Annotated in this window: 94 protein-coding genes, 4 pseudogenes and 1 riboswitch; of the genes and pseudogenes, 40 read left to right on the top strand and 58 right to left on the bottom strand. The window is 69.2% G+C overall.

From position 1 onward, the window contains the following. Positions 1–112: 112 nt before the first annotated feature. From FPZ47_RS00485 to FPZ47_RS00470, 4 genes are all read right to left on the bottom strand, one after another. Complete coding sequence (locus FPZ47_RS00485; protein ID WP_144946997.1) at positions 113–1537, bottom strand: NAD(P)(+) transhydrogenase (Re/Si-specific) subunit beta; 1425 nt, start codon at positions 1535–1537, stop codon at positions 113–115. Beyond that, positions 1534–1860: an NAD(P) transhydrogenase subunit alpha part 2 gene (locus FPZ47_RS00480; protein ID WP_144946994.1), complete on the bottom strand. Its 327-nt coding sequence runs from the start codon at positions 1858–1860 to the stop codon at positions 1534–1536. The genes FPZ47_RS00485 and FPZ47_RS00480 overlap by 4 nt, the downstream gene beginning before the upstream one ends. Next, a complete protein-coding gene (locus tag FPZ47_RS00475; RefSeq protein WP_144946991.1) occupies positions 1860–2963 on the bottom strand; it encodes a Re/Si-specific NAD(P)(+) transhydrogenase subunit alpha in 1104 nt (367 codons plus the stop codon). The genes FPZ47_RS00480 and FPZ47_RS00475 overlap by 1 nt, the downstream gene beginning before the upstream one ends. Positions 2964–3227: 264 nt before the next feature. Continuing rightward, positions 3228–3689 (bottom strand): nuclear transport factor 2 family protein, encoded by a 462-nt coding sequence (locus tag FPZ47_RS00470; protein ID WP_144946988.1) that lies wholly within the window; start codon positions 3687–3689, stop codon positions 3228–3230. A 59-nt stretch (positions 3690–3748) separates the two neighbouring features. Here FPZ47_RS00470 and FPZ47_RS00465 point away from each other — a divergent pair, with 59 nt between their 5' ends. From FPZ47_RS00465 to FPZ47_RS00450, 4 genes are all read left to right on the top strand, one after another. Continuing rightward, on the top strand, positions 3749–4969 hold the full coding sequence (locus tag FPZ47_RS00465) for an acyl-CoA dehydrogenase family protein (RefSeq protein ID WP_144947020.1): 1221 nt from the start codon (positions 3749–3751) through the stop codon (positions 4967–4969). Continuing rightward, on the top strand, positions 4962–5795 hold the full coding sequence (locus tag FPZ47_RS00460; RefSeq protein ID WP_144946985.1) for a tyrosine-protein phosphatase: 834 nt from the start codon (positions 4962–4964) through the stop codon (positions 5793–5795). Before FPZ47_RS00465 ends, FPZ47_RS00460 begins: the two co-directional genes overlap by 8 nt. 161 nt (positions 5796–5956) lie before the next feature. After that, positions 5957–7726 (top strand): PE family protein, encoded by a 1770-nt coding sequence (locus FPZ47_RS00455; RefSeq protein WP_144946982.1) that lies wholly within the window; start codon positions 5957–5959, stop codon positions 7724–7726. A 75-nt stretch (positions 7727–7801) separates the two neighbouring features. Then, a complete protein-coding gene (locus FPZ47_RS00450; RefSeq protein ID WP_144946979.1) occupies positions 7802–9499 on the top strand; it encodes a PE family protein in 1698 nt (565 codons plus the stop codon). Between the two features lie 58 nt (positions 9500–9557). Here the strand turns inward: FPZ47_RS00450 and FPZ47_RS29145 are convergent. Continuing rightward, positions 9558–9738, bottom strand: a pseudogene (locus FPZ47_RS29145) (hypothetical protein); the annotation flags it as partial. Positions 9739–10186: 448 nt separating this feature from the next. On the opposite strand from FPZ47_RS29145, the gene FPZ47_RS00440 reads away from it, so the two are divergent. After that, entirely contained in the window at positions 10187–10903 is a 717-nt protein-coding gene (locus FPZ47_RS00440) for an SDR family oxidoreductase (RefSeq protein WP_144946976.1), read from the top strand. 57 nt (positions 10904–10960) lie between these two features. Here the strand turns inward: FPZ47_RS00440 and FPZ47_RS00435 are convergent, their stop codons facing one another. After that, positions 10961–11563: a CGNR zinc finger domain-containing protein gene (locus FPZ47_RS00435; protein ID WP_144946973.1), complete on the bottom strand. Its 603-nt coding sequence runs from the start codon at positions 11561–11563 to the stop codon at positions 10961–10963. 136 nt (positions 11564–11699) lie between these two features. Between FPZ47_RS00435 and FPZ47_RS00430 the strand changes: the two genes are divergently transcribed. The 5 genes and pseudogenes from FPZ47_RS00430 to FPZ47_RS29140 form a co-directional block, all read left to right on the top strand. Then, positions 11700–12563, top strand: a complete 864-nt coding sequence (locus FPZ47_RS00430) for an alpha/beta fold hydrolase (RefSeq protein WP_144946970.1) — start codon at positions 11700–11702, stop codon at positions 12561–12563. Next, on the top strand, positions 12560–13246 hold the full coding sequence (locus FPZ47_RS00425) for an alpha/beta hydrolase (RefSeq protein WP_144946967.1): 687 nt from the start codon (positions 12560–12562) through the stop codon (positions 13244–13246). Before FPZ47_RS00430 ends, FPZ47_RS00425 begins: the two co-directional genes overlap by 4 nt. 109 nt (positions 13247–13355) lie before the next feature. Then, on the top strand, positions 13356–13739 hold the full coding sequence (locus tag FPZ47_RS00420) for a nuclear transport factor 2 family protein (RefSeq protein WP_144946964.1): 384 nt from the start codon (positions 13356–13358) through the stop codon (positions 13737–13739). A gap of 225 nt (positions 13740–13964) precedes the next feature. Then, positions 13965–14654 carry a DoxX family protein gene (locus FPZ47_RS00415; RefSeq protein ID WP_210419794.1) on the top strand — a complete coding sequence of 230 codons (690 nt, stop codon included), beginning with the start codon at positions 13965–13967 and terminating at the stop codon, positions 14652–14654. A 208-nt stretch (positions 14655–14862) separates the two neighbouring features. Beyond that, positions 14863–15177 (top strand): annotated as a pseudogene (locus tag FPZ47_RS29140) (MFS transporter); the annotation flags it as partial. A 47-nt stretch (positions 15178–15224) separates the two neighbouring features. Here the strand turns inward: FPZ47_RS29140 and FPZ47_RS00410 are convergent. The 7 genes from FPZ47_RS00410 to FPZ47_RS00380 form a co-directional block, all read right to left on the bottom strand. After that, complete coding sequence (locus FPZ47_RS00410) at positions 15225–15893, bottom strand: transglutaminase-like domain-containing protein (protein ID WP_144946961.1); 669 nt, start codon at positions 15891–15893, stop codon at positions 15225–15227. A 13-nt stretch (positions 15894–15906) separates the two neighbouring features. After that, on the bottom strand, positions 15907–17013 hold the full coding sequence (locus tag FPZ47_RS00405; protein WP_144946958.1) for a BtrH N-terminal domain-containing protein: 1107 nt from the start codon (positions 17011–17013) through the stop codon (positions 15907–15909). Further along, entirely contained in the window at positions 17013–18119 is a 1107-nt protein-coding gene (locus FPZ47_RS00400) for an NDMA-dependent alcohol dehydrogenase (RefSeq protein ID WP_144946955.1), read from the bottom strand. The genes FPZ47_RS00405 and FPZ47_RS00400 overlap by 1 nt, the downstream gene beginning before the upstream one ends. A gap of 51 nt (positions 18120–18170) precedes the next feature. Beyond that, positions 18171–19787 (bottom strand): long-chain fatty acid--CoA ligase, encoded by a 1617-nt coding sequence (locus tag FPZ47_RS00395; RefSeq protein WP_144947014.1) that lies wholly within the window; start codon positions 19785–19787, stop codon positions 18171–18173. Between the two features lie 54 nt (positions 19788–19841). Next, positions 19842–20252 (bottom strand): SCP2 sterol-binding domain-containing protein, encoded by a 411-nt coding sequence (locus FPZ47_RS00390; protein WP_144946952.1) that lies wholly within the window; start codon positions 20250–20252, stop codon positions 19842–19844. Positions 20253–20476: 224 nt separating this feature from the next. Continuing rightward, positions 20477–21457 (bottom strand): R2-like ligand-binding oxidase, encoded by a 981-nt coding sequence (locus tag FPZ47_RS00385; protein ID WP_281291723.1) that lies wholly within the window; start codon positions 21455–21457, stop codon positions 20477–20479. 190 nt (positions 21458–21647) lie between these two features. Next, entirely contained in the window at positions 21648–22934 is a 1287-nt protein-coding gene (locus tag FPZ47_RS00380; protein ID WP_246133228.1) for a sensor histidine kinase, read from the bottom strand. 35 nt (positions 22935–22969) lie between these two features. Here FPZ47_RS00380 and FPZ47_RS00375 point away from each other — a divergent pair, with 35 nt between their 5' ends. Next, a complete protein-coding gene (locus tag FPZ47_RS00375; protein ID WP_144946947.1) occupies positions 22970–23644 on the top strand; it encodes a response regulator transcription factor in 675 nt (224 codons plus the stop codon). Positions 23645–23676: 32 nt separating this feature from the next. Here the strand turns inward: FPZ47_RS00375 and FPZ47_RS00370 are convergent, their stop codons facing one another. From FPZ47_RS00370 to FPZ47_RS00310, 13 genes are all read right to left on the bottom strand, one after another. Further along, positions 23677–24084: an SCP2 sterol-binding domain-containing protein gene (locus tag FPZ47_RS00370; protein ID WP_144946944.1), complete on the bottom strand. Its 408-nt coding sequence runs from the start codon at positions 24082–24084 to the stop codon at positions 23677–23679. A gap of 37 nt (positions 24085–24121) precedes the next feature. Next, the gene (locus tag FPZ47_RS00365; RefSeq protein WP_144946942.1) at positions 24122–24409 is read right to left on the bottom strand and encodes an NADH-quinone oxidoreductase subunit I; all 288 of its coding nucleotides are present in this window, start codon (positions 24407–24409) and stop codon (positions 24122–24124) included. Between the two features lie 28 nt (positions 24410–24437). Continuing rightward, positions 24438–24881, bottom strand: a complete 444-nt coding sequence (locus FPZ47_RS00360; protein ID WP_144946940.1) for a hypothetical protein — start codon at positions 24879–24881, stop codon at positions 24438–24440. Further along, the gene (locus FPZ47_RS00355) at positions 24878–26062 is read right to left on the bottom strand and encodes a ferritin-like domain-containing protein (RefSeq protein ID WP_144946937.1); all 1185 of its coding nucleotides are present in this window, start codon (positions 26060–26062) and stop codon (positions 24878–24880) included. The genes FPZ47_RS00360 and FPZ47_RS00355 overlap by 4 nt, the downstream gene beginning before the upstream one ends. Before the next feature lie 278 nt (positions 26063–26340). Beyond that, entirely contained in the window at positions 26341–27309 is a 969-nt protein-coding gene (locus FPZ47_RS00350; RefSeq protein WP_144946935.1) for an NADPH:quinone oxidoreductase family protein, read from the bottom strand. Positions 27310–27319: 10 nt separating this feature from the next. Then, a complete protein-coding gene (locus tag FPZ47_RS00345; RefSeq protein ID WP_144946932.1) occupies positions 27320–28180 on the bottom strand; it encodes an SDR family oxidoreductase in 861 nt (286 codons plus the stop codon). A gap of 45 nt (positions 28181–28225) precedes the next feature. Beyond that, complete coding sequence (locus FPZ47_RS00340; protein WP_210419792.1) at positions 28226–29656, bottom strand: aldehyde dehydrogenase family protein; 1431 nt, start codon at positions 29654–29656, stop codon at positions 28226–28228. A gap of 134 nt (positions 29657–29790) precedes the next feature. Continuing rightward, positions 29791–30732 (bottom strand): class I SAM-dependent methyltransferase, encoded by a 942-nt coding sequence (locus FPZ47_RS00335; RefSeq protein ID WP_144946926.1) that lies wholly within the window; start codon positions 30730–30732, stop codon positions 29791–29793. A gap of 41 nt (positions 30733–30773) precedes the next feature. Next, the gene (locus FPZ47_RS00330) at positions 30774–31745 is read right to left on the bottom strand and encodes a class I SAM-dependent methyltransferase (RefSeq protein ID WP_144946923.1); all 972 of its coding nucleotides are present in this window, start codon (positions 31743–31745) and stop codon (positions 30774–30776) included. Positions 31746–31799: 54 nt separating this feature from the next. After that, a complete protein-coding gene (locus FPZ47_RS00325) occupies positions 31800–32429 on the bottom strand; it encodes a TetR/AcrR family transcriptional regulator (protein ID WP_144946920.1) in 630 nt (209 codons plus the stop codon). Continuing rightward, complete coding sequence (locus tag FPZ47_RS00320) at positions 32429–33406, bottom strand: pirin family protein (RefSeq protein ID WP_144946917.1); 978 nt, start codon at positions 33404–33406, stop codon at positions 32429–32431. The genes FPZ47_RS00325 and FPZ47_RS00320 overlap by 1 nt, the downstream gene beginning before the upstream one ends. Positions 33407–33611: 205 nt before the next feature. Further along, on the bottom strand, positions 33612–34154 hold the full coding sequence (locus FPZ47_RS00315) for a Dps family protein (protein ID WP_144946914.1): 543 nt from the start codon (positions 34152–34154) through the stop codon (positions 33612–33614). A gap of 79 nt (positions 34155–34233) precedes the next feature. Further along, complete coding sequence (locus tag FPZ47_RS00310; RefSeq protein ID WP_144946911.1) at positions 34234–35145, bottom strand: DNA-3-methyladenine glycosylase family protein; 912 nt, start codon at positions 35143–35145, stop codon at positions 34234–34236. A gap of 69 nt (positions 35146–35214) precedes the next feature. On the opposite strand from FPZ47_RS00310, the gene FPZ47_RS00305 reads away from it, so the two are divergent. Further along, on the top strand, positions 35215–35616 hold the full coding sequence (locus FPZ47_RS00305; protein WP_144946908.1) for a nuclear transport factor 2 family protein: 402 nt from the start codon (positions 35215–35217) through the stop codon (positions 35614–35616). Here the strand turns inward: FPZ47_RS00305 and FPZ47_RS00300 are convergent. Genes FPZ47_RS00300 through FPZ47_RS00290 form a run of 3 tightly spaced genes read right to left on the bottom strand, consistent with a single transcriptional unit; the run spans position 35610 to position 37574 of the window. Next, the gene (locus FPZ47_RS00300; RefSeq protein ID WP_144946905.1) at positions 35610–35990 is read right to left on the bottom strand and encodes a DUF427 domain-containing protein; all 381 of its coding nucleotides are present in this window, start codon (positions 35988–35990) and stop codon (positions 35610–35612) included. The two genes, FPZ47_RS00305 and FPZ47_RS00300, sit on opposite strands and share 7 nt — an antisense overlap. Positions 35991–36048: 58 nt before the next feature. Then, positions 36049–37071, bottom strand: coding sequence for an NAD-dependent epimerase/dehydratase family protein (locus FPZ47_RS00295; protein WP_144946903.1), 1023 nt, complete (start codon positions 37069–37071; stop codon positions 36049–36051). Then, complete coding sequence (locus tag FPZ47_RS00290; RefSeq protein WP_144946900.1) at positions 37068–37574, bottom strand: nuclear transport factor 2 family protein; 507 nt, start codon at positions 37572–37574, stop codon at positions 37068–37070. Before FPZ47_RS00290 ends, FPZ47_RS00295 begins: the two co-directional genes overlap by 4 nt. A gap of 93 nt (positions 37575–37667) precedes the next feature. Here FPZ47_RS00290 and msrA point away from each other — a divergent pair, with 93 nt between their 5' ends. Continuing rightward, positions 37668–38180 (top strand): peptide-methionine (S)-S-oxide reductase MsrA, encoded by a 513-nt coding sequence (gene msrA, locus FPZ47_RS00285; RefSeq protein WP_144946897.1) that lies wholly within the window; start codon positions 37668–37670, stop codon positions 38178–38180. A gap of 21 nt (positions 38181–38201) precedes the next feature. Here the strand turns inward: msrA and FPZ47_RS00280 are convergent, their stop codons facing one another. Continuing rightward, a complete protein-coding gene (locus FPZ47_RS00280) occupies positions 38202–39521 on the bottom strand; it encodes a cytochrome P450 (RefSeq protein WP_144946894.1) in 1320 nt (439 codons plus the stop codon). A gap of 159 nt (positions 39522–39680) precedes the next feature. Between FPZ47_RS00280 and FPZ47_RS00275 the strand changes: the two genes are divergently transcribed. Both FPZ47_RS00275 and FPZ47_RS00270 read left to right on the top strand, forming a co-directional pair. Next, positions 39681–40298, top strand: coding sequence for a TetR/AcrR family transcriptional regulator (locus tag FPZ47_RS00275; RefSeq protein ID WP_246133229.1), 618 nt, complete (start codon positions 39681–39683; stop codon positions 40296–40298). A gap of 37 nt (positions 40299–40335) precedes the next feature. Further along, positions 40336–40548 carry a TOBE domain-containing protein gene (locus tag FPZ47_RS00270; protein WP_144946888.1) on the top strand — a complete coding sequence of 71 codons (213 nt, stop codon included), beginning with the start codon at positions 40336–40338 and terminating at the stop codon, positions 40546–40548. A 63-nt stretch (positions 40549–40611) separates the two neighbouring features. Here FPZ47_RS00270 and FPZ47_RS28205 read toward each other — a convergent pair whose 3' ends face one another. Beyond that, positions 40612–40776, bottom strand: coding sequence for a hypothetical protein (locus tag FPZ47_RS28205; protein WP_168209315.1), 165 nt, complete (start codon positions 40774–40776; stop codon positions 40612–40614). An 18-nt stretch (positions 40777–40794) separates the two neighbouring features. Beyond that, positions 40795–41958 (bottom strand): sulfotransferase family protein, encoded by a 1164-nt coding sequence (locus FPZ47_RS00265; protein WP_144947008.1) that lies wholly within the window; start codon positions 41956–41958, stop codon positions 40795–40797. A 97-nt stretch (positions 41959–42055) separates the two neighbouring features. Between FPZ47_RS00265 and FPZ47_RS00260 the strand changes: the two genes are divergently transcribed. After that, entirely contained in the window at positions 42056–42643 is a 588-nt protein-coding gene (locus tag FPZ47_RS00260; RefSeq protein ID WP_144946885.1) for a TetR/AcrR family transcriptional regulator, read from the top strand. Continuing rightward, complete coding sequence (locus FPZ47_RS00255) at positions 42640–43761, top strand: DUF1214 domain-containing protein (RefSeq protein ID WP_144946882.1); 1122 nt, start codon at positions 42640–42642, stop codon at positions 43759–43761. The genes FPZ47_RS00260 and FPZ47_RS00255 overlap by 4 nt, the downstream gene beginning before the upstream one ends. Before the next feature lie 16 nt (positions 43762–43777). Here FPZ47_RS00255 and FPZ47_RS00250 read toward each other — a convergent pair whose 3' ends face one another. The 4 genes from FPZ47_RS00250 to FPZ47_RS00235 all read right to left on the bottom strand — a co-directional run bounded on the left by FPZ47_RS00250 (position 43778) and on the right by FPZ47_RS00235 (position 47727). After that, positions 43778–44836, bottom strand: coding sequence for an LLM class flavin-dependent oxidoreductase (locus FPZ47_RS00250; RefSeq protein WP_144946879.1), 1059 nt, complete (start codon positions 44834–44836; stop codon positions 43778–43780). Between the two features lie 4 nt (positions 44837–44840). Beyond that, a complete protein-coding gene (locus tag FPZ47_RS00245) occupies positions 44841–45365 on the bottom strand; it encodes an SRPBCC family protein (RefSeq protein WP_210419791.1) in 525 nt (174 codons plus the stop codon). Between the two features lie 106 nt (positions 45366–45471). After that, positions 45472–46578 (bottom strand): fatty acid desaturase family protein, encoded by a 1107-nt coding sequence (locus FPZ47_RS00240; RefSeq protein WP_144946873.1) that lies wholly within the window; start codon positions 46576–46578, stop codon positions 45472–45474. A gap of 39 nt (positions 46579–46617) precedes the next feature. After that, entirely contained in the window at positions 46618–47727 is a 1110-nt protein-coding gene (locus FPZ47_RS00235; protein WP_144946870.1) for a ferredoxin reductase, read from the bottom strand. 70 nt (positions 47728–47797) lie between these two features. On the opposite strand from FPZ47_RS00235, the gene FPZ47_RS00230 reads away from it, so the two are divergent. Continuing rightward, a complete protein-coding gene (locus FPZ47_RS00230) occupies positions 47798–48472 on the top strand; it encodes a TetR family transcriptional regulator (RefSeq protein ID WP_144946867.1) in 675 nt (224 codons plus the stop codon). Positions 48473–48683: 211 nt separating this feature from the next. Then, a complete protein-coding gene (locus FPZ47_RS00225) occupies positions 48684–49979 on the top strand; it encodes an acyl-CoA dehydrogenase family protein (RefSeq protein WP_210419796.1) in 1296 nt (431 codons plus the stop codon). An 84-nt stretch (positions 49980–50063) separates the two neighbouring features. Here the strand turns inward: FPZ47_RS00225 and FPZ47_RS00220 are convergent, their stop codons facing one another. Continuing rightward, positions 50064–50519: a MaoC family dehydratase gene (locus FPZ47_RS00220; RefSeq protein ID WP_144946861.1), complete on the bottom strand. Its 456-nt coding sequence runs from the start codon at positions 50517–50519 to the stop codon at positions 50064–50066. Between the two features lie 302 nt (positions 50520–50821). Here FPZ47_RS00220 and FPZ47_RS00215 point away from each other — a divergent pair, with 302 nt between their 5' ends. The 5 genes from FPZ47_RS00215 (at position 50822) to ag85C (ending at position 54897) form a co-directional block, all read left to right on the top strand. Continuing rightward, positions 50822–51319 (top strand): metallophosphoesterase family protein, encoded by a 498-nt coding sequence (locus FPZ47_RS00215; protein WP_144946858.1) that lies wholly within the window; start codon positions 50822–50824, stop codon positions 51317–51319. Positions 51320–51337: 18 nt separating this feature from the next. Continuing rightward, complete coding sequence (locus FPZ47_RS00210; protein ID WP_144946855.1) at positions 51338–51799, top strand: MarR family winged helix-turn-helix transcriptional regulator; 462 nt, start codon at positions 51338–51340, stop codon at positions 51797–51799. Further along, a complete protein-coding gene (locus FPZ47_RS00205) occupies positions 51796–52620 on the top strand; it encodes an ATP-binding cassette domain-containing protein (protein ID WP_144946852.1) in 825 nt (274 codons plus the stop codon). Before FPZ47_RS00210 ends, FPZ47_RS00205 begins: the two co-directional genes overlap by 4 nt. After that, positions 52610–53431 (top strand): ABC transporter permease, encoded by an 822-nt coding sequence (locus FPZ47_RS00200; RefSeq protein ID WP_144946848.1) that lies wholly within the window; start codon positions 52610–52612, stop codon positions 53429–53431. Before FPZ47_RS00205 ends, FPZ47_RS00200 begins: the two co-directional genes overlap by 11 nt. A gap of 455 nt (positions 53432–53886) precedes the next feature. Beyond that, positions 53887–54897: a diacylglycerol acyltransferase/mycolyltransferase Ag85C gene (gene ag85C / locus FPZ47_RS00195; protein WP_144946844.1), complete on the top strand. Its 1011-nt coding sequence runs from the start codon at positions 53887–53889 to the stop codon at positions 54895–54897. 44 nt (positions 54898–54941) lie between these two features. Here the strand turns inward: ag85C and FPZ47_RS00190 are convergent, their stop codons facing one another. The 4 genes from FPZ47_RS00190 to FPZ47_RS00175 all read right to left on the bottom strand — a co-directional run bounded on the left by FPZ47_RS00190 (position 54942) and on the right by FPZ47_RS00175 (position 60154). Further along, complete coding sequence (locus tag FPZ47_RS00190; RefSeq protein WP_144946841.1) at positions 54942–55655, bottom strand: YoaK family protein; 714 nt, start codon at positions 55653–55655, stop codon at positions 54942–54944. Between the two features lie 46 nt (positions 55656–55701). Continuing rightward, entirely contained in the window at positions 55702–57069 is a 1368-nt protein-coding gene (locus tag FPZ47_RS00185) for a maltokinase N-terminal cap-like domain-containing protein (RefSeq protein WP_144946838.1), read from the bottom strand. 48 nt (positions 57070–57117) lie between these two features. Next, on the bottom strand, positions 57118–58944 hold the full coding sequence (gene treS, locus FPZ47_RS00180) for a maltose alpha-D-glucosyltransferase (protein ID WP_246133227.1): 1827 nt from the start codon (positions 58942–58944) through the stop codon (positions 57118–57120). 118 nt (positions 58945–59062) lie between these two features. Then, on the bottom strand, positions 59063–60154 hold the full coding sequence (locus tag FPZ47_RS00175; protein ID WP_144946836.1) for a S1C family serine protease: 1092 nt from the start codon (positions 60152–60154) through the stop codon (positions 59063–59065). Between the two features lie 316 nt (positions 60155–60470). Here FPZ47_RS00175 and FPZ47_RS00170 point away from each other — a divergent pair, with 316 nt between their 5' ends. From FPZ47_RS00170 to FPZ47_RS00160, 3 genes are all read left to right on the top strand, one after another. Continuing rightward, positions 60471–60890 carry a TIGR03668 family PPOX class F420-dependent oxidoreductase gene (locus tag FPZ47_RS00170; RefSeq protein WP_144946833.1) on the top strand — a complete coding sequence of 140 codons (420 nt, stop codon included), beginning with the start codon at positions 60471–60473 and terminating at the stop codon, positions 60888–60890. A 132-nt stretch (positions 60891–61022) separates the two neighbouring features. Then, entirely contained in the window at positions 61023–63179 is a 2157-nt protein-coding gene (locus FPZ47_RS00165) for an elongation factor G-like protein EF-G2 (protein ID WP_144946830.1), read from the top strand. Positions 63180–63185: 6 nt separating this feature from the next. Further along, complete coding sequence (locus tag FPZ47_RS00160; RefSeq protein ID WP_144946827.1) at positions 63186–63668, top strand: DUF2231 domain-containing protein; 483 nt, start codon at positions 63186–63188, stop codon at positions 63666–63668. A 166-nt stretch (positions 63669–63834) separates the two neighbouring features. Here FPZ47_RS00160 and FPZ47_RS00155 read toward each other — a convergent pair whose 3' ends face one another. After that, positions 63835–65433 (bottom strand): FadD7 family fatty acid--CoA ligase, encoded by a 1599-nt coding sequence (locus FPZ47_RS00155; protein WP_144946825.1) that lies wholly within the window; start codon positions 65431–65433, stop codon positions 63835–63837. A gap of 309 nt (positions 65434–65742) precedes the next feature. Between FPZ47_RS00155 and oxc the strand changes: the two genes are divergently transcribed. Beyond that, positions 65743–67476 carry an oxalyl-CoA decarboxylase gene (oxc, locus tag FPZ47_RS00150; protein WP_144947002.1) on the top strand — a complete coding sequence of 578 codons (1734 nt, stop codon included), beginning with the start codon at positions 65743–65745 and terminating at the stop codon, positions 67474–67476. Here the strand turns inward: oxc and FPZ47_RS00145 are convergent. After that, the gene (locus tag FPZ47_RS00145) at positions 67460–68392 is read right to left on the bottom strand and encodes a LysR family transcriptional regulator (protein ID WP_144947005.1); all 933 of its coding nucleotides are present in this window, start codon (positions 68390–68392) and stop codon (positions 67460–67462) included. The two genes, oxc and FPZ47_RS00145, sit on opposite strands and share 17 nt — an antisense overlap. Positions 68393–68657: 265 nt before the next feature. Here FPZ47_RS00145 and FPZ47_RS00140 point away from each other — a divergent pair, with 265 nt between their 5' ends. Next, positions 68658–69413, top strand: a complete 756-nt coding sequence (locus tag FPZ47_RS00140) for a L,D-transpeptidase (RefSeq protein WP_144946822.1) — start codon at positions 68658–68660, stop codon at positions 69411–69413. 116 nt (positions 69414–69529) lie between these two features. On the opposite strand, the gene FPZ47_RS00135 is transcribed toward FPZ47_RS00140, so the two are convergent. After that, positions 69530–70153: a hypothetical protein gene (locus FPZ47_RS00135; protein WP_144946820.1), complete on the bottom strand. Its 624-nt coding sequence runs from the start codon at positions 70151–70153 to the stop codon at positions 69530–69532. 188 nt (positions 70154–70341) lie between these two features. On the opposite strand from FPZ47_RS00135, the gene FPZ47_RS00130 reads away from it, so the two are divergent. Continuing rightward, positions 70342–71274 (top strand): NADP-dependent oxidoreductase, encoded by a 933-nt coding sequence (locus FPZ47_RS00130; RefSeq protein ID WP_144946817.1) that lies wholly within the window; start codon positions 70342–70344, stop codon positions 71272–71274. Here the strand turns inward: FPZ47_RS00130 and FPZ47_RS00125 are convergent. From FPZ47_RS00125 to FPZ47_RS00110, 3 genes are all read right to left on the bottom strand, one after another. Further along, a complete protein-coding gene (locus FPZ47_RS00125) occupies positions 71266–73011 on the bottom strand; it encodes an NRAMP family divalent metal transporter (RefSeq protein WP_144946814.1) in 1746 nt (581 codons plus the stop codon). The two genes, FPZ47_RS00130 and FPZ47_RS00125, sit on opposite strands and share 9 nt — an antisense overlap. Before the next feature lie 93 nt (positions 73012–73104). After that, positions 73105–73257, bottom strand: a complete 153-nt coding sequence (locus FPZ47_RS00120) for a hypothetical protein (protein ID WP_168209314.1) — start codon at positions 73255–73257, stop codon at positions 73105–73107. A gap of 238 nt (positions 73258–73495) precedes the next feature. Continuing rightward, positions 73496–73724: riboswitch (M-box (ykoK) riboswitch) on the bottom strand. A 191-nt stretch (positions 73725–73915) separates the two neighbouring features. Continuing rightward, positions 73916–75922 (bottom strand): acyltransferase family protein, encoded by a 2007-nt coding sequence (locus tag FPZ47_RS00110; protein WP_144946804.1) that lies wholly within the window; start codon positions 75920–75922, stop codon positions 73916–73918. Positions 75923–76233: 311 nt separating this feature from the next. On the opposite strand from FPZ47_RS00110, the gene FPZ47_RS00105 reads away from it, so the two are divergent. Next, positions 76234–77253 carry a zinc-dependent alcohol dehydrogenase family protein gene (locus FPZ47_RS00105; RefSeq protein WP_144946801.1) on the top strand — a complete coding sequence of 340 codons (1020 nt, stop codon included), beginning with the start codon at positions 76234–76236 and terminating at the stop codon, positions 77251–77253. A gap of 15 nt (positions 77254–77268) precedes the next feature. On the opposite strand, the gene FPZ47_RS00100 is transcribed toward FPZ47_RS00105, so the two are convergent. The 5 genes and pseudogenes from FPZ47_RS00100 to FPZ47_RS00080 all read right to left on the bottom strand — a co-directional run bounded on the left by FPZ47_RS00100 (position 77269) and on the right by FPZ47_RS00080 (position 83606). Further along, positions 77269–78750 carry an AMP-binding protein gene (locus FPZ47_RS00100; protein ID WP_210419790.1) on the bottom strand — a complete coding sequence of 494 codons (1482 nt, stop codon included), beginning with the start codon at positions 78748–78750 and terminating at the stop codon, positions 77269–77271. Next, complete coding sequence (locus FPZ47_RS00095) at positions 78735–79517, bottom strand: SDR family NAD(P)-dependent oxidoreductase (protein ID WP_210419789.1); 783 nt, start codon at positions 79515–79517, stop codon at positions 78735–78737. The genes FPZ47_RS00100 and FPZ47_RS00095 overlap by 16 nt, the downstream gene beginning before the upstream one ends. 130 nt (positions 79518–79647) lie before the next feature. Then, positions 79648–81225, bottom strand: a pseudogene (locus FPZ47_RS00090) (AMP-binding protein); the annotation flags it as partial. 15 nt (positions 81226–81240) lie between these two features. After that, positions 81241–81990 carry a GntR family transcriptional regulator gene (locus tag FPZ47_RS00085; RefSeq protein ID WP_144946788.1) on the bottom strand — a complete coding sequence of 250 codons (750 nt, stop codon included), beginning with the start codon at positions 81988–81990 and terminating at the stop codon, positions 81241–81243. Then, on the bottom strand, positions 81990–83606 hold the full coding sequence (locus FPZ47_RS00080) for a Vgb family protein (RefSeq protein ID WP_144946785.1): 1617 nt from the start codon (positions 83604–83606) through the stop codon (positions 81990–81992). Before FPZ47_RS00080 ends, FPZ47_RS00085 begins: the two co-directional genes overlap by 1 nt. A 233-nt stretch (positions 83607–83839) precedes the next feature. On the opposite strand from FPZ47_RS00080, the gene FPZ47_RS00075 reads away from it, so the two are divergent. The 7 genes from FPZ47_RS00075 to FPZ47_RS00045 are packed head-to-tail and all read left to right on the top strand — an operon-like array spanning position 83840 to position 93233. Further along, on the top strand, positions 83840–84685 hold the full coding sequence (locus FPZ47_RS00075) for an SDR family NAD(P)-dependent oxidoreductase (RefSeq protein WP_144946782.1): 846 nt from the start codon (positions 83840–83842) through the stop codon (positions 84683–84685). After that, a complete protein-coding gene (locus FPZ47_RS00070) occupies positions 84685–86079 on the top strand; it encodes an aromatic ring-hydroxylating oxygenase subunit alpha (protein WP_144946779.1) in 1395 nt (464 codons plus the stop codon). Before FPZ47_RS00075 ends, FPZ47_RS00070 begins: the two co-directional genes overlap by 1 nt. Continuing rightward, a complete protein-coding gene (locus FPZ47_RS00065; protein WP_144946776.1) occupies positions 86076–87950 on the top strand; it encodes a flavin-containing monooxygenase in 1875 nt (624 codons plus the stop codon). Before FPZ47_RS00070 ends, FPZ47_RS00065 begins: the two co-directional genes overlap by 4 nt. Next, entirely contained in the window at positions 87943–88887 is a 945-nt protein-coding gene (locus FPZ47_RS00060) for an SDR family NAD(P)-dependent oxidoreductase (protein WP_144946773.1), read from the top strand. Before FPZ47_RS00065 ends, FPZ47_RS00060 begins: the two co-directional genes overlap by 8 nt. Positions 88888–88903: 16 nt before the next feature. After that, a complete protein-coding gene (locus FPZ47_RS00055; protein WP_144946999.1) occupies positions 88904–90061 on the top strand; it encodes a CaiB/BaiF CoA transferase family protein in 1158 nt (385 codons plus the stop codon). A 2-nt stretch (positions 90062–90063) separates the two neighbouring features. Beyond that, complete coding sequence (locus FPZ47_RS00050; RefSeq protein ID WP_144946770.1) at positions 90064–91770, top strand: thiamine pyrophosphate-binding protein; 1707 nt, start codon at positions 90064–90066, stop codon at positions 91768–91770. A gap of 26 nt (positions 91771–91796) precedes the next feature. Continuing rightward, positions 91797–93233: an aldehyde dehydrogenase family protein gene (locus tag FPZ47_RS00045; protein ID WP_144946767.1), complete on the top strand. Its 1437-nt coding sequence runs from the start codon at positions 91797–91799 to the stop codon at positions 93231–93233. 25 nt (positions 93234–93258) lie between these two features. On the opposite strand, the gene FPZ47_RS00040 is transcribed toward FPZ47_RS00045, so the two are convergent. Further along, a complete protein-coding gene (locus FPZ47_RS00040; protein ID WP_144946764.1) occupies positions 93259–93720 on the bottom strand; it encodes an SRPBCC family protein in 462 nt (153 codons plus the stop codon). Between the two features lie 119 nt (positions 93721–93839). Here FPZ47_RS00040 and FPZ47_RS00035 point away from each other — a divergent pair, with 119 nt between their 5' ends. Together FPZ47_RS00035 and FPZ47_RS00030 are read left to right on the top strand one after the other, a co-directional pair. Next, entirely contained in the window at positions 93840–94064 is a 225-nt protein-coding gene (locus FPZ47_RS00035; protein ID WP_144946761.1) for a hypothetical protein, read from the top strand. A gap of 360 nt (positions 94065–94424) precedes the next feature. Continuing rightward, on the top strand, positions 94425–99329 hold the full coding sequence (locus FPZ47_RS00030; protein WP_144946758.1) for a cation-translocating P-type ATPase: 4905 nt from the start codon (positions 94425–94427) through the stop codon (positions 99327–99329). A 23-nt stretch (positions 99330–99352) separates the two neighbouring features. Here the strand turns inward: FPZ47_RS00030 and FPZ47_RS00025 are convergent, their stop codons facing one another. From FPZ47_RS00025 to FPZ47_RS00005, 5 genes and pseudogenes are all read right to left on the bottom strand, one after another. Then, positions 99353–100939: an AMP-binding protein gene (locus FPZ47_RS00025; RefSeq protein WP_144946755.1), complete on the bottom strand. Its 1587-nt coding sequence runs from the start codon at positions 100937–100939 to the stop codon at positions 99353–99355. Next, positions 100936–101826, bottom strand: coding sequence for an SDR family NAD(P)-dependent oxidoreductase (locus FPZ47_RS00020; protein ID WP_144946752.1), 891 nt, complete (start codon positions 101824–101826; stop codon positions 100936–100938). The genes FPZ47_RS00025 and FPZ47_RS00020 overlap by 4 nt, the downstream gene beginning before the upstream one ends. A 120-nt stretch (positions 101827–101946) precedes the next feature. After that, positions 101947–103323 carry an aldehyde dehydrogenase family protein gene (locus tag FPZ47_RS00015; RefSeq protein WP_144946749.1) on the bottom strand — a complete coding sequence of 459 codons (1377 nt, stop codon included), beginning with the start codon at positions 103321–103323 and terminating at the stop codon, positions 101947–101949. Positions 103324–103331: 8 nt separating this feature from the next. After that, entirely contained in the window at positions 103332–104435 is a 1104-nt protein-coding gene (locus tag FPZ47_RS00010) for a class I adenylate-forming enzyme family protein (RefSeq protein WP_144946746.1), read from the bottom strand. A gap of 198 nt (positions 104436–104633) precedes the next feature. After that, a pseudogene (locus FPZ47_RS00005) lies at positions 104634–104870 on the bottom strand (oxygenase MpaB family protein); the annotation flags it as partial. Positions 104871–104953 lie beyond the last annotated feature (83 nt).

The following is a 104953-nucleotide window of genomic DNA, read 5'->3' as shown; positions in this document are numbered from 1 at the left end:
CGCCCGGCAGATTCCAGGGTGACTCGAGCCAAATTTTCCTGCACCACGGCGGGGCGCCGCCCCTGGGGAACTAGCCCGGGTCTAGCCCTACCCGGACCGTCCAGCAGCGCTTTTACAGCGCCTTGAGCTCCTCGGCGACCGCGGTCACCGACTTCTTCGCGTCGCCGAACAGCATGGTCGTTCCCTCGCCGTAGAACAGCGGGTTGTCGATGCCCGCGAAGCCGGAGTTCATCGACCGCTTCAGCACGATCACCGACCTGGCCTTGTCCACGTTGAGGATGGGCATGCCGTAGATCGGGCTGGACTTCTCGTTGCGGGCCGCCGGGTTGGTCACGTCGTTGGCGCCGATGACGATCGCGACGTCGGTCCGGGCGAACTCGTCGTTGATGTCGTCCATGTCCTTCATCGCGTCGTAGTCGACCTCGGCCTCGGCCAGCAGCACGTTCATGTGCCCGGGCATGCGGCCGGCCACCGGGTGGATGGCGTACTTGACCGTCACCCCCTTGGCTTCCAGCAGCGACGCCATGTCCTTGACCGCGTGCTGGGCCTGCGCCACGGCCAGGCCGTAACCCGGGACCACGATCACCTGGTTGGCGTAGGCCATCTGGATCGCCGCGTCGGCGGCCGAGGTGGCCCTGACTTGCTTGTCGCCACCGCCGTCGCCGCTGGGGGCCACGCCGCCGCCGCCGAACCCGCCCGCCACGATCGCGGGAATGGAGCGGTTCATCGCCTTGGCCATCAGGTTGGTCAGGATCGAACCGGACGCGCCGACGATCATGCCGGCCACGATCATCGCGGTGTTGTTCAGCGCCAGCCCCGCCGCGGCGGCCGACAGGCCGGTCATCGCGTTCAGCAGGGAGATGACCACCGGCATGTCGGCGCCGCCGATGGGCAGCACCACCATCAGGCCCAGCACACCCGCGGCGGCCAGCAGCCCGATCATCCACCACAGCGGCACGCCGCCGCTGCCGGGATGGGCGTGCAGGCCGATGACCACCGCGGCGGCCACGGCCGCCGCCAGCAGCAGCAGGTTCATCGGCTGCTGGGCCCTGCCCAGGCCGATCGGCTTGCCGGAGATGATCTCCTGCAGCTTGCCGAACGCGATGACCGAGCCCCAGAACGAGATCGAGCCGATGATCGCCGCGAACAGCGAGGCGACCACGATGTGCGCGGTCGGGGACTCGCCGTGCTGGAAGGCCGAGAAACCGCTCGTCTCCATGAACTCCGACAGCGCGATCAGCGCGACCGTGCCGCCACCGACGCCGTTGAAGAACGCCACCAGCTGCGGCATGGCGGTCATCTTGGTCAGCCGCGCCGGCGGCACACCGAGCACCACACCGACGACCAGGCCGGCGATGATCAGCGGCCACTGGGTGGTGTTGCGGATCATGACCAGCGTCGCCGCCACCGCGAGGGTCATGCCGACCGCCGCGATCAGGTTGCCGCGCACCGCGGTCTTGGGGCCGGTCAGGCCCATCAAGCCGTAGATGAACAGCGAGAACGAGACGAGGTAAAGGACGGAGATCAGGTAGTTCATCTGCCCGCAGGCTCCTCAATTTTCGCGGGCTTGGCTTTCTTGCCCTTGAACATGCCCAGCATCCGGTCGGTGACGATGAAGCCGCCGATGACGTTCAGCGTCCCGAACACCACCGCCACGAAGAGGATGATCTGCAGGGCGATCGACGGGTGCTCGACGTTGCCGAACACCACCAGCGCGCCCAGCACCACGATCCCGTGGATGGCGTTGGTCCCCGACATCAGCGGGGTGTGCAGGGTGTTGGGGACCTTGGAGATCACCGCGAACCCGACGAACCCGGACAACACCAGGATCGCCAGGTTCTGCAACAGCTCGTCGTACATCAGGAGTCCTCTCCGGTGCAGGTCACGCAGGCCGCCGCGACGATCTCGTCGCCGAAGTCGGGGGCCAGCTTGCCGTCTTTGACGAGCAGGTCCAGCAGCGCGGTGATGTTCTTGCTGTACAGCTCGCTGGCGTGCTCGGGCATGGTGGCCGGCAGGTTCAGCGGCGCGGCGATGGTGACGTCGTGGCGGACGACGGTCTGCCCCGGCTCGGTCAGCTCGCAGTTGCCGCCGGTCTCCCCGGCCAGGTCCACCACGACGCTGCCGGGTTTCATGCCCTGCACGGCCGCGGCGGTCACCAGCCGCGGCGCGGGCCGGCCCGGGACCAGGGCGGTCGTGATGACCACGTCGAAGCCGGTGATGGCCTTTTCGAGGGCCTTCTGCTGCTGGGCGCGTTCCTCCTCGGTGAGCTCGCGGGCGTACCCGCCCTCCCCGGCGGCGTCGATGCCGAGGTCGAGCCACTGGGCGCCCACCGAGCGCACCTGGTCGGCGACCTCGGGCCGCACGTCGTAGCCGGTGGTGCGCGCACCCAGCCGCTTGGCGGTGGCCAGGGCCTGCAGCCCGGCCACCCCGACGCCGAGCACCAGCACGGTGGCCGGCTTCACGGTGCCCGCCGCCGTGGTCAGCATCGGGAAGAACCGCGTCGACTCCCAGGCCGCCACCAGCACCGCCTTGTAGCCGGACACGTTGGCCTGCGAGGACAGCGCGTCCATCGCCTGGGCACGCGAGATGCGCGGGATGGCCTCCAGCGCGTAGGCGGCCACCCCGGCGCTCTTCAGCGCGCCGATCGCGTTGTCGGCGTTGCGGGGCGCCAGGAAGCCGATCAGCGTCTGGCCGCTGCGCAGCCTGCCCACCTCGGCGGCGGTCGGCGGGGCCACCTTGACCACGACGTCGGCGCCCCACGCGTCGCCGATGCTCGCCCCGGCCTCGGTGTAGAGGGCATCGGGAAGCAGTGCCTTCTCGCCGGCGCCGGATTCGACGACGACGTTGACACCGCTTTTCACCAGCGGCGCGACCGCCTTGGGGACCAGTGCGACCCTGCGCTCGCCGGCCCCGGACTCGGCGACCACACCGACCGTGACCGGCGCTGCCTGCGAATCTGTCATGACGCGTACATCTACTTTCCCGTGCTTTCTGCCGATGGACGGTTCCACCGATGGCTATGACGCCGGCTCGGCCGCGCGTTTGGCTACCATAACGCGCGCCGCATGCACCACCGACCCGTGATCACCCGGGGAGGCATCCCCGGCAACCGATCGGCTGTCCGGGTCGATACTTCCCCGCCCGGCGGCGATTCAGTAGCTGTCGCGGGGTTGTGGGGCCACAAGACGGCGTTGTGTTGCGACAACGGGTGTCGGCCGGCGGCACCGTCACCACATCGGGATGTCCCGGCCGTGTTCGGCGGCCGGGCGCGGCCCGAAGTAGCGCCGCTCGGATTCGGCGATCGGCACGTCGTTGATGCTGGTCTCGCGGCGCGCCATCAGCCCGGACGGCGCGAACTCCCACAGTTCGTTGCCGTAGCTGCGGTACCACTGGCCGTCGCGGTCGCGGCATTCGTACTGGTAACGGACCGCGATGCGGTTGTCGTGGAAGTCCCACAGGCTCTTGCGCAGCGAGTAGTCGAGCTCGCGCTGCCACTTGCGCGTCAGGAATGCCACGATCTCGTCGCGGCCGACGACGTAGTCGCCGCGGTTGCGCCACCGCGAGTCCGGTGTGTAGGCGCGGCTGACGCGCTCGGGGTCGCAGGTGTTCCAGGCGTCCTCGGCGGCCTGCACCTTCTGCATCGCCGTCTCGGGGGTGAACGGGGGAAACGGGGGGAGAGCGTCGGTCACAGCTGTCATTTTCCACCGCGAGATTGAGGTGCCCTATCGTGACAGGCATGGACTTCGCGATGTCGGCCAAAGCAAGCGACTACCACCAGCGGCTGTCCGACTTCATGACCGAGCACGTCTTCGAAGCCGAGGCCGCCTACGACGCATACCGTCTCCAGGCCGGTCCCGACGACCACACCGTCCCGCCGGTGGTCGAGGAGCTGAAGACCAGGGCCAGGGAGCGCGGCCTGTGGAACCTGTTCCTGCCGGCCGAGTCCGGCCTGACCAACCTGGAGTACGCCCCGCTGGCCGAGATCACCGGCTGGAGCCTGGAACTCGCACCCGAGGCGCTCAACTGCGCGGCACCCGACACCGGCAACATGGAGACCCTGCACCTGTTCGCCACCGAGGAGCAGCGCAAGCAGTGGCTGGAGCCGTTGCTGGCCGGCAAGATCCGCAGCGCCTTCTCGATGACCGAGCCGGCGGTGGCCAGCAGCGACGCCCGCAACATCCAGACCTCGATCGTGCGCGACGGCGGCGACTACGTCATCAACGGCCGCAAGTGGTGGACCTCGGGGGCGTCGGACCCGCGCTGCAAGGTCCTGATCGTCATGGGCCGCACCAACCCCGACGCGGCCAGCCACCAGCAGCAGTCGATGGTGCTGGTGCCGATCGACACGCCGGGGGTGACGGTGGTCCGCTCGACGACGGTGTTCGGCTACCAGGACCAGCCCGGGCACTGCGAGGTCGTCTACGACAACGTCCGCGTGCCGGTCACCAACCTGCTCGGCGAGGAGGGCGGCGGCTTCGCGATCGCCCAGGCCCGGCTGGGTCCGGGCCGCATCCACCACTGCATGCGGGCGCTCGGCGGCGCCGAGCGGGCGCTGGCCCTCATGGTCGACCGGGTACAGAACCGGGTGGCGTTCGGCCGCCCGCTGGCCGAGCAGGGCGTGGTGCGCGAGGCAATCGCCAAGTCCCGCAACGAGATCGACCAGGCCCGGCTGTTGTGCCACAAGGCGGCGTGGACCATCGACCAGCACGGCAACAAGGCCGCGCACACGCTGGTCTCCCAGATCAAGGCGGTGGCGCCGCAGGTGGCCTGCAACGTCATCGACCGCGCGATCCAGGTGCACGGGGCCGCCGGGGTCAGCGAGGACACGGTGCTGGCCCGGTCGTACGGCTGGCACCGCGCCATGCGCCTCTTCGACGGGCCCGACGAGGTGCACATGCGGACCATCGCGCGCGCCGAACTCGGCGCAGCCAAGTCCCCGCTGGCCGCGGCGGTCACGTCGCGTGGCTGAAGCGCCCCGGGAACTGTCGGGGGCGTGGAACTTTCGCGACGTCTCCGACGCCGTGCCGGCGCTAAGTCCCGGGCGGGTGTTCCGGTCCGGCGAGCTGAGCCGCCTCGACGAGCAGGGCCGCGCCACGCTGAGCCGGCTGGGGATCACCGACGTCGCCGACCTGCGTTCGGCGCGCGAGGTCGCCCGCCGCGGCCCGGGCCGGGTGCCCGACGGCGTCGACATCCACCTGCTGCCGGTCCCGGACGTTGGAGATAAGGGGGCCGACGACCCCGCCAACGGCGACGCCGGGCAGGCGCCGCACGAGCACGCCTTCCAGCAACTGCTGCAGCGCGAGGAGGGCCTGTCGGTCGACGAGGCCGCGGCCCGCTACATGATCGACGAGTACCGGCAGTTCCCCACGCGCAACGGGGCGCAGCGCGCGGTGCGCCGCGTCGTGACGCTGCTGGCCGCCGGCCGTACGGTGCTCACGCACTGCTTCGCGGGCAAGGACCGCACCGGCTTCGTGGTGGCGACGGTGCTGGAGGCGGCCGGCGTCGACCGCGACGTCGTCGTCGCGGACTTCCTGCGCAGCAACGACGCCGTGCCGCAGCTTCGGGCCGAGATCTCCGAGATGATCCGGCAGCGCGCCGAGGCGGAGGTGACCCCGGAGGTGGAGACCTTCGCCGAGGCCCGGCTGTCCGACGGGGTGCTGGGCGTGCGGGAGGAGTACCTGGCCGCCGCGTGGCAGACCATCGACGGCGAGTTCGGGTCGCTGCAGGCGTACCTGCGCGACGCGGGCCTCACCGCGGCCGACGTCGACCGGCTGCGCGCCGCGCTGTTCACCTGACCCACCAGAACATCGGGGCCGCAACGGTTCTCGCCGCCGGCCGCGCGGCCGGAAAAATCTCTGTGCAAAAGTCGCACGAAGAGACGCTCGCGGCTCTAGGATGACCCTGCCTGCTGATGCGCTGGCCAACTCAAGAATCCTGGTCGTGAAGGGAACGCCCGATGACGAGCATGCTTGTGCAGCCCCAGTTGATGGCGACGGCCGCGTCCGACGCGGCGGGAATCGGTTCGGCGATCGAGCAGGCCCGCTCCGCGGCCGCGGCCCCGACGACCGGGCTGGTCGCGGCGGCCGAGGACGAGGTGTCCGCGGCCACCGCAGCGCTTTTCGGCTCCTTCGGCCAGGAGTACCAGGCGATGCTGGCGCAGGCGACCGCGTACCACGACCAGTTCGTGGCGGCGCTGAGCGGCGCGAGCACCACCTACGCGCAGGCCGAGGCCAGCGTCGCCGGCATGCTGGGCCTCGGCTCCGCGGCGTCCACCACCTCGTCGTTCGGCACGCCGTACACTCCGACGCCCACCAACGTCATCGCCCAGTTGATCATGACCGGCAGCGGCACGGCGACCCCGTCGCTGACCTACATGAACAACGTGACTAGCCGTTACCTGACCGAATTCACCAGCGGCGTCAACCAGGCCGTGTCCACGCCTGAGGGGTTGTATCCGTTCACCGGGGTCAAGGACCTAACGCTGAACATCTCACTGGCCCGCGGCATCACCCAGTTGGATAACGCCATCAAAGCGGCACTCCCCGTTTCTCACACCAACAGCGCCTTGTCGATTCTGGGGTACTCGCAGAGTTCGACCCTCGCGTCGATGGCGATGCCGATCCTGCACGACATGGGCTACACGTCCAGCCAGCTCAACTTCACCCTGCTGGGGGACCCGAGCGCCCCCAACGGCGGACTGCTCGCCCGCTTCCCCGACCTGAGCCTGCCGAGCCTGGGGATCACGTTCGGCAACTCGACGCCCAGCGACCTGTTCAACACCACCATCTACTCGCTGGAATACGACGGGTTCGCCGACTTCCCGCAGTACCCGATCGACTTCCTCGCCGACCTCAACGCGCTGGCCGGCATCGTCTTCATCCACGGCACCTACCCGACCCTGTCGACCTCGCAGATCGCCTCGGGCTTCCTGCTGCCGGGCTCCGCGCAGCTGAACACCCCCGGCGGCAGCAGCCTGACCAACTACGTCATGATCCCCACCCAGAACCTGCCGCTGCTGGACCCGCTGCGCGCGATCCCCGTGATCGGCAACCCGCTGGCCGACCTGGTCCAGCCCGACCTGCGCTACCTGATCAACTGGGGCTACGGCAACCCCGAGTACGGCTACTCGACGGGCCTGGCCAACGTGCAGACCCCGTTCGGGTTCCTGCCGCCGCTGAGCGCGACCACCTCCCTGGGGCCGCTGCTGGTCAGCGGCGCCCAGCAGGGCATGGCCGCGTTCGGGGCCGACATCTCGGCCATGCTGCCCACGTCGCTGCCCGCGATGGCGCTGCCCAACCTGTCGGTGCCGGACATCGCGGGCACGCTGGCCGGGGGCGGGTCGTCGGGGACGACCGCGCTGGCGCTGCCCAGCGTGTCCTCCATCCCGGCCACGCTCACCAACCTCATCGGCGGCATCGAGAACGCCAACAACGCCATCGTCGGGGGCTTCACCACCGACTTCTCCACCGCCTACGCCACCCTGCTCCCGACGGCCGACATCGCCACGGCCGTGGTGGTGTCGCTGCCGTCCTACGACCTCAACCTGTTCCTCAACGGGATCACGCAAGCCATCAACGGCAACCCGATGGGCCTGGTCAACGCGATCGGCGACCCGATCGCCGCCGACACCGGACTGGTCACGCTGGCCGGCGGCTTCGAGCTCATCAACTTCGAGAATGCCCTGCAGACGATTCTGCTGGGCGTACCGAACCCGGGCCCCTACTGACCGGCCCGCACCGAAAAGCTTTGAGCGGCAAACAAAACCGCCTCGACACCGTCCGACCGCAGATAGGGTGACCCGATGCCGTTTGTCTTCGCCCAGCCGCAGGCGATCGCGACGGCGGTCGCCGACGTCTCCGGAATCGGGTCGGCGATCGGGGCAGCCAACGCCGGCGCGGCGGGCGCGACGACCGGCCTGCAGGCCGCGGCCGCCGACGAGGTGTCGGCGGCCACCGCGAACCTGTTCAACGCGTACGCCCAGGAATACCAGGCGCTGCTGCGGCAGGCGCAGAGTTTCCACGACGCGTTCGCCCGGGCGCTGACCGGCGCCGCAACCGCCTACGCGGCAACCGAATCCGCGGCGGCCACTGCCCTCGGCGCGTCCGGCACGGCGGGCACCACGGCGCTGGCCACCAGCACCACACCGGTGCAGACCGCGCTGATCCTGGGCGCCAGCGGCGTGCCGATCCCCGACGCCAAGTACATCGCCACCGCGTACGGCAACTACGTCTCCCGCAACTTCACCACGAGCAACATCCAGGGCCTGTTCACCCCCGAGGGCCTGTACCCGATCACCGGGATCAAGGACCTGACCCTGAACATCTCGGTGGACCGGGGCCTGACGATCCTCAACAACGCGCTCACCGGGCCCAATGCGCCGACCCAGCCCGTCACCGTCTTCGGCTACTCGCAGGGCGCCATCCTGGCCGCGCTGGAGCTGCCGAATCTCGTTGCCGCCCACGTGCCGACGTCGGACGTGAGCTTCGTGCTCGTCGGCAACGAGATGACCCCCAACGGCGGCATGCTCGCCCGCTTCCCCGGCCTCGACCTGCCCAGTCTCGGCATCCCCTTCTATGGCGGGATGGCCTCGAACACCGGGTACTCGATCTACAACTACACGCTGGAATACGACGGCTTCGCCGACTTCCCGCAGTACCCGATCGACATCCTGGCCGACCTCAACGCCTTCGCGGGCATCGCGTTCGTGCACGGCACGTACCTGACGATCCCGGCGACCCAGATCTCGCAGGCCATCACTCTCCCGGTGTCGCCGGGCTACGACGGCGGCTCCACCTACTACATGATCCCCACCCACAACCTGCCGCTGCTGGACCCGCTGCGCTTGATCCCGGGCATCGGCAACCCGCTGGCCGACCTGCTGCAGCCGGATTTGAGGTATCTGGTCAACTGGGGCTACGGCGACCCCAACTACGGCTACTCGACCGGCTACGCCAACGTCACCACGCCGTTCGGGGTGTTACCGCCGCTCAACGCCACCCTGGCCCTGGGCCCCGACCTGCTCAGCGGCGCCTACCAGGGAATCCTGGCCGCCGGAAGCGATTTGAGCGCGCAGGGGCTGCCGTCGCTGAGCCTGTCGGCGCCGGCGCTGGCGAGCCTGGGCGGCGCACCGCCGGCCGTGCCGACGGGCATCTCGCTGACGTCGGCGCTCGACGGCGCGATCTCGGGCCTCGAAAACGCCAACACCGGATTCGCCAACGCCCTCGCCTCCGACGTCTCGACCGCCTACGCGACGCTGCTGCCGACCGCCGACATCGCGACGGCCCTGGTCGTCACGCTGCCGTCCTACGACGCCAACCTGTTCCTCAACGGGATCACGCAGGCGATCAACGGCCAGCCGCTCCAGGGCCTCGCCAACGCGATCGGCCAGCCCATCGCCGCCGATGTGGGCCTGGGCACGCTCGCCGGCGGTGTCGAATTCCTCACCGTCGCCAGCGCGCTCGACACCATCCTGACCGGGACGCCGCACCCCTCGCCGTAGCCGGCTACGGTTCCCTTGTCCGGCAAATCTTTTCGGTTGCGATGCGCCGTCGACAGGTCTAGTTGTCCGGTGGTGGTGGCTGGGGCTGGAAGGGGTCGCACCACCATCGTTGGGCGTGGACGGGGGGGATGGGCCAGTGAGCCCGGGCGCAGTGGCCGCCCGGTGCTGTCGGTGCGGGCGTCGGCGGGTCCGGTGATGGTGATCAGGCCTTGGTGGTGTAGCCGGTGATGGTAGGGGCAGCCGGGGCCGGAGACAACCAGCTGTGGCGCTGACCGAGGAGCCAAGGTGAGCCGCCCGGGCACGGTGTCGAGCATCCGCCCAAGTTTGAGTTGGCGCGCCTCACCTGCCCCGCTGATCGACCGAATTATTTTCCCAGCCCTCGGTCAGGTGTTGACAGTCGACAGGCCAGTGCATAACTATTAAAGCGTGTTTTCACCGGTTACAGTGGTGTACAGGGAGTGCGGGTGCGCTGGGTGCCATCAACCACAGCAGGATCGATGTCGACGGGGACGCCGGGCCCGCCCACACGCCGACGATCCTGCTCCTTCACGGGTTCCCATGATCGTCGAGCACGGGCCACTTGGCGTTGGCCACGGCTACCGGCGAGATCGCCAGCTCGTCGATGACTTCCTCAACAACACAACACACCGCAAGCGACACGGCGCAGCAGAACCGAGGATCTAGGCAATGGGCGAAGCGTTGCAAGGTAAGACCGTTGTTGTGGTCGGACAAGGGAATGGAATTGCGCGTGCTGTCACGATTTTAGCCCGATCCCAGGGCGCTCGAGTCGTTGTCGCCGGCCGCGATAAGGCCCGATTGGCAGCCGCCTACCACGACACGGGCATTGATGCCGAGGTGGTTGACGTTACCGCCGATTCGTCGATTGCGGCACTTGCGCAACGATTGGGTCCTGTTGACCATGTCGTGTCGGCGGTCTCGGCCCGCGCACGGGGAAGACTCGATGAATTGGAGCGCGCGAGTCTGCTGAAATCCTTTGACACGAAGGTGATTGGTCCGCTGATGCTGACGAAATATTTCGCAGCACAGATCAATCGGGGCGGGTCGTTCGTCCTTTTTTGGGGGTTTCCCGCGTTCAAAATCAACGTCGGTTTTCTCGGGGTGTCCATCACCGACGGTGCGGTCGACTTTTTGACGCGCTCGCTGGCGGTCGAGGTTGCACCGATCCGGGTCAACGCGATCTCTCCGGGTGTCATTGACTCCGGCGCGTGGGATTCGCTGGACGAGCAGGGCAAGCGCGACCACTTCGAGAACGTCAGCCGCACCAACTTGGCGCACCGAATAGGGACAGCCGAGGATGTGGCCGACGCCGCGCTTTTCGCGATGACCAACACATTTGTGACCGGTGTGACGCTCAAAGTCGATGGCGGCCAGCATCTCACCTAATCCACAGGTGACGATCGGCCCGCCGACGTCGATGATTCAGGTTTCCTGGTTCGTCTCTCAGCCGGCGGATGTTCGGTGGCGTCGCACTTTGGCGCGGTTGCCGCAGAGTGCCATAGAACACCAGCGTCGGCGGTGGGCTTTGGTGCGGTCGTAGAAAATCACGGTGCAGCCAGGGCATTGCCGAATCAGGGTCGGGTCGCCTTCGGCGAGCAGGTGCGCCCAGGCTTGTGCGGACACGGTCAAAAGCTGTGTGGGCCGTTCCCAGTACCGCCGCTCATGCAGCGCGAGCGTGTCATTGTCGGGGTTGAGCTGGGTGTAGCGCCGATCCTGCGCCAGCAGCGCATTCAGCTCGTCAATCACATCAACTGGGAACGGCACCGGCTTTTCGCCGGTCCAAGCCAACAGAAGCGGCCGTAACGTCTCGCGAAGAGTGCGCGCATCCGCGGCGGCAGCGTCGAGTTGATCGGCACTGAACAGATCTTGGAGCACTGCGAGGTCTTCTTGGTCGATCAGTCCTGTGCGCAAGAGCCATAGTAAATAACTGGCCCCGTCTGCGATCAATTCGATCGGCTCTGCACCCGGGTAAGGCGTGGCCCGGCTGTTCAGCAGTTCCAGGGCCGGGTCTCCTGCGAGGCCGACGATGACATCGAGCGGCTCCATCAGCCTCACCTCCCCCGCGGATCACCGCAGCACTGGTAACCGCTCAGCTACATGTTGACAGGTTAACAAGCGCATGCGTAACCTTTAACAGGTCTTTTCACCGGTTACACAGAGTTGACAGAGAGCGAGAGTTGCGATGGGTGTCATCAGGCATAAGAGGATCGATGTCGACGGTCTGGGGGTCTTTGTTCGCGAGTCCGGTGATCGATCACGACCGACCCTGGTGCTGTTACCCGGATATCCGTCGAGCACCCGAGCGTATGTGCGGCTCATCGAGCAGATGTCCACCCACTGGCATGTTGTGGCGATCGACTACCCCGGCTTCGGTTCTTCCGACCCGTTGCCCGGTGAGCCCACCTTCGACAACCTCGCAGCGGTCACCGGCGCCACCATCGACGCGCTCGGCATCAGCGAGTACGCCGTCTACATGTTCGACTTCGGTGCACCGGTCGGATTCCGTATCGCCCTCGACCACGACGAGCGGGTCCGCGCCATCATCACCCAAAGCGGCAACGCCTACACCGACGGTTTCGGACCAGGCGTCGCCGCGTTAGCACAGTGGTGGGCCGACAAAGATGCCGGCGAGGCCACCGTCGACTGGTTCGTCAGCCTGGCCGGCACTCAACATCAGTGGCAGGCCGGTGCCCGCGACCCCGAACACATCGACCCCGAACAGGCACTGGCCGACCAGCTCGTGCTGGATCGTCCCGGCCGCGCCGTCTACATGAAGGCCCTGCTGTGGGACTACCAACACAACCCGCCCCGCTACCCACAATGGCAGGCGTGGCTGCGCCGCCGCCAGCCAGCACTGCTGGCGATCTGGGGCGCCAATGACCCGTTCTTCATCCCAGCCGGCGCCCACGCCTACCGCAACGACGTGCCCGACGCCGAAGTAGTCCTGCTAGAAACCGGCCACTTCGCGCTGGAAGAAGAACTCGACGAAATCGCCACCCACATCAACAAACTCATGACCACCACCTTCGGAGCGAAATCCCGATGACAACCGACACAACCTTCGTCTTGGTCCACGCGGCGTGGGCAGACAGCTCCAGCTGGGCGCCAGTCATCCATCAGCTACAGCAGCGCGGCCACAACGTCATCGCAGCACCACTACCACTGACATCGTTCAGCGAGGACACCGCAGCGCTCAACCGAGTTCTCGAGCGCATCCAAGGGCCAACCGTTCTGGGCGGTCACGCTTACGCCGGCGCGGTTATCGGAGCGGCCAATACCGATTCGGTGACGGCTTTAGTCTACGTCGCCGCGATCGCACCCGACGAAGGTGAAACAGTAGCCAGCCTGTTTCACCGCGCCCCTGCCCATCGTCTCGCCCCCGCCCTGGAGCCAGATAGTCACGGCCTAATTTGGTTGCCGCACGGCGCTTTCGCAGCAGCATTCGCGCAAGACGCCACCTCAGAACAACACGCCATGCTCGCCGCAGTCCAGCGACCCCTCTCGCCACTGTGCATCACCGCACCCGCTCCACGGCCCGCCTGGAAAGACCGCCCGAGCTGGTTCCTCATCGCCGAAAACGACCGCATGATCGCCGCAGAAACCCAACACTTCGTCGCTACCCGGATGAACGCAACCATCCACGCGGTCGATGCCGACCACCTGCCCATGCTGACCCACCCCGACCGCGTCACCGAGATACTGCTCGCCGCCGCGAACCACTCCAAATGAACCGCGAAAAAAGACGACTCACGATCATGGGATGGTCATAAGCACCTTCTGAACAGAACCGACCACCCGAAACCAAGTGCGCACCAACCCAACTCGCAGGAGACTCCACATGCCCACCCCAACCGAGACCGTCCAGGACTTCTACGCCGCGCTCAGTGCCGGCGACATCGACCGAGCGATGAACCTGATGACCGACGACATCGAATGGATCACCATGCTCGACTTCGCCATCAAGGATCGCGGACCCCAACACGTCGCCGAGGGAATGCTCATCCCGCTAGTCGCCGAATGGGCCAGCTTCACCCTGTCCCCCACCGAATTCATCGCCGACGGAGCCACCGTGGTCTCCCTGGGCCGCTTCACCTGCACCCACAAAACAACCGCAAAACACGCCGACGCCGGCTACGCCCACATCTGGAACGTCAACGACGGCAGGATCGCCCGATTCCGCCAATACATCGACACCCTCGCGATCGCCCAAGCACGAGAATGAGAACACGCACTTGCTCGTGTGCCGGTGCGGGGCCGGCCCCACTCGTCACCATCGCCTTGGGCGAATTTAATTCATAAGGAGCCCAGCATGTCTGAGGATTTCCTCCGTCACACAACTCTCGTCACGGGCAGCACACGTAGTATCGGACAGGCGGTCCGCGGCGAGTTGTTCGGCGATGCGCGCGCGCTGGTCAGCGGCCGCGACTAGACGTGTGGCGACTGTGCAGTGACAACGATTCGCAGCGCCGGCGAGCAGGCCGATTTCCTCGCCACCGACTTCAGCCAGATCAACAGCGTGCGAGCCCTCGCCTCGAACGCAATGGAACGCGCTGCGATGGTCAGAAGTACATTCGACCAAAACCGCCGACTGCCCCGACCTACCGACCGCAGGAGCTACCTCATGATCCGTCGATCGCCCGCCCGCTATCACTCGGCTTATGGCCGGCTTGCTGATTCACTCCATAAGTTCGACTGGCTGGCCAATTTATTCCTGCGGCTCAGCATTGGTTTCATGTTTTTCAGCGGGGCAGTGGGAAAGCTCGGGGACCTCGGCAAGTTCACCGCGATGTTCAATGGCCTTGGAATTCCGGGTGCGCCGGTGGCTGCCCCTGCCGTGGCAATCATCGAACTTGTTGGTGGCGTAGCACTGATGCTCGGGCTGGCGACGCGAGCGATGTCTCTTCTTTTGGCGCTGGACATGGTCGGCGCCTTATTGACGGATATCGGCCCCGGTCTGGCGGAAAAGTATGCGAGCGTGTGGAGCTTCCTGAGTAACTTGTTTTATTCGTCGGAGTGGCTGCTAGCCGGCATGTTGCTTTTTCTCGTGTGCGTCGGAGCCGGTTCCGCCAGTCTCGACGCCCGGATCGACCGGCGCCTGGCATCATCAGAACGCGCCACGGACTCGAACTCGTTATGAGACAACACATTGTGTCCCAGTGATCAAGTAAAGGCCTTTCGCAGCGCCGGTTTCAGTCATACTCAATCGCTCCGCCGGGCGACCAGAGGGTGATCGAGCTCCGGATCGTCGCCAAACCTGCGGCGACCCATGCGGGCAGCGATCGCACCTGCAATCGATCGAGGCGCATTTCTCGGCTGCCTCCACAGCATGGAGAGGACGGCGCAGTGTGCCACAGCCTGACGGAAGAACGGTGACAGTCGCAAAGTCGATCGCCCGGGCGCAGATTTGTGTCACCGCGGTGTTCGCGGCGCATGCCCTTGTATTTTCGTCGTGGGTGGCCCACATCCCGCACGTGAAAAGCGAATTGAGGAGACTCTCCGACGGTGCGCTCGGCAATGCGCTGTTGGGTGCGCCACTGGGTGCTCTGGTCGCGACGGCGCTGTGTATCCGGCTGCTGCCGCGGTGGGGAAGCCACATTCTGGTCCCGGTCAGCCTCGCCGGCTACGCCGCGTCGGGACCCCTTCTGGGCCTGGCCAGGTCTGAACTGGGACATAAATTATCGCGGCGTGTAAGCCGCCCCGGTAGAGCTTATTTTGCGAAGGCGTCACGCTCGGTGGGGTGGGTTTGCAGTAGCGGGCCGTAACGTTGCCGGAGTTCTGTGATGATTTCGGTGAAGGGCAGGTCGTGGTACCAGCCGCGGTCATGAAGGTATTCCATGTGCTGGTGGCCTTCGCTGTCGAAGGCGTGCAGGAGGGCGTCGTGTTCGCCGTCGAAGTCGATTGGAGGCACACCGAATCGGGCGCATAGTTCGGCGTTGAACGCCGGTGTCGCCTTGACCCAGCGGTCGTTGACGAACAGTTCGCTGTAGCCGTGGTAGACGAACAGGTCGGTGCCGCCCATCCGGGCTCGCAGCGTGGCGGTTTGTAGGTGGTTGCGCACATCGGCGAAACCCAGTCGGGCTGGTATACCCGCGGCGCGGGCCGCCGCGGTGAGCAGGACCGCCTTGGGGACGCAGTAGGCGCGGGCAGCGGTGGCGACGTAGCTGGCTCGGTAGTGGCCGGGATCGTCATCGACACTGTAGGGGTCGTACCAGATGTTGTCGCGGACGGCGAGGAAAAGGCGCTGAGCCCTCGGCACCGGATCGCGGCTGTCGCCGACCGCCGCCCGGGTGAAGCGCTGAACGTTGTCGTGGCGCCAGTCCAGGAACTCCGTGGTGTCCAGAAAGCTTGGATCGGGCTCGGTCGATGTGTGCGTCACAGAAGGCCTTTCGTCATCTACATGGTGGTGTTCGGTGGGTTGTCACCGATCGCGCGGCGCAGTCCAGGGCGCCAGCCAGACGGTGTTCGGCGTCGGGAAGCCCCGCGGCCAGTTCGGCGACCGCGATACAGCGATCCTGCAGCGGTGCGGCGGCATCCACGGCTTTGGCGGCAACAGTGCTCCACAGGTTCGCGGCGTCGCGCGCCGCCCCGGCTGCCGCAGCGGCGGCCTCGTCGCCCAGGGAGTCGGCGATATGTTGGCAGCCCTGGGCTTGTAGGACGCGAAATAGTCCGCCTCCGGTGCCGGCCTTCTCGATGAATGCCCCGAGCCCGAGGAGTGCCGCGGTGAGGGCGTCATCATCGAAAAGCTCAGGCCAGCTACGCAGATCGTCGGCAAAGAGCTGTACACCCGCGACACCGGCTCCGGTCAGGTCGGCATCCTCGACGATGAGGGGCGGCGGCCCGGCGCCGACGCCGCCCATCAACCCCGCACTCGCCGCCAGCGCGGGCCCGGCGACCGCGGCCAGCCCCGGAACGTTGTGTGGCCAGTCGATCAGGTAAGTGGTGTGGCGGGTCGGTACCGGGAATCCCGTCGAGGACCGGGCGCGTCGCAGGTTCTCATACGGAACGCTCTGGATGGTGTCCCGGTCGTTGTCGACAACATGGGCCAGTTGCTGATCGTCGTCGTAACCGATGATCACGATGTCGTGGCGACTCATGCTCAACCGCACCCGAAGGTAGGGCAGTTCGGCGATGTCGGCCCACACCATGACCGGTCGGCCGGAGTCGATTTCACCGGTCACCCACGCCCAGCCGACTTCCGGGTCGTCAGTGCAGCGCACACGGAACCCGGCGCCGATACGGGTCAGGTAGTCCTCTTCCAGCCCGCCTCCGCGCCCCACCAAATAGACTTGGGGCCGTAGCCGGGCGCAACGCACATAGACAAAATCCAGGGCGCCGCCGAGAGCGAAAACCAAACCCTCGGTTGGTACTTCAGGCCCCCAACCGAGTCGAGCCCACTCGGTGAGATCACGCAACGCCCCCGACCCGCAGTGTCCACCCCTCCGGTGCCGGTACGGTATCTGCACAGACGTCTGACCCAACCCTGTCGTGCCAGTCATCAGAACCTGATGAGTCCTCGGATGTTGCGGCCTGATCTCATGTCGTCGTATCCCTCGTTGATCTGATCGAGGCTGTATTCCCGGGTGATCAGCTCGTCGAGTTTGAGTTGCCCGGCGTTGTAGAGTTCGACCAGCCGTGGGATGTCGTGGGCGGCGTTGGACGACCCGTACAACGCGCCGCGAATCTGCTTTTCGTACAACGTCAGTTCCAGCAGCGATCCCGACATCGAGGCGTCGTCGGGGTGCCCGATCGCGGTCACCACGACCCGGCCCCGCTTGCCCACCAATGACAGCGCCTCGCCGATGTAGGACGCCTCGGCCACGTCGGTGGTCAACACGCAGACGTCGGCGAGTTTGCCTCGGGTGAGATCGCTGACCAACGCCCACGCCTGATCGATCGTGGCGGCGGTGTGCGTCGCGCCGAAGCGGGCGGCTTGCTCGCGTTTGAACGCGACCGGGTCGACCGCGACGATCGTCAACGCTCCGGCGATGCGCGCGCCCTGGATGGCGTTCATGCCGATACCGCCCGCCCCCACCACGACCACGGTGTCCCCGGCGCGCACCTCCCCGGTGCGCACCGCCGACCCGTACCCCGTCGTGACACCGCACCCGATCAAGGCTGCCTTGTCCAGCGGGGTTCCGGCGTCGATTTTCACCAGTGAGGCTTTGGGCACCACGGTGTACTCGGAAAACGTTCCCAACAAACACATCTGACCGATGTCCTGGCCGCGGGCGTGGAAGCGATACGTGCCGTCGATCTGGGGGCCCATCATGATCGCCGCACCCATCTCGCACAGGTTGCCCATGCCGCGCGCACAATACGAGCAGCGTCCGCACGCGGGCAGGAACGTCAAAATGACCGAATCGCCCTCGTCGACGTCGTCGACGCCGGGCCCGACCGCGGCCACGGTGCCGGCACCTTCGTGTCCGCCCACCACCGGCAGCGGTATCGGCAGGTCGCCGGTGACCAGGTGTTCATCGGAATGACACAACCCGGTCGCGGTCAGCCGGACCAGCACCTCGTCGGGACCGGGGGGATCCAGCTCAACCTCCTCGACCTCCCATTTCTGGCCCAGATCCCACAGAATCGCTGCGCGTGTCTTCACCGTTTCACTCCTTGCACTGGGTGGTGCTCCTGGTTTATCGACGGGACAAGATCAACCGAGGGTCTCGATGACGAACGCGCCGTCCGCGTGCTGCCGGCGGAGCGTCTTCTTGTCGAACTTGCCGGTCGAGGTCAACGGGACCTCGGGGACGAACGTCCACCGCTCCGGCAGCCACCACTTGGCCACCCGGTCGCGCAGAAAGTCCGCCAGTTGCGCGGCTGTCGCGGTGTGCCCGGCGTGACGCACGATCACCGCCAGCGGCCGTTCCTGCCATTTGGGGTCGGGCACGGAGATGACCGCCGCGGCGCGCACCCCGGGGTGAGCGGCCAATTCGTTTTCCAGTTCCACCGAGGAAATCCATTCACCGCCGGACTTGATCACATCCTTGGCCCGGTCGGTCAACGTGATGAACGCATCCTCGGAGATCGTGCCGACGTCACCGGTCGGCAGCCACCCGTCGGCGGCGACCGCGGCCACGTCCTGGCCGTAGTAGCGTTCGGTGATCCACGGCCCGCGCACCTGGATCTCCCCGACCGACTCACCGTCCCAGGGTTGTTCGGCGCCCGTGTCGTCAACGATGCGGGCTTGCACGCCGGCCACCACCCGACCCTGTGTCGCCCGCAGTCGCTGCGCGGTATCGGCGGGGTCGGTGTGGCGCGGCAGGGCCACCGAGGCCAGCGGTGACGTTTCTGTCATGCCCCACGCCTGCACGATCCGGATGCCCAACTCGTCAAACGCGCTCATCAACGACCGCGGCACCGCAGATCCCCCGCACGCCACCAACTTCAGCGAACTCAGGTCATGGCCGGGATTGTCGCGCAGGTAGTGCAGGATGTCGGTCCAAATGGTCGGCACCGCACCCGACATCGTCGGGCGCGTCGCCTCGATCATCTCCACCAGCGGCGCGGCCTGCAAGAAGCGGTCCGGCAACACCAGTTGCGCGCCGGCCATCATCGCCGCATGGGGCAGCCCCCAGGCGTTGGCGTGAAACATCGGCACAATGGCCAGCACCGTGTCGTCATGGCCGATACCCAACGCGTTCGCCGTGCAGGCGGCCTGCGAATGCAGCCACGTCGAGCGATGGCTGTAGACCACTCCTTTCGGGTGACCGGTGGTCCCGCTCGTGTAGCACATCGCCGCGGCGGAGCGCTCGTCAACACCGGGCCAGTCGAAGGTCTCCGGCTGGCCCGCCACCACCTCCTCGTAGCGCAGCAAGGTTTTCCCGCAACCGTCCAGAGGCGACAGGTCACCCTCACCGGTGACCAGCACCGTGTGCACCGAGGCCATCGTCGGCAGCGCCGCCGCCAGCACGCCCAGCACCGTGTCGTCGACGATGACCACCCGGTCGTCGGCATCGTTGGCGATCCACGCCAACTGCTGCGGCGGCAACCGCAGATTCAACGTGTGCAGCACCGCACCCATCGACGGCACCGCGGCGTAACTGTCGAGGTGCTCCTGATTGCTCCACTGCAGCGTGGCGACCCGCTCATCACCGCGCACACCGACCTGACGCAACGCGTTGGCCAGCCGGGCCGCCCGAACCGCCAACTCGCGGTAGGTCACCCGAGAAATGTCGCCGGGACCGCGCGCGCTGAACACCTCCCGCTCGCCATGCACCGTCGCCGCATGCCCGACGATCCCGGCGACACCCAATTGAACGTCCTGCATCGTTGCTTTCACCGCGCCACCACCGCGCTCAGCAAACCAGTCCAGCGCTGCGGCTCACGCATCGATGAGGTCCTGACGCTGCGCGGCCTCCAACATCAGCCGATACTCCGGAAACAAATTCTTGGCCTGCGGTATCAGCTTGAGCAGCTTGGCCACCGGGCCCTTGGCCCGCACCGTGCCCTTGGCCATCGCCACCGTCAAGTTCACCTTCCCCAACCAGAACCTGTTTCCCATGTCCGCCGACATGAACAACTCCACATTGGGCACCGCCGTACTCGACGCACCGGTCTCGACAACCTTGTTGGGCATATCCACCGTCACCACCGCATCCGGATCGGTGTAATGAACCCGCAACACCACCCCCGAACCCGCCAGCTTGTCAGCCAACCCCTCCTTATCCAGCCCACGCCGGAAAATCCCACCCAGATAGGCGTAAACCTCGTCCTCGTCAGCAAAAACAGCCATTTCAACCTCGTCTCGTAGGGATCAACAATTCGCGACGTTTCCAACCAGACCCGACGTCCTGAAGCCGGTATAGGACGCTCAAAGCGCTTAGCGGACCGGACCCCTCACGCAACCACCGATGCGGATGTCGCTGCTCATCTCCAGAACCGGGGCATGAATAAGTTGACCCAGTCCGGCCGCGCTAACTAGCTCAGCCGGCGCTTGCCAACGTGGCACCCAGCGGGTTAGGCCGAAGTGCCGGCCAGCGCCCTCTCGTCTTCGGCGGCGAAGTCGTCTTCGAGCTGAACCGGCGTGTAGTCAAGATCGATGTCAGCAACCGGACGCCCGCGCGCGCTCTCGATCGTGCTCAACCTGCGCATCCCCTTGTCGGTCGCATAACAGGTCAATTCGTCGACGGTCAGCCCGAACGGGACGTGGTCACCGTAGGGTGTGAGGAGTCCTTCGATCAGCTGCACTCCCAACGGGATCAGCTCGTTCATGCGTGCTTCGAACACCGACCAGTTGGCATCGTCGGCGGCGATGTGGCGCCGGCAGGTGAAGGTGCCCCACGCCATGTGGCGACGCTCATCGTCACCGATGCGTCCGATGAACTCCTGCATACCGGGAAGAATGCCGTGGTCCACACAGATCTTGTGCCAGGCAAAATATCCGGTCAGCGCCAGCATGCCCTCGACGATGTGGTTGTAGGTCGTGGCCGCGCGAATCTGGGCGGCCGGTGAGGGATCCGTGACGAGATCGCCAAGTGATTCCGAAAGCTCCTCGTTGAAGATCTTCCGGTACGCCGGAGAGTGATAACCATGCAGGTCCTCGGTGACCCCCACGGCATCCAGCCATAACCGGAACCCCTGAGCGTGCTTGGCCTCCTCAAAGGCGAACTGGGTCAAATACATCTCGTCGCCGAGTCGGCCTTCGGCTCGCATCGCTCCCATGAACGGTTGGATGTCCTGTGTGACCGCCTCTTCGCCGGCGAGGAACGCCGCGCAGAGTCGCACGGCGAGATCGCGTTCGCTCTCTGATAGCGATTCCCAGTCCTTGCGGTCGCGGGAAAAGTCGATGTCGGCGGGATTCCAGAATTTCGCGTTGCCCCCGGCGAACAGCTTGAGCGGCAAGCTATCCCAGTTAAGTCCGCCCGCAGCTAGCGAGCCGTAAGCCGTTCTTGTCATGGTGACTTCCTTGTTGTAGTGCGAAAATGACCAGTGGTCAATTTCGCGTGATGCACGTCACGGGCTACGCCGCATTGAGCAGCACCCACACCGCTGCGGGCTCTGTCGTCCTCTCGGTACTGTTGTGGGCGCAAACGCCGTGCTCCTTCCATGGTGGCGACCACAGCAACGCCGTGCCAGTTGCGCGCGTGCCAATCAGTGGCCTCCGCGGGCCAATCCCCGCCCGATCGAATCACGCGATCGGAGCGCGAACGGTCGCCACGAGCCCGCCGCCGTCGCGCGCGCTGAAATCGACCCGCCCGCCGATCGCCTCGAGGATCTGCTGCACGATCCACAGGCCCAGCCCGGCGGTGCCGCGCCGGTCACCGATGCTGACGTATTTGGCCGTCAGCTGGCCCAGACTCTGAGCGGGTATGCCCGGTCCGTGGTCGGCGATCTCGATGACGATGTCGTTGCCGGTCTGCGCGCACGTCACGTCGACGGGGGCATCACGGCTATGCCGGGAAGCGTTCTCCAGCAGGTTGGTCAGCACCCGCCGCAGTCCCTGGGCGTTGACCGCGACCGCGCCCACGTCGTCGCCCACCGTCAGCCGCAGCTGCGGTGGAACCAGGCCCGCGGCGTCGGCTGCCTCGGTGATCAGGCCGGCCATGTCGACGCGCCGGACCCGGCCCGACGAGAAGGCGGGGCGCCGGCTCAACGCGACGTCGGACAGGGCGTCGAGCATGTCGCCGAGGTGCTGAACGTGGCGGCCGGCCAGCTGCAGACTGGCGGCACGGTCAGACTCCGGCATCGGCGTCGCCGATGCGAGCGCGGCCATGAGCGCCTCCAAGGAGGCGATGGGGGTGCGGAATTCGTGTACCAGCACCTGTAGCCCGTCCTGCTGCGACTGGTAGGACTGCAACAGCCGGCTGCGCAGGTCACGTTCCTCTTCAGCGGCGGCGTGTTCGGCTTCGGCCTCCACCATCGCCTTTACGCTGTATTGGTGTTCGCGTTCGGCCAGGGACGACAACCCCGCCGTGATGATTGCCGTGAACAGCAGATACAGCGCCCACCAGCTACTCTGCTGCACCGGCGCGAGCGCGACACCGTCGGTGGAGGCCAATAGCGCGACGGCGATGTACCCGGCGCCGAGTAGCACCCCCAACACCAGCGTCTGGGTAAGCGACAGCCGTGCCGCGGAGGCGACCACGACCAGCACCAGCACCGACACCGCCGGGCTGTGCACCCCGCCGGTCAGCGCGATGAACACCAGCGTGAACATCGAGTCGAAGCCGGTGACCAGCCAACGGTAACGAGTGCGGCGCACCTCCAACTGCGGATGGACGAACACGATCGCCGCATAGACCAGCGCCGCCGCTATCAGGATCGCGACATACACGCGCGCCCCTGCCGGCTCTACCGGCAACAGCAAGCCGATCGAGATCACCACCGCGACCCGCACGGCGACGACGGTGCGTGCCAGCCCGTAGCCGCTGCCGTGTCCCTCTGCCGTCCAACGGTGCCGATCGACCGATCTCACCGGGCCGACATTAGGGCCGGGGTAGCGTCACAGCAATGACCGGCAAGCCGTTCGTCGTTGTAATCGTCGACGACCACGAGCTTTTCGCACAAGGGCTGGCTTTGCTGCTCGACCGCCAATGGGGCGAGTTGTTCACGGTGGGCGGGCAGACCACTTACGTCGAGGAGGCTGCCGACCTGGTGGCGCGCTGCGCCGCCGACGTCGCGATCATCGACCTGTCCATGCCCCCACTCGGCGGGATAGCCGCGATCCGGCATATCAAGGCGCGTCATCCCACAACCCGGATCGTGGCGCTGTCGGGGACCGGCAACCTCGAGCTCGCCGAGGAGGCGCTGCGCGCGGGCGCCGACGGATTCCTGCCGAAGACGGCGCGGCCCGAAGCACTGGCCGGCCCGCTGTGGACCGTCGCCGAAGGCTTGCGGGTCATCGACGGCGCGCTGCTCGATGCGCTGCTGGCGAAGTCCCGCGAACCGCGATCGGCGTTGCTGGACAGTCTCAGCACGCAGGAACTCCAGTTGTGGCGGTTGGTTGCCACGGGCATGGAGACCGGCGATATCGCGCACCGGATGATGGTCTCGGAGCGCACCACCAAACGGATGGTGGCCGCGTTGCTGCACAAACTCGGCGTCACCAATCGCATCGCCGCCGCCGCGATGGCCGGGCGGCTCCGACTGCTCGATGATCTCTCCGAGTCCGACCGGTCCCAGTAAGGATTCGAGTCCGCCGGGGCGCCAAGCCGACGTCAAACAGCCAGCAAGTCGGTGCGCCCCTCGGCCCGCAACAACTCCTCGTAGCGCGGGAAAAGCTTCTTGGCGACAGGCACGAGCTTGAGGATCTTCGGCACCGGGCCTTTCGCGCGGACCTGGCCCTTGGCCAGCGAGACAGCGAGGTTGAGTTTGCCCTGCCAGAACCGGTTGGCCATGTCGGAGGTCATCGACATCGCCACGGTGGGCGAAAGGTCACAACTGCCGGTGAACACCTTCTTGTTGGGCATGTCGACCGTGATCTGGATGTCCGGGTCGGAGCAGTTGAGTTGCAGCACGACACCGGACGCCGCGAGTTGGTCGCCGATCGATTCGTCTGCGACCGCCTTCTCGAAGATCCCGGCAATGTACTTCGTCGCCTCGTCGCTGTCTTTGAAAACACCCACGGTATAGCACCTCAGCTTCCTGAATCCTTCAACGCACTCAGCTGTCCTTGCGGGCCGCCCACTCGTGCAGCTCGGCGATCTTCGTGTAGCCATTGTCCGGCACGAATCCCGCTTCGACTCGGCCGTCGTGAATACAGTCGACCGGGCACAGCGGCATGCATTTCCCGCAGTCAATGCACTGGTCGAGTTCGATCACGAATCGGCCCAGGAAATCGTCGGCTTTCTTCGATATGGCATCGACGCGTCCCGGGCACGCATGCTCGCACGCTCCGCACCCGATGCACGTGTCATCGATATAGAAGTTGCCTCGCCGTGTCCGGCTCATCAGTTTTTCTCTTCCCTGATGGGGCGATTCACAACCGAGCACAGTTGTTGAAGAATTGCTGCAAACTCTGATTATTGCGGAAAAACAAGTCCCGGCCCAGCGGGTCTGACGACCAGACCCGTATCGGTGTCGCCGCCATGCTCAGCGCGTTGAGGGTGTGATCAAGGTCCGGCCGGCCGTGTCCGGCGCGAATGCTGTCCACCATCTCCTGCCACGAGTCCCGGTCGGTCTCGATGACAAAATCCATCGAATCCAGTTCGGTGTCGCTGATTTCCTTGATCTCGCTGACGTCGAAACCGTCGAAAAGCAGTTGGACGATCAGCGCCGACCCGTCGGGGCCGCCGTCGAAGATGTTGACGGCGAACCGGCAGTCGACCTCGCCGAGCTTCCGAAACTCGGCGAGGTCTGCCATGTTGGTCTCCGCGAGCCTGGTCAGCCATTCGACGGTGGGAAGGTCGGTACTCGTGCTCACGCCGTCCACGGCATCTCCAACGGGATCGTCACCTTGTCGCGGCGGTCGAACCCAGCGCGATCACAGCGCTGCAGGTACTCCTCGACAATCGTCCCCCAAAGGAACGACACACCCTCCATGCCGTCGTCGATCTTGTCGACTCCTCCACCCATCAGAACGGCTAGCGGCTCGAGCAGTCCGGGACTGCTCAGCGCGGTGAGGATGATCTGCTCGCCAAGGTCGGCGAAGCGGTGCATATCCGAAAGCGCCTTGTCCCTGTCGGTGGAGCAGTCGAGGAAGTTCTTCAGCTCCAGCGTGCCGTAGGAGACGTGTCGGGCCTCGTCTTGCATGCAGCGCCGGAAGATCTCCTTGTCGACATGGGTCTTGGACAGGAATTCGCCGGCCCGGAATATGGTGAGAACGAGCCCTTCGCCCAGGACATTGAGCAGGAATGTGCCCTGGGTGTGGGTCGGCGACTCGAGAATCGCCTTCAGTGCCCACTCCAAAGCCGGGCTGGCGTGCAACAAGCCGCCGCCCCCGGCGAGAGCGCGCTTGCGGAACACTTCCATGTGACGGGCTTCGTCCATCATCTGCGTCACGAGGAAATTTTTGATTTCGAAGAAATCCGGTGAGGTGCGGTAAACCCAGCGGGACGGGAAGTCGCCGGCGACGAACTCGACCTCGGTGAGCGAGGTGGCCAGCTGGCACGCCGCCTTCTCCAGATCCTCGCTGACCGGTTCGAGCTCGCTCCACGGGATGTCGCTGGTGGAGTTCCACTGCCGCGCCTTGGCCTCCTCATACAGCGTCATCACGTTGTCTGCCCAGGCTTCCTTCTTGTCCAGGATGTCGTAGGCGTCGATCGTCGGCATCTGCTCGGCGTAGGGGTCGCGCACGGAGCCGCGCGGGGCGAAGTTGCGTGTCGCATTGTGCTCGGGCAGCGTGCCGTAGGCCGGCGGACGGTTGATGTCGGTGTAGGTCAATCCCCGCGAGCTCGGCCGCGCTCGCACCCCCCAATTCGCCTTTTCCGTGTCCATCCAGTGCAGCGAAAACGACCCGCGCCCAAGGCGGTCGAGGTTTTCCTGCAAAAGCTCGGCCCAGATGGTGTTGTCCTCGCGGAACTTCTTCTCGTAAGCGGCCAATGCCTCGTCTTCGAGCGGAACTTCGCCGGGCAGCGGCTCCATGCGGGTCAGTATCTCGGTCATGCGGCGGTCCTTCCCGCTAGGTAATCCCCTGTATCCCTGGGTAACCCTGTATCCCTGGGTAACGCCACCGTATGACGCCGCTCACACCGCCTGTAAGGTCCGCCCGGGTCAAGCCTGACCCGATTGGGCCAATCGCGACTGGTCGGCCCCTGATCGATCGTCAGCCGGCCATGATGCGGGCCGGTCGTCACCGATCACCGCCACCACCGTGCCCGTCGGCGACGGCAACGGCGACCCCGGTTTGGGTGTGTCAGTGGCGGGGTGTCGCGACCCGCCGCCTACGGCTCGAGCACCAGCTTGCCCAGCACCCCGCCGTCGGCCAGGCACTGCAGCGCCGCCTGCGCCTCCGACAGTGGATACCGTTGCGGTGGAGGCGGTTTCAGGCCCAGAGAGACCAGTTGTCCCAGGCCCCAGGAGAACAGCGCCGCCGAGCCGGGCACCTTGTTGAGGTACTCGCCCCACGCCACGCCCACGACGCTGACGTTGCGCAGCAGCAACCGGTTCACCTTGACGGTGGGGATGCTGCCGGCGGCGAACCCGATGACCAGCAGCTTGCCGTCGATGGCCAGCACGCGCACCGCGTCGTCGAACGCCGGGCCGCCGATGGGGTCCACGACGATGTCCACGCCCCGGCCGCCGGTGTACTTGCGCACCTCGGCGGCCCAGTCACCGGACAGCGGCAGCACCAGGTCGGCGCCCAGCGACGCGACGTAGTCGGTGGCCGCCGTGCGGTGCAACACGGCCAGCACCTTCTTCGCGCCCATCGCCCGGGCCACCTGGATCGCCGCCGTCCCCACCCCGCCGGCCGCGCCGAGCACCAGCACCGTGTCGCCCGGCCGCATCGCCGCCCGACGGGCCAGCGCAAAGTACATGGTGTTGTAGTTCACCAGCAGCGACACCGCCTCGGCGTCGTCGAGCTCGGCGGAGCTGCGGATCACGTTGGGCACCGGGACGGCGACCTGCTCGGCGTAGGCGCCCAGGATGCCGAACGCCGAAACCCGTTCGCCCACTTTGAAACCCGACCCCGGCGGCGCCGAGTGCACCACCCCGGCGGCCTCCATGCCGGGCACGAACGGCGGCGGCAGCTTCAGCTGGTATTCGCCCTTGCTCAGCAGCAGGTCCGGAAAGCACACCCCGGCGGCCCGCACGTCGATGATGACGTGGTCACGATCCTCGGCGAGGTCGTCGATATCGGTGTAGGCGATACCGGCCGGACCCGACAGGCGCTGGACAACACAGGCTTTCATAGCCTTGGGCCTACAGCTTGAATTCCGCCTTCTTCGCCGCGGACAGGTCGGTGATCTCACCCCAGTGCGCGGCGATGTCCTGCACCGACGGCGGCTTCTCGAAGTTGGCGCCCTCGTTGCCGAACAGCGCCACCCGCTGCACCTTGCCGCCACCGACGATGAAAACCGATGCGGTGTCGGCGCATTCCTCGGTGCACAGGTAGGCCACCACCGGCGCCACGTACTCCGGGGTGAGCTTCTCCAGCACCTCCTTGGGCATGATGTCCTCGGTCATGCGGGTGGCCGCGATCGGGGCGACCGCGTTGGTGTGGATGTTGTACTTGGCCCCTTCCTGGGCCAGCGTGTTGATCATGCCGACCAGGCCGAGCTTGGCCGCGCCGTAGTTGGTCTGGCCGAAGTTGCCGAACAGGCCGCTGGTCGAGGTGGCGACGACCACGCGCCCGTAGCTCTGCTCACGGAAGTGCGGCCATGCGGCACGCAGCACGTTGTAGCCGCCGTAGAGGTGCACCTTGAGCACGGCGTCCCAGTTCTCGAACGTCATCTTGTGGAACGTGCCGTCGCGCAGGATCCCCGCGTTGCTCACCACCCCGTGCACGGCGCCGAACTCGTCGATCGCGGTCTTGATGATGTTGGCCGCGCCCGCGGGGTCGGCGACGCTGTCGTAGTTGGCCGCCGCCCGGCCCCCCGCCTCGCGGATCTCGTTGACGACCTGGTCGGCCATGTTGTGGCCGGCACCCGTGCCGTCGCGCGATCCGCCGAGGTCGTTGACGACGACGCTGGCGCCCTCCTTGGCGAGGGTGAGCGCGTACTCGCGCCCGAGGCCTCCGCCCGCTCCGGTGACGACGACGACGCGATCCTGCACTCCTGGCATCAGGTTCCTTTCGAGGGGTTGGTAAGGGGGGCTAAAACGTCAGTGTCAGAACAGCTTTCGCGCCATCTTGAAGGCCCGCTCGGTGTAGGGCGGGTAGATGAAGCGCGACACGTCGGGCCGGGTGGGCTTGGTCAGCACCGACTTGCGGTGGCTGAACTCCTCGAACCCGAAGCGGCCGTGGTAGGCGCCCATCCCCGACGTGCCGACCCCGCCGAACGGCAGCTTGGCCGTCGACACCTGGAAGGCCAGGTGGTTGACCAGCATGCCGCCCGCCGGCACCTCCTTGATCACCCGCTCCCGGGTCGCGCGCGACTTGGTGAACAGGTAGGCGGCCAGCGGCTTGGGCCGGGCGTTGACGAAACGTATTGCGTCGTCCAGGTTCTGGGCGGTGACGACCGGCAGGATCGGCCCGAAGATCTCGTTGCACATCAGCGGCCCGTCCAGGTCGGGGTCGACCACCACCGTCGGCTGGATGCGCAGGGTCGAGGCGTCGCAGTCGCCGCCGACGGTGATCCGGCCGTCCTTGCCGGACAGGTAGCCCTTGAGCCGGTCGAACTGGCGCTGGTTGACGATCCGCATCCCGGCCCGGTCCTGGGACCGGAACTTCGTGATGGCCGCGCCGATCTTGTCCACCAGCTCGTCGCGGATCTTCACGTCGGCCAGCACATAGTCGGGCGCGACGCACGTCTGCCCGGCGTTGAGCAGCTTCATCCAGGCGATCCGCTTGGCGGCGACGTCGATGTCGGCGTCGGCGGCCACGATCACCGGGCTCTTGCCGCCGAGCTCCAGGGTGACCGGGGTCAGGTGGGGTGCGGCCCCCTCGTAGACCTTGCGGCCGATCTCGGTGCCGCCGGTGAACATCACCCGGTCCAGGCCCTGCGCGATCAGCTCCTGACTCACCGAGCCGTCGCCCTCGACGACCGCGATCGCGTCGCGGTCCAGGTAGCGGGGCACCAGCTCGGCCATCAGGTGCGAGGACGCGGGGGCCATCTCGGACGGCTTGAGGATGACGGCGTTGCCCGCCGCGATCGCGCCGACCGCCGGGCCCAGCGTCAGGTAGAACGGGTAGTTCCAGGCGCCGATGATCAGCACGGTCCCGAACGGCTCGTACTCGATCCAGCCGCGGCCCGGCAGCTGCGGCAACTCGAGCAGCACGTGCTTGCGGCGCGTCCAGCGCCGCAGGTTCTTGGCCGCGAACTTCGCCTCGCCCGCGGTCGTCGCGATGTCGGCGATGTACGCCTCGAACGGGTTGCGGTCCAGGTCGTCGGCGAGCGCGGCGGCCAGCGCGGCCTCGTTCTCCTCCATCAGCTTCTGCAGTTGCAGCAACTGGCGCTTGCGCCACTCGATGTCGCGGGTGCGCCCGGTGGCGAAGGTCCTGCGGAGCCGGTCCACCGTCGCGGCGACGTCGACCGGCGCGGCGGCCGGGCCCCCGTTCGTGGATGCGGGTGTCTTCGGTGCAACCGATTCGGTGGTCATCGTTGTCCTTCCTGAGCGAAGGCACCGCCAGGTCGCGGGGCCGCTCATCGGTGATACCCGCGATCCTAACCATCCGGTTGGGAGAGCAATAGGAAGGATCTGGAACGCCCGCCCGGGCGCCCCGTTCCGGGACGCTACACGCGCTCCGCGGTCACGAAGTCGGAGAACGCGCCCTTGTCGTCGGCGAACGGGACGCCCTCGATCCAGCGGTTCAGGCGGCGCATCTCATCGACGGCGGCTTGCGATTGGGCGCGCCAGCCGTGGTCGTTGAGCCAGTCGGCGACGTGGGCGCGGTCGTCGTCGCGGTACATCAGTTCCCCGACGTCGATGGTCTCCTCCAGGCCGATCTCGTCGGCCACCTTCTTGAACCGCTCGCGCATCTGCTGGCGCCGCTCCTCGGCGTGGGCGGGCGCGGTTTCGGCGGACACCCGGCTGCCGGGCGCGCTGAGCTCGCTGATCTGGGCGAACAGCCGGTCCTGCGCGTCGGCCGGCAGGTACATCAGCAGCCCCTCGGCCAGCCACGCCGTCGGCGCGCCCGGGTCGAAGCCCGCCTCACGCAGCGCGGCCGGCCAGTCCTGCCGCAGGTCGATGGCCACCTCGCGGCGGTCGGCCGACGGCGTGACGCCGTTCTCGGCCAGCGTCGTGGACTTGAACTCCAGTACCTGGGGCTGGTCGATCTCGTAGACCGTCGTCCCGGCCGGCCAGTCCAGCCGGTAGGCGCGCGAATCCAGCCCCGACGCCAGGATGACCACCTGCCGGATCCCGGCCGCCACCGCGTCGTTGAAGTACGCATCGAAGAAGTGTGTGCGCACAGCCTGGTAGCTGCGCATGTGGTGCAGGTGGGCGGCCGAGTCGGCGTCGATCGCCTCGACCCTGGCCACGATGGCCGGGTCGAGCATCTTCTCCCAGAGCACGTTCGCGCCGGAGTTGCCGACCAGCAGCTTGGCGTACGGGTCACGGATCAGCGCGTCGGGCCGCTCGGTCTCGACGGCCCGGGCGGCGGCCACCATCACCGCGGTGGAGCCGACGCTGGTCTTGATGTCCCAGGTGTCGTCGTGGCTGCGTAGTGAGCTCATGGGGTGTTCCTTCTGCTTGACGTGCTTGACGTGCTTGACGGTCAGTCGGGTGGCGCGCCGAGGCGCGCGCGCAGCAGCGTGCTGCTGACGGCCTCGTCGGCCAGGTCTTCGGGTACCGGACGGCCCAGCCGGGCCATCTCGTCGCGGTTGCTCACCGCGTCCACCGCCCAGCCGTGTCCGGCCAGCCACTCGACGGCGTCGGAACGGTCGGGCTCGTGGTAGGTCAGTGCCTGCACGTTGACGTCCAGGCCGAGCCGCTCCCGCATGCGCAGCCACCGCTGCGTGTTGCCGCGCGAGTTGAGGCCGAACACCTCGACGGCGATCTGGCTGCCCGGCGCGCTGAGCGCGGTGACCCTCTCGAAGAGCCGGTCCTGGGCGTCGCCGGGCAGGTAGGGCAGCAGGCCCTCGGCGAGCCAGGCGGTCGGCCGGCTCGGGTCGAAGCCCGCCTCCCGCAGCGCCGCCGGCCAGTCGTCGCGCAGGTCGACCGGCACCGGGCAGCGCCGGGCGGTGGGCGCGGCGTCGTGCGACGCCAGGACTCCGCTCTTGTATTCGAGCACCTTGGGCTGGTCGATCTCGTAGACGGCGGTGCCGGCCGGCCAGCTCAACCGGTAGGCCCGGGAGTCCAGCCCGGCGGCCAGGATGACCACCTGCCGCAGCCCGGCGCCGGCCGCGTCACCGAAGTACTCGTCGAAGAAGTGGGTGCGCACCGCCTGGTAGTCGACGCCGAGGCGGTGCACCCGCCGCCCGTGCTCGTCGCCGTCGAGCCAGGCCAGCTCGGGGTCGGCCAGCCGGGCCCAGGCCGGGCCCGCCGACGACACCAGCAACGGGGCGAACTCGTCGCGGATCAGCGGATCGGCTCCGGCGGTCTCCACCGCCCGGGACGCGGCGACGCCCAGGGCGGTCGCGCCGACGAGTTCGGTGATGGCCCAGGAGTCGCCCGCGGTCCGTCGCGAAGCGGGCGGCGCGGCCTCCGACGAGGACCCTGCGGACGAGGAGTCGCCGAGATCAGTCATCAGCCGGCCATGCTACCCGAATAAGTTAGGCAATCTATGCGATTGTGCGCGATGTCACTGCCGCCAGAGCGCGCCTTCCAGCAGCCGCCGCAGCGTGTCGGTGACGGCGTGCATCTCCTGGTGGCTCCGCAGATACCCCGCATAGAATCCCGTGCCGCAAAACAGCAGCAGCAAGGCCTCGACCAAGGCCGGCGCGTCGATTCCCGCGCCGATCTCGCCGCGCTCCATCCCATCCCCGACGGCCCACGTCAGAAATTCCCGGGTCATTGCGACGGCGTCGTTTTCCCGGGCATTCAGTTCCGGATGCCGCCGCGCTTCGAGCACATTGGTGACGAGAAACGCCGATGTGGCGGAATTATCGCTATCGGCCCGGCGGGCGACGGCGAGAAATGCGCCCAGTCGCCCGATCAGGGTGCCCTCGTGCCGCGCCCGCTGGATGCCGGCGCCGACGACATCGTGGTTGGTCTGCTGGACCACCTCCAGATACAGGGCTTGTTTGGAGGAAAAGTAGTGATTGATGGCCGGCCTGGTCAGGTCGGCGCGAACGGCGATCTCCTGGAACGTCGCCCCGTCGAATCCGCGTTCGCTGAACACCTGGCGAGCGGCACGCAAGATGCGCTTACGCGTCTCGTCCGCCCTGGCTGCAGCGGGGCGGCCCGGGCGGCGACCCGCCGTTGGCGACATCAATAAAGTGTGCCACCCCCGCGATGCGGCATTAAGGCATTCGGCGGAACGGCGCCGAACCTGCCCGCTTCGTAGTCCTGCAGCGCCTCGATCAATTCCGCGCGAGAGTTCATCACGAATGGTCCGTAATGGAATACCGGCTCGCGAATCGGCTGTCCGCCGAGAAGCAACACGTCGATTCCCGTCGGGCGTCGGTCCGCCACGGCGCCGACGATGACGCGGTCGCCGGCACCCAACACGGCCAACTGACCCCGCCGGATCGGCCGTTCGACCGGACCCGCATACCCGCTGCCGGACAAGACATAGACCAACGCGTTGAAGTCGCGCCGCCACGGGATGTCGAGCCGGGCGCCGTTCTCGATCGTGGCGTGGGCCAGGGTGATCGGCGTGTGGGTGACGCCGGGGCCCCGGTGGCCGTCGATCGCGCCGGCGATGACGCGCACCAGCGCTCCCCCGTCGCCGGAGGACAGCAACGCCACGTCGCCGCCGTCGATCGACTGGTACCGGGGTGCGGCGAATTTGTCCTTCTTGGGCAGGTTCACCCAGAGCTGGATGCCGTGGAAGAGGCCGCCGCTGTCGACCAGTTCGGCTGGCGGGGTCTCGATGTGCAGGATGCCCGCACCGGCGGTCATCCACTGCGTCGCGCCGTCGGTGATCAGGCCGCCACCGCCGTGCGAATCCTGGTGCGCCATCTTCCCGTCGAGCATGTAGGTGACCGTTTCGAAGCCGCGGTGCGGATGCCAGTCGGTGCCCCGCGGTTCGCCCGGCTGGTAGTCCACCTCACCCATCTGGTCCATGTGCACGAATGGGTCGAGGGCGGCGGCGCCGACCCCGGCGAACGCCCGGACGACCGGAAACCCCTCCCCTTCGAAGCCGCGCCGGCCCGTGCTGACCGCCCGCACGGGGCGTTCGGTGTCGGCGGGCCCGGCCGGGCCGATCCGGGGCAGGGTGAGCGTGTCTGCGGTGACGGGCGGCATGTGTTCCTCCAATTCGAGAGCTACCCGTACAACCGGACTGCGGTCCGATTATTCCGCGCCAGGCCGTCCCGCACCGTCGGTCCGGGATGTGTGACCTGCGCCGCGACAAATGTGCGGCGCGACAATTCCCGGTGCCCACCAACGCTGCGCCCGAACATGATTCGGCGGCCCGATCCGACAACCGGACCTGACCGCCGGCTCCCCGTCAGCCGCGGGCGCTGCTGGCGGCGTCCCGCTCGCTCGACGAACCCGCGTGCGTCAGCTTGCCGCCCGCGCTCTCCAGGTGTGCCCGCACGAACCACTGGAACTTCTCCAGCGAAGCGGCGTGGCCTATCAGCATGTCCTGGGTGACGGGGTCGAGTTCCTCGGTCTCGGCGATCGCCCTGCGCAGGTCCTGGATCACGCCGGTGTAGACGAGGTCCAGTGCCGCCAGATGGGCCTGCGCACAGTCGCGGCCCACCGAGTAGTCGTCCCATGTGCGGTCGTTGATGATCGCCCCCGGCGTGCCCTGCGGCGAAGCCCCCAGGGCGGCGATGCGCTCGGCCACCTCGTCGGCGTAGCCCCGTACCGTCTCCACCTGCGGGTCGATCATCTCGTGCACCCCGATGAAGTTGGGGCCCACCACATTCCAGTGAATGTGCTTGAGCGTCAGGTGCAGATCGTTGTAGGTGCTCAGCTGCTTCTGCAGCAGTTCGGCGAGCCGTGCCCCCTGCTTGTCGGTCAGTCCGGGAATGGTGAACTGCGTCATTCGATTTCTCCCCTGCGTTCGGACACGGTCACGTTCCCCCAACGGGTACCCGACCCGGCCCGTGGGTAATCCCGGCGCGCTACCGGCCGCTGATGTGCTGCACCGGCAACCGTGCCCCCCGACGCGGTTCGCGGGCCAGCCCGCTGGCATAGAGCAGACGCACCACCCGGTGGCGGTGCGGCCGCATCGGCTCCAGCAACTCGAGCATCGCCGCGTCGTCGACGGGGCGGCCCAGCAGCGTCCAGCCGATCATCTTCGACACGTGGTAATCGCCCACCGACAGGGCATCGGCGTCGCCGAACGCCCGTTGCGCGGTCTCGGCGGCGGTCCACACCCCGACGCCCGGCAGCGAGCTGAGCGCCTCGCGCGCCTGGGCCGCCGGGCGGGACGCCAGCCGTTCCAGCGAGTCCGCCCGGCGCGCGCAGGACACCACCGTCTGCGCGCGCCGGGGATCGACGTTGGCGCGATGGAACTCCCACGACGGAATGCTGCGCCAGACCTCGGCCGAGGGCGGGACCCGCATGCCGGGCGGCGCCGGGCCCGGGGCCGGCGTGCCGTACCGCGACACCAGCAGGCGCCACGACCGGAACGCGTCGGCGCCGGGGACCCGCTGCTCGATGACGGCCGGGATCAATGCCTCCAGGACCTGGCCGGTGCGGCCCAGGCGCAGGTGCGGGACCCGCCGGTGCGCGGCGGCGACCGTCGGGTCCCGGGGCACGAAGTCCGAGGCGTCGTCGTCGGCGCCGAGCATCGCGGGCAGCATCTCGACGAACTGCGGCGCCCCGCCGCCCCACGCCACGCAGTGCACCGAGTTGGGCGCCACGCGCACGATCCGGGCGGCCACGGGGCCGTCGGGCAGCAGGCAGGCCCGCCAGACCGTGCCGTCGCCCACAACCTGGAAGCACGGATCGCGGGGCCCCCGCCGCAACGGGGCCAGCGTGGTCCGGAAGCCGACCGGCCCCGGCAAGGCGACTGTGCGCTCGCTCCGCACGTGTTCCCCTCCGATCCCGGCCGGCCGGGTCGATTGACCGTCGACCGCCTCCCAGGACAGTATTGCGATGTGGCGACGCCGTTCGACGATCCGCAGGGCGAACTGGCCTGGATGTTCCTGCAGAGCACGAGCGAGGGCGGCGATCTGGAGGAGGGCTTCGCGCTGCTCAGCGAGGACTTCACCTATTGGACGCTCTACACGCGCACGTCCTGCGACAAGGCGACGTTCCGGCGGGCGGTCGAACGCCGCAAACGCGACCTCGAAGTCACCGTCGACCTGCTGCGCTGCGTCAACGAGGGCCACACGGTGGTGGTCGAGGCGCAGGCCACCGGCACCACCGCCGACGGCACCGACTACGACAGCCCGTTCGTGTGCATCGTCGACACCCGCGACGGGCTGATCGTCTCGATGCGCCTCTACAGCGACACCCGGGCGCAGGCCGCGGCGATGCCGGGCTGGGTCCCCTACTGAGCGGACACGCTGATGTCGGCCTTGTCGGGGTAGAACGCCACATGCCCGGCGATCGCCGCGACGGCGGGGTAGGGCTTTTCGTACGTCCAGATCACGTTGTCGACGGTGTCCCCGGCGCCGGTGGTCACGCTGTAGTAGCTGGCCTCCCCCTTGAAGGGACAGTAGGTGCTGGTGTCCGTGCGGGTCAGCCGCTGGGTGACCACATCGTCGAGCGGAATGTAGTGCACGACAGGCAAAGTCGCTTCGCGCAGGTGCAGCGCCGCGGTGGTGTCCGCGACCAGCTCGCCGTTGACGCGCACCTGCACCCGGCCCGGTGCGGGCTCGATCGTGATCGGGTGCCCGGCGCTGGGTTCCTTGATTTCGGGGTGGCTCATGGTCGTTACCTCCTCGGGCGCGTGCGTCGTGCACGGCCCACCACCGAGCCTAGGCGCGCTATTCCTGCCGGGCCGTGGTGCTGGTGTCCTTCGGCCTGCGCATCGCCGCCCAGAACCGGGCGGCTTCCCGGATCGACTCCTCGACCGGGCGCGGCTGCCAACCCAGTTCCCGCTTCGCTTTGCCGCTGTCGACGGGAGCCTCGGCGCGCATCATGCGCACCGAGGCGAGGCTGAGCTGGGCGTCCTTGCCGCCGAGCCGGGCCCGCAGGCTGCCCAGCGCGGCCATCGCGTAGAGCACCGGCACCGAGATCGAGCGTCGCGGCGGCGGCACCCCGGCCTCGTCGGCGGCGATCCGCACGACGTCATTCAGCGCGATCATCTTTTCGGAGACCAGGTAGCGCTCGCCGATGCGCCCGCGTTCGGCGGCCAGGATCATGGCCCGGGCGGCGTCGTCGACGCCGACGACCTCGAGTCGGATGCCGTTCATCAGGAAGGGCAGCTTGCCGAACACCGCGCCGGCGATGAACGCACCGTGCGGGGTGCCGCCCCAGTCGCCGCTGCCGTAGGTCGTCGAGACGCACATCGCCACCGCGGGCAGCCCGGCCTCGGCCACGTACTTCATCACCAGGTTCTCGGCCTGCACCCGGGACTGGACGTAGGGCGTCAGACCCCGCGGGGCGATCACGTCGTCCTCGGTGGCCACGTGCCCGAGCCGCCGGCCCACCGTCGCGTAGGTGCTGGTGAAGACGAACCTGCGCAGGTCGGCCTCGGCGGCGACGTCGAGGACGTTGCGCAGTCCTTCGACGTTGGTGCGGAACAGCGGCGAGGGATCGCGCAGCCATGCGCGGGTGTCGACGACGCAGTAGTAGACGTCGTCGACGCCGTCCATCCCCTGCCGCAGGGTGGCGGTGTCGAACACGTCGCCGTGGAACCGGGTGAGCTCGAGGTCGTCGATGGCACGGGTGTTGGCGTTCGGGCGCACCATCGCCCGGACGTCGTTGCCGTCGGCGACGAGCCGGCGGGTGACATGGGCGCCCAGGAAGCCGTTGGCGCCGATCACCAGCTTGGGTTTGGCGCTCACCGGCCGCCGTCGTTCTGCTGCATCCAGCGCGCGGCGTCCTCGTCGAGGGTGCCCAGGGCCCGGGCCTTGCGGCACCATGTCATCCCGGCCTTCAGGAAACGCAGCGGGTTGTAGATGTCTTCCTGCCGACACCACTGGCCGTCGCCGCCGTAGGTGACGATGGAGATGTTGGTGGCGCTGATGACGGTGCCGTCGCCGGGGTCGCGCATCGGGTTGTCCAGTTCGCAGATGACCCGGCCCGTGGGCTCGTCGACCACCGACCACAGCGAGGGGAACGCAACCATGTGGCTGCCCGGGAACGTGGTCATCGTCCGCTGGATCCACGCGCGGACCTCGTCGCGGCCGCGCATGGTGCCCATCGCGTGCTCGATGTAGTCGACGTCCGTCGTGTACTGCTCGACCCAGGCGTCCCAGTCCCGCGTCTCGGCGGCCCGGGCGACCGTCTTCTCGAACTTCTCGAAGGCGGCCGACAGCTCGGCCCGGGAGAACTCGCGCGTGGTCACGAGGGCTTCTTCGCGCCGTTGCACATCATCGCCGGAGTGTAACCTGGGCAACATCATCGGTTCCCGAGGAGCGCGAGCCCGAGGAGGAAAGCTATGACAACGCAAAGGGCCATCCTCGCCGGCGGCTGCTTCTGGGGCATGCAGGACCTGATCCGCAAGCAGCCCGGTGTCATCTCCACCCGCGTGGGCTACACCGGCGGCGACGTCCCGAACGCGACCTACCGCAACCACGGCACCCACGCCGAGGCGATCGAGATCGTCTACGACCCCGCGGTCACCGACTACCGCAGGATCCTGGAGTTCTTCTTCCAGATTCACGACCCCACAACCAGGAACCGCCAGGGCAACGACCTGGGCACCAGCTACCGCTCGGCCATTTTCTACCTCGACGAGGAGCAGAGGCGGATCGCGTTGGAGACCATCGCCGACGTCGACGCCTCGGGCCTGTGGCCGGGCAAGGTCGTCACCGAGGTCAGCCCGGCCGGCGACTTCTGGGAGGCCGAGCCCGAGCACCAGGACTACCTGCAGCGCTATCCGCACGGCTACACCTGCCACTACGTGCGTCCCGGCTGGGCGTTGCCGCGACGGGCCACCGCGGACCAGTAGGGCCGTCGACCGGCGCCGCGCTCAGCGCCGGTGCACGACCACCCGCCCGCCGTCCTTCGGCGTGAACGCGACACCGCGCGAGTGCCAGCGCTCCCCGGGCGCGGTCGTCGTCTCGATAGTGAAGTGGCGCAACACCGTTCGCAACACCACGTCCATCTCCATGTTGGCGAACGCGGCCCCCACGCACCGGCGGGTACCGCCCCCGAACGGGATCCAGGCGGCCGCCGGCGGCTTGTTGCCCAGGTACCGCTGCGGGTCGAAGCGCTCCGGGTCGGGGAAGACCTCGGGGTTGCCGTGGATCTGCGAAATGCAGACCAGGATCGAATTTCCTTGCGGAACAACCCATTCCCCGAGTTGGTAGGTCGGCGGATAGACGTGGCGGGCGGCGAAGTCGATGACCGTGCGGACCCGCTGCACCTCGAGGATCGCGGCCTGGCGCAGCTCGTGGCCGCCGGCGTCGGCCTCCTCGACCAGCGCCCGCAGCACGTCGGCGTGCCGGCTCAATCGTTCGAACGCCCAGCCCAGCGTGGCCGCGGTCGTCTCGTGCCCGGCGGCCAGCAGCGTCAGCAGCTCGTCGGCGATGTCCTTGCGCGACATCACCGATCCGTCGTCGTAGGTGCTGCGCAGCATCAGCGCGAGCACGTCGGTCCGCTCGGCGAAGTTCGGGTCCGCGCGCTCGGCGTCGATCAGCCTGTCGATGATGACGTCGTAGCGGCGGCGCCACTCCCGCAGCCTCCCCCACGGGCTGTAGCGCCCATAGGTGCGCCGGGGTTTCGGCAGCGCCGCCAACCGCGAGCCCAGCGTGACCCACGGCGGGATGAGCCGGCGCAGCTCGTCGAGTTCGGCGCCCTCGGCCCCGAAAACCGCACGCAGGATGGCGTTGAGGGTGATCCGCATCATCGAGGGCAGCGTCGCGAACGGCACGCCTTCGGGCCAGTCCGCGATCTCGCGCAGCGTCTCTTCTTCGATGATGCTCTCGTAGTTCTTCATGCTCTTGCCGTGGAACGGCGGCGCCAGGAGCCGCCGCCGCTGCCGGTGGTCCTCGCCCTCGAGCGCGAACACCGAGCCGGAGCCGAACAGCCGGCTCAGGTTGGGCTGGATGTTGCCGAGCACCTCGGGGCTGGTGGTGAAGACCTGTTTGGCCAGCTGCGGATCGCCAACCACGACCTGTCGGCCGTAGAGCGGGATGCCGACCGTGAAGACCCGGCCATACCGGCGCGTCAGGCGGTTCATCATCCAGCGCCGGCACGTGGCGAACGCGAAAGCCTGCACCATCGGCGGCAGGCGCGTTGCCGGGGGCATCCGCGCCGCCGGGGGCGTCTCGGTGACGACGTCGCTCATCTCGGTGATCTCCCAACCCCTGCCGACCCCCCGCGGGGTGGTACCGCCATGTACCGCAGGCCTTCCCCGGTACGGTACTTTGAGGTACCACTGCCTGACAAGGGTGTCATGACAAGGGTGTCGCACTCACCGAAAGGGGCGCCGACCGTGACCTCAGCACTGACGGCGGCGGCGGCCGGCCACGCGGTACCCGACCCGCCGGCCGGGGCCGATCCGTTCCGGCTGCGACTGCTCGAGGGCCTCGCCACCTCGATCGACGAGCGCGGCTACCGCGCCAGCACCGTCGCCGACATCGTCCGCAACGCCCGCACGTCCAAACGCACCTTCTACGACCGGTTCACCAGCAAGGAAGCGTGCTTTCTGGAACTGCTGCAGGCCGACAACGAGAGGCTGGGGCACGGCATCGCCGCGGCCGTCGACCCCGAAGCCGACTGGCATCTGCAGATCCGCCAGGCCGTCGAGGCCTACGCCGGACACATCGAGTCCCGGCCCGCCCTCACGTTGAGCTGGATCCGCGAGCTGCCGTCCCTCGGCGCGATCGCCCGGCCCGTCCAGCGCCGCGGGATTCACCTGCTGTCCGACCTGCTGATCGACCTGAGCGCCAGCCCGGGGTTCCGCCGCGCCGACCTGCCGCCGCTGACCGGGTCGCTGGCCGTGATCCTGCTGGGCGGGCTGCGCGAACTGACCGCCCTGACGATGGAAGACGGGAGGGCGGTCCGCGAGATCGTGGAGCCGGCCGTGGATGCCTCCATAGCCCTGCTCGGTCCGCGCGGTTAGGCTCGGCGCACACCCCTTCATCCCCTGGAGGACCGCGATGCGGCTATCGACCCGAAACCAGCTCAAAGGCACCATCACCGAGGTCAATCTCGGCGCCGTGATGGCGATCGTGAAAGTGAAGCTCGACGGCGGAGACCAGATCGTGACGTCCTCGGTCACCAAGGACGCCGCCACCGAACTCGGCCTGGCGGTCGGTCAGCCCGCGACCGTGTTCATCAAGTCCACCGAAGTCACCATCGGCGTCGACTAGCGCCCGAGCGCCGTCGCGACACATAAACCACGCACACGACACGCCGAAAAGCGCCACCGTAGTTTATGTCTCGCGGTCGCCGCGCAGAAACGTGCGCAGCCGGTCCAGGACCAGCCCGGGTGCATGCTCGACGATCCAGTGGCCGACGCCGGCGACGTGGATCACCACGCCGCCGGGCAGGTCCACCAACCTGTGTTCGACGCCGTCCAGCGCGGGCATGGTGACCATGCCTGGTGACCGTACCGGTCAGGCCAGGAACCGCTCGACGTACGGCGCGAAGCGCGCACGCAGATCGTCCTCGCTGAGCCCGAACATGTCCGCGGACGTCTCGACATTGCCCATCCGGCCCCGCCGGTGCCCGTCGCGGTAGCCGATGATCGCCGTGCGCGCCTGCTCGGTGCACGGCTCGCCGGCCAGGGCGTAGACCCGCTCGGCGACGCCGAGTTCGTCGGCCATGAAGTCGTCGAAGCGGACGTCGATGGAACGTTGCGAGCCGATGGTGTCGCGATCGCGCACCAGCGCGGTGAGCATCCGCTCGAGCCGGTCGACCCACGAGCCCGCGATCCGCTCCACCGGCACCGGCGAGCGGTGCATCCGCGCGGAATAGGTGATCATCGCGATCATCGACAGCGCCACCGGCACCGGGTCGCGGTGGGTGAACACCACGATGCTGTCGGGAAAGACCCGGTCCAGCACCGGCACCTGCTCGAGATGCTGCGGCGACTTGAGCAGCCAGCGCCGCCCCCCGCGCAGGAACTGCATCGCCCGCAGCTGCCGGGCGAGATAGCGGTAGTGGGGCGTCTGGTCGTGGGTCTGGTAGTACTCGCGCCAGCGTGGCACCTCGGCGAGCGTCTCGAACAGCATCGTGGAGAAGTCGTTGGCCAGCAGCTGAATCTCTTCGTGGGCGTGATCGGTGGTCATCTCGTGCATGAGCGCGAAATGCGGCATCACGGTGTTGATCACCCCGACGGCGACGTCCATCCGGCTGCGCCGTGGATCCGGTTCCACACCGGCCTCCGCCGGCAGCGGGAACGGTTCGACGCTCTCCCAGTACGGGATGGTGCGGAAGGTGGGCGCCGCCGCCAACAGGTTGTGCAGGTGGGTGGTGCCGGTGCGGGGCAGCCCGGCGATCACGACGGGTGACCGCACCGCGACGTCGTCGATCTCGGGGTGCCGGCGCAGCAGGTCGGTCAGCAACAGCCGGTTCTTGAGCAGCTGCAGCAGCTGCCCGTAGAAGTTGACGACGCCCGCCTGGTGCAGCCCGTCGAGATCGCGCAGCGCCGCCAGGTAGACGTCGAGCCGCTCACGGTAGTCGTCGGGACCGAAGTCGTGCAGGCCGGTGTCGGCGCTGGCCTGGGCGTGCAGCGCGTCGGCGTCCAGCGGGCACAGCGGCGCCATCGACGCCATCATGTCGAGGAGCTGCCTCGCGTCGTCACCGAAGCGGGGCTGGGCGAGGTCGTCGAGACGGACGGGGGTCACGGCGAGTTATGTTACTTTGAGTTCCGTAATGTCAGTGGATTTTGGGCGACCCCGCGACCCGCGCATCGACGAAGCGGTGCTGCGCGCGACGGTCGAACTGCTGGCCGAGACCGGCTACCCCGGGTTGTCCGTGGCCGCCATCGCCGAACGGGCCGGCACCAGCAAGCCCGCGATCTACCGGCGCTGGCCCAGCAAGGCGCACCTGGTGCACGAGGCGGTGTTTCCGGTCGGCGGCGCCACCGCGATTCCCGAGACCGGGTCGCTGCGGCACGACCTACGCGAGATGTTCTGCTGCACAATGGCTTTCCTGTCAACGCCAGCAGCCCGGGCGGCGCTGCCGGGCCTGATCGGCGAGATGGCGGCCGATCCGACGCTGCATTCGGCCCTGCTCGAGCGATTCGCCGACGTCATCTCCGGTGGCCTCGCCGGTTGGCTGGCGAGCGCCGCGACCGCGGGCCTCGTGCGCGCCGACGTCACCGCCTTGGAGCTGGCCGAGGCGATTGCCGGCATCGCACTGCTGGGCCTGCTCACGCGCCCCGGGGAACTCGACCCCGAATTCGCCGACGCGTGGATCGATCGCACCACCGAGCTACTCCTGAAAGGAATCAGCGCATGACGCACGAGTCGACCGCGGCGTGGCAGGAGTTGCTGGAAACACTTGGCAGCCTTGACCGCTCATTCCTGGAGGGCGACCGGGCGGTGACCGACGACCGGCACGTCGCCGACGGCTACCGCATGCTCGCCACCACGCTGGGCGTGGCGTTCGACGCCTACCTGTTCGCCGATCCCGGCCGCCCGCAGTTCGTCGCGGTCAACACCCCGTTTCGGCGCGACCGCCGCTGGGGCGGGGACAACACCGACGCCTACTACTTCCTGTGCCGGGTCGATCCGGCGCGGCGCTACCGCGTCAGCGGCAACAGGGGTGACAGCGTGTACTTCTCGTTGACCGCCTACAACGAACCGGCGCCGGGCGCGTGGTCGGACCGCGTCGTGGCGATCGTCCGGGACAGCGACCTCGACGTCCTCGAATTCGATGCCGACGGCAACTTTTCCTTCGAAGTCGGGCCCACCCCGGACGCCGCCGTGCTGATGACCCGCGACTACCAGGCCGACCCGCTGACCGGCCGCCCCGTCGACTGGCGCATCGAGGCGCTCGACGATCCGGACCCGATCCGGCACGGCGACGCCGAAACCGCCGCGTCGCTGCGGGCCGCCGCGGCGTGGCTGCGCACCATGTTCGCGATCGTCCCGCTGGCCGTCGGGACCCGCGCCGGCCAGGAGCATGCGCTCGGACACCAAACCGCCCATGCCGCCAACGAATTCGCCGCCCCCTACCAGGTTCCCGACGCCAACTTCGGCTGGTCGGCGCGCGACGCCTGCTATTCCTACGGCAGCTTCGTGCTCGAGGACGACGAGGCGCTGGTCATCACCCACCGGCCGCCGTCGTGCCGGTTCTGGAACCTGGTGGTGTGGAACCAGTTCATGGCCACCTACGGCGCCGCCGAGGGGCCCGATGCCCGCTGCTCGGTCAACGGCCACAGTGCCGTGCCCAACGGCGACGGGTCGGTCACGGTCGTGTTGTCGCGCACGTTGACCGCCCACCCGAATTCGCTGACCACGCTCGGGTATCCGCGCGGCAACCTCGTCTTCCGGTGGTTTCTCGCCGACGCGGTGCCGGCGCGGCCGCAGGTGAGCCTCGTCAAGGCCGCCGAGGCCCCGACCGTGGTGCATTGAATTGAATTGAATTGAATCAGCCGAGGTCCCGGACCAGCTCGATGGCCCGGCCCAGCGTGCTCAGCTTGGCCTCCAGCGTGTCGCCGGCGGGATACAGCCGCACGGTGTCGACCCCGGCGTCGCGCCAGACCGCCAGCCGCGCGCGCACCATCTCCGCGGTCCCGATCAGCGTGGTGCCCAGCACCATCGCGTCGGTGACCAGGGCGGTCGCCCCCTCGCGGTCGCCGCGCTGCCAACGTTCCCGCACCGCCGCGGCCACCTCGGCCCAGCCCTGCCGGCTGTAGGCCCGGTTGTAGAAATTCGTGCTCGCCGACCCCATGCCACCGAGGCTGAACGCCAGTTCCCTCTTGCGGCCGGCGATCATGCCGCGCAGTTCGTCCTCGTCCGCGGCGAAGGCGACCTCGGCGCCCTGGCAGACGTCGATGTCGCCGCGGGCGCGGCCCGCGGCGGCCAGGCCCTTGTCGAGGTGGGCGAAGTAGGCGCCCGACGCGCCCTCCGGGACGAAGCTGGTGCCCAGCCAGCCGTCGGCGACCCGGCCGGTCAGCCGCAGCATCGCCGGCGACAGCGCGGCCAGGTAGACCGGGATGGCGTGTTCGGCCCGCGTCGACAACCGCATCGGCACCGCCTCACCACCGGGACGGGGTATCTGGAACTCGTTGCCGGCGTGCGAGATTTTTCCGCCCGCGAACGCCTGCCGCACGATGTCGACCGTCTCCGCGATGCGGGCCAACGGCCGGCCGAACGCGACGCCGTGCAGGCCCTCGATCACCTGCGGGCCGGAGGCGCCCAGCCCGAGCAGGAACCGCCCGCCCGACAGGTTCGACAGCGTGATCGCGGTCTGGGCGACCAGGACCGGCGAGCGGGTACCGGCCTGCAGCACACCGGAGCCCAGCAGCATGCGGTCGGTGCGCGCGGCCAGGTAGCCCAGCGCCGACACCGCGTCCGCGCCCCACGCCTCGGCGACCCAGCACACGTCCAGACCCAGCTTCTCCGCCTCGACGGCGAACGCGACGACGTCGCCGCCGGTGGTGGTGGTGGCGGCGGTGGAGAACTCGACCGTCGTCGCGGTGCGCATCACATCACCGCACGCCGTGCTCGGCCAGCCGTTTGATCGCCGACAGCGTCTTGCCGATCGCCGTCTCGAACTCCCGCAGCCGCACGAACACGATCTTCTGCTCCTTGTCGGGCATCGCGTCGATCGCCGCCGACAAGCCCGACCGTCCGGGCCCCATCTGCATCCAGTAGTTCAGGACGGTGCCCCCGTCGCGGGGGGTCAGCCGGAATCGCCAGGTCGCCGCGGGGGTGCCGGGTTCGCCGACCGCCCAGGCGAATTCGCGGGGCTCGTCGCAGGCCACGATCTGGGAGGTGGTGCTCCACTGCCCGAACGCCTGGTGTTCGTTGTGGCCGACGAACCGGGCGCCGCCGCGCGGGCCGTCGGCGCCCCCGACCCACTCCACCGACTGCAGCTCGTTGCTCAGCGTCGGCATCAGCTTGATATCGGAGACCAGACTCCAGACACGGGCCGGGTCGGCGTCGATCCACGTCGACGCTTCCACCGTCGGTCGGTCCGCGTAACGCGCGCCGGTCCATTCCACGCCGACCATTGTCCCCCGCCGGCGGCCGAATGTGGCCCCACCAACCGAATCGAGACTGCGCCCAGTGCTATCCGTTACCGTGCAGGCACGCCGTGAGCGCAGGCTCGACGCCCGGTCACGCCGCGACCGGGACCCGCTCGGCCGGCTTGTCGGCGCGGCCCGTTCCCAGCACCGAGTCCGGCAAGCTCAGCTTGACGATCTTGCGCACGACGGTCCCGAACTGGCGCAGCAGCGGGCCGCGGTTGTACGGGATCCCGTAGCGCTCGCAGACCTCGCGCACCTCCGGCGCGATCTGGGGGTAGCGGCGCGCCGGCAGGTCCGGGAACAGGTGGTGCTCGATCTGATGCGACAGGTTACCCGACAGCAGGTGGAACAGAGTGCCGCCGGTCAGGTTCGCCGAACCGAGGACCTGCCGGAAGTACCACATGCCGCGGGACTCGTCCTTGGTCTCCTCGATGCTGAATTCCTGCGTGCCGTCCGGGAAGTGGCCGCAGAAGATAATCATGTACGACCACACGTTGCGTATCAGGTTCGCCGACAGGTTGCCCGCGAACACGAACGGCGCGAACGGCCCGGCCAGCAACGGGAAGGCGACGTAGTCCTTGAGCGTCTGCCGGCGGGTCTTCTTCAAGATCTCGCGGAGCACCTCGCGCTTGTCGGCGAGACGGATCTCGCCGCCGCGGATGCGCTCGGTCTCCAGTTCGTGCAGCGCGACGCCGTACTGGAACAGCACCATCAAAAGGAACGCGTAGAGCGGGTTGCCCAGGAAGTAGGGCTGCCACGGCTGGTCCGCGCTCATCCGCAGGATGCCGTAGCCGATGTCGCGGTCCATGCCAACGATGTTGGTGTAGGTGTGATGCATGTAGTTGTGCGAGTGCCGCCACTGGTCGGCGGGGCATGCGGTGTCCCACTCGAAGGAGCGGCCGGAGATTGCCGGGTCGCGCATCCAGTCGTACTGGCCGTGCATGACGTTGCGGCCGATCTCCATGTTGTCGAGGATCTTCGACAGGCCCAGCATCGTCGTGCCCGCCAGCCAGGCCGGGGGCAGGAACAGTAAGGCGCGGCCGCCGACCTCCAGCGCGCGCTGGACCTTGATGACGCGACGAATGTAGTCGGCGTCCTGTTGGCCGAGGTCGGCCATGACGCGGTCCCTGATGGCGTCGAGTTCGCGGCCGAAGGCGTCGGCCTGTTCCGGGGTCAGCGTGATCTTGTTCGGTGACATGACATTTCTCCCGTGGGGTTGTGTGTGTGGCGTTGTCAGTTAGAGCGCGATGTCGACGTCGCCGACCGGGACGGAAACGCAGATCTGCACGTCGTCATCGGGGACGGTCGAGACCGCGCCGGTGACCAGGTTGCGCACGGTGCCGGCGGTCTTGCGCCGGGTGCAGGTGTGGCAGATGCCCATCCGGCATCCGCTGGCCGGCGTCAGGCCGGCCGACTCGGCTTGCTCGAGCAGCGGACGGCCGTCGTCGACGACGTCGACGACGCTGTCGGAGAACGTGATTCGTCCGCCCGACGCCACCGGCGGCGCCTCGGGTGCCGGCGGCACGAAGCTCTCGGTGCAGACGCCGGGGCCGCAGTGCTGGCGGACCGCCTCGATCAGTGCGGTCGGGCCGCAGACGAACACCGCATCCGGTGCCGGCATGGCGGCGGCGAGGTGTTCGGGCCCGCAGCGGCCGACGAGGTCGCCGCCGCCGGATCGGGTGTAGCCGTGCAGCACCCGGACGCCGGGCAGCGCGGCCAGCTCGTCGCGATAGCACGCCTCCGCGGGGGTGCGTGCGTAGTGGACGAACGCGATCTCGGCGCCGGGCGTGCCCGGGTGGCCCTCGGTGACCAGGGTGCGCAGCATCGCCATGACCGGCGTGATGCCGCTGCCGCCGGAGACGAACAAGATCCGCCGGGGCCGCCGGACCGGCAGGACGAAGTCGCCGCCGACCCCGGACAAGCCGACCACCATGCCGCGTCGGGCGCGGTGGTAGAGATAGTTGGACACCAGCCCGCCGTCGTGACGCCCAACCGTCAACTCGAGGTTGCCCGCCCCTTCGGCGTTGGCCGGTGAGTAGCAGCGGGTGTGCCGGCGACCGTCGATCTCGACGGTGAGGTTGACGTACTGACCGGCCTTGACGGCGTGGGTGGTGGTGAAGGTGTCGTTCGGAGCGAGCGTGAGGGTGACGCTGCGCGGGGTCGTCCGGCGGACGTCGACGACCTTGGCGCGGGCTTCTCCGCGCGTCCAGGTCGGGGCCACCAGCTCGGTGTACCGGTCGACGCCGTGCGGACCGGTGAGCAGGTCGAGCAGATCGGAACCCAGAACTCGCTTCCGGAAAGCCCGGGCGAGCGTCCCACCGGAGGTGTGCGTAGTTTGAGTGAACATGTGTACACAGTGCTACCGGTAGTCGCAGGTAGTCAAGGGCTTTTCCCAGTCCTGTGTTAGGGTTCACACAGTGAACAGCCGTACGCCTGGCTCACGGCCGCGGGGTTCGGGACGCGAGCGCTCCCGCGACAGCCCGTCGCGCGAGGAGCGCAAGGAGGCCACCAGGCGCGCCATCATCGACGCGGCGCTCAAGTTGCTGGGAGACCGCAGCTTCTCCAGCCTCAGCCTGCGCGAGGTCACCCGGGAGGCCGGGATCGTGCCGGCCGCGTTCTACCGTCACTTCGAGTCGATGGAGGCGCTCGGCCTGGTGCTCATCGACGAGTCGTTCCGCTCGCTGCGCGACACGCTGCGCGCGGCGCGCGCCGGCAAGTTCGACCCGAACCGGGTCATCGAGTCGTCCGTCGAGATCCTGATCGCCAGCGTCGCCGACCGCCGCGAACACTGGCGCCTGATCGGCCGCGAGCGCAACAGCGGGCTGAGCGTGCTGCGCTACGCCATCCGCACCGAGATCCGGCTGATCACCTCGGAGCTGGCCACGGACCTGGCCCGCTTCCCGGGGCTCAACGCGTGGAGCACCGAGGATCTCAACGTGCTGTCCACCTTGTTCGTCAACGCGATGATCGCCATCGCCGAGGCGATCGAGGACGCGCAGAGCGCCGCGGCGCTCGAGGAGATCCGGCGCATCGCGGTCAAGCAACTCAGGATGATCGCGGTCGGCATCGCCGGCTGGCGAAGCACCCCCTGACCAGGTCCCGCGACTGGTCACTGCGCGCCGGGTGAAGTCCGGGGCGGCGCAGACAAAGCTCGCGACCATCGCCCGGCGCGCCGTGGACACCCGCGGCGACGGCCACTGCGGTCCGGTGCCGTCAGCGCCACGACCGGGTTGCTGCCTCTACGATGGTGGGACTCCATCAGCGATGCCGGTGCGGCGCTGCACCGGGGAACGGTTGGCGACGGTGTGGGACTTCGAGACGGACCCGGAATACCAGGCGAAGCTCGACTGGGTCGAAAAGTTCATGGTCGACGAACTCGAGCCGCTCGATCTGGTCGCGCTCGATCCCTACGACAAGAAGAATCCCGAGACGATGGCGGTCCTGCGACCACTGCAGCAGCAGGTCAAGGACCAGGGGTTGTGGGCGGCGCACCTGCGGCCCGAACTCGGCGGTCAGGGCTTCGGACAGGTCAAGCTGGCGCTGCTCAACGAAATCCTCGGGCGCTCCCGCTGGGCGCCGTCGGTGTTCGGCTGCCAGGCGCCCGATTCCGGCAACGCCGAAATCCTGGCGTTGTTCGGCACCGACGAGCAGAAGGCCCGCTACCTGCAACCCCTGCTCGACGGCGAGATCACGTCCTGCTACTCGATGACCGAACCCCAGGGCGGTTCGGACCCCGGGCAATTCGTCACCGCCGCCACCCGCGACGGTGACGACTGGGTCATCAACGGGGAGAAGTGGTTTTCCACCAACGTCAAGCATGCGTCGTTTTTCATCGTCATGGCCGTCACCAACCCCGAGTCCCGCACCTACGACAAGATGTCGCTGTTCATCGTCCCGGCCGAGACGCCGGGCATCGAGATCGTGCGCAACGTCGGCGTGGGCGCCGAATCGTCCACGCGCGCCAGCCACGGCTACGTCCGCTACAGCGACGTCCGGGTTCCGGCCGACCATGTGCTGGGCGGTGAGGGACAGGCCTTCATGATCGCGCAGACCAGGCTGGGCGGGGGCCGCATCCACCACGCGATGCGCACGATCGCGTTGGCACGCAGCGCTTTCGACATGATGTGCGAGCGCGCCGTGTCTCGCAAGACCCGGCACGGCCGGCTCGCCGACTTCCAGATGACGCAGGAGAAGATCGCCGACAGCTGGATTCAGATCGAGCAGTTCCGGCTGCTGGTGCTGCGCACCGCCTGGCTGATCGACAAGCACCACGACTACCAGAAGGTGCGCCGCGACATCGCCGCGGTGAAGGTCGCGATGCCGCAGGTGCTGCACGACGTCGCCCAGCGGGCGCTGCACCTGCACGGCGCCCTCGGCGTCTCCGACGAGATGCCGTTCGTCAAGATGCTGGTGGCCGCCGAGTCGCTGGGCATCGCCGACGGGGCCACCGAGTTGCACAAGATGACGGTGGCCCGGCGCACGCTGCGTGAATACCAGCCGGTGACAACGCCTTTCCCGTCCGCGCACCTACCGACCCGGCGCGCCGAGGCGCAGGCCCGACTGGCCGAACGCATGGAACACTCGATCGCCGAATTCTGACCCGCCGACACCCCGACTTCGCGACACATAAACCTCTGCGACGACACGCCGGAAGACGCCGCAACCGTTTATGTTTCGCGGGAATCAGGAGATGTAGCGGACGATGCTCTCGGCCACGCAGGCCGGCTTGGGCGAGCCCTCTATCTCGATGGTGGTCGACACTGTCGCCTGTGCGGCGCCGTCGCCGAGGTCGTCGACGCTGACCAGTGAGCTCTGCGCGCGCACCCGGGAACCCACCGGAACCGGGGCGGGAAAGCGAACCTTGTTGAGCCCGTAGTTGATTGCGAGCTTGATGCCCTTGACCGTGTACATCTGATGCTGCAGCCGCGGCAGCAGCGCCAGGGTCATGAATCCGTGGGCGATGGTGGTGCCGAACGGACCGGCGGCCGCGCGCTCCGGGTCGACGTGAATCCACTGGTGATCGCCGGTCGCGTCGGCGAACAGGTTGACGTCTTCCTGGGTGATCGTCACCCAGTCGCTCTGCCCGATGGTCTCGCCCGTGGCGGCGCTGAGTTCGGCTACCGATTCGAAGGTGCGCATGCGGTGTTCTCCTTGGGTCCGGGTGGTAACAATAGCGCCGGAGGCGGGCCGTGCCGGAGCGGGGCTTCCCGCGCCAGTAGCCCGGTCCGGTTTGCCGGCACCCGCCAGGGGCACCCAGGAGCAAACAGCGAATGGACCCGAGATGGCCGGCCCGAAGGGCCACAAGGCCGAATCCGACGTCGAACCGGAGACCCGCGAGTCGCGCTCGCACGCCGCCCGCGGGGACGAGGACGGCACGTACGCCGGCCAGGCCGGAGCCGAAGCCGGCGCCAACGAGAAATGGCCTGGTGCAAGATGGGCGCGTGCGGCTGCTGCTCATTGCCGATACCCACCTCCCGCGGCGCGGGCGCGACCTGCCCACCCGGGTGTGGGAGGAGGTGTCCGCGGCCGACGTCGTCGTCCACGCCGGCGACTGGACGACCGTCGAACTGCTCGACGAGCTTCAAACTCGGGCCACGCGCCTGGTGGCGTGCTGGGGCAACAACGACGGGCCGCAGTTGCGCGCGCGGCTGCCCGAGCGCGCCGACGCGGTGCTGGACGGACTGCACGTCACGGTGGTGCACGAGACGGGCGCGGCGGCCGGGCGGGAGGCGCGGATGTCGCGGCGCTATCCCGACAGCAACGTGCTGATATTCGGCCACAGCCACATCCCCTGGGACAGCACGACGGCGACCGGCCTGCGGCTGCTCAACCCCGGCTCGCCGACCGACCGCCGCCGGCAACCCCACGGCACGTACATGACCGCGACGGTCGACAAAGGAGATCTGAGCCGCGTCGACCTCCACCGGCTTGAAAGATAGCTTCCCTAAAGAGGTATTATCGGCGGGGTGACCACCCGACCCGAGCTCGCCGCCGAGGTGACCCGCGCCGTCGGCCGGTTCCGTCGCCACCTGCGGCGCTCCGCCGGGACCGGCTACGCCGCGGGGCAACTATCGGAATCCCAGGCCGAGCTGCTGCGGCTGATCGCGCGCCGGCCGGGGATCTCGGTCAACGAAGCCGCCGCCGAACTCGGGCTGGTGCCCAACACCGCGTCCACGCTGGTGTCCAAGCTGGTCGGCGCGGGGCTGCTGGAGCGCCACGTCGATCCCCGCGACCGGCGCGTCGGACGGTTGCATCTGGCCGAACCCGCCCAGCAGGTCATGGACGCCTCGGCCGTGGCCAGGCGCGCGCTGGTCGCCGAGTTGCTCGACAAGCTCGACGACGGCGAAGTCGCGGCGCTGGCAAAAGGGGTGGAGGTTCTGGAGAGGATGACCATGATGTTGCGGGAGAAATCGGTATGAGCGCGGCGAACCCCCCGGCGATCGACTGCCGCGACCTCACTTGCCGCTACGGGGACTTCACCGCCGTCGACGGCCTCAGCCTGCAGGTGCAGCCCGGGGAGACCATGGGCCTGCTCGGCCCCAACGGTGCGGGGAAGACGACGGTGGTGCGGGTGCTGACCACGCTCACCGCCGTCCGCCGTGGCGAGCTGCACATCTTCGGGCTCGACGCGCGCACCCGGACCGCAGACATCCGCAGCAATCTCGGCTATGTGCCGCAACAGCTTTCGATCGAGCCGGCGCTGACGGGCCGGCAGAACGTGGCGTGGTTCGCGCGGCTGTACGGGGTAGCCCGCGCCGAACGGGCCGAGCGCGTCGACCAGGCGCTGGACGCCATGCAGTTGCTCGACGTCGCCCACCGGCTCGCCGCCACCTACTCCGGCGGCATGGTCCGCAGGCTGGAGGTGGCCCAAGCGCTGGTCAACCGGCCGTCGTTGCTGGTGCTCGACGAACCGACCGTCGGCCTGGATCCGATCGCCCGCGACGGCGTGTGGACGCAGGTGCAGGACATGCAGGCCCGGTTCGGCATGACCGTGCTGCTGACCACCCACTACATGGAGGAGGCCGACGCGCTGTGCGATCGCGTCGCGCTGATGCATCGCGGGGTGTTACAGGCGGTGGGCACACCCGGCGGGCTGAAGTCGGCATTGTCCCCGCAGGCCACCCTCGAGGACGTGTTCCGCCACCACGCGGCCTCGGGCTTGTCCGGCAACACGACGGATGCGGGTGAGTCGTTTCGCGAAATCCGTTCCCGCAGAAATTCAGCCGCCCGTGTCGCGTGACCAGCAGGCTCCCGCCGCACGGCTGGTCCGCGCACCGCGCGGGTGGCAACGGGTCGGTGCGACATGGAGCCGGGTGGGCGCGTTCGCGATCGTCGAACTGCAGAAGTTGCGGCACGACCGGACCGAACTGCTCACGCGCATGGTGCAGCCCGCGCTGTGGCTGCTGATCTTCGGCACCACGTTCGGCCACCTGCGCGTCATCGACACCGGACCGGTGTCCTACCTGGCCTTCCTGGCGCCGGGCATCATCGCCCAGTCGGCGCTGTTCATCTCGATCTTCTATGGGATACAGATCATCTGGGACCGCGACGCCGGTGTCCTGGCCAAGCTCATGGTGACACCGGCGCCCGCGCCGGCGCTGATCACCGGGAAGGCGTTCGCGGCCGGGGTGCGCTCGGTCGCCCAGGTGGTCGGCGTGCTGGCGCTGGCCTATGCGATGGGCGTCGGGCTGACCGTCAATCCACTGCGCATCCTGGCGGCGATGGCCGTCGTCATGCTCGGCGCCGCGTTCTTCGCGTGCCTGTCGATGACGCTGGCCGGGCTGGTCCGGAGCCGCGATCGCCTGATGGGGATCGGCCAGGCCATCACGATGCCGTTGTTCTTCGCGTCCAACGCGCTGTACCCGGTCGCCGTGATGCCCGGGTGGCTGCACGCGCTGAGCGTCGTCAACCCGTTGAGCTACGAGGTGGACGCCCTGCGGGCACTGCTGATCGGCGCCCCGTTCAACGCCCTCGACGTCGTCGTGCTGGTCGTGGCGCCGGTGATCGGAATCGCGACGGCGTCAACGCTATTGCGCCGCCTGGTGGCCTAGACGCGCCACCGTGACGTCGCAAGACATCCGGTGGGCCGCCATGCGGCGTAACCGCGCTCCCGCCGGGGAGGTCGTGGTCGCATTACGGGGGGGGCGATCGTGCAGTCGGGTAACAGCGACGTGCACCGCTGTCACGTCCCCGGCGATCCCCGGGTGCACGATGCACGGCACGGTGGGTGCGCACCGGCGCGACTACCCCGACCCGGTGGCGGTGATGGCCGCGTTCGGCGACGCTCGATGGCCGAAAGCGCCCGGCCGTCAACGCCGCAACATCGCCGATAGCCGATCGCGATCTCCCCGAGACCTATTCGGGCGCGATGCCCAATCGTTAGCCAACCGCGATGTCGCGCCGCGGCCACGACGGGCCGATCGCACCCTTGCGCTGTGTTTCACTCGCCCAGAACAGATTCGACCGCGTCATGCGGCAGACAGAAAAGTTGGGATGGATGGGTGCCATGAAGTTCGTGGAAACGGTGCGTGGCGCGGCGGCGGGTGTGCCACGCCGGCTGGCTATCGCGGCTGTCGGGGCTGCCCTGTTGTCCGGTCTCGTCGGCGCCGTCGGCGGCTTGGCGACGGCGGGGGCATTCTCCAAGCCGGGCCTTCCGGTCGAGTACCTGGAGGTTCCGTCGCCGTCGATGGGACGCAACATCAAAGTCCAGTTCGAATACGGCGGCCCGCACGCGGTGTACCTGCTCGACGGTCTGCGCGCCCAGGACGACTACAACGGTTGGGACATCAACACCCCGGCCTTCGAGGAGTACTACCAGTCCGGCCTGTCGGTGATCATGCCCGTCGGCGGCCAGTCCAGCTTCTACAGCAACTGGTACCAGCCGTCCCAGGGCAACGGCCAGACCTACACCTACAAGTGGGAGACCTTCCTGACCCAGGAGATGCCCGCGTGGATGCAGGCCAACCGCAACGTCTCACCGACCGGGAACGCCGCGGTGGGTCTGTCAATGTCGGGCGGCTCCGCGCTGGTCCTGGCCGCGTACTACCCTCAGCAGTTCCCCTACGCCGCCTCCCTGTCGGGCTTCCTGAACCCGTCGGACGGCTGGTGGCCGACGTTGATCGGGCTGGCCATGAACGACTCGGGCGGCTACAACGCCAACAGCATGTGGGGTCCGTCCACCGACCCGGCGTGGAAGCGCAATGACCCGATGCTCCAGATTCCGCGCCTGGTGCAGAACAACACCCGGATCTGGGTCTACTGCGGCAACGGCGCACCGGGCGACCTCGGCGGCGACAACATGCCGGCGAAGTTCCTGGAGGGTCTGACCCTGCGCACCAACCAGCAGTTCCAGAACAGCTACCTGGCCGCGGGCGGAAACAACGGGACGTTCAACTTCCCGGCCAACGGGACACACTCGTGGCCCTACTGGAACCAGCAGCTGGTCGCCATGAAGCCCGACATCCAGCACGTGCTTCTCACCAGCGCCGCACCCGCCCCGGAGGCGCCCGCCGCCTGATAGAACCAGCAGCGGCAGAACCAGCAGCGGCAGCGGCGCACCGGTCAGCGTCGCTGCCGCTGCCTTTTGGGTGCCTGGTCGAGCAGGACTCGGCGGTCCTGGTGGAAGTAGGTGTAGGCGGTTGTCAACGCGCACAGGGCCGTTGCCAGCACCAGCATCCAGGTCCCATTCGCGACCACGCTGATCAGGCCGCCCACCGTGGCGCCGATGACGAAGCTGGCGAACAACAGGAAGTAACCCAGCCAGTCCGCGGCGCTTCCACCTCCAGCGATGTGGCGTTCGATGCCCTGGCCCATCTTGACGGTCGTGCCGGTCACATAGCTCAACGGCACCGACACCTCGCCGTCTTTGACAAACGACGTATTCAATGCCCCGGTGCCGAAGGCCATCAGCATAATTGCCGCGAAATCCAGAGAGACCGCCGCCCATCCTTCGTCGATGACGTCCACCGCGGTGGCGGCCACCAGACTCAGGGTTGTCAGCACCGTCGGACCGTGCGGATGGTCGACCCACAAATATCGCCGGCACAGTGACGCCACCACCACGCCGGCGACGAATGCCGCAATGAGCAACCCGGCGCTTGCGGCAAGCCACACGTCGCCGGTGAAATACCCGAGCACGGCGCGTTGGGCGTTGCCGGTAATGAAAACCACGAAGTATCCGGCGGAGTGGGTGAATGAGATCGCGCCCACCACGCCGGCGAGCACCGCCAGCACCCACGACAACCGCGCTTCACTGTTGAATGTCTCACCCGCCACCCCCACATGCTTTCAGACACACGCCGAACGCGCAGCGCCGCGGCGGTCAGGCGGCGGTGAGCCGTGCGATGGAACGCAGCGGAATCGGCAGCCATCCCGGGCGGTGCCGCGACTCGTACCCGGCCTCGTATACGGCCTTGTCGAGTTCGTAGGCGGACAGCAGCTCCGCCGAATCGCGCGGATCGACCCCGGACGCGGCCGCATAGCCCTCGCAGAACGCGGTGCGGTTGCGCTCGACCCATTCCCGGGCCCGGGCCGCCAGCTGCTTGTCGGCGGCCTGGTCCGCCAGCGGCCCGTAGGCGGCGTACTCGAAGGACCGCAGCACACCGGCCACGTCGCGCAGCGGTGAGTCCGGCGCCCGCCGTTCCGCGAGCGGTTGACCCGGCTCGCCTTCGAAGTCGATCAGCAGCCAGCTCTCCGGTGTCCGCAGCACCTGCCCCAGGTGCAGGTCACCGTGGATGCGCTGGACGGTGATCGTCTCGCCCGCCAGCTTCTGGAACCGCTCCTCGACGATCGCCGCGTACTGGTCGAGCTCGGGCACCTTGGCCACGGTCGACGACAGCCGCGCCAGCACGGTGTCGAGCGGAAACGTCGCCCGGGTGGTGCCGAGGGTCTCGGCCAGTGTGGCGTGCACCGAGGCGACGGCTTCACCGAGCCGGAAGGACTCGCCGGCGAAGTCGCCGCCTACTTCGTAGGCATACAGGTCGGCCTCGGCGAACAGGTCACGGACGCTGGCGGTGGCCATCGCCCAGCCTTCGGCCGCGTTGGACGCGAATTCGGTGACCATGCCCAACGGCCACGCCGTGTCGGCGGCGCCATTCGGCCCGGCGATCTCGTAGGTGCCCAGCAGCCGGGCGACGTGCGCGTTGCCGGCGCGGGCGAGCACCCGGTTGAGTTCGATGTCCGGGTTGACGCCGCTGCTGACCCGGCGGAACACCTTGAAGATGGCCCGCCGGTCGAAGATCACGCTGGTGTTGCTCTGCTCGGCATCCGCGACGTGCGGCAGCGCCTCCATCGGCAGCTCGGCGTCCGGTTCCTTGACGAATCTCAGCTGCGTGCCCGACGCGTCACGCACGGCCGACGAGTCGATCAGCGACAGCAGGAACTGCGGTGCATCGGTGTCGTAGAGGGCGTCGAAACCGGTCCGGTCCCCCGCCGCGCCGATCGTGGCGATCGTGCCGTACTCCGAAACCGGCGCCGTGTCCCAGCGGACGAGCACCTGGTAGCGCTCCGACGAACCGTCGGCATAGTCGGCGTCGACCAATACCAGGTCGAGGTCTTCGCGCAGCGGCACGACCAGGCCCGCCTCGGCGGCGGACAGCTCCCGGTTACGGCCGGCATACCAACGTTGCTGTGGCAGCCACTCCGCCCAGGGCAGCTTGGCCGGCAGGTTGGCTGGCTCACTCGTGCTCATGTGCGCCGCTCCTCCTCATCGCTACGCTCTGCATCGTCGTCGGCGTGCTCATGTGCGCCGCTCCTCCTCATCGCCACGCTCTGCATCGTCGCGCCGGTGCGGGTCGTGCCTCTCCTCCGAACCGCCCAGTCGGAACCAATAAAAACCGTGCCCCGGCAGCGTCAGCAGGTAGGGCAGGTGGCCGATCCGCGGGAAATCCACCTGCCCGGTCAGCTCCGTCGGCGTGTAGCCGCTCCAGTGCTGCAGGTTCAGCTCGATGGGCTGCGGGAAACGCGACAGGTTGTTGACGCACAGCACAGTGTCGTCATCATCTGCCGCGTGGCGCACGAAAGCCAGCACCGAAGGGTTCGACCCACCCAATTCTTCGAAGCTCCCGACGGCGAAGGCCGCGTGCCGCCGGCGCACCGCCAGCATCGTGCGGGTGAAGTTGAGCAGCGAGGTCGAGGTGTCGCGCTGGGCCTCGACGTTGACCGCCTGATACCCGTACACCGGGTCCTGGCTCGGCGGCAGGTAGAGCCGGCCCGGGTTGGCGGCGGAAAACCCGGCGTTGCGGTCCGGTGTCCACTGCATCGGGGTGCGCACCCCGTCGCGGTCGCCCAGCCAGATCACGTCGCCCATGCCGATCTCGTCGCCGTAGTACAGGACCGGCGACCCGGGCAGCGACAACAGCAGCGCGGTGAACAGCTCGATCTGGTTGCGGTCGTTGTCCAGCAGCGGCGCCAGCCGGCGACGGATCCCGACGTTGGCCTTCATCCGCGGGTCCTTGGCGTACTCGGAGTACATGTAGTCGCGCTCTTCGTCGCTGACCATCTCCAGCGTCAACTCGTCGTGGTTGCGCAGGAAGATGCCCCACTGGGCCATATCGGGGATCTCGGGCGTCTGCGCGAGGATCTCCGAGATCGGGAACCGCGATTCCCGCCGGACCGCCATGAAAATGCGCGGCATCAGCGGGAAGTGGAATGCCATGTGACATTCGTCGCCGCCGGTGCTGGGCTCGCCGAAGTATTCGACGACGTCGGCGGGCCACTGGTTGGCCTCGGCCAGCAGCACCCGGCCCGGGAACTCGTCGTCGACGACCTTGCGGACCCGCTTGAGGAACGCATGGGTCTCGGGCAGGTTCTCGCAGTTGGTGCCCTCCCGCTCGAACAGGTAGGGCACCGCGTCGAGCCGGAACCCGTCGATCCCCAGTCCGAGCCAGAAGCGGATGACGTCGATCATCGCCTCCTGCACCGCCGGGCAGTCGTAGTTCAGGTCGGGCTGGTGGGAGAAGAACCGGTGCCAGTAGAACTGCCGGCGGACCGGGTCGAACGTCCAGTTCGACTCCTCGGTGTCGACGAAGATGATCCGGGCGTCGGTGTACCTCTCGCTGGTGTCGCTCCACACGTAGTAGTCGCCATACGGGCCGTCGGGGTCGTGGCGCGACTCCTGGAACCACGGATGGGAATCCGAGGTGTGGTTCATCACCAGGTCGGTGATGACCCGGATGCCCCGCCGGTGGGCGGCGTCGAGCAGCGCGACGAAGTCCTCCACGGTGCCGAACTCGGGCAGCACCTTGTAGAAGTCCCGGATGTCGTATCCGCCGTCGCGCAGCGGCGAGTCGTAGAACGGCGGCAGCCAGATGCAGTCGATGCCCAGCCATTGCAAGTAGTCCAGCCGTTGGTGCAGGCCGCGCAGGTCGCCGGCGCCGTCGGCGCTGGCGTCGTAGAACGCCCGGACCAGCACCTCGTAGAAAACGGCGTGTTTGAACCACGTCGGATCGGCCGGCAGTGCCGCGGCATTGCGGAAATCCTCGGCGTTCGGGTGCTCGACCACGCCGTCCTGGACGTGACTGCCTCCCGCGGGATGGTGTTCGACAGCGTCTCGTGCGTCGTTCATCAATTCCACGATGCCACGGGTACCCGAGGCGCGACGCCGGGAATCACGCTCGCACCGGCGCGGCGAACCGCGCCGGGCGACAAGCGGATTGGACTGCGGGCATAGCCCCGGGTGGATATCAGGCCGGCGGGCCGTCCGCCAGCGTCACGGTGGCGGTGCGGTCGCCGCCCGAGGCGGAACGGTAGCTCACCGTGATGGTGTCCCCCGGGTGATGCGGGACGAGGGCGTCCGTCATCGAGGTGGCCCCATAGATCGGGGCACCGTCGATCGCGGTGATCACGTCACCCGGCGCGAAGCCCGCTGCCGAGGCGGGCCCGTCGCTGACCACGCGTTCGACGCGCGCACCGCTGCCGCCGCTGTCGACGACGCCCAGGCCGAGGAAGGCCGTCGGGCCGACGTGCACGCTGTTCGAGCCGGCCCCGGAGCGGATCTGGCCCGCCACCCCCATCGCCTGGCCGATCGGGATGGCGAAGCCCTGCCCGCCGGACATCTTGTAGTTGTCGGTGGCGGCGGTGTTCATCCCGATCACCTGGCCGTTGCTGTTCACCATCGGCCCACCGGAGTCGCCCGGCTTGATCGGCGTGTCCGCCTGGATCAGCCCGCCCAGCGTCTCCTGGGCGCCGGTCAGGGTGTCGGTTGCGTCGACCGTCTGGTTGAGAGCGATGACGTGGCCGGCCACCGCGCTGGGCGTTCCGCCCTGCCCGCCGGCGTTGCCCATCGCGACCACCGGCTCGCCGACGTTGACCCCGCCGCCGATCGCGGCGGTCGGCAGCCCTGCCGCGCCACGAAGCTGCAGGACGGCGATGTCCTGCGCGCGATCGTAGCCGATCACGTCGACGCCGTAGGTTTGGCCGTTGCCGACGTCGAACGCGCTGATGTCGGTGGCGCCGGAGATCACATGGTTGTTGGTCAGCACGACACCGTTCGGGTCGATGACGATCCCGGTCCCGGCCCCCACCGCGTTGTTGTAGCCGAACTTGGTGTTGATGTTGACCACCTGCGGCCCGACCTGCGCGACCAGCAAGGTCGGGTCGAGGGACAACATGGGCCGGTCGGCGACCCGATCCAGCGCGGGGGTGGACACCCCGGGAGGTGCGGCGGACGCCGGCACCGCGCCCAGGCCCGCGCCCAGGCCCAGGCCCAGCCCGACCACAGCCAACACGCTGGCTGACCGTGACCACCAGACTGAGCGGTGATGCCCTTTGCTCATCCGTACCTCCTGTAGCCGAAAATCAGAAATCGCCCCTGTCTCCGGCTCTGAGGCGGGACGACTTTGTACGTATAACCGTAATGCAGATAGCTGTACGGGCGTTGGTCAGGTTTTCCATCTGACCGCATTTCCCCTGGTGCGCGCGAGCGCGGCCTTTCGCTGTCGCCGCAATCGGGCGGGTGGCACGGGCGCAATCGCCACGTCCGCCGACGCGTCCGGCGCCCTCGCCCGCCACCGGAATCCGCCCGGCCGTGCAGCAAACCGGCAGAGCCCGCGGGCCGCCGCGCCGGGCAGCCCGTTTCCCTAAGCTGAGGCGGTGGGCGACTTCGACGCCAGGGCCAGGTTCGGCCGCTGCCCGGTGGCCCGGCTGGCCACGATCACACCCGACGGCGCCCCCCACCTGGTGCCGGTGGTTTTCGCGCTCGACGACTCCGGCGGCGGCGACGTGGTGTACACCGCCGTCGACGCCAAGCCCAAATCGACCCGCCGGCTGCGGCGCCTGGCCAACATCGCGAAAAACCCCCGGGTGAGCCTGCTCGTCGACCACTACGCCGACGACTGGACGCGGTTGTGGTGGGTGCGGGTCGACGGTGTCGCCACCGTGCACGAGAGCGGCCCGGCGATGGACACCGGCAGGCGGCTGCTACGCTCCAAATACCCTCAGTACCAATCGGTTTCATTGGACGGTGCGGTCATCGCGGTCACGGTCCACCGGTGGTCGGACTGGCAGGCCTGAGCACGCCCCACGGGGACCGCGGGCGGGGCGGTCAACGATTCGCCGCGGGCTCTTGTGGTCGGCGGTGGTTGGGTGAAGGGTAGCTGGATAGATGCACGGCAGTAAGCGACCCGGGAAAGTCGGAGGGAAGCCATGGCGGACAGGACAAATAGTTCCCAGGGCGCGACGACCGCCCCCACCGCCACCGGCCCGGGCGACATTCGCAACGTGGTTCTCGTCGGACCGTCCGGAGCGGGCAAGACCACCCTCGTCGAAGCCCTGCTCGTCGCGGCCGGGGTGCTGTCCCGGGCGGGCTCGGTCGCCGACGGCACCGCGGTATGCGACTACGACGACGCCGAGATCCGCCAACAGCGGTCGGTGGGGGTAGCCGTCGCGTCCCTGTCGCACGACGGCATCAAAGTCAACCTGGTCGACACCCCCGGATACGCCGACTTCGTCGGCGAGCTGCGGGCCGGACTGCGGGCGGCGGACTGCGCCCTGTTCGTGATCGCCGCGAACGAGGGGGTCGACGAACCGACGAAGTTGCTGTGGCAGGAGTGCAGCCAGGTCGGCATGCCCCGCGCCGTGGTGATCACCAAGCTCGACCACGCGCGGGCCGACTACTCCGAGGCGCTGACCGCGGCGCAGGACGCGTTCGGCGACAAGGTGTTACCGCTGTACCTGCCCACCCCCCTGCCGGCCTGCGCCGGCCTGATCGGCCTGCTGTCGCAAACCTGCTACGACTACGCGGACGGGCGACGCGCGACCCACCCGCCGGACCCGTCGGACGCCGACCGCATCGAGGACGCCCGCGGCACGCTGATCGAGGGGATCATCGAGGAGTCCGAGGACGAGTCCCTGATGGAGCGCTACCTGGGCGGCGAGACGATCGACGAGCCCGTGCTCATCGCGGACCTGGAGCGAGCCGTCGCCCGGGCGTCGTTCTTCCCGGTGGTCCCGGTGTGCAGCGGCACCGGCGTCGGAACGCTGGAGCTGCTGGAGATCATCACCCGCGGATTCCCCTCGCCGATGGAACACCCGCTCCCGGAGGTGTTCACGCCGCAGGGCGCCCCGCACACCACGCTGGCCTGCGACGTCGACGCGCCATTGCTCGCGGAGGTGGTGAAGACGACGTCGGACCCCTACGTCGGCAGGGTCAGCCTCGTCCGGGTGTTCTCCGGCACGGTCAGGCCCGACGCGACGGTTCACGTGTCGGGCCATTTTGCGTCGTTTTTCGGCGCGGGCAACCCGAACGGCGGGGCCCACCCCGACCACGACGAGGACGAACGCGTCGGGACGCTGTCCTTTCCGCTGGGCAAGCAGCAACGCCCGGCGCAGGCCGCGGTCGCGGGTGACATCTGCGCGATCGGCAAGCTGAGCCGGGCCGAGACCGGCGACACGCTGTCGGACAAGTCCGAACCGCTGGTGCTCAAGCCCTGGAAGATGCCCGAGCCGCTGCTGCCGGTCGCCATCGCGGCGCACGCCAAGACCGACGAGGACAAGCTCTCCGTCGGGCTGGGGCGGCTGGCCGCCGAGGACCCGACACTGCGCATCGAGCAGAACCCGGAAACCCACCAGATCGTGCTGTGGTGCATGGGCGAAGCCCATGCCGGCGTCGTGCTGGATGCGCTGGCCAACCGCTACGGCGTCACCGTGGATACCGTCGACGTCCGAATTCCGTTGCGGGAGACGTTCACCGGCAAGGCCAAAGGCCACGGCCGCCACGTCAAGCAGTCCGGCGGGCACGGCCAGTACGCGGTGTGCGACATCGAGGTGGAGCCGCTGCCGGAGGGCTCCGGGTTCGAGTTCGTCGACAAGGTGGTCGGCGGGGCGGTGCCGCGCCAGTTCATCCCGAGCGTGGAGAAGGGTGTGCGTGCCCAGATGGAAAAGGGTGTGCAGGCCGGGTATCCGGTGGTCGACATCCGCGTCACCCTGCTCGACGGCAAAGCCCACAGCGTCGACTCCTCGGACTTCGCCTTCCAGATGGCCGGCGCGCTGGCGTTGCGGGAGGCGGCGGCGGCGACCCGGGTGGCGCTGCTCGAACCGATCGACGAGATCTCGGTGCTGGTGCCCGACGACTTCGTCGGTGCGGTGATGGGCGACCTGTCGAGCCGCCGCGGCCGGGTCCTGGGCACCGAGGCCGGCCGCGACCGCACGGTGGTGCACGCCGAGGTGCCGCAGGTGGAGCTCACCCGCTATGCCATCGATCTGCGTTCGCTGGCGCACGGGGCCGCGTCGTTCACCCGGTCGTTCGCCCGCTACGACCCGATGCCCGAGTCGGCCGCCGTCCGGGTGGCGGCTACTGTGTGACAAGGTATGTCGACTTTCAACGGACTTCCCGCCCACATCCTGCTGAACCATTTCGTCGTCGTCCTGGCGCCGCTGACGGCGGTCCTGGCGATCCTGTGCGCGCTGTGGCCCGCGGCGCGACGGCGGCTGATCTGGCTCGTCGTCCTGCTGGCGGTGGCCACGGTGGCCTTGACCCCGGTGACCGCCGGCGCGGGCGCGTGGCTGGCGGCGCGGGTCAACGTCGCGCCGGCCATGGCGCCGGTACTGGCCGCACACGAGCAACTGGGGTCGATGTTGATCTACATCGTCGCGGCCCTGCTCGCCACCGTCGCGCTGCTGGCCGCCGTCCATGTCCGCCAGACGCGCGGAACGTCGGTCAGCCTGGTCGCGCAATCGGTGATCGGGGTGCTGGTGATCGTCGCCGCGGCCGCCACGCTGATCCAGACCTACCGCATCGGCGATTCGGGCGCGCGGGCGGCGTGGGGCGACGTGTCGTCGTCGGCCCCCTGACCGCAAGCCCCCTGACCGCAAGCCCCCTGACCGCAAGCCCCCTGACCGCGAGAGTGCGTGTCCGCGAGCGTGCGTGTCCGTGCGGCGACACGCCGCTGCGCCCGGCATTTTGCGCACGCTCACGCTCGGCGATGGCGGCGATGCTCGGGCGATGGCGGCGGCCGGCTCAGCCCGGCGTGCCGAACTGCTGAGCCACGGCGCGGCGGTCCAGCGAGCCCTTCGCGGTGTGGGGCAGTTCGCCCGCCTCCTGGAAAGTGCTGGGCACCTCGAAGGGCGCCAACCGGTCCCGGCAGAAGGCCACCAGTTCGTCGGGGGTCGGTGCCGCGAATTGCCGGGGAACGATCACCGCGGCCACGGTCTCCCCGTACAGCGTGTCGGGCATGCCGAACACCGCGACCTCCAGCACACCGGGGTGGCTGGCCAGGACGGCCTCGACGCGCTCGGGCGAGATCTTCTCCCCGCCCCGGTTGATCAGCTCCTTGATCCTGCCGCGGATGCTCAGATCGCCGGCCGCCGACAGTGAACCCAGGTCGCCGGTGCGCAGCCACCCGTCGGTGAAGTTGGCCGCGGTGATCGCCGGGTCGCCGAGGTAGCCGCGCACGACGGTGGGTCCGCGCAGCCAGACCTCGCCGACGGCCTCGGCGTCCAGCGGTTCGCCGTCGAGCCCGGCAATCCTGATCTCGGGGCCGGTCGAGCGGCCGACGAGACCCGGTGTCTCGGACGGGTTTTCGCGTTGGTCGATGCCCGTGCTGGACACCTGGTGGGTGGCCTCGGTCATGCCGAACGCGCACACCACCGGGGCGGAGAAGGTGTCGTGCAGCGCCTGCGCCGTCTCCGGGGTGAGCGGGGCGCTGCAGCTGCGGATGAACCGCAGCGCCGCCGGCCGGGTCGTCGCACGATCGGTCCTGGCGCGCTCCAGCAGGATCTGGTGAATCGTCGGCACCGCGGTGTACCAGGTGGCCCGCACGGCGGCGATGTCGTCCCAGAACGTGTGCGCCGAGAACCGTCCGCGCGCCGGCAGCAACACCGCACCGCCGGACGCCAGCGTCGCCAGCAGCGCGGCGAGCAAGCCGTGACCGTGGTAGAGCGGCATCACCGCGACGGTCGCATCGTCGGGCCCCAGGCCGTAGCCCGCGACGATGGCGCGCACCGAGGCCGCGAGGTTGGCGTTGGTCCACGGAACCATCTTCGGGACGCCGGTGGTTCCCCCGGTGAACATGATCATGGCATCGTCGGGCCGCAGCCCCTCGGGCGCCGGGGCCCCGGGCGCCGGCGCGGTCGCGGCGTCCAGGGCGACCGCCGGGCCGCGGTCGGGGCCGACGGTCACCGCGATCGGCCACCAGCGCAGCCCCGGCTCCCGCTCGTCGGGCACGTCCCCGTCGACGAGGACCACCCGGGCGCCCACGGCCTCGCTGCGCCGCCGCTGCTCGCCGACGGGCAGGGCCGGGTCCAACGGAACCGCGATCAGCTCCGCGCGCGACGCCGCCAGCAGCCCGACGACGAACTCGGCGTTGCTGCCCGCGCGTAGCGCGACCCGGTCGCCGGCCACCAGGCCGGCCGCCCGCAGCCGGCCGGCCAGGTCGTCGACCAGCCGGACCAGGTCGCGGTAGCCGATCCGGCTGCGGCCCTCGGTCACGACGAGCGCCGCCGCCGCCGGCCGTCGGGCCGCCGCCTCCTCGACCAGGTCGGCGATGCGCGGGTGTCCGGACGCCGCGGCCGGCGCCGTCCCGGCCCCGGCTTCACCTGCGATCGCGTCGATCCCCATCGCCATCTCCCTTCTCGAGTCCAAGACTTCCCGAACCGACTTCCCGAGCCCTTCCGGCCCCGAAAGCTCCTGCTCGCACCATGCCGCGCCACCGTGCCGGCCGTCCAATACCGATGCCCTCACAATTGATAACCGACGGCTATCGAGCCGCGGTGGCCGGCCCGTGACTGCCGTCGATAAATTGCGTGAATCGGGGCATAGCGGCTTAGTCTTGGACACCTGCGGACCCCGGGAACACAGTGATCAGGAAACACCGTGATCACGGACCCCATCGACCAGCAGGACACCAGGACACCAGGAGTTGCCACCATGACCACCGATTCGGCATCTCCGGAGTCGTCGCGTTTGACCGACGGCTTCCACCTCGTCGTCGATGCGCTCAGGGCCAACGGCGTCGACACCATCTACGGGATCGTCGGCATCCCGATCACCGACCTGGCCCGCGTCGCGCAGGCGTCCGGCATCCGCTACATCGGCTTCCGCCAGGAGACCTCGGCCGGCAACGCCGCCGCGGCCGCCGGGTTTCTCACCCGGCGGCCCGGCGTCTGCCTGACGACGTCCGGGCCCGGATTTCTCAATGGCCTGCCCGCGATCGCCAACGCCACGACGAACTGCTTCCCGATGATCCAGATCTCGGGTTCCGGCAACCGCGCGCTGGTCGATCTGCAGCGAGGCGACTACCAGGACCTCGACCAGCTCAGCGCCGCAAGACCTTTCGTGAAGGCAGCATACCGGATCGCCCGGATCGAAGACATCGGGCGCGGCATCGCGCGCGCCATCCGCACCGCGGTTTCCGGCCGGCCGGGAGGGGTATACCTCGACATCCCCGGTGACGTGCTGGGCCAGGCGATGGACGCGGCCGCTGCGGCGCAGACCGTGTGGCGCGTGGTGGACCCGGCGCCGCGCCAGCTCCCGGCTCCGGAGGCGCTCGATCGCGCGCTGGCGCTGCTCGCGCGCGCGCAACGACCGCTGATCGTGCTCGGCAAGGGCGCGGCGTACGCCCAGGCCGACGACGTGATCCGGAAGTTCGTGGAGGCGACCGGGATTCCGTTCCTGCCGATGTCGATGGCCAAGGGGCTGCTGCCCGACTCGCACCCGCAGTCCGCCGCGGCGGCCCGCTCGCTGGCGATCTCGCGCGCGGACACGGTGTTGCTGGTGGGCGCCCGGCTGAACTGGCTGCTGGGCCACGGCGCTTCGCCGCAGTGGTCCGCCGATGCCGCGTTCATCCAGGCCGACATCGCGACGTCGGAGTTCGACAGCAACCAGCCGATCGCGGCGCCGCTGGCCGGCGACATCGGTTCGGTGATGTCGGCGCTGCTCGCCGGTGCGGTGCAGCGCCCGATCACCGCGCCGGCGGAATGGGTCGGGGAGTTGGCCGAGCGCAGATCGCGCAACGACGCCAAGATGCGCCAACGGCTGGCCGAAAACCCGCATCCCATGCGGTTTTACAACGCCCTGGGCGCGATCCGCTCGGTGCTGCAGGACAACCCCGACGTGTACGTGGTCAACGAGGGGGCCAACGCGCTGGACCTGGCCCGCAACGTCATCGACATGGCGGAACCGCGCCACCGGCTCGACACCGGAACCTGGGGCGTGATGGGCATCGGCATGGGCTACGCCATCGCCGTCGCGGTCGAGACCGGTAAGCCCGTGGTCGCGATCGAGGGCGACAGCGCATTCGGCTTCTCCGGCATGGAAGTCGAGACCCTCTGCCGCTACCGGCTTCCGGTGACCGTGGTCATCCTCAACAACGGCGGTGTCTACCGCGGCGACGAAGCGCCGCCCGGCGGCGACCCGGCGCCCACCGTGCTCAACGCGCGGGCGCACCACGAGCTGATCGCGGAGGCGTTCGGCGGCAAGGGTTATCACGTCACCACGCCCGCCGAGCTGTGCTCGGCACTGACCGAGGCGATCGCCTCCGGCGGCCCCTCGATCATCGACTGCGAGCTCGACCCGGCGGCCGGGGTGGAAAGCGGGCACCTGGCGAACCTGAACCCGACCAGCGCCGCCGCGAAGCCGGCCGGGGTCAGCGCCGGTGCGTGAGGCCCAGCAGTTGGGCGTCGAAGAACTGGTCGAGTGCCAGCTCCTGGGCGGAGGCGGCGAGCGCGCGGGCGATCGGTGAGCCGGGCCCGGCGGAGTTGGTGGCGAGCGCGATCTCGGCCTTCAACACCGGGTCCACCATTTCCACCGCGCGGATCTCGGCATTCAGCGGCGAGGTCCACAGCCAGGTGTGGGGCACGATGCACGCCCAGTTGCCGGTGGCGACTTGCGCGAACAGCGAAGCGACGGAATCAGTTTCGACTTGTGGAGTGACGGCGATGGCGTGGCCGGCGAAGGCCTCGTCGATGATCTGGCGGTCCCGCATGTCGCCGGTGAGCAGGGCCAGCGGCAACTGCGCGGCCTGGGGCCACGTCAACGTCGTCGCACCGGAGGGCAACATGTCCGCCGGTGAGAGCAGCACGTAATGCTCCTCGTAGAGCGGGACCAGGTCGACGTCGCGTGCCTCGTCGGGCGCGGTGTGCACGATGGCGGCGTCCAACTCGAACTCGCGCACGCGCCGGTACAGTTCGCTGGCCGCCAGCCGGGACAGGATCTGGACCTTGGCCAACGGGTGCGCCGAGCAGAAGGCCGAGAGCAACAGCGACGCCGTCGTCGAGGCGGTCGGAACGGTGCCCAGCCGAAGCGTCCCGGTGATGCCCGACCGCACGGCGTGCACCTCGGCCTTGAACGCGTCGTGTTCGGCGAGAATCCGCTTGGCCCACAAGACCAGTCGCTCGCCTTCGGGGGTCAGGCCCTCGAAGCTGTGTCCGCGGTTGATCAGCGTGACGTTCAGCTCGCGTTCGAGTTTGGCGATCGCCGAGGACAGCGCGGGCTGCGAGACGTAGCACCTCTCGGCCGCCCGGGCGAAATGGCGTTCCTGCGCCACCGCGACGAAGTACTCCAACTGACGGAAAAGCACCCGCACCTCCTGGCCTTCGGGCACCGATTCGCCGAGGCTAACGTGTCGCGGGCACGCCGGCCAATCCCGCGGCGCGCCCGGCAAACCCCGGCAAACCCACGTGGCGCGCGGTGACGAAATCGCGTCCGAGGGGTGACCGGATCGTGATCCGATCACCCCAGTAATCAAACCCCAATAATCAATCATCGTTTGCTGAGACCGGCATCGGGTAGACAGCAACTAGAATATCGTTGTGTTGATCGCACCATCTCGGAGGGCGGGCGCTATGCGTCGATGGGTTCGTTATCTATTTGTTATGGTGGCGATCACGACGACGGGCCTGGTGGGCTCCGCGGCCCGCAGCACGGCCGCGGTCCCGGTGCCCGAGCCGGCTCCCCGGGTCGCCTCGATTTTGCCCGCCGACGGTGCAGTGGTCGGCGTGGCCCATCCCGTCGTGGTGGCCTTCGCCGCGCCGGTGTCCGACCGTGCCGCCGCGGAGCGGTCCATCCGCGTGTCGTCGCCGGGCAATGTGCCCGGACACTTCGAGTGGGTCCGCGACGACGTCGTGCAGTGGGTGCCGGACCGGTACTGGCCGGCCCACAGCCACGTCTCGTTGGGGGTGCAGGCACTGACGACGGGTTTCGACGTCGGCGACGAGGTGCTCGGCGTCGCCAGCATCTCCGCGCACACCTTCACCGTGAGCCGGAACGGCGAAGTGCTGCGCAGCATGCCGGCGTCCATGGGCAAGCCCACCCGGCCCACGCCGATCGGGCATTTCACCGCCCTGCAGAAGCAGCGCAGCGTGGTGATGGACTCGCGCACCATCGGCATCCCCCTCAGTTCCCCCGAGGGCTACAAGATCACCGCCCAGTACGCGGTCCGGGTCACCTGGAGCGGCGTCTACGTGCATTCGGCGCCGTGGTCGGTGGATTCGCAGGGCTACGCCAACGTCAGCCACGGATGCATCAACCTCAGCCCCGACAACGCCGCCTGGTACTTCAACACCGTCAACGTGGGCGATCCGATCACCGTCGTGGCCTGACGCGCCCGCCGCCGGCACGCCGGTTTCGGTACCTTGCCGGCCTCAACGCCACCGCGGAGGCCAGACCAATACCGTTGTGGCGGAGCGCTTTACACATCTGTCGAGGAGCTACACGGTCAGCCGGGCAGCGCGTTCTTGATCACGGCGTCCTGCTTGCGGCCGATGTCGATCACGGCGCCCGGATCCATCGGAGCGCTCGGCGGGCTGTCGAATTCCAGGTTGACCAGCACATTGCCCTCGGTGAACACCAACACGGTGACCGCTTTGACGTCGTCGGGCGCGGCGCCGGAGGTCCCGGAGATCCTCGCCCCGTTGGAGCCGACGTCGACCGGCTGCCACGTGCCGCTGACCTTGCCCGCGTAGTTGTTCTTGGTGTTCTCAACGCCGGTCGCGGCCGCCGCGGGATCCGCGAGGATCACGATGATGTCCCCGACCCGCCGGCTGCTGTCGGCGCTGACGAACAACTGCGCGACACCGAGGCCGTTATCCGGGTTCAGCACGGGGGGTTGGGGAGCGGTGAAATCGGGCCCGATGTCGGCCGGATTGACAAGCAGCACGCTGTAATCCGATTGCCGTCCCGGCGGCGGGCTCGTCACCGTGCTCGGTGGGGTCGACGCAGACGTCGTGGTGCTCGACGGCGACGGCGCGGAGGCGGTGTGTTCGTTGCCGCAACCGCAGACCGCCGCACCGACCGCGACCGCGAGCGCCCAGCCGACGACGGTGGTGCCGGCAGTCTGCATGGGCGTTCCTTCCCCGTCGAGAAACCCCTGATCGCGCGGCGCCTGACGCTGCTGCGAAACGCCGGCGCGGACCGGCCAGCTTATGAACATACGCGGGATGACCGGCGATGGGTACCGCGTTACAACCTATGCTGGCGGCCGGGGCCCCGTCACGGGGAAGGGGCACGGTCAAGGGGAAGGGGATCGCGATGGCGCGTGCGGTGCGGTTCGACCGCTACGGGGGCCCCGAGGTCCTGTACGTGGCGGACATCGACATGCCCTCAGCCGGTCCGGGCGAGGTGGTGGTCGAAGTCCGCGCCGCCGGGATCAACCCCGGTGAGGCCGCCATCCGCAGCGGGGCGATGCACGACATGTTCCCCGCCACCTTCCCCTCGGGGCAGGGCAGCGATCTCGCCGGCGTCGTGACCGCGGTGGGACCCGGGGTGACCGAATTCGCCGTCGGCGACGAGGTGCTGGGCTTCAGTTTGCGCCGCTCCAGCCATGCCACGCACACCGCGGTGCCGGTTCGTCAATTGATCGCCAAGCCTCCCGAATTGCCTTGGGAGGTGGCGGGTTCGCTGTATGTCGCCGGGGTGACGGCGTACGCCGCCGTCCGCGCGGTCGCGCCGCAGCCGGGCGAGACGGTCGCCGTGTCGGCGGCCGCGGGCGGGGTCGGCAGCCTGGCCGTGCAACTGCTGGTGCTGCGGGAGGCCGTTGTGGTCGGCATCGCGGGGCCGGGCAACGCGGGGTGGCTGCGCGACCACGGCATCGTCCCGGTCAGCTACGGCGACGGCCTGGCGGAGCGGTTGCGGGAGGCGGCGCCGCGCGGAATCGACGCGTTCATCGACCTGTTCGGGCCGGACTACCTCGACCTCGCGGTCGATCTCGGTGTGGCACCGGATCGCATCGAGACCATCATCTCGTTCCAGAAGGCCGCCGAGATCGGCGCCCGGACCGAGGGCAGCATGGACGCCTCGACGCCGGAGGTTCTCGCCGAACTGGTCGGCCTGATCACCACCGGCGCCGTCGACTTCGAGGTCGCCGCCACCTATCCGCTGGACCGGGTCGCCGACGCCTACGAAGAACTGGAGAAGCGACACACCCGCGGCAAAATCGTGCTGCTGCCGGGCCTCTCACAGTGACGTGGCGGGTGCAACGATGCCGGCCTGCACGATCTTGACGACGACCAGCACGACGGCCACCACCAGGTAGGAGCGCAGGGTGAACAACCCCATCCGCCGGATCGGTGACATGGCGGGGCGCGCCAGCCCGGCCAGATCCGGTGTCCGCCAATCCAATCGGTCCTGCAGGCGCACCGCACGGCGTTCGGCACGCGAGAGCAGCGCGGTGTCGTCGAGCCGGTCGACCTGCTCGGGGTCCAGGCCGCCGCCCAGTGCCCGCACGATGGCTTCCGCCTCGCGGCGGTCGGTGTACCGCCGGCCGGCGACGATCCCGGCGGCTCCGCCCGCGATGCCGATCACCGCGCCGCCGGCGAGCCCGGCCTCGATGACGGCCGTGGACAGGCCCGGGAAGAACGTCGTCGCCGTCAGGGCCAGCGACAGCAACACCAGCGACCACACGATGGCCCACGCGATGATGTTCTGCCGCACCGTGTTCACCCAGGGCCCCAGCACCGCGCGGTCGTTGCACAGCAGGACCAAGAACACCGTCGCCGAGGGCAGCAGCACACCGGCGAGCGCCTGAACGCCCTGGGTCACCAGGCCCAGAACGTAGTCGGGGCTGAACGCCACCGCCGCCGACACCGCGAGCAACAGCGCGTAGCCGCCGTAGAACATCGGCGCCTCACCGATCTTCCAGTGCAGGGAATGTCGCCGTCCCAGCGCGTCGCCGACGGCGTAGGTGGTGGCCAGCCCGACGGCATTCGCCCCGATGAGCGACGCGTCGAGCAGGAGGATCGCGAACAACGTCCCCACGGTGCCGCCGAGGTGGGCGGACAGGGCCGAGGCGACCGCGCCCGCATCGGTGAAGTCGCCCGCGCCGGCGCCGGCCAGCCCGAACGCGGTCACCGCCATCAAGGCGGTGGCGCCGACGATGACCACGACGATCCCGATGACCAGATCGGCTCGCGCGTAAGGAATCCAGCGCGCAGTGATGCGCTTGTCCACCACATTGGACTGCTGGAAGAACAGTTGCCACGGCGCCACCGTGGTACCCACGATCGCGACGACCAACAGCAGCACGGTGGAGTCCAGCCCGCCCGGGAACCGCGGCACCAGGCCGCCGGCCGTCCTCGCCAGGCCGGGATGGACCAGCAGCACCATCGGCACGACGAGCACGTTCACCGCGATCAGCAGGAACATCAGCGCTTCCCAGCGGCGAAACGAACCGCCGGCCACCACGGCGAACAACAGCACGGCGGCGGCGGGGATCGCGACGACCTTGGGACAGCCGAGATAACCGAGCGCCAGGGCCACCCCGATGAATTCGGTCACGATCGTCAGGGCGTTGAGGATCAGCAGATCCCCGACGCTGAACGCACCCCAGAACTTGCCGAACCGCTCGAATATCAACCGCGCGTGCCCCACCCGGGTGACCGCACCGAGGCGCAGCACCATCTCCTGGTTCACGTAGAGCACCGGGATCAGGAACACCAGCGTCCACAGCAGGGCCATCCCGTAGTTCTGTCCCGCCTGTGCGTACGTCGCAACGCCACCGGCGTCGTTGTCACCCACCATGACGATCAGTCCCGGGCCGGTGATGACCATCAGGGTGCGCAAGCGGCGCCAGCGGCCGCCGCCGGCGCCGTCGTGCCGGATGCGGCCGAACGCGCCGACGATGTCGCCGGCGTGCGCGGAGTCCAGCACGGCCTGCCCGCCCACGGGGGGCAGGCCGTGCTGCTGAGCGGAGAGAGAAGTCATCGGTTTCTCACTGTCTGTGCGGGCGGCGTTAGGGGCCTTCCCAAAAACGCTGCGCGACTGAAATCTTCGATATGACGGACCGGTGCGGACCGATCAGTGCCGGTCGTTCACACCGCCCGACGACTGCGCACCGGGCGCGGCGGCCAGCACGCTGATCGGCATGCGCGACACGTAGCGGCTCGCCCGCTCTTGTGGAGTCGGGCGGCACCGTGCGCGCCAATTGGTCAGAACCACAACAAAAGCCATGATCATCTCCTGGAGGAGGCCCGATCGGCTCACGGCGTGCAGCGCGTCAGACGCGCCCGGCGATCAAAGAGCGCACGGACGGCCGGAACCGGATGGGGGCGAGACGGAATTCGGATGGGGACTATCGCCTGGACTGGTTCTGCTCATCTCGCCCTCACCTCCTCACGGCCGGGACACGCGCGGGTGTCGTCACATCCACCTGAACGAGAGAGGAGCAAATGACGGCGGCAAACCGTCGACCGCACCCCTCTCGTCGGAGCTTCGGCACTGCACGGCGTATCCGGGACTCAGTCGATGGTCGCGACCCGCTGCGCCCGGCTTCGCCGCGCTTGCGATCGCTCCTCGTCCGGAAGCCACTTGGGCTCAACCCTTGGGTCCGGGAAGAGCTGTCCTGACCCGGGGCGTCTCTCGACGTTCGGGGTCAGTGGCCTGTATCCGTGCAGACGCCTCACCTACCGAGGTGCTTGCCGAACCATGCTCGCACCGCCACCCGCTGCGCGTCAAACGCCGCGCCGCCGGCATGTCGGACGTCGCCGATCCGCCCCGCCCGCGGCATACCCTTGAGTACGTGCCCACAACGTTGCAGGACCCCAGGGTCGCTTCGACGCCCGAGGAGATGTATGCCGAATCGCGGTGCTGCCGCACCTAGCGATTCGCCCTACTTCACCGACTCCTCGAGCCACGGCGTCAGCCACTGCACCCCTTCGGAGGTGAGGTGGACGCCGTCGCTGCGCACCTTGATGCCGTCGACCTTGGCGGTGTAAACGCCGTCCGGGCAGAGCTTCTTGTTCAGGTCGAGGATCCGGACGCCGGGGTGCCGGCTCACCGCCTTGCGCAGCATGGCGTTCCACTGGTTGACCCGGTCGGGCTGGTCCTCGGGATACAGGCGCCCGTCCGGCTTCTCCCCGCCCCGGCTGTAGGGCGCGGTGGCGACCACCACACGAGCGCCGGTGGAGCCGGCGATGTCCAGCGCCCGTTGCAGTTCCGCGTTGAGGTAGGAGTCGAACGTCGGGTCGCCGATGTGGGTCCACTGCCCCTCGTTGACGCGGTCCACCGTCTCCCAGCGGCCGATGATCAACAGCGCCACGTCGGGCTGGTCCTGGCTGACCTGGCGGGACCAGCGCATCGGCCAGCCGTCGCATTCGGCCCGCTGGTCCAGCGTCTGGCCGACATAGCGGTACGGCGTGCCACGCACGAGGCTGCAGCCGATGACGGTGTGGTCGAGGAACGCGAAACCCGGTGTCGGGGGCAGATAGTGCATCCAGGTCCACCCGATCGAATCGCCGAACACCGAAACGGTGAACGGGCGCCGGGGGTCCCGCGGCCTGGGCGCCGGGCGACCCGCGTCGGGCGGCGACGGCGAGACGGCCGCGACCGCCGAGACCCCCGGCGGCAGGCCGGCGTCGCGCAGCGCCGGTCCGGTGCCCACGGGGACGACCAGCAGCGTCACGGCCGCCGCGCTGGCCACGGTCGCCGCGGCCAGCGGCAACAGCGGCACCCGCGCCGGGCGCCACCGCCGGATCGGTTGCTCGATCAGCCACCACGACGCGGCCGCGACCGCGACGGTGGCCGCGCACCGGACGGCGAACAGCCGCAACCCGTCCCATCCGGTGCGTTCGCCGTTGAGCGCCAGAAAGATCGGCCAGTGCCACAGGTAGACGCCGTAGGAGATGGTGCCCAGCCACACCAGCGGGCGCAGCGCCAGCACCCGGGCCACCGCCCCGCGCTGCTCCAGTGCCACCGGGGCGACCACCAGAACGGCCGCGAGGGCGACCCCGATCAGCAGGCCGTGGCGGAACTCCCCGGCGGCGCCGGTGGCGAAGTGGACCGCGGCGGCCAGTCCGGCCAGCCCCAGCAGCGGCAGCACCCGGGCGACCCGCCGCCCCCACCGGCTCCGGATCAGGCACCACCCGCGGTTCAGCGACTGCCAGTCCCGAACCAGCAGCGACGCCGCGGCCGCGCCGACGAGCAGCGCCTGCGCGCGGGTGTCGGTGCCGAAATAGATCCGGTCACGCGTGCCGTCGGAGACGAAGACGACGGCGACCGCCGCCGAGGCGAGCGCCCCCGCCGTGGCGAGCAGGAAGGCGGCGAACCGCACCCCGCCCACGGTGGCCCGGGTCGACCGCCGCCTCGCCCGCGCGGCCAGCACCAGCGTCACGGCGATGAGCAGCAAGGGCCAGACGAAGTAGTACTGCTCCTCCACACCCAAAGACCAGGTGTGCTGCAGCGGCGAGGGCGGGGCGCCCTGGGTGAAATAGTCGGTCTTCTGCGCCACGAACCGCCAGTTCGCCATCCAACAGAACGCGGCGATCGCGTCGCTGCGCAACCCGGTCAGCGCCTGGTACGGGAGCAGTTCGCGGGCCGCGGCCACGGTGAGCACCATCAACACCAGAGCGGGCAGCAGCCGTCGCGCACGCCGGATCCAGAAGCCGGTCAGGTCGATTCGCCCCGTGCGCCCGAGCTCGTCCAGCAACAGCGACGTGATCAGGAACCCGCTCAGGACGAAGAAGACGTCGACGCCGATGAACCCGCCGGCCACGCCGGGGACGCCGCCGTGGCCGACGAGCACCAGCGCGACGGCGACCGCGCGCAGCCCGTCCAGCGCGGGAATCCCGCCGTGCCGCTCCGGCCGGTCCCAGACCGCGAGCCGGCCCACCCGGCGCACCGGGGCGACCCACCGGGGCCGCCCAGCGTCACGAGCCGGCGCGGAAGTCCCGCCCGGCTCAGCCCTTTCTGCTAACGCGCCCCGGCCACCCTGCTGCCCGGCGCCACCGTTGATGCCGATACGTCGCTGCCCCTCCTCTTGATCGCAGCCAGCTTAAATTCGCGCAGCGGTGATTCAGCAGATGACACGCGCGGAGTCCGGGCCGCTTTTCCGGCGGCGGGGCCCCGCCGGCGCACCGCGCCGGGCGGGCGGCGGGCCTCGCGACTAGGGTCGGAACCAGGACCGAACGATCACTCGACGGGAGGCAATCGATGCGTGGTGTGGTGATGCATGGCCCGGGCGACGTGCGGGTCGAAGACCGCGACGACCCCCGGATCGTCCACCCGACGGACGCCGTCATCCGGCTGTCCGCGACGTGTATCTGCGGTTCCGACCTGTGGCCCTACCGCGGCGAGGACGAGGTTCACGACGCGCCCATGGGCCACGAGTACGTCGGTGTCGTCGAGGAAGTCGGCAGCGACGTCCGCAACGTCAAGCCGGGTCAGTTCGTGGTCGGGTCATTCGTCTCGTCCGACAACACCTGCGAGATCTGCGCGGCCGGCTACCAGAGTCGCTGCGTGCAGGGCGAGCTGATGGGCAACATCGGCACGCAGGCCCAGTACGCGCGCATCCCCCTCGCCGACGGCACGCTGGTGGCCACCCCCGGGATGCCGCCGGACGCGCTGATACCCAGCCTGCTGGCCGCCTCCGACGTGCTCGGGACCGGCTGGTTCGCCGCCGTCGCCGCCGACGCCGGCCCCGGCAAGGTCGTCACCGTCGTCGGCGACGGAGCGGTCGGGCTGCTCGGGGTGATGGCCGCCAGACAACTCGGCGCCGAACGGATCATCGTGATGAGCCGCCACCGCGATCGCCAGGCGCTGGCCCGCGAATTCGGCGCGACCGACGTCGTGGAGGAACGCGGCGACGAGGGCGTCGCCGCGATCAAGGACCTCACCGGTGGCCTCGGCGCCCACAGCGTCATCGAGGCGGTCGGCACCCAGCAGTCGATGATGCAGGCAATCTCGGCGACCCGGCCCGGCGGTCACGTCGGCTTCGTCGGGCTGTCCCACGACGTCAATCTGCCCGGCGACGAGCTGTTCTTCTCGATGGTGCACCTGCACGGCGGCCTGGCGCCGGTGCGCCGGTTCCTGCCCGAGCTGATCAGGCTGATCTGGAACGGCAAGATCGACCCGGGCAAGGTCTTCGACCTGAGCCTGCCGCTCGCCGACGCCGCCGAAGGGTACAAGGCGATGGACGAGCGGCGCGCGATCAAGGTGCTGCTCACCGTGTGACGGCCGCGGCGCCGGTCACCCCAGGGTCGCGCGCAGCGCGCGCTTGAGCACCTTGCCGTAGCTGTTCTTCGGCAACTCCGCGACGAACGCGTAGCGCCTGGGCCGCTTGAAGCGCGCGATGCGCCGCAGCAGATGCGCGTCCAACTCGGCGGGGTCGGCCGCGCCGACGATGAAGGCGACCACCACCTCACCCCACTCGGCGTCGGGCGCGCCCACCACGCACGCCTCCGACACCCCGGGGTGCTCCAGCAGCACCTCCTCCACCTCCCGGGGGTAGATGTTGGTTCCGCCGCTGATCACGACGTCTTTCGACCGGTCGCGCAGGGTGAGGTAGCCGCGCGCGTCGAAGGACCCCAGATCGCCGGTGTAGAGCCAGCCGTCCTGCAGCGTGGCGCGGGTCGCGGCGGGGTCTTCCCAATAGCCGGACATGACCGCGTCGCCGCGGCACACGACCTCGCCGACCTCGCCGACCGGCGCCGGCCGGCCGTCGGCGCGCAGCACGGCCACCTCCATGCCCGAACGCGGGTAGCCGACCGAGCCCAGGACGGCGTCGTCGCCCGACTCGTGGTCGGCGCGGCGCAGCCCGGTGATGGTCATCGGCGATTCGCCCTGCCCGTAGATCTGCGCGAAGATCGGACCGAACGCCGTCATCGCCTCCTTGAGGGTCTCGACGTACATCGGCCCGCCGCCGTAGACGACGGTCGCCAGGTTGGCCGGCCGGGGCCGGCCCGTCCGCACCAGGCGCTGCACCATCGTCGGTGCCAGAAACGCGCTGCAGGCCGGGTGGTGCTCGCACAGGTCCAGGAACTCGTGGGGATCGAACCGTTCCGACTCGGGCACCACCTGGCGGGCCGCGCGCAGCACGTACGGCACGACGTAGAGACCCGAGCCGTGCGACATCGGTGCCGCGTGCAGCAGACTGCAGTTCTCGGTCGGGGCGTCGATGTCGGCCAGGTGCGCGACGGCCATCGCCATCAGGTTGCGGTGCGAGAGCATCGCGCCCTTCGGCCGGCCGGTGGTTCCGCTCGTGTAGAACAGCCACGCCGGCGCCGACGGCTCGGTGCAGGTGGGTGCTGCCGGGGCGGCGCCCAGGAGGCGCGAACAGCTCTCGGAGCCAAGCGTTTCGATGGGACGGCCGGTGACGGGGGCGAGCGCGGCGCCGATCTGCGGGGAGGCGAACACCCGCGACACCCCGGCGTCGTCGACGATCTGGGCCATCTCGCGCGGGTGCAGCTTGTAGTTGACCGGGACGACGACGCCCCCGGCGGCCCAGATCGCGAACATCAGCTCGACGATCTCCGGCCGGTTGTGGGTCGCGATCGCGACCCGCGCGCCCACGCCGTCTCGTTGCCGGATCCAGCCCGCGATGCGTAAGGCCCGGTCGCACAACTCGTTCCACGTGCAGACCCGGCGTTGCCCGTGATACACCGCCCCGCGGTCGGGGAACCGGTTCGCGGTCTGGTCGAGCACCGCGAAGAGGTTCACCGCCCAGTCCACCGGGATGTCAGCGCGAACTCCGACAGGTATTTCGTGGAGCTCCAGCCGCCGTCGACGACGATCGTCTGCCCGTTGATGAAGCTTCCCGCCGGGGAGCACAGGAACGCGACGGTGCCGGCGATGTCGTCGATGCTGCCCAGGCGCTGATGCGGCGTCATCTCCACGTTGATTTTGCGGAATCGCTCGTCCTCGAGGCGTTTTTCGACCATCGGTGTCTGCGTCACACCGGGCGCGACGGCGTTGCAGCGGATGCCGGAGGCTCCGTACTGGCAGGCGATGTGGGTGGTCAGCGCGGTCAGCCCGCCCTTGGCCGCCGAGTAGGCGCCGCCGCGCAGCCCGCCGATGACCGCGAAGGTCGACGTGACGTTGATGATCGCCGACCCGGGACCCATGTGGGGCAGCACGTCGCGCGCGAGCCGGAACGGGGCGCGCAGCATCAAACCCAGGAATTGATCCAGGGTTTCGTCGTCGGTCTCGTGCAGCGGCTTCGGGCTGCCGACGCCTGCGTTGTTGATCAGGAAGTCGACGCGGCCCCAGCGGGACACGGCAAGGTCGACGATGCGCTGCGGTGCGTCGTCGCGGGTCAGGTCGACGGCGAGCGTCGCGACCCGCGCCGGATCGCCGATGGCTTGCGCCAGCTCGGCCAGCCGGCGCTCGTCGCGACCGGTGCCGAGGACCGCCATGCCCGCCTCGGCGAGTTTCGTGGCGCAGCCGAAACCGATGCCACTGCTGGCGCCCGTGACGATCGCGACCTGCATCTCACCCATCCTGTGCCGCCTGCGCCGTTTTCTGGCGGCGACCCGCCGCGCCCGGCTCCGCCGCGCTTGCGATCGCCTGCGCCGTTTTCTGGCGGCGACCCGCCGCGCCCGGCTCCGCCGCGCTTGCGATCGCCTGCGCCGTCAAAGCCGCCCGGATCCGGTGCTTGAGGATTTTTCCGGCGTCGTTCTTCGGCAGAGCATCCCAGACGACCACCTGTTCGGGCGCCTTGAATTTCGCCACGCCCTTGCTCTGCAGCAGCGCGCGCAGGCTCGCGACGTCCGGGTGCCGGTCACCCGCCGGCACGATCACCGCGCACGCCCGTTCGCCGGTGCGCTCGTCGGGCAGCCCGACGACCGCGATCTCGGCGATCCCGGGGTGGTCGGCGAGCAGGTCCTCAACCTCCTTGGCCGAGATGTTCTCGCCGTTGCGGATGATGACGTCTTTGACGCGGCCCGCCACGACGAGATACCGGTCATCGACCCAGCGCCCCAGGTCACCGGTGCGGAAAAACCCCGCGTCGTCGAAGCAGCCGGCCTCGTCCTCGGGAGACCGGTACCCGAGCAGCATCTGCGGGCCGCGCACGCAGATCTCCCCCTCACCGGCCGGCGCGGCCACGTGGGCGGCGAGCTTGACCTCGGCGATGCCGGGCCTGCCGTCGGTGGCCGCGGCGCGGTCGGCTTCGTCTGGCCGGAGCGCGCCGACCGTCGCGACGGGCACTTCCGTGCAGCCGTACACCCTGGTGACCACCGCCCGGTCGAAATAGTCCGCGGCCCGGCGGATCAGCGACGGCGACACGGAGGCGCCGCCGCAGACGAACACCTTCAGGTCGGGCAGCCGCGTGCCGGCGTGCTCGGCGGCGGACAGCAACTGCCGCAGGAACGGGGTGGCGCCGGCCATGTGGGTGCACCGCTCGCCGTCCATCAGCGCCACCGCCGCCGCCGGATCCCACCGCTCCATCAGCACCGCGGTGGTGCCCAGCAGCAGCGGGCATTCGAACGCATAGATCGAGCCGCCGATGTGGGCGATCGGCGAGGGAACCAGGAACACGTCGCCCGCCTCGACGCCCCAGTGGTCACGGAGCTGGCAGATCAGCGCGTGCATCGAATTATGGCTGTGCAAAACACCTTTGGGGCGTCCCGTGGTGCCGGAGGTGTAGAGCACCATGCGCACGTCGTCGGGATCCGGGGCGGGCAGGCTCGCATCCCCCGGACCCGACAGCGCCGCGAACGGCGTGTGTGCGCCGGCCTCGCCGCGCAGCACCACCACCTCGGGCGGTGCGCTCATCGCCGCGGTCACGCGTTCGAGCATCGCCGGGTAGTCGTGGCCGCCGAACCGGTGCGGGACGAAGATCATCGCCGCGCCGGCGTCTTCGAGGATGAAGCGCAACTCGTGGTCACGCAGCGACGGCAGGATCGGGTTCACCACCATCCCGGCCAGCGTCGCGGCCAGGTAGATGACGGCGGCCTCGTGCCAGTTCGGCAACATGAACGACACCACGCCGCCGGGCGGCACGCGCTCCAGCAGGGCGGCCGCCAGCGCGGCGGCCCGGGCGTGCAGCGTGCCACAGTCGACCCGTACATCGTTGTCCACCAATGCCGTTCGCTGTGGCGAGGTTCGAGCGGCCGCGCGCAGCGCATCGGCGAGGGTGGTGTGCACCCACAGGCCGCGCGCGTATGCCTCGGCCGCGCGCGCCGGGTCCCGGCGGTAGTGGGTGATCACCGTCGACTCACCTCAGCCGGCCTGGCCGTTCACCCGGCGCATGGTGATCGCGTAGCGAAACCTCGACGACAGGTGGGTGTTGATGGTCACCTGTGCGACGTCGCCCTCGGAGGTGCGGTAGGTGCGCCGCATCTGCAGCGCGGCCGTGCCCGCCTCGACCCCGAGGCCGTCGGCCAGATCGGGCGAGAGCAGCACCGCGGCGATCTCCTGGTGCAGCTCGGCGACGCTCACCCCGAACAGGTCCTCGATCAGCGGGAAGATGGGTCCGGTGTGGCGCTGCAGCAGCCTGCCGACCGCGGCGAAGTCGCGGCTGATGTAGTACTCGGTGCGGCACAGGGGCGCCGGCGCGCCGTCGGCCATCCGGTAGCCCCGCACCGAGAGCCACTGGGTGCCGGCCTCGAGCCCGGTCCGGGCGGCGAGGTCGTCGTCGAGCGTCACCATGGCGTTGGACTCGATGCTCAGGTGCGCACCGGAGGCGAACGCGAGCAGGTCGTCGATCGACATCGCGTCCTGCGCATAGGAACTCGACGCCGGCCGCGGAACGACCCGGGTGCCCGCCCGCGGCCGCGACGCCACCAGGTTGTCCTCGCGCAACCGGCGTATCGCCTCGCGAACGGTGTAGCGGCTCACCGCGAACCGCTCACACAGCTGGTGCTCGGTCGGCAGCTGCGAGCCCACCGGGTACACCCCGTCGACGATCTCCTTGCGCAGCGCACGCGCGATCTGCAGGTAGCGGTGGTCGTTCGAGACGGCCTGCGTCATCAGCGGCCGTCCCCTGTCCGGCGCAGCGCCAGGACGCTGCCGTCGCCGTCGGCCGAGACGAACAGCGTGCCGTCGGCCGCCGCGGCGATGCCGGCGAACGGACCCTGCGGGCCGGAGAACGGCGGCATGCCCTTGAGCGGCTTGGGCCGGACCCCGGCGGGCGGGCCGATCGGCAGCCCGGCGGCGATGGTGCGGCGAACCCTGGTGTCCAGGTCGAACGCGATCACCTCCTTGGCCCCGGCGTCGACGATGTAGAGCACGCCGTCGCGCACCGAAAGCCCTTGCGGGCGAACCAGATCAGTGACGATGGTGCCGGAACCGTCGGCCCGGACCACGCGTCCGGCACCGGATTCCGCCACCAGGCACGCGCCGTCCGGGTCGATGGCGACGCCGACCGGGTCCCGCAGGCCGGCCGCCAGCACCTCGATGCGGCCCGCGGCCCACGACAGCACCCGTCCGGTGCCGAACTCGGCGAACACGACCCGGCCGGACCCGAGCGCGACGCCGTAGAGCTGGTCGAAGCCGTCGGCCAGCACTTCGGTTTCGCCCGCGGCGGGCCGGTAGCGGCTGACCTGGCCGCCCGAGGTCGTCACCACGAACTCGCCCGGGCCGCTGGCCACCACACCGCGCACGAAGCCGGGATAGCCGGGGCTGAACAGCATCCCGACCGTCCGCAGGGAGCCGTCCGGCTGGACTGCAGAGAAAAACGTGCCGTCGGCGACGTACGGCTTCCCGTCGTGCCCCACGGTCAGGTCCAGCGGCCAGTTGAGCCCACCGGGCAACACCGTCCGGGTCGCGCCGTCCGGTGCGATCTCGGTGATCTCGCCGGTGAAGTTGGACACCAGCACCCGGTCACCGACCAGGGTGCAGTTGTCCAGACCCGGGGTCAGCTGGGCCAGCACCCGCCGTTCGCCGCTGCGGGGATCGATGCGCAGCACCTGCCCGCTGGCGACCTGCGTCGACACGATGTGCCCCCGCGGGTCGAACTTAACCGAGTCGGGAACCCCGAGATCGCCCGCGACACACTGCGGTTCGCCACCTTCGGGATCGACACGCCAGATCGCGTTGGCGCCCATCACCGGGAAGTACAGCAGCCCGTCCGGGCCGGCCTCCATCGCGTTGGGCGAGGGCACGTTCTCCAGCAGCACCCGGGGTGGCCCGCCGCGCGGGTCGAGTTCCAGCAGGCGCCCGGCCTCGCGGCATTCGCCGACGAACAACCGGTCCCGATGAAACGTGATCCCGTTGGCCGATGGGAGGTCGTCGCGCAGCACCCGGGTCCGGCCGGCGGTGTCGAGTGTGCTGACCCGGCCGTCCATGACCTCGGTCGCGTAGAGGTTGCCGCTCGCGTCGAACGCGACGTCGTCGGGTGCGACGATGCCGCCGCCCGTGGCGCTCACGGTCTCCAATCGCCCGGTGCGATGGTCCAGCGCGCTGATCTGACTGCCGGTGACCTGCGCGATGTAGATCCGGCCGTCCGGACCGGTGCGCAGCCCGTTGGCGCCGAACAGCCGGCTGGGGGCGGTGACCCGCTCGAGCCGCCAGCCCGGCGCGACGTCGGCAGGGTGAGGTCCGGCATCGGGGGAGGCATATCGCGATGGCTGCGCCGCGATGGTCATGGTCTCGTCGGGATCCTTCCCTATAGACCCGGAAGTGCCTGTTCGGGCTGGACGTTATCAAGTCACGCTAGTCCAGACAATAGCTGCCGACAGCTCGGCGCCCGGCCTTGACAGCGGTGTCCGTCGATGGGAATAGTGTTCTCCTAAGGGCAGAACCCAATATGTTGTCCGGACAAAACATCGGCGCGTCGCGTCGCGGGCGGTGACCGTGTCCGCGGCCGGGAAAGCAGGTCATGGCGGATCTTTTCGGGCTCGACGGTCGCATCGTGGTGGTGTCCGGCGCCGGCGGCGGCGGCATCGGCACGGCCGTCGCGGAGCTGAGCGCGCGGGCGGGGGCGACCGTCATCGCCGTGAGCCGCTCGCAGGAAAATCTCGACGAGCACGTCGCTCCGCTGGCGGAACAAGACCTGTCGGTAGTGCCGGTTGCGGCCGACGCGTCGACCGATGAGGGCATCGCCGCGGTGATCGACCAAGCGCGGAATGCCGACGGACGCCTGTACGGCCTGGTCAACGTCGCCGGCGGGGCCGCACCGTCGACGTGGATGCCGGCGACCCGGGTCAACCGCGGCGACTGGCGCACCGTCTTCACCGACAACCTCGAGACGGCGTTCTTCATGAGCCGCGCGGTGGCCGCGGAGCTCGTCGCGCAGCAGCGGCCCGGGTCGATCGTGTCGATTTCCTCGATCAGCGGCATGAACACCGCGCCGTTTCACATCGCCTACGGGACGGCCAAGGCCGCCATCGCCGCGATGACCCGCACCATGGCGCTCGAGCTGGCGCCGGCCGGAATACGGGTCAACGCCGTGGCGCCCGGCGTCACCGAGACCGCGGCGTCGCGCAGCTATGTCGAGGAGGACCCGGCCCGGGACCGGCAGGCGATCGCGATGGGCCGGCGCGGCCGTCCGGAGGAACAGGCCGGCGCCATCCTGTTCCTGCTCTCGGATCTGTCGAGCTACATCACCGGGCAGACGCTGCTCGTCGACGGCGGGCTCGACCTCCGATGGAGCCACCTCGGCGCCGACAACACCTCGCTGTTCCTCAAGGACGAGTCCTTCCGCGCCGCCATCAGGAGGATGTGATGACCGATCTGGCCAACAATTCGGCAGCGGCCGAAGACCTTTCGCGGCCGATGACGATCGGCGTCGAGGCCTACGTCAGCGCGGACTATGCCCGCGCCGAGCGGGACAGGCTGTGGCGCAGGGTCTGGCAGCAGGTGGGCCGCGTCGAGGAGCTGCCCGAGGTGGGCAGCTACCTGACCTACGACATCCTCGACGACTCGATCATCGTGGTGCGCACCGGTCCCCACGAATTTCACGCCCACCACAACGTCTGCATGCACCGTGGCCGCCGGCTGATCGACACCCCCGCGGGCGCCAAGAACGCCTGCGGCCGCGCCCGCAAGTCGTTCGTCTGCGGCTTCCACGGCTGGACCTATGGCCTGGACGGCGCCTGCACGCACATCCGGGAGCAAGACGACTGGAAAGGGGCCCTCACGCCCGACAACACCCGGCTGCGGCCGGTCAAAGTCGACACCTGGGGCGGCTGGTTGTGGATCAACATGGACCCCGACTGCGAGCCGCTGGCCGACTACTTGTTTCCCGCGGCGAAGATCCTCGACCCGTTCGGGTGTGAGAACATGCGCTGCAAATGGCGCAAATGGCTGTACTTCGACTGCAACTGGAAGGTCGCGCTGGAGGCCTTCAACGAGACCTACCACGTCTACACGACGCATCCGGAGTTCAACAAGTTCGGCGAGTTCAAGGGCTGGGCCAAGGCGCAGGGCAAGCACAGCAACATCGGCTACGACGCCCCGGACGATCTGGCAGCCACCAAGTCCAAGATCCGCCTCGGCGCCGGCACCGACCCGCGGGTCTCGACCGCCCAAATGCAGATCTACACGATGGAGCAGACCAACACCTCCACCACCGAGACGTTGGTGAACGCCGCCAAACGGCTGGTCGACGAGTTACCCGAGGGCACACCGGCCGACCGGGTCCTCGAGCACTGGCTGGCGTCCGCCCGCCGCGACGACGCGGCACGCGGCGTGATCTGGCCGACGATCCCGGCCGACATCCTCGGGCAGGCGGGCACCGCGTGGCAGATCTTCCCGAATTTCCAGATCGGTCAGGGTCTGACGGTTGCGCTGTGCTACAGCGCCCGGCCACATCCCAGCTACGACCCGAACAGATGCGTCTTCGAGGTTTCGGTATTCGAGTTGTACCCGAAAGGCGAAGAGCCGCAGACAGAATGGCAGTACACCCCGCCCGACGATCCGCGGTGGCTGTCGGTGTTGCCGCAAGACTTCTCCAACATGGCCGCCGTCCAGCAGGGGATGAAATCCCTCGGCTTCGGCGGCACCAAACCCAACCCCTACCGCGAACGCAGCACCGTGAACCTGCACTACCAACTGTCGAAGTACATGGGCACCGGTGCACCGCAGGAACTTCCGGACGAGGAGCGCCCACCGGCATGACCCCCGACAGGAAAAGACGCCGGAACGACTGCGGCCCGACGCAGACACCCGACGACATCGACATCGACGCGCTGCGCGAGAAGTACCGCCGGGAGCGCGACAAGCGGCTCCGCCCGGAGGGCTCGAAGCAGTATCTGGAACTCAAGGATGACTACGCAGAATTCTGCGAGGTCGATCCCCACACTCCGGTGACGCCACGGATGCCGATCGACGAGAACATCGAGGTGGCCGTACTCGGCGGCGGCTTCAGCGGGCTGCTGGCCGGCGCGTATCTCAAGAAGGCAGGCGTCGATGACGTGCACGTCATCGAGATGGGCGGGGACTTCGGCGGGGTCTGGTATTGGAATCGCTTCCCGGGAATCCAGTGCGACAACGACGCCTACTGCTACATCCCGATGTTGGAGGAACTCGACTACATCCCGTCGAAGAAGTTCGCCGACGGGCCCGAGATCTACGAGCACTGCCGTCGCATCGCAAAGCATTTCGGGCTCTATGACGGCGCGATCTTGTCCACCCAGGTTCGTGCGGCGCGATGGGATGAGGGGATCAAGCGCTGGCGTCTGAGCACCAACCGCGGTGACGACATCCGGGCCCGGTTCGTGGTGATGGCGCAGGGCTCGTTCAACCGGCCGAAACTGCCCGGCATTCCCGGCATCAGGGACTTCAAGGGACACATGTTCCATTCCGCTCGCTGGGATTACGACTACACGGGTGGGGATGCCAACGGCGGACTGCACAAGCTGCACGACAAGCGGGTGGCGCTCGTCGGTACCGGTGCGACCGGCGTTCAGCTGGTTCCGCACCTGGGTCGAGACTCCCGGCACCTCTTCGTGTTTCAGCGCACGCCGTCATCGGTGGACCTACGCGGCAACGAGCCGACCGATCCGCAGTGGGCGGCTTCGCTGCAGCCAGGCTGGCAGGAGGAACGCAAGCGTAATTTTCACCGCTGGTCACCGTTGGGTGACGGGGTGGTGTTCGACGAGCCGGACATGGTCTGCGACTTCTGGACCGAACTGGGGCGCAACCTGACCGCGCGGGTCGCGGCTGCCGACGATCCCGCGGCCCTGACCGCCGAGCAGATCATGGCGATGCGCGAGGAAGAAGATTACAAGATGATGGAGCGGCTGCGGCGACGCGTCGCGGCAGTCGTCGAGGACCCCGAAACCGCCGAAGCGCTCAAACCCTACTACCGGTTCATGTGCAAGCGACCCTGCAGCAACGACGAATACCTGCCGACGTTCAACCGCCGCAACGTCACGCTGGTCGACGTGTCGGAATCCAGAGGCGTGGAAGGGCTCACCGGGAACGGGATCGTCGCGGGCGGCGTTGAGTACGAAGTCGACTGTGTCATCTTCGCCAGCGGTTTCGAGATCACCACGGACATCAGCCGCCGGTACGCAATCGACGTGATCGAGGGCCGCGGGGGCCGGTCGCTCTTCGAACACTGGCGCGACGGCTACACGTCGCTCCACGGGATGACCAGCCGAGGCTTCCCCAACCAGTTCTTCACCGGCTTCATCCAGGGTGGCGTCGCAGGGAACACCACCGCCATGCTCGAGCAGCAGGCCGAACACATCGCCTACATCATTTCCCAAGCGGTGGCGCGCCGCGCGACCACCGTCGAGCCGAGCCGGGAAGCCCAGGAGAACTGGATCAAGACGATCCGCGAAACCTCGATAGACGGCTCGGAATTCGCGGTTTCCTGCACGCCCGGCTATTACAACAACGAGGGCGGCGGTGGCGGCGAGGGCATCCGCTCGGCCATCGGCGATCCGTACCTGCCGGGCTTCTACGCGTTCGACGACTTGCTCAGGGAATGGCGTGCCCAGGGCAACCTGGACGGTCTGGTACTTGAGAACGTCGATGACTGACTTGAGATCCTTGAACTTCGACGGCAGGGTGGCGGTCGTCACCGGAGCCGGCCGAGGGCTCGGCCGCTCCTATGCCATGTTGCTCGCGTCGAGGGGCGCGAAGGTTGTCGTCAACGATTCCGGGGGCAGCCTCACCGGTGACGGCAGCGATGCCGCTCCGGCCGACGACGTGGTGCGTGAGATCAACGCCGCCGGCGGTCACGCGGTCACCAGCACGGACTCGGTAGCCACCCCCGCCGGCGGTAAGGCGATCGTCGACGCTGCGCTCGACACCTACGGCCGCCTCGACGTCTTGGTGCACAACGCCGGCAACGTCCGCCGCGGCTCGCTGAAGGAGCTGAGCCACGAGGACTTCGACGCCGTACTCGATGTCCACCTGCGCGGCGCGTTCCACGTGGTGCGGCCGGCGTTTCCGCGCATGTGCGACGCCGGTTACGGGCGGATCGTGCTCACCTCGTCGATCGGCGGCCTGTACGGCAACCATGGGGTGGCCAACTACGCGGCCGCCAAGGCCGGGGTGATCGGCCTGTCCAGCGTCGCGGCGCTCGAGGGCGGCGCCGAGGGTGTCACGTCCAACGTGATCGTGCCCGCCGCGGTGACCCGGATGGCCGCCGGTATCGACACCTCGGCCTACCCGCCGATGGACCCGGAACTCGTTGCGCCCGTTGTCGGCTGGCTCGCCCACGAATCGTGTTCGGTCAGCGGCGAGATCTTCGTCGCGCTGGCCGGCCGGGTCGCGCGCGCGATGATCGCCGAAACCCCGGGCGTGTACCGGTCGTCGTGGACGGTCGAGGACGTCGAGGAGCATCTGGAGGCGATCCGGCGCGCGGACGCACCGCTGATCTTCCCGCCGCTGCCCGACGGCCACGGCGAGCACATCCGCTACAGCTTCGAACTGGCGCACCGCTCCCGCGATCAGGGGGCGCTGCATGGCTAGCCCGTCCACGGGCCCGCTGGCCGGCATCCGGGTGATCGACCTCACCGCCATGGTGATGGGGCCGTATTGCACGCAGATCATGGCCGACATGGGCGCCGACGTGATCAAGGTCGAACCGCCACAGGGCGACGACACCCGCTACGTCTCGGTCGGCCCGGCGCCCGGCATGAGCGGGGTGTTCGTCAACGTCAACCGCGGCAAGCGTGGCATCCTGCTGGACCTGCAGACCGACGCCGGACGGGATGCGCTGCGTGCGCTCGTCGAAACCGCGGACGTGTTCATCCACTCGATGCGCGCCAAGGCGATCGTCAGGCTCGGCTTCGGCTACGGCGACGTCGCCGCGATCAACCCGTCGATCGTCTACACCAACTGCTACGGGTACGGCCGCCGCGGACCCGACCGCGACCGGCCCGCCTACGACGACACGATCCAGGCCGAATGCGGCCTGCCGGCGGTGCAACAGCAACTGACCGGCGAGGCCGACTATGTCGCAACGATCATGGCCGACAAGGTCGCCGGGCTGACGGCGCTGTACGCCACGACGATGGCGTTGTTCCACCGCGAGCGCACCGGGGAGGGACAGGAGGTCGAGGTCGCCATGTTCGAGACCATGGCGTCGTTCATGCTCGTCGAACACGCCAACGGCGCCATCTTCGACCCGCCCCTGGGGCCGGCGGTGTATCCGCGCACCGTGGCGCCCAACCGGCGCCCCTACCGCACCAGCGACGGGTATGTCGCCGCGTTGATCTACAACGACAAGCATTGGAACGCGTTCGTCGACGCCGTGCGGCCTCCGTGGGCCTGCGAACTGTATTCCACCCTGGAGCAGCGTGCCCGCCAGATCGACACCGTCTACGGGCTGCTCGCCGAGACGCTGAAGCAGCGTTCGACCCGGGAGTGGCTGGCGCTGTTCGGCGAGCTGGAGATCCCCGCGGCACCCTTGAACACCCCCGGCGACCTCTTCGAAAACCCGCACCTCAACGCCGTCGGCATGTTCGAGACCGTGCAGACCCGGCACGGGCCGGTGCGCTTCCCGGGCGTGCCCACCTGGTTCTCCCGGACACCGGGCCGCGTCGGGGGACCGGCCCCGGAGCTGGGCGCCCACACCGAAGAAGTACTCGCCGAAGTTGGCGCGAGCGCGCCACCTGATGCGGGCGAAGAAGAGGAGTTCTGACAATGGGTGTGCCCGTCTACCAACGCATCCTGGACCTGTTCGAGGCCGAGGGCGTCAACACGTTGTTCGGGATCCCGGACCCGAACTTCGTGCACATGTTCCTCGAGGCGGAATCCCGCGGCTGGCAGGTGGTTTCGCCTCACCACGAGGAGAGCGCCGGGTTCATGGCCGAGGCCGTCTCCCGGATGACCGGCACGCCGGGCCTGTGTATCGGCACGCTGGGCCCCGGCGTCGCCAACATCGCCGGGGCGATGATGTGCGCCAAGGTGGAGAATTCGCCGGTCATCTTCCTCGGCGGCCAGCGGGCGCGCATCACCGAACGGCGGGTCCGCCGGGGCCGCATCCAATTCGTCCGTCAGGAAGGGCTTTTCGCCCCGGCGGTGAAGTACAGCGCCTCGATCGAGTACGCCGACCAGACCGACGAGATCGTCCGGGAGGCGATTCGGCGTGCGATGTCGACGACGCCCGGCCCGGCCTACATCGAATACCCGTCCCATGTGATCCTGGAGGAACTCGATGTCGCGGCTCCCCTGCCGCCCAACGCGTATCGCCTTGCCGGGCACGGCGCCGGCGCCCGGGAGATCGCCGAGGCCGCCAGGCTGATCCGGGAAGCGCAGAACCCGATCCTGCTGGTCGGCCACGGGGTGCACACCTCGCGCACTCAGGAGGTGGTCAAAGAGCTGGCCGAGCTGATGGCCTGCCCGGTGATCCAGACCTCGGGCGGCACGTCGTTCATCCCCGGGCTGGAGGACCGCACCTTCCCCTACGGTTTCTCGTCCGCGGCCGTCGAGGCCGTGACCACGTCGGACGTGTGCGTCGCACTCGGCACCGAGCTCGGCGAGCCGGTGCACTACGGCAGGACCCGGCACTGGGAGCGCAACGACGCCACCCGCAGGTGGATCTACGTCGAGCAGGACCCGCTGGCGATCGGCGTCAACCGCCCCGTCGACGTGGCGCTGGTGGGAGACCTGCGCGGCGTGGTGCCCCAGTTGGTCGACGCGCTCGAGGACAGCCCGCGCATGCCGTCGGCCGACCTCGCACGCTGGGTCGAACAGGATGCCGACCGGCTCGCCGACCTGGCCGAGACCGCGCCCAGCGGCCGGACGCCGATCCACCCCGCGCGGTTCGTGGTCGAGGCGACCACCGCGTTCCCGCCCGACGGGATCATGGTCCGCGACGGCGGCGCCACGGTCATCTTCGGCTGGACCTACTCGCAGGCCAAGCCGCACGACGTCATCTGGAACCAGAACTTCGGCCACCTCGGCACCGGGTTGCCCTACGCCGTGGGCGCCTCGGTCGCCGACGGCGGCAGGCGGCCGGTCATGTTGCTCACCAGCGACTCCTCGTTCATGTTCCACATCGCCGAACTCGAGACCGCCGCCCGGTGCAAGCTGCCGCTGGTGTGCGTCGTGGGTGTCGACAACCAATGGGGCCTGGAGGTCGGCGTCTACAAGCGCACGTTCACCCAGCCCTCCGCGCAGCCGGGTGTGCACTGGAGCAAGGACGTGCGCTTCGACAAGGTCGCCGAGGGCTTCGGCTGCCACGGCGAGTACGTCGAGAAGGAGGAGGAGATCGGTGCGGCGATCAAGCGCGCCTACGCCAGCGGCCGGACCGCCGTCGTGCACGTCTGCATCGACCCGAAGGCCAACTCCGAGGAGATGCCCAACTACGGCGAGTTCCGCACCTGGTACGCCGAAGGCACGCAGTGAGTAGACGGACGCGACAAGGAGGAGCCATGCGCGAATACCTGGATTTCTACATCGACGGCCGGTGGGTTGGGCCGGTGCGGCCCAACCCGTTCGACGTCGAGAACCCCGCGACCGAGCGGGTCGCCGGCACGATCTCGCTCGGTTCGGCCGCCGACGTGGACGTGGCGGTTGCCGCGGCCCGGCGCGCCTTCGCCGACTGGTCGCAGACCAGTCGCGAGCAGCGCCTCGAGCTGCTCGAGGCTATCCTCACCGAATATCGCAGGCGCGCGAGCGATCTCGCCGACGCGGTCACCGAGGAGATCGGCGCCCCGCCCGCGCTGGCGGCGGGTCCGCAGGTCGGGCTCGGGCTCGCGCACCTGGCCACGGCCATCGACGCGCTGAAGAACTTCGCGTTCTCCGAACAGCACGGCGCGACGCTGCTGGCCCGCGAACCCATCGGCGTCTGCGGGCTGATCACGCCGTGGAACTGGCCGCTGAACCAGATCGCGGTCAAGGTGTACCCGGCGTTGGCGACGGGCTGCACGATGGTCCTCAAACCGTCCGAGGTCGCGCCGTTCTCGGCCTACGTCTTCGCCGAGATCCTGGATGCCGCGGGCGTGCCGGCCGGGGTCTTCAACCTGGTCAACGGCGACGGTCCGGGCGTGGGCACGGCGCTTGCGGGCCATCCCGACATCGACATGGTGTCCTTCACCGGGTCGACCCGCGCCGGCGTCGAGGTCGCGAAGATCGCCGCCCCGACGGTCAAGCGAGTGACTCAGGAGCTCGGCGGCAAGAGCCCCAATATCGTGCTCGACGACGCGGGCTTCGCCGACGGCGTGCGCGCCGGGGTGGCCAACATGATGCCCAATTCCGGGCAGAGCTGTAACGCGCCGTCGCGCATGCTGGTGCCGAACTCGCGGATGGACGAGGCCGTCGCCATCGCGCGGGAGACCGCCGGCCAGGTGCGGGTGGGACATCCCGACGACAAGGCCGCGATCGGGCCGGTGGCGTCGAAGGCGCAGTTCGAGAAGGTGCAGCGGCTGATCCAGACCGGCATCGACGAGGGCGCCACGGTCGTCGCCGGCGGTCCCGGCCGGCCCGACGGCCTGGACACGGGCTACTACGTCAGGCCGACCGTCTTCGCCGGCGTCACCAACGACATGACGATCGCGCGCGAGGAGATCTTCGGTCCGGTGCTGTGCATGCTCGGCTACGACGGCCTCGACCACGCCGTCGCGATCGCCAACGACACCGACTACGGCCTGGCCGGCTACGTCTCGGGGGCCGATCTCGACACGGCGCGCGCCGTGGCCCGCAGAATCCGGGCCGGCTGGGTGACCATCAACCACGCCTTCGACATGAATGCGCCGTTCGGCGGCTACAAGCGCAGCGGCAACGGCCGGGAGTGGAGTTCGTTCGGATTCCACGAGTACCTGGAGGTCAAGAGCATCCTGGGCTACGCGCCCGACGAGGCCGCGCAGTAGCCGAGCCGACGGAACCGGCACGGCATCAAGCGGATTCGAAGTGGCGTCGGATACCCGCCAGCATCGCGATGTGGGCTTTGACCGCTTCGCGCGTCGTCACCCGGGCCAGCGGCCGGGGCGTCGTGATGCGGATTCGCTCGGTGAGCCGGGTGCCGCCGCCGGCCGGCTCGAAGCTCACCGTTGCGCGCAGCCGCACCCCGGGGGACTGGTCGGCCTCGGTTTGCACGTCGCCGTCGGCCGGCACGTGCAGCGTTGCCCGGTAGGTGATCCGCAACGTGAACGGCCCCAGCGGGATCCGGTCGACCACGCGATAGCTCTGGCGGTAGCCGTCGGGGGTGTCCACGCGAGACTCGGCCGCCACGGACACGATCAGCGGATGCACGACCTTGATGTTGTCCAGGTCGACGTAGAAGCCGCGGACTTGATCCGGTGCGGCCCGCACCCGTTCGGACAGCGTCCGCTCGGCGTGGGCGAACCACCAACTCATGGGGCATAACCTAGCTCGGCGCGGGGCCCGGCAGGTGCCGACGCGCGTGCGTTGCACCGCGCATTCGGCGCAGCGGCGGTGTGTTCCCTCACCCGCGGAATTGACCTACCGTGTCACAGATGGAGCCAGATGGAACTCCGGAGTCGGTGCCGGTCGAGAAATTGCACTCGGGCGACCCGATCACCGATTGTGGTCAGCGGTACATAGTTCTCGAATCCAAAGCCCTCGGCGACAGTTGTGTGGTCCTCGAGCTGGAGTCCAGAGTGGACCACCAGCTGCAGGTCATCGAGAAAACCTTCCCGGTCGGCTACCAGGTCGGACGCTCGAACCACCGGTGCCACTGAGCCCGCTCTGCGGGGTTGCCACCAGCCGAACGATGGTCATTCGTAGCCGTTCGACGGCCACGTTCTTTTCGCGGTTCTTTTCGCGGTTCCGGCTCATGCGTGCCGCATCTCCCCATTCTTTCTGACGCCCGGATTGTTTCGTGCGCCGATCGCGTGTCGTTGTTCGGCGCGGTCGGCCGTGCGCCAACCGGTAAGCTTTCTGACAGTGAAGCGATCGGACACGCCGGTAACCACGCGAAACCGGGGCCGCCACGGTTGTCGGCGTCATCGCTCGTCGGCCTTGCCTCGGCGCACCCGTGGACACGCTCCCGGCACGCCAGGATCATTAGGCGCGGTAGACGTGATCGAAGGGTGACGGAATTGAGGATTCCCGGTGTAGCCGGCGTCATCGCCGGCGTGGCCGGTGGAGCCGCGGAGGTCGTCCGGGCCGGCGTCTCCACCGCAGCCGGCGCCGTGGGCGCGGTGCAGATGCTGACCAGTCCGGTCACCGAGCTGGCCGGCCCCGTGATGCAGTCGATGGCGCAGACGACGGGCCGGGCGATCGGGATCGGCAGCGCCTCCTCCAACGGGTCGGCGAACCACGTCATGCCGCAGGTGCGCTGGCAGAGCGGGCGGCGGGTGCACCTGGACCTCGACCCGCTGCTGCCGTTCCCCAGCTGGCACGAGCATGCGCCGGTCGTCGAGGAGCCGGTGCGCCGGATTCCCGGCGTGGCCACGGCCCACGTGGAGGGGGCCCTGGGCCGCCTGGTCGTCGAACTGGAAAGCGACGCCGACTGCGATGCGGTGCTGGGCCAGGTGCGCCGTACGGTCTCCGGCGTGGCCGAGGACCTGGCACTGGTCGGGGCGCGCCCGGCCACCCGCACCGCACCGTTCGCCGACCCGGGCAACCCGTTGGCGATCCTGGTGCCCCTGACTGCCGCGGCGATGGACGTCGCGGCGCTCGGTGCCGCGGTCACCGGCTGGGTGGGCCGGCTGCCCGTCGCGCCGCGCAGCGCGCGCGCCGCGTCGGCCCTGCTGAACCATCAGCCGAGGATCGTCTCGGTCCTGGAGTCGCGGCTGGGCCGGGTGGGCACCGACGTGCTGCTCAGCGCCTCGGCGGCGGTCTCCAACGGGCTGACGCAGGCGATCGGCACGCCGATGCTGGACCTGGCGCAGCGCAGCCTGCAGATCTCCGAGGCGGCGGCGCACCGGCAACGATGGCGCGAGCGCGAGCCGGAGCTCGCCTCGCCGCGGCGGCCACAGGCCCCGGTGGTGCCCGTGATCTCGTCGGCCGGGCCCAAATCGCAGGCCCTGCGACACAACTCGGCGGCCGCGGCCGCCGGTGAGGCGTCCCACGTCATGGTCGGCGGGGCCGTCCACGCCGCCATCGACACCGCGAAGGGGTCGATGGCCGGGCCCGTGGAGGAGTACGCCGACCAGGCCGCCAACGCGTCGCTGATCGCCGCGGCGACCGCGCTGCTGGCCGGCGGCGGCACCGAGGACGCCGCCGGCGCCCTGCTGGCCGGGGTGCCCAGAGCCGCCCACATGGGCCGCCAGACGTTCGCCGCGGTGCTGGGCCGCGGCCTGGCCAACGCCGGGCAGCTGATCCTGGACCCCGGGGCCCTGCGCCGGCTGGATCGGGTCAAGGTGGTCCTCATCGACGGGGCGGCCCTGCGCGGCGACCACCGCGCCGTGTTGCGCGCGCACGGGGACATGCCCGGCTGGGACGACGACCGGGTCTATGAGGTCGCCGACGCGCTGCTGCACGCGGAGCAACCGCCCGAGCCCGACGCCGACGAGCTGCCGGCCACCGGGGCGCGCCTGCGCCGGGTGCCCACGCAGGGCCCGTCGGCGGCGCCGGCACAGGGCCTCGAGCATGCCGACCTCGTCGTGGACGGCGAGGTGGTGGGCAGCGTCGACGTGGGCTGGGAGGTCGATCCCTTCGCGATCCCGCTGCTGCAGACCGCGCACCGCACCGGCGCCCGGGTGGTGCTGCGCCACGTGGCGGGGACCGAGGACCTCGCGGCCAGCGTCGCGGTGACCCACCCGCCGGGCACGCCGTTGCTGCAGCTGGTGCGCGACCTGCGGACCGACCGCGGGCTGGTATTGCTGATCACCGCGCTGCACCCGGACTTCGCCTCGACCGACACGCTGGCGGCGCTGGCCGTCGCCGACGTCGCCGTGGCGCTCGACGATCCCCACGCCGCGACACCGTGGACCGCGGACATCATCACCGGCACCGATCTGGCCGCGGCGGTGCGGATCTTGTCCGCGCTGCCGACCGCCCGCAAGACCACCGAATCGTCGGTGCGCCTCGCCAAGGGCGGCAGCACGCTGGCCGGGCTGCTGCTGGTGACCGGCGATCCGCGGGCCACCACCAACCCCCTGGCGCTGCAGCGCTGGCTCAACCCGGTCAACGCCGCCGCCGCGGCCGCGCTGGTGCAGGGCGCGTTCTCGGCCACCCGGGTGCTCCGCCAGCCCGTGCCCACCCCCCAGCCGCTGACCGCTTGGCACGCACTGGATCCCGAGATCGTCTACTCCCGCCTGGCCAGCCGCACCGGGCCGCTGGCCGTCGAGCCCGGCATCGCGCCGTGGCGACGCGTTCTGGACGACCTGTCCTACAACCCGGCGCTGGCGCCGCTGCGGGGGCCGGCGGCCCGGGTGGGCCGGCTGTTGTCCGCGACCCGGGCCGAGCTCGCCGACCCGCTGACACCGATCCTGGCGGTGGGGGCGGCGGCCTCGGCGATCGTCGGCAGCAACATCGACGCGCTGCTGGTGGCGGGTGTGATGACCGCCAACGCGATCGTCGGCGGGACGCAACGGTTACGGGCCGAGGCGGCGGTGGCCGAGCTGTTCGCCGAGCAGGACCAGCTCGCGCGCCGCGTCGTCCTTCCCACGATGGCGACCTCGCAGCGGCGGCTGGAGGCGGCCCGCTCCGCGCCGCGGACGGCCACGGTGAGCGCCAAATCGCTGCGCCCGGGCGACATCATCGACCTGGTGGCGCCGGAGGTGGTCCCGGCGGATGCGCGCCTGCTGGTGGCCGAGGACCTCGAGGTCGACGAGTCCTTCCTCACCGGTGAGTCGCTGCCGGTCGACAAGCAGGTCGAGCCCGTCGCGGTGACCGACCCCGACCGCGCCAGCATGCTGTTCGAGGGCAGCACCATCGTCGCCGGGCGCGCGCGGGCGATCGTGGTGGCCACCGGCGCCGGCACCGCGGCGCAGCGCGCGATCTCGGCCATTGCCGACATCGAGTCCGCGGCCGGGGTGCAGGCCCGGTTGCGGGAGTTGACCAGCAAGGTGCTGCCGCTGACGCTGGCCGGCGGCGCGGCGGTGACGGGTTTGGCGTTGGCACACAAGGGATCCCTGCGTCAGGCGGTGGCCGACGGCGTCGCGATCGCGGTGGCCGCCGTCCCCGAGGGCCTGCCGCTGGTGGCCACCCTCGCCCAGCTGGCCGCCGCCCAGCGGTTGTCCAAACGCGGGGCGCTGGTGCGCACGCCGCGGGCGGTCGAGGCCCTGGGCCGGGTCCAGACGGTGTGTTTCGACAAGACCGGGACGCTCACCGAAAACCGTCTTCGGGTGGTGCGCGGCGTCCCGCACGACACCGCCGTCGACGGGGAGCTGCCCGCGGCGACGGACCCGCGGGCCGCGGCGGTGCTGCGCGCGGCCGCACGCAGCAGCACCCAGCCCCAGAACGGGCAGGGACACGCCCACGCCACCGACGAGGCCATCCTCACCGCCGCGAGTTCCCTTAATGGTCAAGCTGATTCAGGGTGGACGCTGCTCGCCGAGGTGCCGTTCGAGTCCAGCCGCGGCTATGCCGCCGCGATCGGCACCGCCGGCGCCGGCGAGGGCCCGATGCTGGTGGTCAAAGGTGCTCCCGAGGTGCTCCTGGCGCGCTGCCGGTTCGCCGACGCCGACGCCGGCCGCGAGCACGCCGAGGCTTTGGTGTTGCGCCTGGCCGAGCAGGGTCTGCGTGTGCTGTCGGTGGCGCAGCGCCGTTGGGAGCACGGGCTTTCCGAGGACGACACCGACGCCGACGCCGTCGATGCCGCCGCGCACGACCTCGAGATGGTCGGCTACGTCGGCCTGGCCGACACCGCGCGCGAGTCCGCGCGGCCGTTGATCGAGGCGCTGATCGAGGCCCGCCGCCGGGTGGTGCTGATCACCGGCGACCATCCGGTGACCGCGCGGGCCATCGCCCGCCAGTTGGGGCTGCCGCCGGACGCGCGGGAGATGACCGGCGCCGAGCTTGCCGCCCTCAACCAGGACGAGCGGGCCAAAGTCGCCGCCGACGTGCAGGTCTTCGCCCGTGTCAGCCCCGAACAGAAGGTGCAGATCGTCGCGGCGTTGCAGGCGTGCGGGCAGGTCACCGCGATGGTCGGTGACGGCGCCAACGACGCCGCCGCCATCCGGATGGCCGATGTGGGCATCGGGGTGAGCGGCCGGGGATCCTCGGCCGCCCGCGGGGCGGCCGACATCGTGTTGACCGAGAGCGACCTGGGTGTGTTGCTCGACGCGCTGGTCGAGGGGCGCGGCATGTGGGGCGGCGTCCGGGACGCGGTGGGCATCCTGGTCGGCGGCAACGTGGGCGAGGTCCTCTTCACCATCATCGGGACGGCGCTGGGTACGGGGCGGGCGCCGGTGGGCACCCGGCAGCTGTTGCTGGTGAACCTGCTCACCGACATGTTCCCCGCGCTCGCGGTCGCCGTCACCCCGCAGTACGCCCTGCCCGACGAGGCCGACGAGGCGGCCTCCGAACAGGGCCACGACGGGTCCGACCGCGACGCCGAAGAGCTGCTTCGCGCGTTCCAGCGTGCCGCCCTCGCGGGTCCGGCGCCGTCGCTCGACGCGCCGCTGCTGCGCCAGATCGTCACCCGCGGCGCCGTCACCGCCGCCGGCGCGACGGCGGCCTGGGGCATCGGGCGCTACACGTTCGGAACCGAACGGCGCACGGCCACAATGGGTCTGACCGCACTGGTGACGACGCAACTGGCGCAGACCCTGTTGACGCGCCGCCACAGCCCCCTGGTGCTGGGCACGGCGCTGGGCAGCGCCGGCGTCCTGGTGGCCATCGTGCAGACCCCGGGCGTCAGCCACTTCTTCGGCTGCACCCCGCTGGGACCGGTCGCCTGGAGCGGCGTCATCGGCGCCACGGCGGGCGCCACCGCCGTCTCGGTGCTGGCACCCAACTGGCTGGCCAGGCGCGTCGCGACGCTCGAACCCAAGGCCACCGAGATCGCCGCGCAGATTCCGGGCATCTGGAACGGCGGCCCGCAGCCCGGATAGGCGCCGGGCCTTCCCGCGTGAGCTCAGGTGGGCAGCTCGCTGCGCACGACCTTGCCCGCGGCGTTGCGCGGGATGAGCGCGACGATTTGGATGTCGCGGGGCTGTTCGAAGCGGGAAACCCGGTCCGTCAAGTACTCTCGCAACGCCGCGACGTCGGTTCCGCGGCCCGGCTGCAGGACGACGAACGCGGACAGCCGATGGCCGAAGCGCTCGTCGGGAACCCCGACGACCGCGTTGTCGGCGACGTCGGGGTGTGCGGCGAGCGCGTTCTGGACCGCGCGGGGATAGACGTTCTCTCCCCCGGAGATGATCATGTCGTCCTCGCGCCCGACGACATAGAGCCGGCCCGCGTCGTCGCGGTAGCCCATGTCGCCGGTGCTGGTCATGCCGTCGACGACGGCCTTCGCCGCCCCGGCACCCGCGCCACCCGCGTAGCCCTCGCCGGCCAGGTCGCCGCCGACGAAGATGCGGCCGGTGACACGCGGCCCGACCGGCCGGTCGCGCTTGTCGAGGATGCGCACCACACAGCCCGCGACCGGCTTCCCGACGGTCTCGGGGGCGTCGCGCAGGTCGGCCGGCGTCGCCAGGGCGCCGATGCCGACCTCGGTGGAGCCGTAGCCGTTGTAGAGGATGTCGCCGTAGGTGTCCATGAACCGCTGCCCGAGCGTGGGATCGAGCCGGTCCCCGCTGGACATCACGACCCGCAGGTGCGGCACCGGGTTGCGCGCCCGCACGCGCTCGGGCAGGTCGAGGATGCGCGCGAGTACCACCGGCACCGCGGTGAACGCGTCCGCACGCTGCAGCGACGCCTGCGCCAGCGCGGCCTCGGCGTCGAAGTGGCGCTGGGTGAGCACGGTGCCGCCCAGGGCCACCGTGATCATCAGCATGCCGAGCCCCAGCCCGTGAAACATCGGCATCGCCACCGAGATTCGCGATCCCGTGTGCAACCGGGTGCGGTCCAGGATCGTCACCCACACGCCCACCGCCGAGCGCAGCTGCGGGGTCCGCGGCACGCCCTTGGGCGTGCCGGTGGTGCCCGAGGTGAGCAGAACGATGCGCCCCGGCGCGGCCACCCGGGGCCGCGGGTCGCCGTCGTGGGACGTGACCCCGGGTGGCCGCGCCGGGTCGACGACGCTCACCGAGGGGTCGGCGGCGCGCACCCGCCCGGCGAACTCGTCGTCGGCGACCATGGCGGTGATCCGGTGACCGCTCAGCACGGCCGCCAGCGCATCGGTGCGGAACTCCGTGTTGACCAGCACCACGTCGGCGCCGAGGAGGGCGGCGGCGAAAAATCCCTCCGCGAAGCCCCGCCCGTTGCGGCACATGACCCCGACGGCCCGGCCGGGTCCGGCGCCGTCGCCGGCCAGCCGGCGCGCCAGCGCCTCGGCCCGCCGCTGCAGCGCGCGATAGCAAAGGGCGCCGTCGTCGTCGACGATCGCGGACCGGTTCGGCCAGCGGGCCGCCGCGACCGCCAGCAGGGTGTAGGGGTTGGTGCCGCCGCGCCGCGCCGCGCGCAGGAGCCGCACCCCGGCGGCCGGGGACGGCGGGGTGAGCAGCCCGGAGCGCAGCAGCGCCCGGGCCGCGGTGGTGAGCACGCCGTCGGTCGTCATCGCGTGGCCTCGTGGGTGGCGGTCTCGGTGAACATCCGGCGGTACCACAGCCAGGCCGCATGGTCGGCGGGCCCGGCCAGCAACACCGAGGCGAGCTCGGCCGGCCACACCCAGGGCGGCTCGATGGTGCGCGGGCGTTCGATGACCGCCTTGGCGATCGCGTCGGCGGCGCCGTCCGGGGACAGGCCGGGAAGTTTGCCCAGCACCGGCGTGGGCTCGATCATCCGGGTGCGGACCAGCGCGAAGTAGACCGACGTGACGCTCACGCCGTCGTCGTGCAGTTCGGGCGCCACGCTGCGCAGCCAGCGATCGAACGCCCCCTTGGAGGCCTGGTAGGCACCCCACTGCGGGCCGGGCACCACCCGCACGCCGACGCTGGAGACGTTCACGATGTGGCCGCCGCCGCCCTCGCGCATGGCCGGCAGCAGCCCCAGCAGCAGCCAGATCGGCCCCAGGTAGTTGGTGTCGATCGTGCGCTGGAAGTCGTGCGGCCGGTCGTACTGCTCATGCAGCGAGCGGCGCAGCGACTTGCCGGCGTTGCTGACCACCACGTCGAGCGGGCCGTGGTCCTCGTTGATCTGCTTGGTCAGCGCGCTGACGGCGGCCTCGTCGGTGAGATCGGTGGGGTAGGCGACCGCCCGTCCGCCGCCCGCGTTGATCGACGCCGCGAGGTCGTCGAGCCGGTCGGCCGAGCGGGCGACCACCAGCACCGTCGCCCCGGCCGCGGCCAGCCTGCGCGCGGTGGCCTCGCCTATCCCGTACGACGCGCCGGTCACCAGGGCGGTCTTGCCGGAAACGGCGCCGCGAAGCCGGTCCGGATCGGAGATCCGCGCCGGGTTGGCCAATCGGTCGGTGGCCGCTTGAAGGGCCTGCGCTATCACGTTCATCTTTGACTGCCGCATCCGCTGGTAGGCACGCCGAGGGTTGGCTCCGGCTTGACCGTGCACCTCGACAGTTCTCTTGGTAGCAGACCACATGGCCGCGCGAACGCCTCTCGGCGGGCCCGTTCAGTCGCCGACGAAGCCCTTATTGCGCATCAGGACGTCCGCCAGGAAACCGTCGTGCGGGATCTCGGGCGCCCCGTGGCAGGTCGGGTGGCCGCCGCGGTAGACGTTGCTCACGGTCGGTTCGGCGAGCAGGGCGTCGATCAGCCCGTCGTCGCCGGTGACCGCGGTGACGACCAGGGAATGCCGCAGCGGCGCCACGCCCGCACCGGGCGACCACGGCGACACCCACACGCAGGGAAACGGCAGTTCGGCGTTGAGCGGGTCGGTGAGCCGGCCCGAGCCGGGCCCGGCCAGCAGGTGCACGGCGGGACGCAGCGCGGCGCACCCGTCACCCACCCGGGCCACCACCTGGTCGGCGCCGAGCAGCGGGGTGGTCCCGGCGGCCTTGGCCGCCAGGTGGGCCGCCAGCGCGTACGCCCTCCCGAGCGGCTGGGTGGGCAGGACGGCCCGCTCGTCGGCGCCCGGCAGGGGCTCGATCGCGGCCAGGCGCTCGGCGATCGCCGCGGCCAGCGGCGCGGGGTCGCCCTCGTAGAGCACCGCGGTGGTGTTGACGCAGGCCATGCCGCCCAGACTGGCGATCGAGTCGACCACGACGTCGAGGTGGTCGCGCCAGTCGCGGTCGGCGGTGATCAGGATCTTGGCCCGTCCCGGCCCGTTCACCACCACCCTGGGATCGGCGGCGTACTTGTCGACGACATCCTGGCCGCCGTAGACCATCGCGAGGTCGCCCGCGCGGATCAGTTCGTCCGCCCCGCCGTGATCGGTCGGCAGGTAGGCGGCGTCCTCCTCCCGAAACCCCGCCTGACGCAAGGCGTTCACCAGGCGGTGCGCCGTCAGCGGCTCGCGTCGCGACGGGCGCACCGCCACCCGGTAGCCCAGCGCGAGCGCCTGCGGCCACAGGCCGTGCACGCCGGGGCCGTTGCCGGCGGCATGCACGCCGAACACCTCCCCGCGTCGCGCCCACACCGCACCGCCGCACCGGGCCGTATGCTGGCGCCAGTCCATCGCCGCGCCGACGGGGCGGGCCGGGCGCACCGCGGCGAACGCGCCGCCGACCGCGTCGGCCACGCCGCGCGCCCCGGCCCGGGTGACCGCGATCGGCATCCCCGAAATCCGGCTCGCCGCAGCGACATAGGCCTCAAAGTCCAGTCCCGCGATGGTCGCGGTCGCGAAGACGCCGGCCGCGGCGGCCAGAGCGGCTTCTCGCTGCGCGACCGGCAGCGGCCGGGCCTTGCGCTGCGCGTTGACCGTCCGCGAAACATACAGCGGCGGAACGATGCTCAGCTCGGCCACCGCATCGCCGGCCGTGCTCAGGACGACTTCGCGGTTGCGGGTGCGGTACTCGCCCTGGGGGCCGAGCGCATCGATGTGCACCAGATCGCCTTTCAGTAGACGCCTTCGATGACGGCCTCGCCCTCGAAGGTGCTCACCGGCCGCACCGCGCTGACCGAGTCGCCGAGCTGACCCGCCGGTCCCGACATGCGGATGGCCAGGTCGCGTTCCAGGTTGTTCGGGATGAACATCCCCTTGCTGACATGGTTCATCACGACGCGGCCGAGTCGGCCGTGGGGCACTTCCTCACCGGTGTCGGGGTCGACGACCCGGAACACGACGTAGGGGCTCCGCGGGTCGAAGACGAAGGTCCCGTCGTCGAGAGTCCGGGTGACCGCCTGGGACAGCACCATAGTGCTGCCGAAGGCCATCGTGATCGTCGTGGCCGGGAAGATGCCGCGCAGCAGGTCGAGCGTGTCGGCGTCCACGTGCGCGCCGCTGAGCAACAGGTAGCGGATCTTCTCGTTCACCAGGTCCACCACGCGGTCGTCGCGGGCCATCGCCTCCACCAGGGGCGGCGTGGCGTGCAGGTTCGCGACGTTCTGTGTCTGGAGGACGAAGACGGCCTGTTCGATGACGTGCTCGACGTACGCCGCCACCTCGGTGGCCGCGTTGCGGGCGGTGAGCTTCTTGACCCAGCGCGGGTCGATGTCGATCGGGTGGAACACCGACCCCAACCGCTCGGAGACCAGGCGCGAGAAATAGCCCACCCCGTGTGGCCCTCCGGGCATCAGGCACAAAAAGCCCCGGCCGGGCAGAAATCCGCCGGCGGCGAAGTCCTCGGTCTGCCATTCGACGACCTGGGCACACCAATCCGGCAGTTGCGCCGTGCGTTTCGGAGCGCCGGTGGTGCCGCCGGACTCGAATATCCGGGGCAGCGGCGTCGCGGATCCGTGGGCTCGGTAGCCGCGGGGAACCAGGTCCTCGACCGGTACGCCGCGCAGTTCGTTGACCAGGTTGGGAAACCGCCGCAGGTCGGCGAAGGTGGTGACGTCGCTGCGCGGGTCGAAGTCCAGCGTCTCGGCCGTGCGCAGCCAGAACGCCGACCCGGTGTCATGGCCGAAATGCCAGGCGATCGCGGCGCGCAGGTAGGCCTCGGGATCGTCGACCGGTGCCGACCTCGGGATGTCCAGCAGCGAGAAGTCGATATCGGCCATGCCACCGATCCTGTCGCATGCCAGTCGGGCCAGGCAATCGGCTGGCGGTCCACCCGGCATACATATCCTGAACTTTGGCCCGCGCTGCGGCGAATTCTTTGTGTCCGAGTGGTTTTGAGCACCTGACCGGTCCCGTCATAGACGTTCGGCGTTGCCGTGCGCCGCTGGCTGCGGGAGGTCGCCCGCGTGGGCGCGGCGTCATGAAGCGCGATTGTGCAGCCCGCGCGGGTCGACCCCCGCGCGGCGCCACGCCCTGGCCGCCCAGGGCAGGTAGACGAATGACAGGGGCAGCCGGTTGATGAGCGGATTCAGCGCCCGGACGGTGGCCGCGAAGCGCGCAAAGCGCTTCTCCTTCTTGGCGTCCCATTCCAGTCGGCACACCTCACGCATCTGCGGGGGCAGGGTGCCCACCAGGACCAGCCGGGTGTAGGCGTTACTAAGGCGATCGTAAGTAAGTCGAGTCACGCCGCGATGTAGGCCAAATTCGGGTCACGGAAAAATCCCTGGACCAGGTGCGG

This window comes from Mycobacterium helveticum (assembly GCF_007714205.1).
Taxonomy (GTDB): domain Bacteria; phylum Actinomycetota; class Actinomycetes; order Mycobacteriales; family Mycobacteriaceae; genus Mycobacterium; species Mycobacterium helveticum.
Note: the sequence above shows the minus strand (reverse complement) of the source record. Positions and strands in the feature narration are given on the sequence as shown.

Excerpts from the sequence above, each read along its gene's own strand:
- FPZ47_RS00485 (WP_144946997.1), bottom strand. The coding sequence starts at position 1,537 with ATGAACTACCTGATCTCCGTCCTTTACCTCGTCTCGTTCTCGCTGTTC.
- FPZ47_RS00480 (WP_144946994.1), bottom strand. The coding sequence starts at position 1,860 with ATGTACGACGAGCTGTTGCAGAACCTGGCGATCCTGGTGTTGTCCGGG.
- FPZ47_RS00475 (WP_144946991.1), bottom strand. The coding sequence starts at position 2,963 with ATGACAGATTCGCAGGCAGCGCCGGTCACGGTCGGTGTGGTCGCCGAG.
- FPZ47_RS00465 (WP_144947020.1), top strand. The coding sequence starts at position 3,749 with ATGTCGGCCAAAGCAAGCGACTACCACCAGCGGCTGTCCGACTTCATG.
- FPZ47_RS00455 (WP_144946982.1), top strand. The coding sequence starts at position 5,957 with ATGACGAGCATGCTTGTGCAGCCCCAGTTGATGGCGACGGCCGCGTCC.
- FPZ47_RS00450 (WP_144946979.1), top strand. The coding sequence starts at position 7,802 with ATGCCGTTTGTCTTCGCCCAGCCGCAGGCGATCGCGACGGCGGTCGCC.
- FPZ47_RS00440 (WP_144946976.1), top strand. The coding sequence starts at position 10,187 with ATGGGCGAAGCGTTGCAAGGTAAGACCGTTGTTGTGGTCGGACAAGGG.
- FPZ47_RS00435 (WP_144946973.1), bottom strand. The coding sequence starts at position 11,563 with ATGGAGCCGCTCGATGTCATCGTCGGCCTCGCAGGAGACCCGGCCCTG.
- FPZ47_RS00430 (WP_144946970.1), top strand. The coding sequence starts at position 11,700 with ATGGGTGTCATCAGGCATAAGAGGATCGATGTCGACGGTCTGGGGGTC.
- FPZ47_RS00425 (WP_144946967.1), top strand. The coding sequence starts at position 12,560 with ATGACAACCGACACAACCTTCGTCTTGGTCCACGCGGCGTGGGCAGAC.
- FPZ47_RS00420 (WP_144946964.1), top strand. The coding sequence starts at position 13,356 with ATGCCCACCCCAACCGAGACCGTCCAGGACTTCTACGCCGCGCTCAGT.
- FPZ47_RS00405 (WP_144946958.1), bottom strand. The coding sequence starts at position 17,013 with ATGACTGGCACGACAGGGTTGGGTCAGACGTCTGTGCAGATACCGTAC.
- FPZ47_RS00395 (WP_144947014.1), bottom strand. The coding sequence starts at position 19,787 with ATGCAGGACGTTCAATTGGGTGTCGCCGGGATCGTCGGGCATGCGGCG.
- FPZ47_RS00390 (WP_144946952.1), bottom strand. The coding sequence starts at position 20,252 with ATGGCTGTTTTTGCTGACGAGGACGAGGTTTACGCCTATCTGGGTGGG.
- FPZ47_RS00375 (WP_144946947.1), top strand. The coding sequence starts at position 22,970 with ATGACCGGCAAGCCGTTCGTCGTTGTAATCGTCGACGACCACGAGCTT.
- FPZ47_RS00365 (WP_144946942.1), bottom strand. The coding sequence starts at position 24,409 with ATGAGCCGGACACGGCGAGGCAACTTCTATATCGATGACACGTGCATC.
- FPZ47_RS00355 (WP_144946937.1), bottom strand. The coding sequence starts at position 26,062 with ATGACCGAGATACTGACCCGCATGGAGCCGCTGCCCGGCGAAGTTCCG.
- FPZ47_RS00350 (WP_144946935.1), bottom strand. The coding sequence starts at position 27,309 with ATGAAAGCCTGTGTTGTCCAGCGCCTGTCGGGTCCGGCCGGTATCGCC.
- FPZ47_RS00345 (WP_144946932.1), bottom strand. The coding sequence starts at position 28,180 with ATGCCAGGAGTGCAGGATCGCGTCGTCGTCGTCACCGGAGCGGGCGGA.
- FPZ47_RS00340 (WP_210419792.1), bottom strand. The coding sequence starts at position 29,656 with ATGACCACCGAATCGGTTGCACCGAAGACACCCGCATCCACGAACGGG.
- FPZ47_RS00335 (WP_144946926.1), bottom strand. The coding sequence starts at position 30,732 with ATGAGCTCACTACGCAGCCACGACGACACCTGGGACATCAAGACCAGC.
- FPZ47_RS00330 (WP_144946923.1), bottom strand. The coding sequence starts at position 31,745 with ATGACTGATCTCGGCGACTCCTCGTCCGCAGGGTCCTCGTCGGAGGCC.
- FPZ47_RS00325 (WP_144946920.1), bottom strand. The coding sequence starts at position 32,429 with ATGTCGCCAACGGCGGGTCGCCGCCCGGGCCGCCCCGCTGCAGCCAGG.
- FPZ47_RS00320 (WP_144946917.1), bottom strand. The coding sequence starts at position 33,406 with ATGCCGCCCGTCACCGCAGACACGCTCACCCTGCCCCGGATCGGCCCG.
- FPZ47_RS00315 (WP_144946914.1), bottom strand. The coding sequence starts at position 34,154 with ATGACGCAGTTCACCATTCCCGGACTGACCGACAAGCAGGGGGCACGG.
- FPZ47_RS00300 (WP_144946905.1), bottom strand. The coding sequence starts at position 35,990 with ATGAGCCACCCCGAAATCAAGGAACCCAGCGCCGGGCACCCGATCACG.
- msrA (WP_144946897.1), top strand. The coding sequence starts at position 37,668 with ATGACAACGCAAAGGGCCATCCTCGCCGGCGGCTGCTTCTGGGGCATG.
- FPZ47_RS00280 (WP_144946894.1), bottom strand. The coding sequence starts at position 39,521 with ATGAGCGACGTCGTCACCGAGACGCCCCCGGCGGCGCGGATGCCCCCG.
- FPZ47_RS00270 (WP_144946888.1), top strand. The coding sequence starts at position 40,336 with ATGCGGCTATCGACCCGAAACCAGCTCAAAGGCACCATCACCGAGGTC.
- FPZ47_RS28205 (WP_168209315.1), bottom strand. The coding sequence starts at position 40,776 with ATGGTCACCATGCCCGCGCTGGACGGCGTCGAACACAGGTTGGTGGAC.
- FPZ47_RS00265 (WP_144947008.1), bottom strand. The coding sequence starts at position 41,958 with ATGATGGCGTCGATGGCGCCGCTGTGCCCGCTGGACGCCGACGCGCTG.
- FPZ47_RS00260 (WP_144946885.1), top strand. The coding sequence starts at position 42,056 with ATGTCAGTGGATTTTGGGCGACCCCGCGACCCGCGCATCGACGAAGCG.
- FPZ47_RS00255 (WP_144946882.1), top strand. The coding sequence starts at position 42,640 with ATGACGCACGAGTCGACCGCGGCGTGGCAGGAGTTGCTGGAAACACTT.
- FPZ47_RS00250 (WP_144946879.1), bottom strand. The coding sequence starts at position 44,836 with ATGCGCACCGCGACGACGGTCGAGTTCTCCACCGCCGCCACCACCACC.
- FPZ47_RS00245 (WP_210419791.1), bottom strand. The coding sequence starts at position 45,365 with ATGGTCGGCGTGGAATGGACCGGCGCGCGTTACGCGGACCGACCGACG.
- FPZ47_RS00240 (WP_144946873.1), bottom strand. The coding sequence starts at position 46,578 with ATGTCACCGAACAAGATCACGCTGACCCCGGAACAGGCCGACGCCTTC.
- FPZ47_RS00235 (WP_144946870.1), bottom strand. The coding sequence starts at position 47,727 with ATGTTCACTCAAACTACGCACACCTCCGGTGGGACGCTCGCCCGGGCT.
- FPZ47_RS00220 (WP_144946861.1), bottom strand. The coding sequence starts at position 50,519 with ATGCGCACCTTCGAATCGGTAGCCGAACTCAGCGCCGCCACGGGCGAG.
- FPZ47_RS00205 (WP_144946852.1), top strand. The coding sequence starts at position 51,796 with ATGAGCGCGGCGAACCCCCCGGCGATCGACTGCCGCGACCTCACTTGC.
- ag85C (WP_144946844.1), top strand. The coding sequence starts at position 53,887 with ATGAAGTTCGTGGAAACGGTGCGTGGCGCGGCGGCGGGTGTGCCACGC.
- FPZ47_RS00185 (WP_144946838.1), bottom strand. The coding sequence starts at position 57,069 with ATGAGCACGAGTGAGCCAGCCAACCTGCCGGCCAAGCTGCCCTGGGCG.
- treS (WP_246133227.1), bottom strand. The coding sequence starts at position 58,944 with ATGAACGACGCACGAGACGCTGTCGAACACCATCCCGCGGGAGGCAGT.
- FPZ47_RS00175 (WP_144946836.1), bottom strand. The coding sequence starts at position 60,154 with ATGAGCAAAGGGCATCACCGCTCAGTCTGGTGGTCACGGTCAGCCAGC.
- FPZ47_RS00165 (WP_144946830.1), top strand. The coding sequence starts at position 61,023 with ATGGCGGACAGGACAAATAGTTCCCAGGGCGCGACGACCGCCCCCACC.
- FPZ47_RS00160 (WP_144946827.1), top strand. The coding sequence starts at position 63,186 with ATGTCGACTTTCAACGGACTTCCCGCCCACATCCTGCTGAACCATTTC.
- FPZ47_RS00155 (WP_144946825.1), bottom strand. The coding sequence starts at position 65,433 with ATGGGGATCGACGCGATCGCAGGTGAAGCCGGGGCCGGGACGGCGCCG.
- oxc (WP_144947002.1), top strand. The coding sequence starts at position 65,743 with ATGACCACCGATTCGGCATCTCCGGAGTCGTCGCGTTTGACCGACGGC.
- FPZ47_RS00140 (WP_144946822.1), top strand. The coding sequence starts at position 68,658 with ATGCGTCGATGGGTTCGTTATCTATTTGTTATGGTGGCGATCACGACG.
- FPZ47_RS00135 (WP_144946820.1), bottom strand. The coding sequence starts at position 70,153 with ATGCAGACTGCCGGCACCACCGTCGTCGGCTGGGCGCTCGCGGTCGCG.
- FPZ47_RS00130 (WP_144946817.1), top strand. The coding sequence starts at position 70,342 with ATGGCGCGTGCGGTGCGGTTCGACCGCTACGGGGGCCCCGAGGTCCTG.
- FPZ47_RS00125 (WP_144946814.1), bottom strand. The coding sequence starts at position 73,011 with ATGACTTCTCTCTCCGCTCAGCAGCACGGCCTGCCCCCCGTGGGCGGG.
- FPZ47_RS00120 (WP_168209314.1), bottom strand. The coding sequence starts at position 73,257 with ATGGCTTTTGTTGTGGTTCTGACCAATTGGCGCGCACGGTGCCGCCCG.
- FPZ47_RS00105 (WP_144946801.1), top strand. The coding sequence starts at position 76,234 with ATGCGTGGTGTGGTGATGCATGGCCCGGGCGACGTGCGGGTCGAAGAC.
- FPZ47_RS00095 (WP_210419789.1), bottom strand. The coding sequence starts at position 79,517 with ATGGGTGAGATGCAGGTCGCGATCGTCACGGGCGCCAGCAGTGGCATC.
- FPZ47_RS00085 (WP_144946788.1), bottom strand. The coding sequence starts at position 81,990 with ATGACGCAGGCCGTCTCGAACGACCACCGCTACCTGCAGATCGCGCGT.
- FPZ47_RS00080 (WP_144946785.1), bottom strand. The coding sequence starts at position 83,606 with ATGACCATCGCGGCGCAGCCATCGCGATATGCCTCCCCCGATGCCGGA.
- FPZ47_RS00075 (WP_144946782.1), top strand. The coding sequence starts at position 83,840 with ATGGCGGATCTTTTCGGGCTCGACGGTCGCATCGTGGTGGTGTCCGGC.
- FPZ47_RS00070 (WP_144946779.1), top strand. The coding sequence starts at position 84,685 with ATGACCGATCTGGCCAACAATTCGGCAGCGGCCGAAGACCTTTCGCGG.
- FPZ47_RS00065 (WP_144946776.1), top strand. The coding sequence starts at position 86,076 with ATGACCCCCGACAGGAAAAGACGCCGGAACGACTGCGGCCCGACGCAG.
- FPZ47_RS00060 (WP_144946773.1), top strand. The coding sequence starts at position 87,943 with ATGACTGACTTGAGATCCTTGAACTTCGACGGCAGGGTGGCGGTCGTC.
- FPZ47_RS00050 (WP_144946770.1), top strand. The coding sequence starts at position 90,064 with ATGGGTGTGCCCGTCTACCAACGCATCCTGGACCTGTTCGAGGCCGAG.
- FPZ47_RS00045 (WP_144946767.1), top strand. The coding sequence starts at position 91,797 with ATGCGCGAATACCTGGATTTCTACATCGACGGCCGGTGGGTTGGGCCG.
- FPZ47_RS00040 (WP_144946764.1), bottom strand. The coding sequence starts at position 93,720 with ATGAGTTGGTGGTTCGCCCACGCCGAGCGGACGCTGTCCGAACGGGTG.
- FPZ47_RS00035 (WP_144946761.1), top strand. The coding sequence starts at position 93,840 with ATGGAGCCAGATGGAACTCCGGAGTCGGTGCCGGTCGAGAAATTGCAC.
- FPZ47_RS00025 (WP_144946755.1), bottom strand. The coding sequence starts at position 100,939 with ATGACGACCGACGGCGTGCTCACCACCGCGGCCCGGGCGCTGCTGCGC.
- FPZ47_RS00020 (WP_144946752.1), bottom strand. The coding sequence starts at position 101,826 with ATGAACGTGATAGCGCAGGCCCTTCAAGCGGCCACCGACCGATTGGCC.
- FPZ47_RS00010 (WP_144946746.1), bottom strand. The coding sequence starts at position 104,435 with ATGGCCGATATCGACTTCTCGCTGCTGGACATCCCGAGGTCGGCACCG.